Consider the following 115,343-nt stretch of genomic DNA (forward strand, 5'->3'; position numbering starts at 1 on the left):
GTCGCGCCCAGTTGGCGTTTCGATATGGCGATAGAAGAGGATCTGGTAGAAGAAGTAGCCAGAGTCTACGGCTATAATAATATCCCCGACGTGGCGGTAAAGGCCAATCTGGAGATGACCCGCCATCAAGAGTCGGCTTTGCCGCTACAGCGGGTTAAAACCCTGTTGGTTGACCGCGGTTTCCAAGAGGCAATTACCTATAGCTTTGTTGATCCGCGTCTTCAGGCGCTGTTGCATCCTGGTCAGGAGGCCCTGGTGCTGCCAAGCCCGATATCGGCTGATATGTCGGTGATGCGGTTGTCATTACTGACCGGCTTACTGGCGGCGGTAGTCTATAATCAGAATCGTCAGCAAAGCCGGATCCGCCTGTTTGAAAGCGGCCTGCGCTTTGTGCCTGATAATAATGCCCCACTGGGTATCCGTCAGGATCTTATGCTGGCCGGCGCCATTGTCGGCAGCCGTTTTGACGAGCATTGGGACCTGGCCCGCCAGGCGGTCGACTTCTTTGATTTGAAAGGCGATCTGGAAGCATTACTTGAACTCACCGGCAAGCTCACAGATATAGAATTCCGTTCCAGTGATAATCCTGCTTTGCATCCCGGCCAGAATGCCGCTATCTATCTGTCTGGGGAACATATTGGATTTATTGGCGTTATCCACCCCGAGTTAGAACGTAAGCTTGATTTAAATGGCCGAACCGTGGTGTTTGAACTACTCTGGGATAAGGTAGCAAACCGCAAAGTGCCTGATGCCAGTGACATTTCACGTTATCCTTCCAATCGTCGCGACATCGCTGTGGTAGTGGCTGAAGATGTACCTTCAGCAGATATTATTGCGGAGTGCATGAAAGTTGGCGTAAATCAGGTAGTTGGCGTAAACTTATTTGACGTGTACCAGGGCAAGGGCGTAGCGGAAGGTTTCAAAAGCCTGGCTATCAGCCTGATTCTTCAGGATACCGCCCGTACACTGGAAGAAGAGGAGATTGCCGCCACCGTTGCAAAGTGCGTGGCGGCTCTAAAACAGCGATTCCAAGCATCCTTGAGGGATTGAACCTATGGCGCTTACTAAAGCTGAAATGTCAGAATACCTGTTTGAAAAACTCGGGTTGAGCAAACGGGATGCCAAAGAAATTGTGGAACTGTTTTTTGAGGAAGTCCGCCGGGCGCTGGAAAATGGCGAGCAGGTGAAATTATCCGGATTCGGTAATTTTGATTTGCGAGACAAAAATCAACGTCCCGGACGCAACCCGAAGACCGGCGAGGATATTCCGATTACCGCTCGCCGGGTAGTGACGTTCCGTCCAGGTCAGAAACTGAAAAGTCGTGTAGAGAATGCCTCACCTAAAGAGTGACGCATGATTCAATGAAGGCCGCGTTAAGCGGCCTTTTTTTTATCTGAGCTGTGCTGAGACCGCAAACCCCGCTGTTTATCCTGTCTGGCGCAACCGGGTAGCATTAGGATAGTCTGAGGGCTTAATGACCGTTGCCCGCTATGAATCGGATGCTGTTAACATGAGCGCACCACACCCTGCAAACTATCGCCTGCTTATCGAACGACAGGCTCGCCAGGACTTTCGCCGGCTGGGCTATCTGATGGCGCTGGCGCTCGGCGCTTTGTTGTTGAGTTTGTGCGCCGGCGAGCGTTGGATTTGGCCTTCAGCCTGGTTTGGCCAGAGCCTGGAGCAGGTTTTTGTCTGGCAACTGCGTTTACCGCGTGCGCTGGCGGTGATGACGGTAGGGGCCAGTCTGGCGATGGCCGGGGCGGTTATGCAGACGATTTTTGCCAATCCGCTGGCTGAACCCGGGCTGCTGGGGGTGTCCAGCGGCGCGGGGGTAGCGGTCACGCTGGCGGTGCTGGCAAGCCATGGCGTAATGCCATCCTGGGGACTGGGATTATGCGCGGTAGCGGGTTCAATGGCGATTACCGCGCTGCTGCTGGCCCTTAACCGCCGTCGTGCTTCCAATGCACGTCTGCTGCTGACCGGGGTCGCCTTGGGGATAGCCTGCAGCGCGGTCATGACTTGGGCTATCTATTACAGTTCCAGCCTGGATTTACGCCAGCTGATGTACTGGATGATGGGCGGATTCGGCGGTGTGGACTGGCGAGCCAAATGGCTGCTGCTGTCGCTGCTGCCGTTTATCCTCTGGCTGTGTTTGCAGGGGCGAGTGCTTAATTTACTGATCCTGGGTGAACTGCAGGCCAGACAACTGGGGTTATCGGTGCATATGTGGCGTAATCTGTTTGTGGTGGCGTTCGGCTGGATGGTCGGCATCAGCGTTGCGCTGGCCGGCGTGGTCAGCTTTATCGGACTGGTGGTGCCCCATTTGCTTAGTCTGTGGGGGCTGACCGATAAGCGGCGTTTATTGCCCGGCTGCGCCCTGGCCGGCGCCAGTCTGCTGCTGCTGGCCGATATACTGGCCAGAACAGCCCTGGATGCCGCCGAGTTGCCGGTCGGGGTGGTAACCGCCACCCTGGGATCCCCGGTTTTTATCTGGCTGCTGACCAAGGCGAAGGGCTATTCCTGAATGTGAAGGTCTTATGCCTCTGTCGCCGTCGACTGAAGGAGTTGAATGATGAGTGCAGAAATATTTACTCTGGCCCTGAGGACCATTACCGGTGAGACTCAAACGCTGGAGCACTATCGGGGGTCGGTGATGCTGGTGGTGAATGTGGCGTCCAACTGCGGCCTGACCGATCAATATGAAGCCCTGGAAAGCCTGTATAAAGCCTGGCATTCTCGCGGCTTTGAAGTGCTGGGTTTCCCGTCGAATGAGTTCGCCGGCCAGGAGCCCGGCGGGAATGACGACATCCTGGCGTTTTGCCAAGGTACCTTTGGCGTAGATTTTCCAATGTTCAGTAAAATCGAGGTTAACGGTCCTGGCCGCCATCCGCTGTACCGTCATCTGATTGCGGCATGCCCTCACGCGGTCAATCCGCAGCAGAGCGGGTTCAGGCAACTACTGGAAAGCAAGGGACTGGCCACCGGACAACCCGGGGACATTCTGTGGAACTTCGAAAAATTTCTCATTGGCCGCGATGGGGAAGTCGTGCAGCGTTTCTCACCTGATATGAAGCCACAGGATCCGCTCATTCTTGAAGCCATTAAACTGGCGTTGGAAAAATAGTGCCCATGGAGCCTGCGGACAGCAGCAACGCATGCTTCCCATTGCCAGCCGAGGGCCAGGCATGGCGGCTGGTGCTGTTCAAAGTGAATATTAGCCATCGCCTAAGCAATGTGACGCTGTCACACGAAGCTGGCGGCCTTATTCATCTGGTCGGCCCAAACGGCGCCGGTAAAAGCAGCCTGCTGGCCTGCATTGCCGGTCTGCTGCCCGCCCAGGGAAAACTGATCCTTTCAGGTAAGCCTATTCATCACTGGCACCCCAGGGCGTTGGGGGTCTATCGTGGCTACCTGGGCCAGCAGGCTTATCCGGGCGGTAATCTGGCGGTGTTTCAGTATCTGATGCTGCACCAGCCAGACCCAGCGGATAATAGCCAGGCCCTGGCGCAGACGGTAGCCTATCTTGCCCAGGCGCTGGCCCTGGATGATAAACTGCACAGAAGATTAGCTTCGCTGTCAGGCGGTGAATGGCAGCGGGTGAGACTGGCGGCAGTCATGCTGCAGGTCTGGCCGACGATCAATGGGCAGGCAGGCATGCTGCTGCTGGATGAGCCTGCCGCCAGTCTGGATATCGCTCAGCGGGTCGCCCTGGACAGACTGCTGGCCGAACTGACGGCGGCCGGGATGGCGGTATTGGTCAGTTCACACGACCTGAACCACAGCCTGCGCCATGCTGACACGGTCTGGCTGATGGACAGCGGTCAACTGGTCTGCGCCGGACCGGCGGCAGAGGTCATGACGCCAGAGCGGCTGGGGCCGGTATTCAAGGTCGCTTTCGAGCGATTGACCGCTGGCGAGCACAGTTGGCTGCACGCTTGCAGCCAAAATTTACCCATAATGACAGAGTGATGCTTGCCGTCAGGACGCCCTTGAGGCTAAATGACAGTCTCCAAAGGGTGGTAGTGGAACAGTGCGGCATGATCATGGTCTGCGGCAGCGTATTGATTTAAATAGTGAATAGAATATGAAACGGATATCAACAATGATACTGGCGCTGGCTGCGCTGTTGCTGACGGCATGCAGTCACCATGCGCCGCCGCAGGATCCCCGGCTGGGAGACTCCATCGTGGTGGTTGCCACGCTCAATGAACAATTACGTCAGTGGTCAGGCACCCCCTATCGTAACGGCGGCATGGATCGCCGGGGCATGGACTGCTCGGGATTTGTGAAGAGAACCTTCCAGGACCGGTTCAGTATCCGACTGCCGCGAACCACCAAGGCGCAAACGTCGGTCGGTACCCGGATCGACAGGGATGATCTGTTGCCCGGTGACCTGGTGTTCTTCAAAACCGGCAGCGGCCAGAATGGTCTGCATGTCGGCATCTATGACAAAAACGATATGTTTATCCACGCCTCTACCAGTCGCGGTGTGACGAGATCGTCACTGGATAATGTCTATTGGCGCAAAGCCTGGTGGCAGGCGCGTCGTATTTAGTCGGTCACTCGCCGCCGCCGGTAAGGCGGTTGATGCTCAGGAATATTCATGTCTTCATTACGTTTGCTGCTGTCCGACTCCCATGATCCCTGGTTCAACCTGGCGGTGGAAGAGTGCATATTTCGCCAGATGCCCACCACTCAGCGGGTGCTGTTTCTCTGGCGCAATGCCGAAACCGTGGTGATTGGCCGGGCGCAAAACCCCTGGAAAGAGTGCAATACCCGGCGCATGGCGCAGGATAATATCAAACTGGCGCGGCGGAGCAGCGGCGGCGGCGCGGTATTTCACGATTTGGGCAACAGCTGCTTTACTTTTATGGCCGGCAAGCCGGAATATGACAAAACCCTGTCGACCGCCATCATTGTCAGTGGGCTGAAGAGCATGGGGGTTGACGCCCGGGTTTCTGGCCGGAACGACTTGGTGATGACCACCGCCGACGGTGAGCGCAAAATTTCCGGCTCCGCCTATCGCGAAACCGCCGACCGGGGCTTTCATCACGGTACGGTGCTGCTTAATGCCGATCTCAGTCGCCTGGCGTTCTACCTGAATCCAGACCCGAAAAAACTGCAGGCCAAAGGGATCACCTCGGTCAGATCGCGAGTGGCTAATCTGCAGGAAGTCATGCCGGCGGTCAGTCACGACCTGCTGTGCCAGCATATCCGCCAGGCATTTTGCCAGGCCTATGGCGAGTCGGTGGAGCCAGAAATTATTTCACCTGAAAAAACGCCCGACTTGCCGGGCTTTGCCGAGCAGTTCGCGAGGCAAAGCAGCTGGGACTGGAATTTCGGCCGGGCGCCGGCCTTTAGCCACGTGCTGGACACGCGTTTTCTGTGGGGGGGCGTTGAGCTGCACTTTGACGTGGAACACGGCCGTATCAGCCGCAGCAGGATCTTTACCGACAGTCTTAATCCGACCCCGCTTGAGGCGCTGGCCGACAAGCTGCAGGGCACGTCATACCGCGCCGACGCCGTGGCTGCGGTATGTGCCGCATTGATCCGCGCTTACCCTGATGAAGCTGCCGGGCTTGATGAGCTGGCCCGCTGGCTGACGGACAGTCTGCGATAACGTGCCCTGATGTCCTACACTGTGTTTAAGGAGGGCCTTACCGATGGCACCTGAACCCCTATTTGACAACACCTGGTTTAACCAACTGGCCGGATTTTACACGCCACTGCAGCCGACGCCGCTGCACCAAGCCCGCCTGTTGTACCATAACCGGCCCCTGGCTGATGAATATCAGCTTGAAGACATTCTTTTCCAGGGCGATAACGCAGCCATCTGGGGTGGTGAACGCCTGCTGCCCGGTATGCAGCCGCTGGCGCAGGTATACAGCGGCCATCAGTTCGGCGTCTGGGCGGGTCAACTGGGGGATGGTCGCGGTTTGCTGATGGGCGAACAGCGGCTGGCTGATGGCCGGCTTATCGATTGGCACCTTAAGGGTGCCGGACTGACGCCCTATTCGCGTATGGGCGATGGCCGGGCAGTGCTGCGTTCAGTGGTGCGTGAGTTTCTGGCATCGGAGGCGATGCATCATCTTGGGATCCCTACCACCCGGGCGCTGACTATCGTTACCAGCAGTCATCCGGTGCGCCGGGAAGAGGCCGAACCCGGCGCCATGCTGATGCGAACCGCGGAAAGCCATGTGCGCTTCGGTCATTTTGAGCATTTTTATTATCGGCGCCAGCCCGAGAGGGTACGCCAACTGGCCGATTATGTTATTGCTCGCCATTGGCCTGAGCTGGTGGGTGCAGATGGCCGCTACCGCCTCTGGCTGACCGACGTGGTCAAGCGCACTGCTGGTATGATTGCCCACTGGCAGGCGGTCGGCTTTGCTCACGGCGTGATGAATACTGACAATATGTCGATTCTTGGCCTGACGATGGATTATGGCCCATTTGGCTTTCTCGATGCCTACCAACCGGGCTTTATCTGTAACCATACAGATCATCAGGGACGCTATGCCTTCGACAATCAGCCTGCGGTCGGGCTGTGGAACCTGCATCGGCTGGCCCAGTCGCTTTCAGGGCTGATGCCGGTAGCGGATCTGGAACTGGCATTGGGTCACTATGAGCCGGCGCTGATGGCGGCTTATGGCGAACTGATGCGGCGTAAGCTGGGATTTTATCAAACAGATCCGCGGGACAATGACCTGCTTACCGGTCTGCTGGCGCTGATGGCCCGCGAAGGCAGCGATTATACCCGGGTATTCCGTATGCTTTGCGACACAGATAACAGCGACAGCCGATCTCCGTTACGGGATGATTTCATCGATTTACCGGCATTTGACCGTTGGTTTGCCGCTTATCGGCAACGGCGGCAGGACGAAGGCGGGGACGAAGCGATACGCCGTCAGCAGATGAAAGCCAGCAACCCGCGGATCATTCTGCGTAACTACCTGGCCCAGCAGGCGATTGAAGGGGCGGAGCAGGATGACACCAGCTTGCTGGCGCGATTGCATCAGGCACTGCAAACCCCCTACAGCGATGCTGCCGAATGGCAGGATTTGGCTGCGATGCCGCCCGAGTGGGGCCGGCACCTGGACATTTCCTGCTCAAGCTGACCGGTCGCCGGTGGCCGCCGCATGGAGCTGCTGGGTTGCGGCGACCACCAGAGCGATCTTTGGCTCAGATGGCTGCCTGAGCGGCTGCGCCTCTTTCACTGGCCTCGGCGAGTCGGGACAGTACGGTAATGCTGTCGGCCATGCCCAGGCAGCCATCGGTTATCGACTGACCATAGGTAAGATCTTTACCGTGCAGCAGCGGCTGGCTGCCTTCTTGAAGGTTACTCTCAATCATCACCCCGGCCACGTGACGCGATCCGCCGGCCAACTGCTGGCAAACTGAATCGGCCACCGTCAGCTGGCGCTTGAACTGTTTCTGGCTGTTGCCATGGCTGAAATCGATAATCAGGCGTGCGGTCAGCCCTGACTGATGCAAATGTTCACAGGCGCGAGCCACATCCTCGGCATGATAGTTAGGCACTTTGCCGCCGCGCATGATGATATGGCCATAAGGATTGCCGCTGGTTTGATAAATGGTCATCTGCCCTTGTTTGTCAGGTGATAAAAACAGATGGCTTGCCCTGGCGGCCCGAATGGCATCTATGGCGATTTGGGTATTGCCGTCGGTGCCGTTCTTGAAACCGACCGGACAGGATAGCGCCGAGGCCATTTCACGGTGGATCTGGCTTTCAGTGGTACGGGCACCAATGGCCCCCCAACTGATCAAATCAGCAATATACTGACCGGTCACCATATCCAGGAACTCAGTGGCGGCCGGTAGGCCCAGCTCATTGACCGACAATAACAGCCGTCTGGCCTGCTCAAGACCTTCATTGACCCTAAAACTGCCGTCCAGGCCCGGATCGGCGATCAGTCCTTTCCAGCCCACCACGGTGCGCGGTTTTTCGAAATAGGTGCGCATTACGATTTCCAGACGGTCCTGGTAAGTAATCCGCAGCGCATTCAGGCGTCTGGCATAATCAATAGCCGAATCCACATCGTGAATGGAGCAGGGGCCGATAATCACCAGCAGGCGCTGATCCTGGCCAGACAAAATGTTCTCTATACGCCGACGGGCATGGAGGACATGCTCGGCGATCGATTCACTTATGGGTAATTTACCGGCAAGAACCGCCGGCTCGATAAGGCGATCAATGCGCTGGGTGCGCAATTCATCCGTTTTTGACATGGGAAATCTCTAAGCTTGGAAAAGGTGCTTCCCTATGGCGTGCATAGCGGGAAGTAATGGCTGTCACAATAAACCAAACTCAGATGATTTCAACCCTCAGATTTTGCCGGTGATTAATACATGCGCCGGCTCACCCCCAGGACATCCATTATTTTGGCGGCAATTTCCTCGACAGAATGATTGGTGGAGTTCAAAAAATTGATTTTATTTTTCCGAAACAAAGTTTCAACTTCATTAATTTCCAGACGACACTGTCTCAATGATGCATAGCGGCTGTCGTTTAATCTTTCATCACGGATCGCTGCCAGGCGCTCAGGGGAAATAGTCAGGCCGAACAATTTATCATGATAGGGTTTCAGCGCGGCAGGTAATCTCAAATCATCCATATCGTCGGCAATAAACGGGTAATTGGCCGCACGGATACCATATTGCATCGCCAGGTAAAGGCTGGTGGGGGTTTTACCGCAGCGTGACACGCCCAGAAGAATAATTTGGGCCTGATCCAGGTTACGCAATGATATACCATCGTCATGGGCCAGGGTGTAATCGATCGCCGCAATGCGCGCATCATAGCGATTGAGGTTGGTGGCCGTCAGGCCATGAGTGCGATGGGCCACCGGGTCCGGCGCCATGCCCAGTTCCTGTTCAAGCGGGGCGACCAGCGCCTGCACCACGTCCTGGCAGAAGCCTTCACTCTGCTCGATGATCTGCCGTACCGCCGGCGACACGATAGAATAAAATACCACCGGGCGAACGCCTGTCTGCTTAGCCAGCGCATTGATTTGTTCCCTCACTGCCCGGGCGCGAGCTTCGCTTTCGACAAATGGCAAGGTATGGGTTACGGTCGCCACCGGAAATTGCGACATTACCGAATGACCCACAACTTCTGCCGTAATAGCGGTGCCATCGGAAATAAAAAACACGCTTCTTTCCATTAGAACTTCCTCTGCTCATTAAGGGTTAATCTTATTTTGCTGGCTGGCTCGATTCATTCGGGACCGGAATGAAATGGTTATGTTAGGCTCATACCGTAAACAGTGCTCTGTTTAACCTACAGTATATTTACCAATGCCAATATTAGAAAGGATGACTCAAATGTCTCATAATGACAGTGATTCTGATAACGTGCTGTGGTACAACCAGTTGGGGATGAATGACGTAGATCGCGTCGGCGGTAAAAATGCCTCGCTGGGTGAAATGATTACCCATCTCTCATCGGTCGGTGTCAGCGTGCCGAATGGCTTTGCCACCACGGCCAGCGCCTTCAACAATTTCCTCAACCAGAGCGGTATTAACCAGCGCATTTACCAATTACTGGATAAAACCGATATTGATGATGTCAGCCAACTGGCCAAAGCCGGGAAACAAATCCGCCAGTGGATTATCGACACCCCATTTCAGCCTGGTCTCGAAGAGGCTATCAATGACGCTTATCAGCAATTGTCGGCCGATGATGCCCAGGCTTCTTTTGCCGTGCGTTCATCGGCTACCGCTGAAGATATGCCCGATGCCTCCTTTGCCGGCCAGCAGGAAACCTTTCTGAATGTGCAGGGCATTGATGCGGTCATGATTGCCATCAAGCACGTCTATGCATCGCTGTTTAACGATCGGGCGATTTCCTACCGCGTCCATCAGGGCTACGACCATCGCGGCGTCGCATTATCCGCTGGCGTACAGCGTATGGTCCGCTCCGATGAAGCCGCGTCGGGCGTCATGTTTTCCATTGATACCGAGTCCGGTTTTGATCAAGTGGTATTCATTACTGCCGCCTACGGGCTGGGCGAAATGGTGGTGCAGGGCGCGGTCAACCCTGACGAATTCTATGTTCACAAACCGACCCTGGCCGCCGGGCGTCCATCGATAGTACGCCGCAATATCGGTTCCAAGAAAATCCGCATGGTGTATGCCGGCAGCCAGGAGCACGGCAAGCAGGTGCGTATCGAAGACGTGCCGGAAGACTTACGTCAACGCTTCTCGCTGACCGACCAGGAAGTGCAGGATCTGGCGCGTCAGGCGGTGCTTATTGAGCAGCATTATCAGCGGCCGATGGACATCGAATGGGCCAAGGACGGTCATACCGGCAAACTGTTTATTGTCCAGGCTCGGCCGGAAACGGTACGCTCTCGCGGCCAGGTCATGGAGCGTTACCAACTGACTGCCAGGGGTGACGTGATCATTGAAGGTCGCGCCATTGGCCATCGCATTGGCGCCGGTCCGGTCAAGGTCATTCAGGACATCAGCGAAATGCACCGGGTAATGGCCGGCGATGTGCTGGTGACCGACATGACCGACCCTGACTGGGAACCGATCATGAAAAAAGCCTCGGCGATTGTCACCAATCGCGGCGGCCGGACCTGTCATGCGGCAATCATCGCCCGCGAGTTGGGTATCCCGGCGGTGGTCGGCTGCGGCGACGCCACTGAGCGCCTGAGCGAGGGACAGAACGTCACCGTCTCCTGTGCTGAAGGCGATACCGGTTACGTCTATCTGGATGTGCTCGATTTCAACATCGATAGCGCTGAGATCGCCACCATGCCGGATTTGCCGCTGAAAATCATGATGAACGTCGGCAATCCGGACCGGGCGTTCGATTTTGCCTGCCTGCCTAACGACGGGGTCGGCCTGGCCCGGCTTGAATTTATCATCAATCGCATGATTGGCGTCCATCCCCGGGCGCTGTTGGAGTTCGACGACCAGCCGGAAGCAGTACGGCAAGAAATCACCAGCCTTATCCAGGGTTATGACAGCCCGGTCGAATACTATATCGCCAGACTGACCGAAGGCATCTCCACCCTGGCGGCCGCATTCTGGCCGAAGCGGGTCATCGTGCGGCTCTCGGATTTCAAGTCGAATGAATATGCCAACCTGGTCGGCGGTGAACGCTATGAACCGGATGAGGAAAACCCGATGCTGGGGTTCCGTGGTGCCGGTCGCTATGTGTCCGACAGCTTCCGAGAGTGCTTTGCCCTTGAATGCGCTGCCGTCAAGCGGGTGCGCAACGATATGGGACTGAAGAATGTCGAAATCATGATCCCGTTTGTCCGCACCGTGACGCAGGCCAAGGCGGTGATTGACGAGCTTGCCCGTCAGGGGCTTAAGCGCGGTGAGGATGGGCTTAAGGTGATTATGATGTGCGAGATCCCGTCAAATGCGCTGCTGGCTGACCAGTTCCTGGAACACTTTGATGGCTTTTCGATCGGCTCCAACGATATGACTCAACTGGCGCTGGGACTGGATCGGGATTCCGGGCTGGTATCGGCACTGTTCGACGAACGGGATGAATCGGTGAAAGCGCTGCTGTCGATGGCCATCAAAGCCGCCAAGGCGCAGGGCAAATACGTCGGTATCTGCGGTCAGGGACCCTCGGATCACGAGGATTTTGCCGCATGGCTGATGGATCAGGGTATTGACAGCCTGTCGCTTAATCCGGATACGGTGGTCAAAACCTGGTTGAACCTGTCGGAGTTGGTAGAGAAATAATAATCACTCATTAATTATTCTGTTATTTAAAGCGTCGGCGTTATCGTTCGGCGCTTTTTTTTGAGTAAAAAAAACAAAAAAAAGCCCATCCAATAAGGTGGGCAAAGACTACACACAGCAATTTGAGAAATTCGGAGAAACCTTGATTGAAAATCAATACCTTGTTAAAACCGATATGTTCATACTATGAATTCATGCACACAGAGTCATTAAGAATCATCCTAATGAGCCGTTATATTGCAGTTGAGTTATCAGCGGCAGGAATATTATTTTTTTATTATTGAGCGTTATAAATTTGGGCTGAAAAGGGCGATGTAATTAATGAAAAGGGTGACGGAATAACCATTGGCGGCACAACAATTAATAGTGCTAGCCCCGGACGATGCCGGGGCAATTGGTGCACCATTACTCGCCCAGGTGTTTTTCCGGGTCGTGCATTTTACCGGGCGATGGGGCTTCATTAACCCAGGCCCATACCAGCCGAAACGATACCGCCAGCACCACCGGCCCGATAAACAGGCCAATCATGCCGAAGGCCAGTAACCCGCCGATAACGCCGCAGAGGATAAGCAATACCGGCAAGTCAGCGCCCATATGGATGAAAATAGGGCGTAAAACGTTATCAATGGTACCGACCACGCAGCTCCAGACCAGCAGAATGGTGCCCCAGGTCGTATCGCCGCTCCAATAAAGCCAGATCATCGCCGGTATCAGTACCGGCAATGGACCCAGTTGGGCAATGCACATGACGAACATCAGCACCGTCAGTACGATGGCCACCGGTATGCCCGCCACCGCCAGGCCAATGCCGCCTAGCACTGATTGAACGATCGCAGTCAGCACCACGCCCAGCGCCACCGCGCGAATAGCCTGAGCGGCCAGCAGCACCGAGGCGTCACCCCGTTCCGCTCCCAGTCGTATGGCGAAATGACGGATAGCCAGCGCCACCCGCTCGCCGCGGATATACAGCAGTACGCTGAACAGGATCATCAGGGCGCAATGAAACAGAAAACTGCCCAGGCTGAAAGCCTGGGATAGCAGCCAGGTGACCGAGCGACCTATATAGGGCTGTACTTTGGTCATCAGCGGCGCGCCGCCACCGGCAATCAGCGTCTGCCAGCCAGTGTAAAGCTTGTTGCCGACCATCGGCACATCCTGCAGCCAGAGCATGGTAGGCAAGGAGATGCGGTTGGGGTCGCGTGCCCAGTCCAGGAGCGGTGTACTGTTCTCGACAATGCTGCTGACCAGGATTGACACCGGCAGAACAAACAGCAGCAGCAGCAGCAACGTCATGACCAACACGGCCAGCGAGCGTCTGCCCCACAGTATGGCCTGTATTTTTATCAATAAAGGCCAGGTGGCGATAACCACCATGCTCGCCCAGGCGAAACCGAGAATAAAGGGCTGTACCACCCAGAAACAGGCGATCGCCATCAGGGCAATAAAAGTGACGCTGAACAGCATGCGGGGCAGGTCAAGCAACTGACGCGGGTAATCCATGAAAACGTGTACTCCTCAAAAAACAGATTGCTTAGCGCAGTATGACGCAGAGCCATTGTGTAATCTGTTCGCCAATGGCTAATGATGGGGTATTTCACGCTGTTTTGAAAGCAAGCAGGAAAACTTTAATCTGCCTTTGCGCCAGGCTGTGTCTTCTTCGTGGGTTTATCGGTGTTTTTTATTTGCCTTAAGGACAGGGCGGCCGGAAATATGTTAAAACAACCCAAAATAACCTGATATTGCTCATACTTGAAAAGTAGGCTCATCGTTAATGATCCCATTGATCTCGCAACCACCGGGACTCACTCAACCGGTCATCGATTTTCTTCATGCGCTCAAGCGTGACGGCTTTACCGGCGACGCTACCGCATCCTATGCCGACCGCCTGACGATGGCCACCGATAACAGCATTTATCAGCTGATGCCCGATGCGGTGGTGTTTCCCCGCTCGACCGCAGATGTGGTGCTGATTGGCCGCCTGGCCGACCAGCCGGGTTTTAAAACGCTGACATTTACCCCGCGCGGCGGAGGCACCGGCACCAATGGACAGGCTCTGAACCGCGGGATTGTGGTGGATATGTCGCGATATATGAACCGGATTCTGGAGGTCAATCCGCAGCAGGGCTGGGTCAGGGTTGAAGCCGGTGTGATTAAAGACCAGCTTAACCAGTTTCTCAAACCGCTGGGCTATTTCTTTGCCCCTGAGCTGTCCACCAGTAACCGCGCCACGCTTGGCGGAATGATCAATACCGATGCTTCGGGCCAGGGATCGCTGGTATATGGCAAAACCTCTGATCACGTGCTCGGTCTGCGCGCAGTGCTATTGGGGGGCGAAATTCTCGATACCCGCGCTTTGCCGGTTGCCGAAGCTGAACGTCTGGCCGCCGAAGAAGGTCGAATCGCGGCAATCTATCGCCAGGTGCTCGAGCGATGCCGCCGGCAGCGCCGGTTGATCTTGGAGAAATTCCCCCCGCTGAACCGTTTTCTTACCGGCTATGATTTACGCCATGTGTTCAGCGATGATCTCGAGACCTTTGACCTGACGCGTATTCTGACCGGCTCAGAAGGCACGCTGGCCTTTATTACCGAAGCCAGGCTGGATATTACCCCGCTGCCTAAAGTCCGGCGGCTGGTCAACGTCAAGTACGACTCTTTCAACTCGGCATTACGCAATGCGCCTTTTATGCTCAAAGCGCATGCACTGTCTGTCGAGACCGTTGACTCCACGGTGCTCAATCTCGCTCGCGAGGATATTGTCTGGCATTCCGTGCGTGAACTGATTGAGGACGTACCGGATCGCGACATGCTGGGGCTGAATATTGTCGAGTTCGCCGGCGATGACCAGGCACTGATACAGCATCAACTCGACGACCTGTGCCAGGGCCTAGACTCGCTGATATCCATGGGGCAGGACGGGGTGATTGGCTATCAGTTATGTGACAGTCTGGCCGGTATCGAACGAATCTATGCCATGCGCAAGAAAGCCGTTGGCCTGCTGGGCAACGCCAAAGGCCCGGCCAAGCCGCTGCCGTTTGCCGAGGACACTTGCGTGCCGCCGGAACATCTGGCTGACTATATTGCTGAATTTCGTCAACTGTTGGACAGCCACAGGCTGAATTACGGCATGTTTGGCCATGTGGATGCCGGAGTGTTGCACGTCCGTCCGGCGCTGGACATGTGTTCCCCGGAACAAGAAGCGCTGCTGCACCAAATTTCGGATCAAATTGTCGCATTGACCGCCCGTTATGGCGGCCTGTTGTGGGGAGAGCACGGTAAGGGGTTTCGCGCCGAGTACAGTCCGGCATTTTTTGGCGAACGGCTATTCAATGAATTGCGCCTGATTAAACGGGCTTTCGACCCCGAGAATCGACTCAACCCGGGCAAAATTTGTACCCCGGCGGACAGCGACGCGCCAATGATGTCGATCAAGGCGGCCAAGCGCGGTACCTATGATCGGCAGATTCCAGTCCATATCCGCACTGAGTTTCGCGGGGCCATGGAATGCAATGGCAATGGGCTGTGCTTTAACTTCGATGCCAAGAGCCCGATGTGTCCTTCAATGAAAATCACCGGCAATCGCATCCATTCGCCCAAAGGCCGGGCGGCGCTGGTGCGGGAATGGCTGCGGCTGCTGGCGGAGCAGGGAGTGGACCCGGTCGCGCTTGAGCGCCAGTTGCCGACCGGTATGGCCTCGCTGCGCGACCTGGCCGGCAAAGTGCGCAACAGCTGGCGCGCCAGGCAGGGCGAGTATGACTTTTCTCATGAAGTCAAACTCGCCATGTCCGGTTGCCTGGCCTGCAAGGCGTGCTCGACCCAGTGTCCGATAAAAATAGATGTGCCCGGCTTTCGCGCGCGTTTCCTTACGCTTTACCACAGCCGTTATCTACGTCCCGTGCGTGATCATCTGGTGGCGAGTGTTGAAGCCTATGCTCCGTTAATGGCCCGCGCTCCGGCAACGTTTAATTTTTTGCTTAAACAACCGCTGCTGCAACACTTCAGCCGGCGGCACATTGGCATGGTTGATCTGCCGCTGCTGTCAGCGCCTTCTCTAACGCGTCGGTTAGCGGGACACCGCGCGCTGGGCACCACGCTCGAACAGCTGGAGCTGATGAGCGCCGACCAGCGTCAGGACTATGTGCTCATCGTACAGGATCCGTTCACCAGTTATTACGATGCTTCCGTGGTGAGTGATTTTGTCTTGCTGGTCGAAAAACTCAATTACAAGCCGGTGCTGCTGCCGTTCAGGCCCAACGGCAAGCCCCAGCATATCAAGGGCTTTATGCAGCGCTTTGCCGCCACTGCCGGCAAGACCGCTGAATTTCTTAATCGCACAGCCCGCCTCGGGCTGCCGATGGTGGGGGTGGATCCGGCGCTGGTGCTGTGCTATCGGGATGAATATCGTGAGGTGCTGGGCGATTCCCGTGGGGCTTTTCGCGTGATGCTGGTGCATGAATGGCTGGCCGGCTTGCCGACGATGCCTGGTCAGGCGCCGACGGCAGAGAACACATTACAACCGGCTGTTGCCGAGGCTGAAGTGGCACAGCGGGCCAGGCAAGTGGATCCCAGAGAAGAACAGCCGGTATGGTATCTGTTTGGACATTGTACCGAGGCCACCGAACTGCCCGCCAGCGGCCAGCAGTGGTCGGCAGTCTTCGCCCGCTTCGGCGCCAAGCTTGAAAGCGTCGGCGTCGGCTGCTGTGGCATGGCCGGCACCTATGGCCACGAAACAGCCCATCTGGATAACTCGCTGGGCATTTATGGCTTATCATGGCGTCAGGCACTGGACCGGCTGCCCCATGATCGCTGCCTTACCACCGGCTATTCATGCCGCAGTCAGGTTAAACGCATCGAAGGCGAAAAAATTCGTCATCCTCTACAGGCTTTACTGGAGATTATCTGATGTTATGGAAACGCACCACCACCCTGGAGGAATTGAATCAGAAAGGGCAGGGTTGCATGATAGAACATCTGGCTATCCGCTTTACCCGGCTGGGCGAAGATGAAATCGAAGCCACCATGCCGGTGGACCAGCGCACCCGGCAGCCGTTCGGCCTACTGCATGGCGGCGCTTCCGTGGTGCTGGCGGAGACACTCGGCTCAGCGGCGGGTTATCTTTGTACCGAGGGCGACGTCAGGGTCGTCGGGCTGGACATCAATGCCAACCATACCCGGGCCGTGTTGACGGGTGAGGTACGCGGCATCTGCCGGTCGCTGCATTGCGGACGTACTCATCAGGTCTGGGATATCCGCATCTATGATGACAAGCAACGCCTGAGCTGTATCTCCCGACTCACCACCGCCATCCTCGTCAACCTGCCTGATTAAGCCCGCTGCGCTGCCCGGCAAACGCTGCGGGCTTGCCGGAATCGGACTTCCCGGCGTACATCGCGCCTGATGGGCTGCTAAAGCCTGAAATCCGCTGACAATGCGGCTCCCTGCTTGAAGGACACAATTTGACCCTGCAGGGGCCATCAAATTTGTGATATAATTGTTATCAAAGTAGACTTTTGGCCTTAGAGATAATCATGGGTCTATCAGTTCAACATTTAAAAGAATAATCCTGTTATAAAAGAATGTTTAGCCGCCAATAGGTAAATGATAACCATTATCATATTTATTTCGCGACTACGGCCGAAGGGAGATATTGATAGCGCTGCATAATTGTTTTGTCCATCGCATTGGGCAAACCGGCGCATTAATTTTGCCTGTTATAAAAATAGTTTTTTTCGATGATTATTTTCTTTAGTCAGAGGCCGGAAAGTTTTAGTATTTAGCTATGCGGGAAATTTTATTCTTAACGACGAAAAATCAGAGGATTAGCAATGTAGTAAACCCCATAAATTGTAAGGGAACGGATATTAAGCGGGCGTTTTAAAACAGGTGTGTTCCGGCTGAGGTTTATTCCCATGCAAAGTTTAGGGTTGATGTGTTAATTCATATCATTACCCTGACAGGGTTGTTTGTTAATCACCTGACCACATCGAGAGGTTTGCTTTATGCAATTGGATAATGTTGAAAGTTTTTCCCTCGAGGAAAATAGCTGGCAGGGTCTGAGGCTCAGCGAAAACGCGGCCAAACAAATCCGCCATCTGACGGAACAGAACAACGCCATGAAAGGACTGCGCCTTGGTGTTAAGCCATCAGGCTGCGCCGGTTTTGGCTATGTAATGAACATGGTGACTGAGCTGGATCCTGCCGACCTGGTCTATGAACGCGATGGCGCCCGGCTTTACGTGCCGCTAACCGCGATGCCTTTTATCGACGGCACTGAACTGGACTATGTTCAGGAAGGCCTGAATCATATTTTCAAATTTAACAATCCCAAAGCACAGCACGCCTGCGGGTGTGGTGAAAGTTTTGGCCTTTGAGCGATGAAACATTATGGCACGTAGCAATACAGAAACTCCTGAGGCGATCAACGCCGCACAACCTTGGGAAAAGAGCCAACGTTATAAAGAAGGCTTTTTCACCCAGTTGATGACTGATGAGCTGGCTCATGGCATCAGTGAGGATGTAGTGCGCGCCATTTCGGCCAAGCGCAACGAACCGGAGTGGATGCTGGAGTTTCGTCTTAATGCCTACCGCGCCTGGCTGGAGATGGAAGAACCCCACTGGCTGAAAGCGAACTACAAGCCCCTTGATTACAATGACTACAGCTATTATTCAGCGCCCTCTTGCGGAAGCTGTGATGATAGCTGCGGTTCACAACCCGGCGCGTTACAGCAATCAGGTGAGGAGGGAGCTAAGAACTACCTGACCGATGAGGTGGAACTGGCGTTCAATCAGCTTGGTGTCCCGGTGCGCGAAGGCAGTGAAGTGGCGGTCGATGCTATTTTCGACTCCGTGTCGGTATCGACCACCTATCGCGACAAGCTGGCTAAAGACGGCATCATCTTCTGCTCGTTTGGTGAAGCTATCCATGAGCATCCCGATCTGGTGCGCCAGTATATGGGCACTGTGGTGCCCTCCAACGACAACTTTTTTGCCGCCCTCAACTCCGCGGTCGCCTCGGACGGCACCTTCGTCTATATTCCGAAAGGGGTGCGCTGTCCGATGGAGCTGTCGACCTATTTCAGGATCAATGCCGCCAAGACGGGTCAGTTCGAGCGGACAATTCTGATTGCTGATGAAGGCAGTTACGTAAGTTATATCGAAGGGTGCTCGGCGCCGGTTCGCGATAGTTACCAGCTGCATGCGGCGGTGGTTGAAGTGATTATCCATCGGGATGCGGAAGTGAAGTATTCCACGGTACAGAACTGGTTTGCCGGCAGCGAAGCTGAAGGCGGCATTCTTAACTTCGTCACCAAGCGCGCGCTGTGCGAAGGCGAAAATTCCAAAATGTCCTGGACCCAGTCTGAAACGGGTTCCGCCATCACCTGGAAGTACCCGAGCGTTATCCTGCGTGGCGATAATTCGGTCGGTGAATTCTTCTCGGTCGCCCTGACCAACGGGCGCCAGCAGGCGGATACCGGTACCAAGATGATCCATATTGGTAAAAACACCCGTTCGACGATCATCTCGAAGGGTATTTCTGCCGGTACCAGCGAAAATACCTACCGCGGGCTGGTAAAAATCATGCCAACCGCCACCAATGCGCGTAATTTCACCCAGTGCGATTCGATGTTGATAGGCAGCGAATGCGGTGCCCATACCTTCCCGTATGTGGAAGTGCGCAACAACACCGCCCAGCTAGAGCATGAAGCCACCACCTCGCGTATCGGCGAAGATCAGCTGTTCTATTGCCGCCAGCGCGGTATCAGCGAAGACGATGCCATTTCGATGATTGTCAATGGCTTCTGTAAAGATGTTTTCTCAGAGCTGCCGCTGGAGTTTGCCGTAGAAGCTCAAAAATTATTGGCGATAAGCCTTGAACACAGCGTGGGCTAATGAAGCCCCACAGGCAACCAGCTTGCTGCCCGCCCTGCGAAGAGATGTTGGGTAAAGGAAAAATAATGTTAAGTATAAGTAACTTGAATGTCAGCGTGGAAGACAAAGCCATTCTCAAAGGCTTGAATCTGGAAATCAAACCTGGCGAAGTCCATGCCATTATGGGGCCTAATGGGTCGGGCAAAAGCACCCTGTCGGCCACCCTGGCCGGCCGGGAAGATTATGAAGTCACCGAAGGCAGCGTGCTGTTTAAAGGCCGCGATCTGCTGAGTCTGGATCCGGAAGAACGCGCCGGCGAAGGGGTGTTCATGGCTTTCCAGTATCCCGTGGAAATCCCTGGCGTCAGCAATCAGTTCTTCCTGCAGACTGCGGTAAATGCCGTACGCAAGTATCGCAATCAGGGACCGCTGGATCGCTTTGATTTTGCCGACTTTATCGAAGAAAAAATTGAACTGCTGAAGATGCCTGCCGATTTGCTGACCCGTTCAGTCAACGTCGGCTTTTCCGGCGGTGAAAAAAAACGTAATGATATTCTGCAGATGGCGGCGCTGGAGCCGGAACTCTGTATTCTTGACGAAACCGACTCCGGTCTGGATATCGATGCCCTTAAAATTGTCGCCAATGGAGTCAATACGCTGCGTAACGATAAGCGTTCTTTTATCATCGTTACTCATTACCAGCGCATCCTGGATTACATCAAACCAGACCATGTTCATGTACTTTACCAGGGCCGTATCGTCAAATCCGGTGATTTCAGCCTGGTGAAACAGCTTGAGGAGCAAGGCTATGGCTGGCTTACCGAACAACAATAATGCCCGAGCGCTGCATCAGTGGCACAGTCTGTTCGAGAGTCAGCGCGTCTCGCGTTCAGCTCAGGCCTACCAGCATTGGCAGAGTGTAGAGCAATTGGGCCTGCCTACCCGCAAGCATGAGCACTGGAAATATACCCCGCTGGACAGCCTGGTGGCTCATCGCTTCAGCTTTGACGCAGCCAAAACTGTATCGGCTGTCGATCGCGATCGCCTGAGCCTGGAGCTTGACGCCGTTCGCCTGGTTTTCGTCGACGGACGCCTGATACCTTCGCTAAGCGATGCAGATACCGGCAACTGGCAGGTCGTCGTTGAAGACGGCGCGAATCGCACCCCGCTGCCTGAACCTATTCAGGGCGAAATTTTCCTGCACCTGACTGAAAGCCTGAGCCTCGAAACGGTAGTCATTGAACTGGCCGCCGGCAAAACCGCCGATCGGCCGCTTTACCTGCTGCATCTGTCCAGCGGCAGCCATGATAAACAACAACTCAATACGCTGCATTACCGTCATCATGTGAAACTGGCCAGCGGCGCATCAGGTCAGGTGATTGAGCATTATGCCAGTCTCAGTGAAGACGCGCATTTTACCGGAGCCCGTACCACCATCGCCGTTGGCGATAATGCCCGACTCAATCACATCAAGCTGTCGTTTGAAAACCGCAACAGCTATCACTTTGCTCATAATGACCTCATTATCGCGCGGGACGCGCTCGTTCGCAGCGGAACTTTTCTGCTGGGACCGGGCCTGTCGCGCCACCAGACCAGCGCCAGACTTGACGGCGAAGGTTCAGATCTGTCAATCAATAGCCTGCTGCTGCCTGCAGGACAGGACATTACTGATACCCGGACTTATCTGGAGCACAATAAAGGCCATTGCCTCAGCCGCCAGCTGCATAAGGTCATTGCCCGTGAAAAAGGCAAGGGCGTGTTCAATGGGCTTATCAAAGTCGCCAAGCATGCGCTCAAGACCGATGGCCAGATGACCAATAACAATCTGTTGATGGACCGGTTGTCGGAAGTCGATACCAAACCCCAGCTTGAAATTTATGCAGATGACGTCAAGTGCAGCCACGGTGCTACCGTCGGCCGTATCGATGATGAACAGATGTTCTACCTGCGTTCGCGCGGCATCCGCCGTGAAGACGCGCAGAAGATGATCATCTTCGCCTTCGCTGCCGAAGTCACTGAAGCTATCGGCAACGATCTGGTTCGTGATGTGGTACTTGAACGTATCACCGGCGCCTTGAAGGGGGTAGGTGAATGAGTTATCCCATAGAGCGGATTCGCGCTGATTTCCCGATACTTGCCAGGGAAGTCAACGGCCAGCCGCTGGTTTATCTGGACAGCGCCGCCAGTGCGCAGAAACCTGATTGCGTGATTGACAGCGAGAGCGATTTTTATCGCCATGGCTATGCGGCAGTACATCGCGGCATTCATACCCTGAGCGCCGAAGCGACCAGCCGGATGGAAAACATCCGCGCCCAGGCAGGGCGCTTCATCAATGCGGCTTCTGCCGAGGAGATCATTTTCGTCAAGGGCAGTACCGAGGGTATTAACCTGGTCGCCGCCAGCTATGGTCGCCATTTTTTCTCCGCTGGCGATAATCTCATCATTACCGAGATGGAGCACCATGCCAATATCGTTCCCTGGCAGATGCTGGCTGAAGAAAAGCAGCTGCAGCTGCGAGTGATTCCGCTGCTGGCCGACGGTACGCTGGATTTGGCGCGCCTGCCGGCGCTGATTGACTCCCGGACCCGGTTGCTGGCCATCACAGAAGTGTCCAATGTGCTGGGCACCGTGAATCCGGTCCGGGAGATTATTGCTCAGGCGCGAGCTGCCGCCGGCGAGCAGTTCGTCGTGCTGGTCGACGGCGCTCAGGCTGTAATGCATCACCGGGTAGATGTTCAGGCGCTGGACTGCGATTTTTACGTTTTTTCCGGTCACAAGATTTATGGCCCATCAGGTATCGGTATTCTTTACGGCAAAAAAGCCCTGCTGGATGCTATGCCTCCCTGGGAAGGCGGCGGTTCGATGATTCGCACCGTCAGCCTGACCGAAGGCACTACTTTTACCGATGCGCCGTGGCGTTTCGAAGCCGGTTCGCCAAACACCGCCGGAATGATGGGGCTGGGCGCCGCCATGGATTATCTGGACAAGCTAGGCCTTGATGCCATCCAGGCTTATGAAAGTCAGCTGATGGTCTATGCACTGGACGCCCTTGCCAAGGTGCCGGATATCATCCTCTACGGGCCGGACCACCGCGCCGGGGTAATTGCCTTCAACCTTGGCAAGCATCACGCTTTTGATGTTGGCAGTTTCCTGGACCAGTACGGTATTGCTATTCGTACCGGCCATCATTGCGCTATGCCGCTGATGGCCTTTTATGGCGTACCCAGCATGTGTCGCGCTGCGCTGGCGCTTTACACCACCCACGAAGATATTGACCGCCTGGTATCCGGCCTGACGCGCGTACAGCGTTTACTGGGCTGATGACGACAAGCCGGGAGGAGAGTGCAGATGGCACATTTGCCGGATAAAGCTAAATTATTGAAAAATTTTTCCCGCTGCGGCAATTGGGAAGAGAGATATCTGTATGTTATTGAACTCGGTGCTTTGCTTGATCCGCTGGCACCGGAGCAGCGCAGCGCGGACAATTTGATTGCCGGCTGCCAGAGCCAGGTCTGGATCGCTCTGGACAGCGTTAACAGCGGCCAGGTTAGATTCTCAGGTGACAGTGATGCCACGATCGTCAAGGGATTGATTGCCATCGTTTTTATCCTGTACCAGGGGATGACGCCGCAGGATATCGTTAACCTTGATGTCCGGCCTTATTTCACTGAATTGGCCTTAACCCAGCATCTCACCCCCTCCCGATCTCAGGGCCTGGAAGCGATGGTCAGGGCTATCCGTATCAAAGCCGCTGCTTTGCAGTGAACATTGTCCGCCTCCCCAGAGGCGGATGATTCCGGATTTTCTCTCTCCTCTGCCGTTTCCCTTTCAGCTTTATATTCCCTGATATATCTTTGCTTAACAAACTTGTAACGGACTGCCACTCTCTTTAGGAAACCGCTATGAAACGTGCATATTCTCTGCCCGCCCTGATCTTTGCCTTCAGCTTTAGCGCCATTGCAGCTGGGGCGAGCGCCGCGACCTACCCCTTGCCGCCGCCCGACAGCCGTCTTATCGGTGAGAACGTCACCTACACCGTGCCCGCTGACAACCGCTCCCTGGAGAAGATTGCCGCTGAATACCAGATAGGCCTGCTGGGTATGCTCGAAGCCAATCCTGGCACAGATCCCTATTTGCCCAAAAGCGGTTCAACCTTGACCATCCCCAGCCAGATGCTGCTGCCGGATGCTCCCAGAAAGGGGATCGTGGTCAATCTGGCTGAACTGCGCCTTTACTACTATCCCGCAGGGGAAAACCGGGTCATTGTGTATCCCATCGGCATTGGTCAACTGGGCAGAAACACGCCGGTGATGACCACCGCCATCAGCCAGAAGATCCCCAATCCGACCTGGACTCCAACCGCCAATATCCGCAAACGCTACCTGGAAGAAGAGGGCATTACGCTACCTGGGACGGTCCCGGCCGGTCCGGAAAATCCTATGGGGCTGTTTGCCCTGCGACTGTCGGCCGGCAAAGGGACTTACCTTATCCATGGCACCAATGCTGATTTCGGCATCGGCATGCGGGTGAGTTCAGGCTGCATCAGACTGCGACCCACCGATATCGAAGATTTGTTCAATCGGGTACCCAAAGGTACTCGGGTGCAAATCATGAATGATCCGGTGAAGACCTCGGTGGAACCGGACGGTAAGCGTTATATCGAAGTGCATCAGCCGCTGTCGCGCAATGACCAGGATGACCCGCAAACGATGGCGCTGCAGATGAGTGCCAAGGTGAAAAAGGTGCTGTCACAGACCACCACCGATAAGCAAATTGCCAAGCAAGCGATGGCCCGCCGTTCTGGTATGCCGGTATTGATTTCCGCCGGCATCGAGCCTGACAAGATCCCTGCCGTAAAGCAGTCGCTTAGCCTGCAGAATGCCGAAGGTAACAGCGCAGCCAGCGCGCCGGTTAACGCCGTAACTGCGCAGCAGTAGAGTGGAATGTACCTCACAGCGCCCTGGTGCTACTTCCTGCCGTTAAGGCCGCAGGAAAGGGCTCAGGGCATTTTTTTTAGCTGTTGCTGGCTAGGATGGACGTTTTTGATGTGACGGTTGTGAGCGGCGCTGGAGCAAGAGAAACAACATGACGGATAAGCCTCTGGCTGTGGGATGGTAGGGTGAGGCGTGGAGTATGAGGTGTGGAGTATGAGGTGTGGAGTATGAGGCGTGGAGTATGAGGCGTGGAGTATGAGGTGTGGAGTATAAGGTGTGGAGTGTAAGGTGTGGAGTGTAAGGGGGGAGGTATTTCATGGCGCAATGGTCGATGGACCGGTCAGAAAATGCGGCAAAAAAAATGGCGCACGAGGCGCCATTTTTCAAACCACAGTCACGCTCTTATTTTCTGTAAGAGGTAGCTTGGTTGTCCAGACGTTGGTTAGCACGGGCAGCGTCATCTTTAGCAGCCTGTACGTCAGAACGGATGGCAGTTACGTCGTTGCTCAGCTGATCAACTTTAGCGTTCAGAGTCTGAACGTCAGAAGACAGTTGGTCAATTTTAGCGTTGCTTGAACAACCAGCAAGCAGAGTAGAACCCAGGATTACCGCGCCCAGTACCAGTTTAGTACGATTCATTATTAATACCCTCTAGATTGAGTTAATCTCCATGTAGCATTATAAGTATTACACAAACTATTTTCGAATGAGAATAAAATTTACCGTTAAAGGCATTAAATTCGATCGAATGCTCAAAGAAACATCTTATTTTACATAGCGGTTAAAAAAATGCACCGCTTCGGCTGCCTTCCATAAGATTTCTCCGATAAAACACTGAGCTATTTGTGCTGTCTGAATTTGATTAATACGACATTTTTAATAATAACCTGTTGCGCCGCGTCAACAAAAGCGCTTTATCTTTTCAGAAATAGATTATTTCCTTCGGCATAAAAAAAACGCCCCGCAGCAGATATCTGCCTGCAAAGGCGTTTTAAGGAGACCAGGACGCGGGGTGTTTATCCCTTCATATTATCAGAGCAGGTGCACGGACGCAGTATTGGTGGTACCGCTCGGTACCAGTGCGCCGGAAACCATAACAATGATTTCGCCTTTTGACGCCAGACCGCACTCCAGCGCCATCTCTTTACCGATGCGATAGAAGTCGTCGGTAGAGGCGATCTCTTCTACCAGCTGGCAACTGACGCCTTTGGTCAGCAACAGCTGGCGAGCTGTCAGCGGATTGGTGGTCAGTGCCAGGATTTCCGCTTTGGGGAAGTACTTGCGTACTGCCTTGGCTGATTTGCCGCCTTCGGTGGCAACCACAATCAGCGGTGCTTCCAGTTTTTCAGCAGTTTCAACCGCACCGCGGCAGACAGCTTCAGTGATGCGCAATTTACGGCTATCGTTAACGCCGTCAATGCGGCTGGGCATAACCCGATCGGTGCGCTCGCAAATGGTCGCCATGATGGTGACGGCTTCCAGCGGGTATTTACCCTTGGCGCTTTCACCGGACAGCATGACGGCATCGGTACCGTCAATGATGGCGTTGGCCACATCGCCGGCTTCAGCACGGGTAGGACGCGGGTTTTTGATCATCGAGTCCAGCATCTGGGTAGCGGTAATGACCACTTTGCGTGCGCGATTACATTTTTCGATCATCATTTTCTGGGCAAAAATAACTTCTTCTACCGGTATTTCCACACCCAGGTCACCACGGGCAACCATGATGCCGTCTGAGGCTTCGAGAATTTCATCGAAGTTATTCAGACCTTCCTGATTTTCGATTTTCGAAATGATCTGAATATGTTCGCCACCATGCTGCTTTAAGTGTTCACGAATTTCCAGCACATCTGAACGTTTACGAATAAACGAGGCGGCAATGAAATCCACGCCTTGTTCACAGCCGAAGATCAGGTCGTGTTTGTCTTTTTCAGCGAGGGCAGGCAGGGCGATAGAGACACCCGGCAGGTTTACGCCTTTATTTTCGCCCAGGTCACCATTATTCAGTACTTTACAGACAACGGTCTGGTCAGTGACTGAAATAACTTCCATACCCAGCAGACCATCATCGACCAATACGGTATTGCCGACGGAAAGATCTTTGGCAAAACCTTCATAAGTGACGGCAACACGTTCGTTATTGCCGACCACGGATTTATCAGTGGTAAACGTAAATGTTTGGCCAGCGGTCAACGATACATCGCTACCGTTTTCCAATTTCATGGTGCGGATTTCAGGACCTTTGGTGTCCAGCAGGATGGCGGCTTTCTTACCGGTGTTTTTTAGGACCGCACGAAGGTTTTTGATGCGCTGGCCGTGTTCTTCATAATCGCCGTGGGAAAAATTGAGGCGCATCACATTCATGCCCGCATTCAGCAGGCTGGTGAGCACGGCTTCGGATTCTGTTTTAGGACCGATAGTACAAACAATTTTAGTCTTTTTCATAACAATGGTTTCTACAAGTTGTGATGGATGATAAATCCTGGTGCATCGCCAAGGCGTTCGACGATGGAAAATGCTGTTGCTCTGCGCGTCTGTATCCCAGATACAAGGATAGGCGACAAATTTGAGAAAGTGATGAAAAAAATAGTGCACGTCCGGCAGGACAACACCGGAGGTGTAGCGGAGATAAAGCTTTTTTTATAGGTTTTCGGCAAATCAATTGGCAACGACCATACAATTGAAATAACGTTTCGTATTATAGTTATTAAGCTGGCGGAAACAAGTTTAATCAGCAGAAATAATGCGTTAGGGGCGGAATAGAAGAGATATGTAGACTTTTGGACAAATTTTGGCGGTATGTGTTGCGCAATTGCACCACATACATATCAATTTTTTTAAAGGTATTGACGAAATCAACGATGCCGATATCAGCCGATAGAAAAAACCGGTATCAGCAGTGCTACACACAGCGCATGAACAAGATAAGGGAACGGAGCGATTCGTTACACCAGGAAGGATTGTCGGGCTGGATACTGCGAAGTGGTGCGTCCGAATGGACTCGAACCATCGACCCCCACCATGTCAAGGTGGTGCTCTAACCAACTGAGCTACGGACGCACGTATAATGGTGCGTTCTAATGGACTCGAACCATCGACCCCCACCATGTCAAGGTGGTGCTCTAACCAACTGAGCTAAGAACGCATACTGCTTGCTGTCGCCTGACAGCGGGACGAATATTAACGGGCTACATCACTGCATGCAAGGGGAAAAAGTGTTTTTTCATGCATTTGGCGTCCAATTGCCGAGGGATTGTGCAGCGTGTCGTTTTTTTGGCCGACACGCTGCTGATATAACGGGTGTAGGACGTGTTCAGCGGGCCGATCGCGCCAGCGTCACGCTGGCGGGCTGGCGCTGCAGCCAGATGATGCGCAGGGTCATCATGACCGCGGAGGACGTCAGGCCGAGGATAAAGCCAATCCAGAAGCCGCTGGGGCCCATTGCCGCTACCGCCCAATCGGTCAATCCGAGTATATAGCCTATCGGCAGACCAACCAGCCAATAAGAGAAAAGCGTAATAAAGAAAATTGAACGGGTATCTTTATATCCCCTGAGTACGCCATTGCCAATCACCTGAATCGAGTCTGATATCTGGTAGACTGCCGCCAGCAGCATCAGTTGAGAAGCCAGGGCTACCACTGCAGGCGTATCATTGTACAGCAGGGCAATCTGCTCGCGGTAAATGACCATCATGACCGCACTGATGAAGGCCAGTATCACGCCCGCCGCCAGGCTGGTCCAGGCTGAAATCCGTGCGTCATCAACCCGGCCCTCACCCAGGCGAAAGCCGACCCGGATGGTGGCGGCAACGCCTATCGACAGCGGCAGCACAAACATCAATGCACTGAAATTAAGCGCAATCTGATGGCTGGCGACCGACACGATGCCCAGCGGCGCGACCAGCAGCGCCACTACCGCGAACAGGGTGACTTCAAAAAACAGCGCCGATGCAATAGGCAGGCCCATACCTGCCAGGCGTTTTAATGCCCGCCAATCCGGCGGACCGATTTTTGCCTTCAGGCGGATATCGCTCAGACTGCCGCTTTTACGCACATACTGCCGCATCAGGAAATACATCAGCCAGTATACCGAGGCGGTGGCGACGCCGCAGCCTACACCCCCCATGGCCGGCATGCCGAATTTGCCATAAATGAAGATATAATTGATGGGGATATTCACCATCAGACCGAGAAAGGCGATCACCATGCCGGGTTTGGTTTTGGACAATCCCTCGCACTGGCAGCGCAGTACCTGAAAGAACAGGTAACCCGGCGCCCCCCATAGCAAATAATGGAGATAGGCAATGGCTTTGCCAGACAGCTCGGCATCCACATGGGGCATATTAGCCAGCACCAGCTGACAGTTATAAAGTACTCCCATCACCAGCAACGAAATAGCCAGTGCCAGCCAATAGGCCTGACGTACCTGATGGGGAATTTTATCCCGGCGCCCGGAGCCGTTAAGGTGAGCAATGGTCGGCGTCAGGGCCAGTAACAGGCCATGACCAAACAGAATCGCCGGCAGCCAGATTGAGGTACCGACGGCGACGGCCGCCATATCGGTGGCGCTTACCGAACCGGACATGACCGTATCGACTACCCCCATGGCGGTTTGTGAAACCTGGGCGAAGATAACCGGTATCGCCAAAGCTAATAATGTACGCGCTTCCAGTAAATATTTCTGCACGCAGGCACCTGTCTTATTTATTTGAAATATTGAAGTTGCTTATAAAAAAGCGAAAACAATGATTTAGCGGGTTAATATATACCTCAGTGTAAACTATTTACCCACGCCGGGTATACCGAAGATAAACTCAAGGTGGCTTAATGCCGCATTTGGTTTTCGGGCAAAGATGGGGCAAACTAACTGGTATCATAACAGCCGGCAAAAAATGTAACCGACGTGGCTGTTTCCTTTATGTAGAAAAAAATGATAGGTGATACCGATATGTTTACCGGCATAGTGCGAGGCATCGCGACAGTAGTGGCAGTCGAAGATAAAAACCAGTTCAGGGTTCATACGATCAACATGCCCGATGGCATGACTGAGGGCCTGGAACTCGGTGCCTCGGTTGCCCATGACGGCTGCTGTCTTTCGGTGACCGCCATCAACGGCGATTTAGTCAGCTTTGATTTAATGAAGGAGACCTTGCGTATTACTACGCTGGGTGATGTGAAAGTCGGCGATGCCATCAATGTAGAAAGGGCGGCAACATTCAATGCTGAAATAGGTGGTCATGTCATGTCCGGGCATATTATGTGCACGGCTGAAATTGTCAAAGTCGTTGCTACTGAATTGAATCGGCAAATCTGGTTCCGCCTATCCAATAAAGACTTTATGAAATATGTGCTTTATAAAGGATACATTGGCGTTGACGGCATAAGCCTGACCATCGGCGAGGTGTCACAGGATAAATTTTGCGTGCACCTGATCCCAGAAACCCTGACCCGCACTACGCTTGGAAATAAAAGACTGGCGGACCGGGTTAATATTGAAATCGACCCCCAGACCCAGGCGGTGGTTGATACCGTTGAGCGTGTGCTGGCACAGCGCCAGGCGGCAGCGGATGACGCGAACGGCATCATGCATGTGTTCTAATAAAACAGCCTGAGGCGCTCGCCTCAGGCTGTTTTTCAGCGCGGAACGCGTATCCCGCCGTCGACGCCTTGCGGACTGAACAGCACCTGCCACAACTGGATGTTCCTGGCGCGAAAAGCGCCGGCGCAAGCGTTCAGATAATAGCTGAACATGCGCTGGAATCTGTCAGAGTAATTATCGGCTAGCGCTGGCCAGCCTGACATGAAACGATCATGCCAGGCCATCAGCGTATGGTCGTAATCGCTGCCGAAGTTATGCCAATCTTCCATCACGAAATGAGATTCACTGGCCTGGGCGATGTGCTGTACCGAGGGCAGGCAGCCGTTGGGGAAAATATATTTGTCTATCCAGGGATCGACGTTCATGTTAGTTACATTAGCGCCAATGGTGTGCAGCAGGAACAGGCCGTCCGGTTTCAGGTTACGATCGATGACGTTAAAGTAGGTGCTGTAGTTTTTAGGCCCGACATGCTCGAACATGCCTACCGACACAATGCGGTCGAACTGCATGTCCAAATCACGGTAATCCTGCAGTAGGATATGCACATCCAGACCTTCGCAACGCTGCTGTGCCAGCGCCTGTTGCTGGGCGGAAATCGTAACCCCGTGAACGGACACGCCGTAATGCCTGGCGGCAAAAGCGGCCAGCCCTCCCCAGCCGCATCCCACGTCAAGCAGCGTCATGCCGGGCTTAAGCTGCAGTTTTTCGCAGATCATGGTTAATTTATCATGCTGGGCCTGCTCTAACGTCTGTGCTTTCGACCAATAGCCGCAGGAATATTGCATATAGGGGTCCAGCATCAAACTGAACAGGTCATTTCCCAAGTCATAATGCTCCTTTCCAACAATCCAGGCGCGTTTTTTTGACTGCAGGTTAGTCAGGCGAGCGGCGGCAACGCGCAATGTGTCTTTGAGATGATGGGGGAGTTTATGATCCAATCCTGCGCGCAGCACCCGCTGGAAAAACATATCCAGGCGTTCACACTCCCACCAGCCGTCCATATAGCTTTCCCCTAATCCCAGGGAGCCATGCTGAAGAACACGTTTAAAAAATTCAGGATTATTGACTTGTATATCATATGGCCGGCTGCCATTGATTTCGACATCGGCTTCTGTGAGCAGTTCATGCACGATTCGATACCATGCATTATCTTGAAAGCTCAGGTCTTCAACACACGAGGAACTCATAGCTTCTCCATCACCTTTTTTCTGTAATGGCGCTGCATCCGGCGCAGACGCACCTTACGAAGGCCTTTATAAGAATCCACAGCCCACAGGCCGCGGTGTCTGATGTACAGCCGCAGCTGTCCAACAAAAAGCAGAGGAATAGAAAATTAAGTGTGGCGTTAAACCAGGCGCTTGTTTAAATAAGCTGAACTGGCCACTCGATGAGGCCAGCATGCTTTAGTAATAATATTAGACAACTTGTTATAATTGTTAGCGTTAGTGAGTATAGGCCGGAGAATCTGTTTTCACAATAGGCTGGTAGATGATCGCACGTATGGTTAACCAGCTGATAACTTAAGGAAATAATAACTTAGCGGAGATAATAATTTGCCGCTAAAGGGCATAACAGCGGTGTTGAACCACCCCCATGGTAGCGCCATGAGCTGCTGAAACGCACTTTTCACGCTTTAAAAGGACCTTGTGCTACTGAACGGCGCTCGATCAAGCTTGGGGTAACTTCTATAGTCTGGGCATTTTCTCGTTTTGTCAGGATCCGGTCAAGCAGCATGGCGATAGCGGACTCCCCCAGCACTTCCTTGGGTTGATCAACGGTGGTCAGCGCCGGGCTGAAAAAACGGGAGTGGCGCAGATTGTCATAACCGATGACCGAAATATCCTCCGGTACCCGCAAGCCCTGTTCATCGATAGCACAAAGCGCGCCCATGGCCATTTCATCGCCGCCGCAGAACACTGCCGTCGGTCGTTGCGGATAAGCAAGGATCTGTTTCATCGCCTGATAGCCTGACTCAGGTTCGAAATCTCCTTGGACTATCCAGTCATTATTAACCGGGATGCCGGCTTCAGCCAGTGCCTGGAGGTAGCCGCGATGGCGACCGCCGCCGGTATTACGCGCCAATTGTCCAGGGATGGTGGCGATATCCCGATGGCCACGCTCAATAAGATAGCGGGTCGCCATTAGTCCGCCTAACACGGCATTATCAATGATTCGGTCGGTAGAGGTATCCTGATCTTCAGTCCAGTCCATGACAACCATCGGAATCTGGCGATAATCATTCAGTATGTCCAGCAGGGGAGCTGGGTATTCAGCACACATGATAAGCAGCCCATCAACCCTTTTTTGCGCCAACATCGCCAGATAAGCTCGCTGTTTATCAAAGTCATTATGCGAATTACACAATATCAGCGTATAGCCGCGCGCGTAGCAGTGATGTTCGATGGACTCAATGATTTCAGCAAAGTAGGGCGCTTCGCTGGTGCTGGCCAGCAGTCCGATGGATTTGGTGCGATTGACTTTCAGGCTGCGTGCAACCGCGCTGGGAGAATAGTTTAATTCACGTATGGCTTCCCCAACGGCAAGCTGGGTGTCCTTGGCGACAAAGCGGGTTTTATTAATGACGTGGGAAACGGTTGTTGTCGAGACGCCGGCAAGCTTAGCCACATCTTTGATGGTTGCCATGACGAAAATACTCCTTCTTGCCCCTTAAGCAGGGAAAAATACTGCAGTTAAACGATTGCCCGTCAAAATGATATTGCTAGCGTAAAAAGGGCCAACCATCAATTTTCCTTGATCTGACACCAAAGTGAAAGCTTTAATTGTGTTTAACCCTGCGCTGGGACAAGCAATTCATCACATAGTGTGGCAGTATTACATTAAAAGATAATCACGGGGCCCAAAGGGTCATTAAGGATATGCTATGAATGCTGATTTGAAATGGTCGTTGCTGACCACGGTTTTTTCTCTTGCGGTTGTCATTGTGTTCAGTTTTACCGCAGTATTAAATTGACGACCAGTGTAGACATAAACAAGGGACCCTGAGGGTCCCTTGTTTATGTCTGACGTCAAATCATCGCCTGGCGGTCAGCGAATATTTTTTGGTGTCATCACCCGTCGCGCGCCCACGTAATGATCCTGCCAGTAATCTTCACTCAGGTAACTGATGCGAATATCGCGGCCGGTGCGGGGGGACTGAATGAAGCGGCCATTGCCAAGATAAACCCCGACATGGTCAGCAGCGCCGCGATTGGCGATGCGAAAGAACACCAAATCACCGCTCTCCAGTTCACCTTTCTTGACCGGAGCGGCCTCCCTGAAATGGTACATTTCATTGGCAGTCCGCGGCATAGGAATACGCATCACATCCTTATAGGCATAATAAATCAGACCGCTGCAATCAAAACCGGTGGTGGGCGACATACCGCCCCAGCGATAGGGTTTACCCATCTGCGACATCAGTTTGTTCATGGCGGTCAATTTGGCATGCTGGTAGCGTTTTTTATGGCTGGCGCTCATTTTCATCGGTGCATCACTGCTTAACCGTTCCGGCAACGCCAGCGGTTTGATTCTCTGGCGACCATAACCTTTTTTGTAACCTTTGCGAGGGGGAGTAATGCGAGCAATCCGGCTGCTTTTGCTGGGCCTGATTTTTTTAATGGCGACAGCCGCCACCGGAGTAGCTGATTTATGGCCTCGTGCGCCGATGTTGTCGGCGACGGAATGCACTTTGCTTTTCTTGACCAGTTTCACCTGCTTACGCTTACGACGATCGTCGATCCTGGCGGCATTTGCCAGCGATTTCCGCTGCTCGGCGTTGACGCCGGCACTGGGTGCCGCATGGGCAAGGTTAAAAAACAACTGGGTAAAAAGCAGCACAAAAAGCGTGAAGCACAACCGCATGATCAACGCTGTCCTCGGTGGCTCGTCAAAAGGGAAATAACACTACCTGCTGAATTTAAGCTATTTAACCGCTCAATGCATCATGATTTTAATCCATAGTGTGAATAAACGTGACCAGACCGATGAACGGTGCAGAAGTCAGCGATAATCGTATCCAAAAACAACAGATTGCGAGCTCCGCTAGCCTATGTGCAGCGCTTTTTTTGCCTGGCGGGGCAGGAAAAAAAAATGGACTGGTGATATGATTGGATAACCTGACGCGGATGATTACCTGTACCAGGGCCGGAGTGGCACAAATAAGCATTTATTTGTGATGCCAGGCCGTTAGTATAGCGAAACTGGTTTACCCGTCCGCCTAGATAAAGATAAAGCCAGCCACTGGCCTGAGGAAGCAAGACAATGACAACGACTGCAAAAATTCAGCAGCAGATAGCTGAGAACCCGATTCTGCTTTATATGAAAGGCTCACCCAAACTCCCCGGCTGCGGTTTTTCCGCCCAGGCGGTGCAGGCGCTTTCAGCCTGTGGCGAGCGTTTTGCCTATGTAGACGTGCTGCAGAATCCGGATATTCGCGCCGAATTGCCTAAATATGCCAACTGGCCCACCTTCCCGCAGTTGTGGGTGGATGGCGAATTGGTCGGCGGCTGCGATATCATTATCGAAATGTATCAGCGTGGCGAGCTGCAGCCACTTATCAAGGAAACTGCGGTAAAATATAACACCCAGGAAGACAAGCCTCAGTCTTGATCGACCGGTTTGACGAGGAACATGATGCTGGTCATTACCGGTTGCCTATAAAAGCCGGGCCGATCCTGCGATCGGCCCGGCTTTTAACTGATTGAATATGCTTTATACCGATAAACTACGCTTTAAACCGATAGACTAGGCTTTAAACCGATATACTACGCTTTGTACCGATAGACTAGGCTACAGTTCAGAGCCGATTTCTTGCTGCGCCTCTGGCAGCGCCAACGGCCAGCCGCCCAGGCGTTTCCAGCGATTAACCAATTCACAAAACAGGTCAGTAGTGCGTTCGGTATCATACAGCGCGGAATGCGCCTGGCTGCCATCAAACGCGATACCGGCGGCAACGCAGGCCTTAGCCAATACTGTCTGGCCTAATACCAAGCCACTTAGCGCGGCGGTATCGAAAGTGGCAAAAGGATGAAATGGATTACGTTTCAGCCCACCTCGGTTGGCGGCTGCCATCAGGAAACCGTGATCAAATCCGGCGTTGTGTGCCACGATGATGGCACGATTGCAGCCGCTGTCTTTAATGCCTTTACGAACCATTTTAAAGATGTCATGCAGGGCATGATATTCATCCACCGCACCACGCAGTGGATTGGATGGATCAATGCCATTGAAAGCCAGTGCTTCGGGATTCAGCAGCGAGCCGGCAAAAGGTTCTACGTGGAAGTGCAAACGATCCGCGGGCATCAGCCAGCCGCCGTCATCCATCTGTAATGTGATAGCCGCTATCTCAAGCAGGGCGTCCGTCTGGGCGTTGAAGCCGGCAGTTTCTACATCGATAACCACGGGGAAGAAGCCGCGAAAACGGCTGCGGAGTGTATTTACTTCATCTATTTCAGCCATGCTCAATCTTATTTTCCGGCGAATACAGCGCGCATTATGGCAAATTTCATCTCAGGATGCATTGTCATTCCAACGGTGGGCGGCAGCGGGGAAGTCCGGGAGCTAGCGGCCCCCGGATGGATATCAGTGTCCCAGGCCAGTACCGGCCTGTTCTTTCTCAATCAATTCGATTTTATAGCCATCGGGATCTTCAATGAACGCGATGATAGTGGTTCCGCCTTTGACCGGACCCGCTTCGCGTGATACCACGCCACCCGCGGTACGAATGCGTTCACAGGTCGCGGCCACATCATCGACCCCAAGGGCGATATGACCAAAAGCCGTACCCAGATCATAGTTTTCCTGGCCCCAGTTGTAGGTCAGTTCAATCACAGCGCCTTCGCTCTCTTCGGTATAACCAACAAATGCCAAAGTATATTTATATTCGGTATTTTCGCTGGTGCGCAGCAGACGCATGCCCAGGGTCTGAGTATAAAAATCAATCGAGCGCTGCAAATCGCCCACCCGAAGCATGGTATGAAGTAATCGCATATTATCCTCTTACGGACCGGCAACTGCCTGGAACCGATAATCTATGAACAAACGTTATCCGACAATAATGTGGCAGCTACAAAGTGCTAACCGTCAGGCCAGTATAGCGTCTCATTATTCCCTCCTTCAAGAAAGTGGGCAAAAAACACCCCTGCAGCCCGCGGCTGTTCGGTGCGGTGGGTATCAGCGATAGGGTTTGAGTTAATGGAGTTAAAGGTTTTCTTGCCAACAGGGTGTTTTGCGTCTTCAATCAGCTAGAAGAGGAGAATTTGCATGCCTGAGCAACTTGAGTTTTTTGCCATCCCCAGCCCTTGCCGGGGTATCTGTCAATCAGATGCCAGGGGATATTGCATCGGTTGCCTGCGCAGTCGTGAAGAGCGTTTTAACTGGATGAAATTCAGTGATGCTCAAAAGCGTGATGTCATCAGACTTTGCCGCCAGCGCGCCCTTCGTCAGACCAGAAACCAGGAATCGAGGCAGGATCCGTTGCAAGCTGGCGATCAGCCAGGGCTGTTTTGAGACGACGAGAACTGATCGAGGGCGTAATGCAGGCATTTCCATCATCATCTTCTATGCTTAGAGAACCACGATAGAATGGGAGATATCATGAAACGTACCCTTTTACCTCTGCTGGTACTGCTGGCTTCGGCCGGTGTCCAGGCCGCCGATATCGACGTGCCGTTGAATATCGCCACGCCTGAGGGCAAAGGCTTGGCCGTGGGCAGCGTTCGTATTACCGAAACAGCCTATGGCGTGCTATTTACCCCGAAATTGACCTCATTATCACCTGGCATACATGGCTTCCATGTTCATCAGAATGCCAGTTGTGAACCTGGCGTGAAAGACAATAAGAAAGTGGCAGCCTTAGGGGCAGGTGATCATTGGGATCCTGACGCGAGTGGTAAACACCTGGGGCCTTACGCTGAAGGTCACCGTGGCGATCTGCCGGCTTTGTATGTCAATGCCGATGGCAAGGCTGATTACCCGGTACTGGCGCCGCGGATTAAAACGTTGTCTGAACTGAGCGGGCACAGCCTGATGGTGCATGTCGGGGGTGACAATCATTCCGACCAACCGGCAAATGGCGGTGGAGGCGATCGCTTTGCTTGCGGGGTAATATCTGGCTGAATATCACAGATGGGTCGTTATCAGGTGTTGCGGACAGTGGCCGGAGATGCAACCGGCCAATGAAAAAACATGACAATAGTTTATGAACGATTCAATTGTTATTTATTAGTTTGAGCTACAATATGCCACAGAATACATGGCATATTGATATTTGTTATGTCTTCATTTAACTTAAATTAACAATAAACTACGTATGTGACAATAATAGTGATAAAGTTATGAATAATCTTTCTGGGTCAGTGGCATTTATCCGGAATCTTTTATCTGATTATCTGGGTTATATGACAATTTCGTTACATGCCCTATACTCATCGGTACCCATTCGGGAACGAAAGGCCGACAGCCTGCGCAGACGGGGGGTCGGTTACATGACATTGATCTTGTGTTGCCTTCAATATATATAAGGAATAACATGCGTACATCATCGTTCTCAACTTAACCTTTACAATGTTCATTTATATATTGATATTTTGCCCCTTCAACCTTTAGGATGTAGGGGATCCAGGGAGCAAGCTTAATCAGCTTAATTATAAGGAGAGACAATTGGAATCGCCATTAGGATCGGATTTGGCGCGTCTCGTTCGAGTTTGGCGCGCATTGATTGACCTTCGTTTAAAGCCTTTAGAACTCACACAGACGCATTGGATTACGTTGCATAACATATGTAAATTGCCGCCAGAGCAATCGCAGATACAGCTGGCCAAGGCAATCGGCATCGAGCAGCCGTCGTTGGTGCGTACCCTCGATCAGCTTGAAGAGAAAGGGCTTATTACCCGGCATACCTGCGCCAACGATCGTCGAGCGAAGCGTATCAAACTGACTGAGGCCGCTGAACCTATCATTAAAGAAGTGAACAACGTTATCAACAGCACCCGGGACGAAATTCTTGCAGGAATATCCGAACAGGAAATTGAACTGCTGAGCGCGATGATTTCAAGGCTGGAGAAGAATATTCTGGAACTCTATAATAAGTCTTGAACTTTAGCTGACACAGGGTTGTGATATAATTTGAAAACCGGCCAAGGCCGGTTTTTTATGCATTGATCATTGCCGGAAATAATAAAAGCCACCCCAGGGTGGCTGGTGTAGATAAATACTCGCGGCAATTAGCGTGGTGAAACGGTGATGGTCCGTCCATTGCTGGCCATGGCGACGCGCTGCCCTACGCTGAAACGAGTATTGCCCTGTTTTTGCACTACAACAATCGTGTTGCCATCATCTTTACGGATTTCGAGCTCAATACCCTGCGTGCGGTTGACCGCCCCTTCGATGCCGGACCCAGCCGCTCCGCCAGCGATAGCGCCGGCTGCAGTCGCAAGGCTGCGGCCGCTGCCGCCGCCGACGGTATTACCCAGGAATCCTCCTAATACCGCGCCGCCCAGCGTGCCTATGATATTCGAATTTTCGCCGCCCTGAATCTGCACCGGGCGGGTACTGACAATGGTGCCATAGTTGACGGTTTGAACCTGTTTGGCTTCAGAGGCTGAATATACGTCACCAGAAAGATCGCTATTGCTGGCGCATCCCGCTAATGTAAGCCCAGCCAGAGAGACAATAAGTAGTTTTTTAATCATTTCCAACTCCTGTTATAGCGTCGTTCTGTAGGGTCATCCCCGAAGAAACGAGTGCAGAATACGGTTATGAAGCCAAATACTGATAAGGCTGTTAATCAATATTGATCTTAATTATATATAAATAAATATAAACTGCGAATCAACAATGGCTCTTTTTCGCAGCAGACAGACACGTTCGGTAAAGTATGTACCTATTTGTAATGACTTTGCATTAAATTACAAAAAAAGGCTTTTTTTCATGGCCTCAGGTCAAAAACCTGTTTACCTTAGTACACTAATTCCGCCACAGATCAAAAAAAAGGTAACGGTATGAAAACCGGACGTTATATTGGGGTTATGTCTGGTACCAGCCTGGACGGTATCGATGTGGTGCTGGTTGCGATTGATGAGCACACTGTTGCGCAGCAATGCAGTTACTGTCATCCCATTCCCGCCGATGCCAAGCAGCAGATTTTAGCCATCTGCCAGGGGCAGCCTACCACGCTTTCGACGTTAGGCCAGTTGGACACCCGACTGGGCAGACTGCTGGGTGAAGCCGTGCTGGCACTGATGGCACAGGCGGGTGTACAGCCGAGGGATATTACGGCGATTGGCTGTCATGGGCAAACCGTTTGGCATGAACCTGAAGCCGGCTATCCCTGCACCATGCAAATAGGAGATAACAATCAGGTTGCAGCGCTGACCGGCATCACAACGGTCGGTGATTTTCGCCGGCGCGATATGGCGTTGGGCGGGCAGGGGGCGCCACTGGTGCCGGGGTTTCACCATGCGCTGCTGTCTCATCCTGACGAACGGCGCATGGTGCTTAATATTGGCGGTATCGCCAATCTCTCGCTGCTGCTGCCCGGGTTACCGATTCGCGGCTATGACACCGGTCCGGGCAATATGCTGATGGACGCCTGGATCTGGCGCAATAAAGGTAAGCCTTATGATAAAGATGCCGCCTGGGGGCTCAGCGGGCGCCTGCATCAGGGATTGCTTTCCGCCATGTTGTCCGACGGCTATTTTGCACTGCCGGCGCCTAAAAGCACCGGACGGGAGCATTTCAATCTTAGTTGGCTCAATCACCTGTTGACGCGTTACCCCTCGACTGCGCCGGAAGACGTGCAGGCGACCCTGGGCGAACTGACCGCTATGACCGTTGCCGACCAGGTCTTGCTGGCTGGCGGTTGTGAGCATCTGCTGGTCTGCGGCGGAGGAGCACGCAACCCCCTGGTTATGGCGCGACTTTCTGCTTTGCTGCCCGGTATTGAGGTGAGTCCTACAGACAAATTCGGCGTCAGCGGCGATGATATGGAAGCAATGGCTTTTGCCTGGCTGGCGTTCCGGACTTTATCCGGCCTGCCGGGGAATCTTCCCTCGGTGACCGGAGCGAGGGCTGAGACCGTGCTGGGCGCCATTTATCCTGTATAAACCGGCGGAGGCCTCTGTATATGAAAAAAATATCTATAGCTTGCCTGATGCTGGTGTGCGGCGGCTGTTCTTTTAAGTCGCCACCGCCACCGGCCCAGACGGTGCACTACCAATGTGGCACCACCCCGTTAACGGTAACGGTGCTCACCGATCCCCAGCAGGCGAAGCTGATTCTGGATGGGCGTCAGCTCAGTTTGCCCCAGGTAGCGTCGACATCAGGCAAGCAATACAGCGATGGTCAATATGTCTTATTGACCCAGGGAGACCGGGCTTTCGTGCAACGGGGCGAAAAAATTGTTATTGATGACTGCGTGACCGCAGACCGGAGCGGTAAATGATTGAGATTTTTGACGACGCGGCGCACAATAACGCTACGCTTTACCGTATACGAATCAACCCTGTTTATGACTGAACAACACTTCGATCTGGCGGCTCTTCGTCGTGAATATCTCCGCGGCGGGCTTCGCCGTGCTGATCTCACCGCCGATCCGCTGGACTTGTTTACGCGTTGGTTTACCCAGGCCTGTGATGCCCGCCTGGCCGATCCGAACGCCATGTGCGTAGCCACGGTTGATGCCCAGGGCCAGCCCTGGCAGCGTATCGTGCTGTTAAAACAAGTCGACAGTCGTGGTATGGTATTTTTCACCAACCTTGGCAGCCGGAAGGCGACGCATTTGGCGCTGAATTCCCGCGTAAGCCTGCATTTTCCCTGGCATATGCTGGAGCGGCAGGTCATGGTGCTGGGGCGCGCCGAGCGTTTATCGGTTGCTGAGGTCATGACCTATTTCCATACCCGTCCGCGGGACAGCCAAATCGGGGCCTGGGTGTCCCGTCAGTCGAGTCGCATCTCTGCTCGCGGGGTACTGGAGGGCAAATTTATCGAGATGAAACAGAAATTCCTCAACGGTGACGTGCCATTGCCCAGTTTTTGGGGAGGATATCGAGTCAAAATCGATACCATCGAATTCTGGCAAGGGGGAGAGCATCGGCTCCATGACCGTTTTAGTTATCAGCGCACCGAAGCGGGATGGGATATTGATCGTTTAGCACCCTGAGGTAAATTTCGGGGCGAGAGGCGGTGCAGTTTGTCGGCTTTTGGCCGTGTCAGGGCGGCAACCTCCCCAGCAGGCATGACCAGACGATGCCAGTGACCGGCACCGCAGCATTTTTTACGGCGCAAGGCAGGATATTTATGACCTACCGGCATCTCGGTCCGGCGTAAATGCCATACCGCGCCCTTTTTATCTGTCTATATAACGGAGTTTTTGATGGCCAGCAGTAACCTCATACAACAATTGCAAGAGCGGGGCCTGGTGGCCCAGGTAACGGATGAGTCCGCACTCGTTGAACGGCTGGCTCAAGGGCCGCTGTCATTGTATTGCGGATTTGATCCCACCGCCGACAGCTTGCATTTGGGGCATCTGGTGCCGTTACTGTGCCTTAAACGTTTCCAGCTTGCAGGACATCGTCCGGTTGCCTTGGTCGGCGGAGCGACCGGTCTTATTGGCGATCCGAGTTTCAAAGCGACCGAGCGTAAGCTCAATACGGCTGATACCGTGCAGGAGTGGGTGGATAAAATTCGTCGGCAGGTATCGCCGTTCCTGGATTTTGATTGTGGTGACAACCGTGCCGTGGCAGCGAATAACTATGACTGGTTCGGCAATATGAATGTGCTGACTTTTCTGCGAGATATCGGCAAGCACTTCTCCGTAAACCAGATGATCAACAAAGAAGCGGTTAAGCAGCGGTTGAACCGTGACGATAGCGGCATCTCTTTCACCGAATTTTCGTATAACCTGCTGCAGGGCTATGATTTCACGTCGCTGAACAGTCAGTATGGCGTTGAATTGCAGATTGGCGGTTCGGATCAGTGGGGTAACATCACCTCAGGCATTGATCTGACGCGTCGGATGAACCAGAAAACCGTATTTGGCCTGACGGTACCACTTATCACCAAGTCAGACGGCACCAAGTTCGGTAAAACTGAGGGCGGCGCCATCTGGCTGGACCCGGCTAAAACCAGCCCCTATAAATTTTATCAGTTCTGGATAAACACGGCCGATGCAGACGTATACCGCTTCCTGAAATTCTTTACTTTCATGTCACTTGAAGAAATAAATGCCCTGGAGCAGCAAGACCGTGAAAGCGGCAAAGCCCCGCGCGCCCAATATGTACTGGCTGAGCAGGTGACCGGTATGGTCCACGGCGACAGTGGGTTGGCTGCCGCACAGCGCATTACCGCCAGCCTTTTTTCCGGCAGCCTGCAGGACATGACGGAAAATGATTTTGCCCAGTTGGCTCAGGATGGCATGCCATCCATTTCACTCAGCCCTGGGGCTGACCTGCAGCAGGCGCTGGTCGATGCCGGTCTGGTACCTTCCCGTGGGCAGGCAAGGACCATGATAAGCTCCAATGCGGTACAGGTGAATGGCGAAAAGCAGTCGAATTCCGAGCATCTTCTCAGTGATGCCGATCGGTTGTTCGGCCGCTACACGCTGTTGCGTCGTGGCAAGAAAAATTACTGCCTGATAAGCTGGCAGCAATAGCAATGTTGCGGGGGCGAATCCCCCGCTGTATAGGCTTAACGGGCCAGCTGGCCGAGGGCGTCAAGGCAATTCTGATGAAAAATATTTTGTCGATCCAATCCCATGTGGTGTTCGGGCATGCGGGCAACAGCGTATCGGTATTTCCGATGCGCCGAATGGGCGTTAACGTCTGGCCGCTGAACACCGTGCAGTTCTCCAACCATACCCAGTATGGTCACTGGACCGGTTGCGTGATGCCGGCGAATCATCTGACTGAAATCGTCAGAGGCATTGCTGAAATAGACAAGCTTAAGACTTGCGATGCGATACTGAGTGGCTATATTGGCTCGGCAGAGCAGGGCGAGCATATCCTGGACATCGTACGACAGGTAAAAGAAGCCAATCCCGATGCCTGGTATCTTTGCGATCCGGTGATGGGGCATCCTGAAAAAGGCTGTATCGTGGCGCCTGGGGTAGCCGAGTTTCACTGTAAACGTGGCTTGCCCAGCGCTGATATCATTTCGCCCAACCTGCTGGAACTCGAACAGCTGAGTGGCAAAACAGTAAACTCAGTCGATGAGGCGGTGGCCATTGCCCGTGAACTTTGCGAGCGGGGTCCGCGAATGGTGCTGATTAAACATTTGAGTTACGCCGGCTATGACCGCAACAGTTTCGAGATGCTGCTGGTGACGCCGGATGAAGCCTGGCACACCTCGCGTCCGCTGGTGGATTTTGGCACGCGCCAGCCGGTTGGGGTGGGTGACCTGACCAGTGGGCTGCTGCTGGTTGATCTCCTCAAGGGCTTAAGCCCGGTAAAAGCACTGGAGCATGTTACTGCGGCAGTTTACGAAGTGATGAAGTTAACCAGAGAAATGGACGAATATGAACTGCAGGTGGTCGCCGCCCAGGATCAGATAGCGCTACCCCAGCATCATTTCCCCGCCAGGCCGGTGAAATAATTCAGCTTAATAAAAAAGCCCGCGGTCGATACCGCGGGCTTTTTTTTATGCGTGACAGTCAATTTCAGCGGGTGGTAGCCAACTTGTTCAGCGTCGGCGCGAATACCAGCATCAAAGCAGCGATAATGCCGGTGATGATACCAATCTGCAGGAATACATGGCTGTATACCGCCAGGGACACATTGGCATCGGTAACGTCGGCCGGCACCGCCATCAGATTGGCTACATGGCCTGAGATAAGCGCCGCCGCAGCAGTGGTCAGGAACCAGGCACCCATGATGAAGCCCATCAGACGCTGAGGCACCAACTGCGCGACCATCGCCAGGCCGAGGCCGGAAATCATCAGTTCACCAATGCTTTGCAGACCGTAGCTGAACACCAGCCAGTGCATCGAAACAATCCCCGCCTCATTGGCGTAGCTTGCGCCCAGCGGCAGCACTAAAAAGGCCAGGGAACAGAGCACCATGCCCAGCGCGAATTTAAACGGCATCGGCAGATGATCGCCTACTTTGTTGTACAGCGCCGCCAGTAAAGGGCTTGCCAGCATTATCCAGAACGGGTTGAGCGCCTGGAACTGCTCAGGCTCAAACGTCAGACCGAACGCGGTATGCTCCACATTATGGATAGCAAAGAAGTTAAGTGAGGTCGGCATCTGGCTGTACAGCACAAAGAACACGATGGCTTCAATCATCATCAGGAAAGCGACGATCATTTTGCGGCGGGCAGCTCCTTTCAGAGCAAAGGTTTCCTTCGCAAAGATAACAATGATCCCGGCTGAAATGACACCCAGCACCAGCCTGGCGATAAACTGGTTATGCAAAAGCCAGGTTGAAACCACGATAAGCACCACTACACCCACCAGAACCATCGCCAGACGGCCCCATTGCAGCGGCAGAAAATCGGGTTTAGAGCCCTTATCCGCTACCCAGCGACGACAGGCAAAGAAATTCACCAGCGTTATCAGCATGCCCACGACGCTTAAAGAGAAAGCGACGCTCCAACCAAATCGGGCAGCCAGCAGCGGTGTTGCCAGCATCGAAATAAACGAACCGATATTGACCGACATGTAGTACATGGTGAAAGCACCATCAAGCCGCGGATCGTTCTTGGAATAGCAGGTTGACAGCAGCGAGGACGGGTTGGCTTTAAACAGGCCGCTGCCGACCGCGATGGTCGCCATGCCCATATAGACCCATTGCACATCATGGCCAGAGTAGGCCACCATTGCATAGCCCAGCGCCAACACCATCGCGCCCAATACGATGACGCGTTTGCTGCCCAGTATTTTATCACCCAGCCAACCGCCGATAGCGACAAAGCCATAGACCAGCGCGGTAAATGACGAAAACAGGGTAATGGCTTCGCCCTCGCTCATGCCCAGCATGCGCACCAGGTAAACCGCCATGATGCCCTGCAGGCCGTAGTAGCCGAAACGCTCCCAGAGTTCGATTGAGAATATCAGATAAAATGCTTTGGGCTGCCTGAAGGCATTCAGGCTGGCATGTTCAGGTGCGGGTGGCGCATTGGTTATATCTGTTTCTGGAGTTGGTTTGTTGCTTGGTGTAGACACGAAGACCTCTTATTACGCCTGTTCAGCACAGGAAAAACAACGGTGATATCGGCACTGATATCCCGCCGCGTCGTTATGATAATGGACAGCGGCCGCACATCCTGATCCAGCCGCAGTAGGCAGTGTTTATTACATATATCGTTACACATATCAATGTAAGAATAAATGATTGGTTTATCGTTTACCTGTCAGTGATTAATATCGTCAATGATCAAAGGGTCAAATTTCTTGCTTGGCCTGGTATTCGCACAGGTCTTCAATCAGGCAGGATCCACAGCGGGGCTTACGGGCGATGCAGGTGTAGCGGCCATGCAGAATCAGCCAGTGATGGCAATCGACTTTGAACTCTGTCGGCACCACCCTGAGCAATTTGTTTTCAACCGCGTCGACGTCTTTGCCCGGGGCAAAACCGGTGCGATTGGCGACCCGGAAAATATGGGTATCCACTGCAATGGTCGGCCAGCCAAACGCGGTATTAAGCACGACGTTGGCGGTTTTACGCCCTACGCCCGGCAGGGCGACCAGCGCTAGGGGATCTTCAGGAACCTGGCCCTGGTGCTTATCGATAAGTATCCGGCAGGTTTTGATGATATTTTCCGCCTTGGTGTTATAAAGGCCGATGGTCCTGATGTAGTGTTTTATCCCCTCGACACCCAGGCTGAGCAGCCCTTCGGGGGTGTTGGCTACCGGGTAGAGCAGCGCGGTGGCTTTATTGACGCTGACATCCGTCGCCTGCGCCGACAGCAGCACGGATATCAACAGTTCAAATGGCGTGTCGTACTTGAGTTCAGTTTTGGGATGAGGGTTGTTATTCCTGAAGCGGCCGAGGATCTCCCGGCGCTTGATATTATTCATGTTGAGCAACATCCTTGGTCATCGGCAGGGGCGGTGTAGTTGACTGGAGCGACGCGCGGCTGCGCATCTGTTTATCAATCAGGTATTTTGCCGCCAGCATAAAGCCCAGGCCGATGAAGGCCCCTGGCGGCAGCATCGCCAGCAGAAAAGGAGTATCTATCTGATAAACCTGAATACGCAGCGCCTGTGCCCATGGCCCAAGCAATTGATCAGCCCCGTCGAACAATGTGCCGTTGCCGAGCACTTCCCGCAGTCCTCCCAACACCACCAACGCGGCCGTTGCGCCAAGGCCGGTGGTCAGTCCATCCAGCGCTGAGTACCCGGCCGGGTTTTTCGACGCATAGGCTTCGGCGCGGCCAATAACGATGCAGTTGGTGACAATCAGCGGAATAAAAATACCCAGTGACTGGTAAAGGCCATAGGCATAGGCGTTAATGAGCATCTGCACCGCCGACACGACAGAGGCGATAATCATTACGTAAATCGGTATCCGTACTTCAGCCGGCGTCCAGCGCCGGGCAAAGGAAACCGCATAATTGGTACAGGTCAGTACCAGCGTGGTTGCTAGCCCCAGGCCCAAGGCGTTGGTCACGGTATTGGATACCGCCAGCAACGGGCAGAGGCCGAGCAATTGCACCAGGGCAGAATTATTACGCCACAGTCCCTGGATGAACAGATTTTTGGCTTCATTCATTGGGAACTTCTCCACAAGCCGGCAGATTTTCAATACCGGTTAAATTGCGCTTCAGGTAGCCAGCCGTACGTTTAACCGCGTTGACCACCGCCCTGGGGGTGATGGTGGCACCGGTGAACTGATCAAACTGACCACCGTCTTTCTTTACCGCCCATTTGCGATCCTGTTCGGATTCGACGGTTTTGCCGCTGAAATGGGTTATCCAATCGGAGATCCGCAGTTCGATTTTATCGCCTAGACCCGGGGTTTCATGATGAGAGGTGACTCGGGTCCCGAGGACATTGCCGTTGAAATCGGCACCTATCAGCAGCTGTATTGAGCCTGAGTAGCCGTCTGGCGCCGTGGACTCTATGGCTGCCGCCACCGGTTCGCCGTGTTTACGGGCCAGATAAAGCCGATGGGGATGGGTGTTACCCAGCGCACTATCTGTGACAATGTAACATTCCCCCAGCAGGTTATTATCGTAAATGCTCGGGGGAAGCACTTGATCCAGCAGCAGCTTTTGCTGTTGCGCTGCCTGATGATGAATGGTGGGCTCGGTCAGTATATTGACCAGCGCTGTCAGACCGGTGGTCAGCGCAGCGAAGGCAGCGAGAGTCACGCCATGTTTACGTATGGTGCTGAGCATCGTCATTTTGCGCTCCTTAACGGTGACCGTAAGCGCGAGGTTGCGTGTAGTAATCTATCAGAGGCACGCAAATATTCGCTAACAATACGGCAAAGGCCACTCCATCGGGATAGCCGCCGTAAGTGCGGATCAACCAGACCAGCAAGCCGGTCATGGCGCCAAATATCAACCGACCGTTATCGGTGGTCGAGGCCGTTACCGGGTCAGTGGCGATAAAAAAGGCTCCGAGCATGGTGGCGCCTGAAAATAGATGAACCAGCGTCGGCGCACCTACCGTCGGCGACAGCCATTCTCCCAATCCGGCACACAGTGCCAGCACCGCCAGAAAGGACGCCGGGATCTGCCAACTGATGATTCGGCGCCACAGCAGATAGAGTCCGCCCAGCAAAAAACCGGCATTGACCCAGGCCCAGGATATGCCGCTGCGTACCCCAAAATACAGAGACTCCACTATTACGCCGGCCTCTTTGCCGCTGCGCATACCGGTTTTCAATGCATCCAGAGGGGTCGCCTGAGTCATGCCGTCATATCCTGCGCGCAGTTGCTGCAGCTCAAGACCCTCGGCAGTTCGGCCGGCAAAAATCATGGCCAAGGTATCATTCAGCCCGGCGGGATACATCTCTGTGCCTGCACTGGGCAGCCAACTGGTCATTTGTATCGGAAAAGAAATCAGCAGCACCACATAGCCTACCATTGCCGGGTTAAACGGGTTATGTCCCAAACCGCCATAAAGTTGCTTGGCGATGATGATGGCAAAACTGGTTGCCAGTACGATCATCCACCAGGGCGTTGCCGGGGGCAGGCTTAGCGCCAACAGAACGGCAGTAAGCAAAGCTGAATAATCCATCAGCCGAGGGAGAGCAGGCTTCTTTCGCAGCTTCATGACAAGCCCTTCGGCCAGCAGCGCGGTGGTCGATGCCAGCAGCAACTGCACCAGCGTGCCGTAACCGAAAAACCAGACCAGCGCCAGCAGACCCGGCAGACAAGCCAGGATCACGTGGGACATGATATGGCCGGTGCTTTGCCGGTTATGGGTAAAAGGCGAACTCGCTATTCTGAAAGTCATTTATTCCTCTTGTGACAATGTTGACGCCTCGGCCGCCTTACGCGCTTTCACTCGGGCTAGGGCAGCGGCCACCGCGGCTTTACGCGGATCCATGGCAGTGACGGAGTCCGCAGTAGCTGCCGACGCCGTCTTGGGGGATTCAGAATGGGTTTCAGCCGCCATCTTGCGAGCTTTGACGCGGGCGATGGCGGCAGCGACGGCAGCCTGGCGAGGATCGATCTCCTCGGCCGGGGGAGAGACGGTCGTCTGTGAAGCCGTGGCTGGCTTGGCAATGGCCGCTTTATGTCCGTTATCCTGCGTGGCAGCCTTCGCTGGGGAGTCGTGGCGGCTGGCGGAAACCGCGGCAGGAGGCGGGGCGGTTTCTGTGACGCCGTCACTAATATAGGCAACTGTCGATAACGCCACCGCACCCGGTTCTGTTTCACCCTGAGCGCATTGCAGCGCTTCGGCGGCCTTTTTGGCTTTGATACGCGCTATGGCATCAGCAACCGCAGCTTTAGGTGCCGCACTGGTCGGATCGTCAGGCGAGGAAGATGCTGATGGGTTGAGCTTGACCGCCGCCTGCAGATGGCGCGCTTCCCGGGCCAGTTTTTCCCGCTCGCGACGGGCCATTTTAGCCTCGTAGCGGGTTTTAGCCATTGCTGCCCGTTCAGTTTCACGATCCAGGCTGCGTATTTCTGCTTTCTGCTGGCGGTAGTATTTTACCAGCGGTATATTGCTTGGGCATACGTAGGCGCAGGCGCCGCATTCAATGCAATCAAACAAATGATGCTGGCGGGCTTTGTCATGCTCCTGCCCCTGGCTGAACCAATAGAGCTGCTGCGGTAACAATCCGGCCGGACAGGCATCGGCACAACGGCTGCAGCGGATACAGGCTTGCTCCGGCTCGGCCGGCGACAGTTCTTCCGCCGACGGCGCCATGATGCAGTTGCTTATCTTGACGATCGGCACATCCAGGGTCGGCAGGGTGAAACCCATTAGCGGCCCACCCATGATAACCGCCTGCTCATCACCGGGCGTAAAGCCTGCGCTTTGCAGCAGATGGCTTACCGGTGTTCCCAGCCTTGCCCACACATTGCCCGGTTTAGCCAGGGCATTGCCGGTCAGGGTCACCACCCGCTCGGTCAGCGCTTCGCCATCAATCACCGCGCGCTTGATGGCGAATACCGTTCCGATATTGAACATCAATACGCCTATAGCGCCTGAGTGAAGGCCATAAGGCACCTCCTGCCCGGTCAATATCCGGGTCAGCTGCTTAGCGCCGCCGGAGGGATATTTAGTCGGAATGACCCGTAAATGATAATTTGATCGCGCGCGCAGGGCGCTCTGCAGTGCGGTAATCGCCTCAGGTTTATTATCCTCAATCCCGATAAGCACTGATTCAGGGCTAAGCATATGGCTCAAGATATCCATGCCGTGGACAATCTCATCGGCGTTTTCCTGCATCAACCTGTCATCGGCGGTGATATAAGGCTCACACTCGGCAGCGTTGATTATCAGGTTTTTCACCCCTCGCAGACCGGCATGCATTTTGGCGGCGGTAGGAAAGCCCGCCCCCCCGAGACCGGCGATACCTGACTGGTGGATGCGTTCGAGCAGATCTGCCGGTTGGCAGGCGCGAAAATCCTCCATGGGGTCCTGGCGGAGCCAGCGGTCCTCGCCGTCAGGCAGCAGGATGACGCTTAGCTCCGTCAGGCCCGAAGGGTGGGCTGTGGTATGCGGGATAATCGCGCTGATGCGGCCTGACGTTGGGGCGTGCACCGGCAGAGTACGGCCTCTGCCCTCGGTGAGCGGCTGTCCGCGCAGCACCTGCATATTTTCAGTGACGCATAGCTCACCTTCCGGACCCAGATGTTGTTTGAGCGGAATAATGAATTTACCCGGCAGGCTGGTCTGCCGCAGGGGGATGGTGCTCGACTGCAGTTTCATTTCTGGCGGATGAATGCCGCCGGCGAAATCCCAGATGCGGGACTGCCTGAAAAGGGAAAAAAGATTAAACATGCTGCTCCACCTGAATGACCTTGACCGGAATGGCCTCCAGATTCCATTTCCAGTTGTCAGTTCGTACCGCGACCGGCCGCATTTCAATACAATCGGTCGGGCAGGGAGCGACGCACAAATCACAACCGGTGCATAAATCGCTTACTACCGTATGCACGGCACGCGTGGTGCCGACAATGGCATCCACCGGACAGGCCTGGATGCATTTGGTACAGCCGATGCAGTTGGCTTCATCAATCCAGGCCACGGTAGGAACCGGCTGCGCCTGGGCGGCATCGCCATCAATCGGCTGGGGATCGACATTCAGCAGCGCGGCAATCTTCAGCATCACCTGCTCGCCGCCGGGAGCGCATTTATTGATTTTTTCACCGCTGAGCGCCACGGCTTCGGCGTAGGGACGGCATCCGGGATAACCGCATTGGGCGCATTGGCTCTGGGGCAGCAGGGCGTCTACCTGACCTGCGACCGCATCTTCTTTTACCTCGAAACGGCGGGCGGCGTAGCCGAGGAGACCGCCGCAAACCAGGCCCAGGGCGCCCAGAGCCAGAATGGCTGACCATAATGTAAACATTAGAATTTCACCAACCCGGTAAAGCCCATAAAAGCCAGGGACATCAGGCCGGCGGTAACCAGGGCAATGGCCGATCCCTTGAAGGGGGCCGGCACATCGGCGACCGCCAGGCGTTCCCGTATCGCGGCAAACAGCACCATGACCAGCGTAAAGCCAATCGATGCGCTGAAGCCATACAGCGTGGACTGCAGGAAATTATGCCCCAGATTGACATTCAGCAGCGCCACGCCCAGCACCGCGCAGTTGGTCGTGATGAGCGGCAAGAATATGCCCAGCAGCCGATACAGCGACGGACTGGTTTTTCGCACTACCAGTTCAGTGAACTGCACCACCACGGCGATGATAAATATGAACGACAGCGTACGCAGATAAAGGATATCCAGCGGCTCAAGAATGAACGATTCTATTATCCACGAGCAGACCGACGCCAGAGTGATGACGAAGGTGGTCGCCATGCCCATTCCGATAGCGGTTTCCAGTTTTTTGGAAACCCCCATGAAGGGGCACAGTCCGAGAAATTTGACCAGAACGAAATTATTTACCAGCACAGTGCTGATAAAAAGTAACAGGTAACCATTCATTGACGTACCTAATAGAGACTAGCCCGACATTATCCGGTATTGAGCACCATTCGGCAACATGGCATCTGTCGGCCAGCGCCGAACAGATAGCATGCACCCCTGCTGCGCATCAACGAATAAAAGTCTGTTTAACCCGCATTGAACGTTTGATGAAAGGAACCAGCACCGCAGCAGCAAGCATTGGCCATAACAAAACTTTCAGTGCCAATTCATCGCTGACCGGTGAAAAGGCGAAAGTTTTTATCGCCAGCAGTACACTCGCCAGCAGCCATAGGATGAATATTTTGGGGAAACGGGATGAACGGGTCAACAGCAGGCGCAGTGTCCAGCCGGTAAACAGCCACATGCCAAGGGTGGTGACCAAAGAAAGATACCATTGCGGACTGTATAAAGCGCTGTCCGCAGCCCCCGGTTGCGCATGACTGAACAGAGCGATGAAATAAAGAACTACCATCACACTGGCGCTCAGTAGGCTGACGCCTAGCCAGGCAACCGGCACCCACAACAGACCGGCTATGCGTGGCGCTGCCTGGGGAGCGTTTATTTTATCATCCATCAGACCACATACCGCCAAACAGACTTGGGCACCTGGCCCAGATCGAACAGCCTGCCACCAGAGGCCAATTCAGCCCGGCGATGATCCGCTGCTCGATACATATTGATAATTTCAGTATTGTCAGTTAAAGAATAATTGAGATGATCAAAGAGTTTTTCCAGACTTTCGGAGGTGTTCACCTTGCGAAACTTCAATAAATAGTCTTGGACGGTCATGTTTTTCTTACTGGGAAGGAAATATAAGCAAAGTAGTATATTCAGTGTTGCTTGGCTGTCTAGATATTCCTTGATAAAAGCCCGGAAAAATTCAGGGCACCAGGTGCCCTGAAAGGAACAGACTATGAATGCTATAGGCAGTATCTATTGATGTTATTTTGCACACAATTTGTAATAAAGTTCATTCCAGCATAGGGCCTGTTTAACATCGGCAATACGGGTGTCATTATCAATGACCAGTAATTCAATATTATGCATTTCAGCGTAAAGACGCAGATGGTCAAGGGTCAAAGCCTGGCTGAATACCGTATGGTGCGCACCGCCGGCCAGGATCCAGGCTTCCGCCGCGACTTCAAGTGAGGGCTGGGCTTTCCATATGGCGCGAGCGACCGGCAGCTTAGGCAGTTCCCGAGGCTGTTCAATGGTGTCGACGCAATTGACCAGCATGCGGAAACGGCCGCCGATATCGATGACCGATGCCACTATGGCAGGCCCGGCTGGCGTAGAGAACAACAATCTTGCCGGGTCGGCTTTACCGCCAATGCCAAGGAACTGGACATCAACCGTTGGTTTTTCTTCTTTGGCAATTGAGGGGCATACTTCCAGCATATGGGATCCGATCACCAGATTATTGCCAGGCTGGAAGTTATAAGTGTAATCCTCCATAAAGGAGGTTCCACCGGGTAATCCATGCGCCATGACTTTAAGGATCCGCAGTAGGGCAGCGGTTTTCCAGTCACCTTCGCCGCCGAAGCCGTACCCTTGTTGCATCAGGCGCTGTACTGCCAGGCCGGGCAACTGCTTCAGGCCATAGAGGTTCTCAAAATTGGTGGTAAAGGCTTTGCAGCCGGCCTGTTCAAGAAAACGTTTCATACCCAGCTCGATACGTGCCGCATCCAGCAGATTGGCGCGTTTTTCACCATTGGCTTTGATAGTATCGGTCAGGATATAGCTGGCCTCGTATTCTTCAACCAACTGATCAATATCCGCCTGGGAAACCTCATTGACGACGCTGACCAGATCGCCCAGACCGTAAGCGGTGACAGAATAGCCGAACTGAATCTGAGCACTGACTTTGTTGCCCTCAGTCACCGCAACTTCACGCATATTGTCGCCGAAACGCGCCACTATCAACTGCTGGCTCTCCTGTTTGGCAGCGGCTGCGCGCATCCATGAGGCAATTTTACGGTGGACCGCGCCGTCTTGCCAATGACCCACCACCACCTGGTGATTCTGGTGCAGGCGAGCGCCGATAAAACCGAATTCCCGTCCGCCATGGGCGGTCTGGTTCAGATTCATAAAGTCCATATCCATGGTGTCCCAAGGCACCTGGTCGTTGAACTGGGTATGGAACTGCAGCAGCGGTTTATTCAGAATGCTCAGGCCACCGATCCACATTTTGGCCGGAGAGAAGGTGTGCAGCCAGGTCAGCAGACCGATACAGTTGCTATCGTAATTGGCTTCGCGGCACAGCCCGAGAATTTCGTCAGGGGATTTGACCAGTGGCTTAAGTATCAGCTTTACCGGCAGGCCGGCTTCATCGTTCAACCCTTTTACCACGGTTTCGGCATGCTCTTTTACCTGACGCAGAGTTTCCTCGCCGTAAAGATGCTGACTGCCAATAACGAACCACACTTCGTGTTGCGCAAAAAGTTGCATGAATGACTCCTGTGCGTCGGGATATAAAACAAGGCCGGGCCGGTATGCCATGACACCGATCCGGAACAGAGCAGGTCAGGCTTTAGCGTCTGCCGCATAGGCCGGTTCAGCCAGCCGGGCCCATTGCAGATAGCGCTGGTAGAGTCGCTGGTAGTGCTGAGCCGCTTGCGGGTCGGGCTGCAGGGTCCGCTCCAGCGGGCTGGCCATATGCGCTTGGGCGCTGGCGATATCCAGATGAATACCCGCCGCCACGGCACCGAAAATGGCTGCGCCAAGGGCGCAGCATTGATCGGATGCCACCAACTGCAGCGGCCGGTTCATCACGTCGGCGCAAACCTGCATAATTACCGGGGATTTACGGGCGATACCGCCCATCACCAGCAGGTTCTCCACCGGAATGCCCTGTTCTTCGAAGCATTCCATAATGGCGCGGGCGCCAAAGGCGGTAGCCGCTATCAGAGCACCAAACAGCGCGGGGGCATCAGTACCCAGGTTCAAGCCGCTAATGACGCCTTTCAGCCGCTGATTGGCATAAGGTGTGCGGCGTCCGTTAAACCAGTCCAACACCACCGGCAAATGATCCAGTGAAGGATGTGCGGCCCAGGCGGTGGCCAGAGTAGACAGCAGACTTTCTTGTATCGCCGTCAGTGCCGGTTCAAGTGTCGGGTCTTGACGGGCGGCCTGGGCCAACGGCCAACTGAGCAGGCGACCGAACCAGGCATAGATATCGCCAAACGCCGATTGTCCGGCCTCTAAACCGATGTAACCCGGCACCACGCTGCCGTCCACCTGGCCGCAAATTCCGGCGATAGTGTTGTCGCCGACCTGTTTCTCCTCTGCTATCAGAATATCGCAGGTCGAGGTGCCAATAACCTTGACCAGGGTATAGGGCGTAGCCCCTGCGCCTACAGCCCCGACGTGGCAGTCAAACGCGCCGCCGGCAAGGGTGACATCTGCCGGCAGGCCCAATTTATCAGCCCAATGCCGGCTTATTTTTCCGACCGGGATATCGGCAGTCCAGGTGTCGGTAAACAGCGGATATTGCAACGACTCCGTCAGCAGCGGATCAAGGGCATGTAAAAATGCTTTAGGCGGTACGCCGCCCCACGACGGATGCCAGAGGGATTTATGGCCGGCGGCGCAGCGCCCGCGCCTGATATCTCCCAGGGCGGTGGTGCCTGACAGCACTGCCGGGATCCAGTCGCACAACTCTATCCATGAGCGGGCCTGTTGACGAACGGCGGCATCCTGACGGCTGATATGAAGGATTTTGGCCCAAAACCATTCGGATGAATAAATACCGCCTATATAGCGGGTGTAATCAGGAAACTCGCCGCTGTGGCAGAGTCGGTTGATGGCCTCAGCTTCTTCGATGGCGGTATGGTCTTTCCACAGAATGAACATGGCATTGGGGTTGTCGGCAAATTCCGGGCGCAGCGCCAGCACCCGGCCTTCTGCATCTATCGGCGCCGGCGTTGACCCGGTAGTATCTACGCCTATGCCGACTACGGCCTGTCGCTGGGCGGGGGTAAGGCGCGCGACGACTGACTTTATCGCCTGTTCCATGGACTCGAGGTAATCCAGCGGGTGGTGGCGGAATTGATTCTGTGCCGCATCGCAGAACTGTTCCTGTCGCCAACGCGGATACCAGACCACTTCGGTCGCCAGTTCTTCGCCTTGCCAGCAGGCTACTGCCAGTGCCCGCACCGAGTCGCTGCCGAAATCAAGCCCGATGCTTATCGCCTCTTGAGTCATGCTGTCCTCTCTCTTGCGCGTCCAATTATTATTGCAGCTACCTTAATCAGGAAGGCGTGGCGAGGTGAGGAGGGGATAGCTGGAAGTATGCACATTTCTGTCGCTGACAGCATTTTTGTGATAACGGTCAAAAGTTATCAGAGGGTTAAATTTGCTAGATATATGCACAATCCTGCTGTTGTTGAGAACTGTGATAACGCTCTACATTTTAGTAACACATTCAGGCTAAAACTACCTCCGACTTGATTGCCCGGCATGATGAATGGCGGAAAATCCGCTGCTTAGCCTCATCATTCGGCCTCTAATAATTATCTGATAACGTTTACACGCTGAAGTTATAGAGTGCTCGGCGCATAAAAAACCGGAGAGTAGCATGCATAAATTCACTAAGGCGCTTGCCGCCATCGGACTGGCTGCGGTTATGTCTCAATCGGCTATGGCGGAAAACCTCAAGCTGGGTTTTCTGGTCAAGCAGCCGGAAGAGCCCTGGTTCCAGACAGAATGGCGTTTTGCGGACAAGGCCGGCAAGGATTTAGGCTTTGACGTAATCAAGATTGCGGTGCCGGACGGCGAAAAAACGCTCAATGCCATTGATAGTCTGGCAGCCAGCGGCGCTAAAGGTTTCGTTATCTGCACACCGGATCCGAAACTGGGGTCTGCCATCATGGCTAAAGCCCGCAGCTATGATCTGAAAGTCATTGCGGTTGACGATCAGTTTGTTACTGCCAAAGGTCAGCCGATGGACACGGTGCCGCTGGTCATGATGGCCGCCACTAAAATTGGCGAACGTCAGGGCCAGGAACTGTGGAAAGAAATGAACAAGCGTGGCTGGAAAGTGGAAGAAACCGGCGTAATGGCTATTACCTCCAACGAGCTGGATACTGCACGCCGCCGGACCTCCGGCTCCATGGATGCGCTTAAGGCCGCCGGTTTCCCGGAAAAGCAAATCTACCAAGTTCCGACCAAATCAAATGATATCCCTGGCGCTTTCGATGCCGCCAACTCGATGCTGGTACAGCATTCAGGCGTCAAAAACTGGCTGATTATCGGCATGAATGACAACACCGTGCTTGGTGGCGTCCGGGCCAGCGAAGGACAGGGATTCAAAGCGCCTAACGTGATAGGCATCGGTATCAACGGTGTCGATGCGGTCAGTGAACTGTCCAAGTCCAGCGCTACCGGGTTCTATGGTTCACTCTTGCCTAGCCCGGATGTACATGGCTACAAGAGCATCCAGATGCTCAATGAATGGGTGACCAAAGGTGTTGAACCACCGAAATTCACCGAAGTCACTGACGTAGTGCTTATTACCCGGGACAATTTTAAAGACGAGCTGAATAAAAAAGGCCTGTAATGCGTTTATTAACTCTCCGTCGCACAGCTACAGCCTGACGGATTTCTTCCGGGGCGGCACAGAGCTGCCCCGGTCCATGACGCTGTCATTAGTCAAGTGCCCCGGCAACCGGGGGCCGCGTGAGGATGTGTTCATGTCAGTTAAAACGCCTTATCTGTCGTTTCGAGGTATCAGCAAGACTTTTCCCGGTGTAAAAGCGCTGGACGACATCAGTTTTGATTGTTACCAAGGGCAAATACACGCCCTGATGGGTGAAAACGGTGCCGGGAAGTCAACATTATTAAAAATACTGAGCGGTAATTATTCACCGACCCAGGGAGAAATAAGCATCAAAGGGCAGCCCGTCAGTTTTGCCACCACCACCGATGCCCTGGATGCTGGTGTGGCTATCATTTACCAGGAGCTGCACCTGGTGCCGGAAATGACGGTGGCCGAAAATATCTATCTCGGTCAGCTGCCGCACAAGGGCGGCCTGGTCAGAAATTCGATCCTCAATTATGAAACCACACTGCAGCTTGAACATCTGGGACTGGATATAGCGCCGGACACCCCGCTGAAATACCTGTCAATTGGCCAATGGCAAATGGTCGAAATAGCCAAGGCGCTGGCACGGAATGCCAAGGTTATTGCCTTTGATGAGCCAACCAGCTCACTGTCGGCCAGAGAAATCGAACAATTGTTCCGGGTCATCCGTGAATTACGCGCCGAGGGTCGGGTCATTCTCTACGTGTCCCACCGCATGGAAGAAATCTTTGCTCTCAGTGATGCCATTACGGTATTCAAAGACGGAAAATATGTGCGCACGTTTACCGATATGTGTGAAGTGGACCATGACCGCCTGGTGCAGGCGATGGTGGGCCGTAATCTAGGGGATATCTATGGCTATGCCCCCCGGCCCCATGGCGACATCCGGCTGCGGCTTGACCAGGTCAAGGCACCGGGAGTGAAGGAACCGATAAGCCTTGAGGTTCGGGCGGGTGAAATCGTCGGACTGTTCGGGCTGGTGGGAGCCGGTCGCAGTGAGCTGATGAAAGGGTTATTCGGCGGCACCCGGCTGACTGGCGGCGAACTGCGCCTTGATGGTCAACCGATAACTATCAGCTCGCCGATTGACGCCATCCGCGCCGGGCTGATGCTTTGCCCGGAAGATCGCAAGGCTGACGGCATCATCCCGGTGCATTCAGTCCAGGAGAACATCAATATCAGCGCCCGGCGTAAGACCATTAAAGCCGGTTTTCTTATCAATGAAGGCTGGGAACAGCAGAATGCCCAGCATCATATCGCGGCGCTGAATATCAAAACCCCCAGTGCCCATCAGCTCATTATGAATTTGTCCGGCGGCAACCAGCAGAAAGCGATACTGGGGCGCTGGCTTTCTGAAGACATGAAAGTCGTTATGCTGGACGAACCGACACGCGGAATCGATGTCGGCGCCAAGCATGAAATCTATCATGTGATTTATGCGCTGGCCAAACGGGGCATTGCCGTATTGTTTGCCTCCAGCGATCTGCCGGAAGTCCTGGGACTGGCTGATCGCATTGTCGTGATGCGCGAAGGCGCCATCTCCGGTGAACTCAGTCATGATGACGCCACTGAGCAAAAAGCGCTGAGCCTGGCGATGTTACATACACCCAATACCAGCCCCGCGCATGCGGTTGCCTGAATGTGAAGGAGTCAACGATGTCAACGGTTAGTTCAGCGTCGCCCAAACGCCGTAAATCGCAGGGTATCTCCCGTATCTGGGACAATTACGGCATGCTGGTGGTGTTCGCCGTGCTGTTTATCGCCTGTGCCATTTTCGTACCCAACTTCTCCAGCTTCATCAATATGAAAGGTCTCGGGCTTGCCATCTCAATGTCGGGGATTGTTGCCTGCGGCATGCTGTTTTGTCTGGCCTCCGGTGATTTTGACTTGTCGGTCGCGTCGGTTATCGCTTGCGCCGGCGTGACCACCGCCGTGGCTATCAATCTGACGGAAAGCCTGTGGCTCGGCGTGCTGGCCGGGCTGTTGATTGGGGTCGCTTCCGGCCTGGTCAATGGCTTTGTCATTGCACGGCTGAAAATCAACGCGCTTATCACCACACTGGCGACCATGCAGATCGTCCGAGGCCTGGCTTATATTATTTCCGATGGTAAAGCGGTCGGAATCGAAGACGAACGCTTCTTTGTGCTGGGCTATGCCAATTGGCTTGGCCTGCCGGCGCCAATCTGGATCACCATCGCCTGCATGGCAATCTTTGGTTTTCTGCTGAATAAAACCACCTTCGGTCGCAATACTCTGGCTATCGGCGGCAACGAAGAAGCGGCCCGTCTGGCCGGCGTGCCGGTGGTGCGTACCAAAATCATCATATTTGTGCTGTCCGGTCTGGTCTCGGCGGTTGCCGGTATCATTCTGGCATCTCGTATGACCAGCGGCCAGCCGATGACCTCACTGGGCTATGAGTTGATTGTGATTTCGGCCTGCGTATTGGGTGGCGTTTCGCTTAAGGGCGGCATTGGCAAGATCTCCTACGTGATTGCCGGGGTGCTTATTTTGGGTACGGTGGAAAACGCCATGAACTTGCTGAATATATCCCCTTTTTCCCAGTATGTGGTGCGCGGTGTGATCCTGCTGGCGGCGGTTATTTTTGACCGCTACAAACAAAAAGCCAAGCGTACCGTTTAAGGGATATCAGGCATAACCTCTAAGGCAAGGGGTTGTCAGGCCACAAGTCAACGGCGCCACCCGGGCGCCGCTTGGCTTTTGCCATCAGCGAATAAAGAGAGGTGATATGTACCATCGCTTAAGTCATGAGACGCAGTCTAACCCGCTGTTGCCGGGTTATATGTTTAATGCTTATCTGGTTGCCGGCCTTACGCCGATTATCGCCGACGGCCCGCTGGATTTCTTTATCGACAGGCCGGACGGTATGAAAGGGTATATCCTCAACCTGACGGTGAAAGGTCAGGGCAAAATATTCGAGGGTGACCGTTCATTTGTCTCCAATCCAGGCGATTTACTGCTGTTTCCCCCTAAATCCGCCCACTATTACGGCCGTTCGCCGGACAGTGATTGCTGGTATCACCGCTGGGTGTATTTCCGGCCGAGAGCCTATTGGACCGACTGGTTGGAATGGCATAGCAAAATCCATGACGTAGGGCGACTGTCGCTGGGCAGTGAGGCGCTGGTCAAAGAGTTCGACCGACTGCTGGCCACTATCGAGCAGACCCAGCGCTCTGGCCGACGTTTCAGTGAGGAACTGGGCATGAATCTGCTGGAGCGGCTTATCCTGCGTGCTATGGAGGAAGATCCGCGCAGTCCGGATAAAATCATGGATCCGCGTATTATTGAAGCCTGCCAGTTCATTACCGGTAATCTTTCCGGGGAACTGCGTATTGATGAAGTGGCCCGACATGTCTGCCTGTCCCCGTCAAGGATGGCGCATCTGTTCCGCGAGCAGGTCGGTATCAATATTCTGCGCTGGCGTGAAGACCAGCGCGTCATCAGAGCCAAGCTGTTGCTCCAGACCACTCAGGAATCGATTGCCAATATCGGACGGGTGGTCGGTTATGATGATCAACTGTATTTCTCACGGGTATTCCGCAAGCGGGTCGGTGTTAGCCCCAGCGATTTTCGCCGGCGCAGCAGTGAGATAAATTACCCTGGTCGGGCACCGCTTTCGACGGCCAATTGGTCCGGACCCAACGAAAAGGCTATCGGCGGCGGATAAATTATTGCTATGGTTTACGGGTAAAACAGCACCCGTCCCTCCGCCGGTCAGGTGGAGGGCTCTATCCGTGCGGCCCAAAGTCGCCGAGCACGAGGAACCCAGATGGCTGAACAACTTCGGATTGGTCTCATAGGCTATGGTTTTGCCAGTAAAACCTTTCATGCGCCCTTGATTAACGGGACGCCGGGCATGAGCCTGGATGTCATATCGTCACGCGATGCCGCTAAGGTCAGGGCAGACTGGCCGTCTGTGCAGGTCGTCGATAACCCGCAGGCGTTGATTAATCATCCCGATATCGACTTGATTGTCATCCCAACGCCAAACGATACCCATTTCCCCCTCGCCAAGCAGGCGCTGCTGGCCGGCAAGCATGTTGTTATCGACAAACCTTTCACCGTAACACTGTCCCAGGCCCATGAACTCAAACAGTTGGCCGAAAGCGCCGGGCGTCTACTGTCGGTGTTTCACAACCGCCGCTGGGACAGTGATTTCCTCACCCTGAAGGGCCTTATGGAAGATGGCAACCTGGGCGATATCAGCTATTTTGAATCCCACTTCGACCGGTTTCGTCCCGAAGTCCAGCAACGGTGGCGCGAGCAGGCGGGGGCAGGGAGCGGCATCTGGTATGATCTTGGTCCGCATCTTATCGACCAGGCCATCACGCTTTTTGGTATGCCGGTTGCCATCAATGCCGATCTGGCGCAACTGCGCCCAGGCGGTCAGACCACCGATTATTTCCACGCTACGCTGACCTATCCCAATAAACGCGTTGCCCTGCATGGCACCTTGCTGGCTGCGGCTGAATCGCCGCGCTATATTGTGCACGGCGGCAAGGGGAGCTATGTCAAATGGGGGCTCGATCCACAAGAGGATCGGCTTAAAAGCGGATTGCGTCCGCCCGCGGCTGACTGGGGGCAGGATGACCGCCATGGTGTGCTGACCCACCTCAGCGAAGGTACCCTGATCGCGTCATCGGTGCCAACGCTTCCGGGCAACTATCCGGCTTATTATGCTGCGATAACCCAGGCCGTTCAGCTAGGCAGCCAGAATCCGGTCACGGCTGAACAGGCCATCAAAGTGATGGAATTGATCGAGCTGGGCATTGCTTCTTCGGAACAAAAAAAGACCCTGGCAGTGAAAAACGGCTAGCAAGTAAGGACGTTGGCATTATTATCGAAAGCTTTGGTCGGTAACTCTGCTGATTGCCGAAGCGCACAGTCGGTAACTTTGCTGATTACCGAAGCGCACAGTCGCTAACCCTCCTGGCCGGCGGCGGTCAGGAGGGCAAGGGAGTGATGTTATTAAATGATGTTTTGCAGTATTGGGACGATCGATGAATCGTAAATTGGGCTTCTAGGTTAAGGTCTTTGACATGTCTTGGTTTCAGCGTCTGCGTATTGATAAATTTCTGTTGGTTCTGGTTGTGGTAGTGATCGTAGCGTCATTTTTTCCCTGCCGGGGAATTGTCAAAGTGTTCTTCGAATATCTGACCACCGCCGCCATAGCGCTGCTGTTTTTTATGCATGGCGCCAAGCTTTCCCGAGAAGCCATTATCGGCGGCATGGGGCACTGGCGGCTACATCTGGTGGTCTTTCTCAGTACTTTTGCGCTGTTCCCTTTACTGGGCATTGCCATGAAAGTGTTTGTGCCTGCTCTGCTCGAGACGCCGGTCTATCTTGGCTTTCTGTATCTTTGCGCGTTACCTGCAACCGTGCAGTCCGCTATTGCCTTTACCTCAGTGGCTGGCGGCAACGTAGCGGCAGCCATTTGTAGCGCATCGGCGTCCAGTATCCTGGGGGTATTCCTTTCGCCAGTGCTGGTTGGCTTGCTGATGCATACCCAGGATGGGGCATCTTCCAACACCCTTCACGCTATCGGTGCGATTATTCTACAGCTGATGGTGCCGTTTGTTATCGGACACCTGTCCCGACCGCTGATTGGCGCCTGGGTGGCTCGGCATAAAAAACTGATTAATATCACCGATCGATCATCGATATTGCTGGTGGTCTATACCGCCTTCAGTGCGGCAGTGGTCGAGGGCATTTGGCACCAGATTACCGGTTGGTCGCTGGTCGCTATCCTGGCGTTCTCGCTGGTACTGCTGGCGATTGTGCTGGTGGTCAATACCTGGACGGCGCGGCTGATGGGCTTCAATACCGCGGACGAAATCACCATTGTTTTCTGCGGGTCCAAAAAGAGCCTGGCCAATGGTATCCCAATGGCCAACGTACTGTTTCCCTCGGCCGCAGTCGGCGCGATTGTCCTGCCGCTGATGATTTTCCATCAGGTGCAGTTAATGGTCTGTGCGGTCCTGGCTCAACGTTATGCCCGGCGCATCGCTGCAGAACAAAACGGCAGCAAGGGTAACGACGCAGCATCGCGTCCTTCTGTCTGACACCTCTCGATAACACGGTACAGGCCTTACCGTGTTATCTACTGTATTTTTGGCTCGTCAACTCACCTTTGTTCGCGTATTTTTGACCCATTTTCGTGAAAAATATCTGATCAAATAGGTGACCAACTTGGACACGTTAATTTCAGCTAATACAACCAGGCCGTCGCCATGGGTATATCCTGCGTTTTTCTGTAAAAAAAATGCTGTATCTGAATCCTCTATCAAATCTATCTCTTCTACCACTGCGCCATCGTTGCTCTCATGAACAAACACGCCGTTGACCTCCACTACCGAACGGTCTATTTCGGTTATGATTTGTCGATATTTCTCAATATGCGTTGTACTCCCACCGTGTTGATATCCTGGCCAGGCACCATTCTGCAAAAATTTCATGACCAGAGCGTAAGATAAGGGGTTTATCATATAATATAATAAATAGCATTTTTTCAAATAAACACGCCAGTCGCTAAATAAATAGACTAATATATGACCTTTTATCGCGACTTTCCCTCTGATTTTATTCAATAAAGCAACTTGATTTCGGAAAATGGCAATATCCAGTTTCTGTATTTTATATGTCTGAAGACATAAGTATCCCGATGGTGTTTTGGTCTCATCAAAGAAAATGATACATCTCCTGTTATAAGCACCAACAGGAAAAAACTTACTGACAATCTCTTCAGCGGCCAAATTTCTGCTAAACAGCGTCTTTCTGACAAGTTGTATTTGAGATACCAGTTCAGACGAAGGGGGAGTATTATTCGGGATATTGGTAATGATATAGGTCACTTTTTTTTTACGCACGGGGATAACCCACAGTAAGGCTGAGCGATAATTAGCATTTAATTAAATAAAAGATTATTGATTATGAATAGTCTTAACAAGAGTGAATGTGTTCAGTAAGTTATGTCGGCCGCGGATGATGGGGTAAGATGAAAGCGGAAAACTGGGGTAAATGGAAAATAATCTGCCGGAAGAGCGTCAGACACGTTTTACCCGAAATTTACAAAAAAAAGGCTGAACAGCGGATATATCCAGCCTTTGCGGCACGCCCCGCAGAGAGTCATTAAATGCGTGATTGCGCAATAAGCTGTTGTTTTTCAGTCTCGCTTAAAAAGGCAATGGCCAGCGCGTTGTGCTGCGCGGTAAGGATATCTTGTCGAGACAGGCCGGCGGCAGGTGCGGCAATGCTAAATTCATAATCCAGATCAACCCCCTGAACCGCAGGATCATCGGAATTGATGGTCGCCAGTATACCGTGGTCGAGAAAACGCTTTAGCGGGTGGTGGGCCAGGGCAGAGACGGTACTGGTCTGGATGTTCGAGGTCAGGCAGCTTTCGATGCCGATATGATGGTCACGCAGAAAATCCATCAGCGCCGGATCTTCAATCGCATTGACACCGTGGCCGATACGTCTGGCGCCCAGCTCGTTAATCGCCTGCCAGATACTCGCCGCACCTGCCGCTTCACCGGCATGGACGGTAATCTGCAGACCGGCATCGCGGGCCCGGCTGAAATGGGGCAGGAACAGACTGCCGGGGAATCCAAGCTCATCTCCCGCCAGATCCAGGGCGGTAATGCCATCCCGGCAAGCGAGGAGCGCATCCAATTCCTGCTCGCAGGCCTCTTCCCCGAAGGTACGGCTCATGATACCGATAAGACGGATATCGACCGGGAAATCTTTACAGCCTGCTTTGACACCTTCTATCACGGCCTCGACCACCGCCTGTGGATGCAACTGATGATTCATCGCCATATAACCGGGTGAAAACCGTAGTTCGGCATAATCAATGCCGATAGCTGCGGCATCGGCCACATTTTCATAGGCTACCCGGCGACAGGCATCGGCAGACCCCAACACGGCCACCCCCCAATCAAGTTTCTGCAGAAAGCTGACCAGATCGGGCTGTGACTCAGTCACCTGCACATGGGGAAGTAAAGTCTCAATAGAGTCAGCTGGCAAAGTAAGGTTAAACTCTCTCCCCAAATCCAGAATGGTTTGAGCACGGATATTACCATCCAGGTGGCGGTGAAGATCGATAAACGGCAGGTGATGGCGGTAAGCAGTATTCATCAGGAAAGTCTATGTCGCGGAATTTGTCTTTATTATAACCTGCCAGCGGCAAAGGGTAAAAACGGTCAGCCAGACGGGCGTTTCATCCTGGTGCGGCAAAAAAATCCCCGCCATGGCGACGGGGACAGTCAGGTGGGCCGGGTAACAATCAATCCAACCTCTGGCAGTAGCTGGCTTGGCCTGAACACACCCTGGCCACCGATTACTCTGCCGGCAGGGCAACACCGGGTTGCGCCGGCTGGCCCAAACCAAACATACCGAACATGCCAAGGAAATCCTGCAACGACATTTTCTGGCCATTCAGGTTAATCTGGCCGTCAGCAAAATAAAAACTGCTGGTCAGCACATCATCTTTAACCGTGGTCAATTTAAACATCTGCCCCATGGCAGCCAGTCCCTGCACTTGCTGCTTAGCCAGTTTATCGGCATCTTCAGCGCTGTAGCCCTGCAGTTTGCCGACCTGGGCGGTGGTGTAGGTCGCCATATCAAGCGGTACCGTTAACTTGGCTTCGATTTTGTTGATATAGCGAGAAAACGCCTGCTCCGGGGTTTGCGGCTGCTCGGTTGACTGAGCGGGATCATTCATATTCAGTGTCAGGTTGAAGGCGCTCTCGCCTTTGCTGTTCTTCCAGCTTAGTGGTGCAATGCTCAGGTAAGGGCTGCCCTTCAACGCCGTAGGCAGATTTTGCAGAAATGCCTGCGTAATCTGGGATTGTAACGCAGCAGGTTCAATATCACCGGTATGCTGCATAATCTGCTCCACCTGGTCGTGATAGTGGGTACTGAACTGTTCCAGAGCTTTAGGATCCAGGTTAGACAGATTTACCACAGCTTTACCGGAGCCGAAATCTTCCCCCTGCACGCTCAGTTTGTCCAGCGAGTAGACAATGTTTACTCCCATTTTCCCATCGGTTTCATCTGCTTTAGTGACCTGCGAGGGGTTATCGATAACCAAGATATCTTTGCCGTCCAGGTTATAGGCGAGTGATTTAGCCTTCAGGGTATTGTTGCCGATGCTATAGCCTTGGGGGCTGGCTTTAGTGTCGTTTTCCAGCTTGAATTCCTGCAGCGTCAGCTGTTCATGGTTCTGGCCGGGTTTCTGGTAGCCGATAAGCAGGCTGCTGATGCCACCGTCGATTTTAACCGTTTTACCATCACGGCTGACATCGGTATCGAAACTGCCGCCGCTGGAGCGGACCCGTGTTTCCGCTCCTTTGTAATCCAGCTCGGCAAGATCAATCGCAGATGCGGTATCGCCGTTGTAGCTGACCCGCGTTTCCGCCGTCAGCGGAGATTGGCCTTTAGCGGCATCAAATGCTGCTTTGCTGGCGGGGGTATTTACCAGTTCACTGTGAACTGACGCCATACTCGGGATCAGTACGCCGCGCTTCAACTGTGCAAACGGCAAGGGGCCGTGAGAAACCGCTTCACGAAGAACAATTTCTTCGCCGGGCTTGAGGGGTTTGTTTTCGCCGGTACTGCCGTCTGATTGTAACACCAGGTTAAGGTGGCTATTGAACAGGCCGCGCTGGTAATCCTGATAGGCAAGCTTAACACCGGCTTCAGGGAATGCGGTGTTCAGGCGATCATTGGCGCTAGCGACCAGACCCGGTAAACGTTGTTCAAATTGCTTGCCGGTGTACCATGCGGCTCCGGTCCACGCTGCGCCTAATATCACGATCACACTGACCGCTACAAGTGTCTTTTTCATTATCTGTGCATCCTTTATGGTATTCCTTATGCCCCATTGCCAGTGGCGACGGCAAAACCAGAGCGTAAACGGGGCTTATCTATCCCCGCCTGTGCTAATAGTAGCAAGAGATGGCTCAACCTGACTAAAGTTCGTTATAAACCCGTGCCAGACGACCGGTACCGCTGACCTCCACCGGAGACTCTCCGGCCGAGATAAAGGCGGACTCACCCGGCTTAAGCGCCAGTTGTTCTCCTTCGGCTGTGATGACTGCCTGGCCTTCGACGCAGAACAGGATAGCAGCGCTTTGCTGCGCCAGCCGCTGTGAAACCGTTGACAGCGAATGGATAGAGAAGGCGAAATCTTCAACCGGGATAGGGAAGGTCAGGGTGCCTTCATGTTTAATGGGGCGTGTAAGCAGCTGATTTTCCGGTTTGGCGACGAATTTCACGTTAGCCAGCAATTCAGGCACATCGATATATTTAGGTGTCAGACCTGCGCGCAAAACATTGTCTGAGTTAGCCATCACTTCCAGGGCCACCCCTTTCAGGTAGGCATGCGGCGTTTCGGCAAATAAAAACATCGCCTCACCGGGCTGCAGGGTAATCACATTGAGCAGCAAAGGAGAGAACAGGCCACTGTCGTCGGGATAGCTGCCGGCAATCATCCTGATGGTATCCCAAGGCTCGCCATGCTGATGCTCCAGCGCCTTCTTGAGAATATCCAGCGCCAGTGATTTCTCTTCGCCGGCCATATTGAGCAAATCACCAAACAGGGTGGCGAGATGCGGCTGGTCGGGATGCTGTAAAAAAGCGGCAATGCTGGGATGAGCGCCGGCAATTGGCTGCAGCAGTGAAACGATGGCGGACGTTTCGCGAAAACCGTTGATAGCCTGGAACGGCGTCAGGGCAAACACCAGTTCAGGCTTATGATTGGCATCTTTGTAATTACGATGAGCGGCATCAAGCGGAACGCTGGCCTGGTTCTCTTTGGCATAGCCACGTTCTGCGGCCGCTTTACTCGGGTGGACCTGAATTGACAGCGGTTCATTGGCGCACAACACTTTGAACAGAAAAGGCAGCTCGCCGAATCGGCGGCTAACCGGCTCACCGAGCATGTTCTCCGGATGAGCGGTAATCACCTCGCGCAGGGAAATCTCCTGGCCGCTGTCGTCCTGGATGCGGGAACTGCTTTTGGGATGTGCGCCCATCCATAGCTCAGCCATTGGCTTGGCGGAAGGGTTGGCGATACCGTACAGGCGGGTCAGCGCATCACGGCTACCCCAGGCGTAATTCTGGACGGTATTTATCAATTTTTTCATGGCTTTTCCCGATAAAAATTCACATTTAAATGGAATAACGCGAGCGGGTCGCATAATGGTAAGCTTTTCTATGCGACCATAGTAGCAATGCCCGGAGTGTGTTTGGAATCACATCCGGGCAGGATCTTGATCTTTAGGAAGAATACCAGGAGGCAGTGAATGTCCGTAACACGCGTTGAAAAAGACTCAATGGGCCCTATCGATGTGCCGGCAGAGCACCTTTGGGGAGCTCAGACCCAGCGTTCCCTTGAGCACTTCCGCATTTCCATTGAAAAAATGCCGCCGGCATTGATCAATGCTCTGGCTCAGACCAAGCGCGCTGCGGCTGCAGTCAATCAGGATCTCGGCCTGTTGCCCGCCGATCGGGCTGGCGCCATTATCAAGGCGGCAGATGAAGTGCTGGCCGGCCAGCATCCTGATGAGTTTCCCCTGGCAATCTGGCAAACGGGCTCTGGTACCCAGAGCAATATGAATATGAACGAAGTCCTGGCAAACCGCGCCAGTGAAATCCTGGGTGGCGAACGCGGTGAAACGCGCCTGGTTCATCCCAATGATGATGTGAACAAGAGCCAGAGTTCCAATGACGTTTTTCCCACCGCAATGCATGTGGCGGCGGTTATCGCCCTGCATGAGCATCTGGTGCCGCAAATCAAGGTATTAAGAACTACGCTGGCGGAAAAATCAGCCGCCTTTCGCGATATCGTTAAAATTGGCCGCACTCATCTGCAGGATGCGACGCCATTGACGCTCGGCCAGGCCATTTCCGGATGGGTAGCGATGCTTGATAACAGCCTCAAACATATCGAAGACAGCGTGCCTCATTTGAGTGAGCTTGCGTTGGGCGGCACTGCCGTTGGCACCGGCCTTAACACCCATCCCGAGTATGCCGTCCGTGTTGCCAAAGCGCTGGCAGAGCTGACTGGCCAGCCTTTTGTGACCGCACCCAATAAATTTGAAGCTCTCGGCACCTGCGACGCGCTGGTTCATGCCCATGGCGCGCTTAAAGGCCTGGCGGCTTCAATGATGAAAATTGCCAATGATGTGCGCTGGCTGTCTTCTGGTCCTCGTTGCGGTATCGGCGAAATCAGCATACCTGAAAATGAACCGGGTAGCTCGATCATGCCGGGTAAGGTCAATCCGACCCAGTGTGAGGCCGTTACCATGCTGTGTTGTCAGGTGATGGGGAATGATGCCGCACTGAATATCGGCGGCGCGTCAGGTAACTTCGAGCTGAATGTCTATCGTCCGATGGTTATCCATAATTTCCTGCAGTCGGTCCGACTGCTGGCTGATGGCATCGACAGTTTTAATCATCACTGCGCGGTGGGCATTGAACCTAACCGCGATCGCATCGAGCAGTTGCTGAATGAATCATTAATGCTGGTAACGGCGCTTAATACCCATATCGGTTACGACAAAGCGGCTGAAATTGCCAAGCAGGCGCATAAAGAGGGGCTGACCCTGAAGGCGTCCGCGCTTAAACTGGGCTACCTCACCGAAGCGGAATTCGATCAGTGGGTGCGGCCGGAAGATATGGTCGGCAGTATGAAGGGGTAACGCCTTTACTGCTCTTGGATTGATGCCGCTTTGTCTGGCGGCATCAGTCGCACAATATCAAAGGCCCATTTTCCTCATCTCTCATTCGGCTTATCCAGCTATTAAATCAGAAAAATACGCTCTATACTCGGATATGACTACCATCTCAACGGCCAGGTCCAGGCGAGGGACAAACCGATGTAATTGATACCACAAGGAGAGGAAATCAATTTACAACATCGTTAATTGGCCTTGAGGTGTCTATGCTTCAGATATTGCTTCGCTCAATGCGCAAGTATCCTTGGTTAAGGATGCTGATTTTAGCGTTGATTTGCAGTTCCGTAGGCTCGGGATTGACGTTCATCATGGTGTTCGGTGAACTGGCAAGATTGGCTGCGGCCCCGTCTTCCTTTGCTCTGGCGTTTATGCTGTCAACGTCGCCAGGATTTCTAGGCAGTATCGCCGGAAAGTATCTGCTTAAACGCATTGAGGCAAAATATTGCTTCATCATTGCGGAATGCCTTGGCGCATTGGGACTGATGATCCCCTGGTACGGGTTAGCGCATGATTCTGTGGCTATTCTGCAGCTTGCCGGGATTGCTTCATCATTGGCCGCCGGGATAACCATTCCAGCCATCAATCATTTTACCAAACATAAACTTGATCCAGCAGATATCGGGACCGGTGCGGTAATTGACACGCTGGTGTTCGCTTGCCAGGTTTTATTCGGTATTGGTATTGGCGTATTCCTCTATGGTGTCATTCACAGTCACACCTATCTGCTGGTCAATCTGGTCAGCTATATCATTGCTGTCCTCTTCATCTTGGTGTTACCAAAGCTTTCTGGCAAACACCATCAGCAGGTCTACGCGCAGGACTTACCTGACAGACTGTCATCTGAACAGCGTGCAAGTCTTTATGTCTTGCCAGCACTGTCCACCTGCGGCGCTCCGGCGATGTCGTTGCTGCCTACGCTGGTGCACAGTCATCATGATCAACAGGAAACTATGCTGTTTCTATTGTTCTCACGCAGCCTAGGACAATTACTGGGGCCATTTTTAGTGAAGGAAGAGCGTTATAAGCATCAGTCCTCTCGGTTTATCATCGCCTGCCTGGCGGCATTTATTTCATGCTATCTGTTGGTTCCGCTAACGCCATTTTTGTTTGTTTCCGTACTGTTGGTTTTCTCCGCCCATCTGTTTTCCAACATTGTTTACAGCCTAGGCTGGTATAGCCTGCTGACAAATTTTGACAAACATCAGGTGGCGGCCGCTTCAGCTAGCAGTTACCGGAGACAAATTGTCATTGGCGCAGTGATGAGTATATTGGCTGGCTTGCTGGCTGACAGATTAGGCAGCCCGGCGGCTCTGGTTATTTGTTCGATTTTTGGATTATTTTTATCTTCGCTATTGATTTTATATGTGCGGAAGAGGGTTTAGTCAGATTTGATTTCATTGAAGCGGCCGACCGCTTACAGGCCGGCCGCATTTTCAGTTTATATGGAAGAAACCGGCAATTGAACAGCGTGGATTATCGCCGGCGCTGACGTCAACTTTCTTGATACAGTGAGAATATTCGGGTTTGACAATCACCAGCCGATTGGGCTTGGGGGAAATAAAAGTACCGATCCCGTCATCAAAAATATTGCGCTCACGCAGAGTCCAGCCAAACTCTGGCCCGACGGCTCCGCCAGTGATTCCCGACATCCGCAGGACTTCCTCAGAAGCCTGATAGATCTGTTCAGGCAGTCCGGCGCTGGGGTTTACCGACTGATGGGTGATAAACAGCTCTCCACCCCAGTCTGGTTTCCATTGCGGATGGGCATAAAAGATATACGCCCCTTTATATTGCCCGTCATCTTCATGCCAACCCAGTCCGCTGCCCGCTGGATAGAGAAATGTCGTCAGTGAAAAGGCATTCCAATCTGCACCAAGAAAATCGCGCAGTCTTGCGGAAATAGTGCTTATTTTGACACTCAGAATATGAATACCTTGCAGGATAACATTGTCATTTAACGTCGTTTTTTCTGTCAGTAATGAATACATATAGCTCATACTGGCTAACGGCTCACCGTCGTTCATACGCCATGATTTAGACCAGCCTTGAGAATGAACCAGAAAGTAATTTTCAAATTGCAGGTATAATTGAATGGCTAACAGCTCATCCTGATGCAGGAAATCATCGAACATCAGATAGCCCTCTCCCTTGACAACTTTATTCATCACAGTTTCCCTTAGTGAGATCGACGACCGGTTTGTTTTCGAACTTCCATGCCTCGATAAGCAATTTCCATGGCGGTAAAAACGCCTCCTTGATGCAATACAGGCGCTCAATGAGATTGGAGTGCATCATGATTGCTGAACTCAACGCCTCCGTTATCCAGGCAGAATCAACTGGGCGATAGCCCTCTTTAAGGGCGTTGGCGACCTTCTGTCGATATTTGACTATTTCCCCATACACATAGCAGGCGTTGAACGCCTGGCTATAACTGAAGGTCCGGTCTTGGCGTTGGGGAAATTGCATCAGCGACTCTGCAAGATTGCCGTAGCAGTATTTCTGGCCATGAAAGGCGAGGAAGGTATGAATCTGATGATGGAGCGCTTCATGATAAAGATTTTCAACAAAGCCCAGGAAACCGAATTGTCTTGGAATCTGATGGAACGGAGGAATAAAAAACAGGGTAGCGTCAGAAATAAACGTAACATGTGGGATCTGGTAAAAAGAGGCATTACCATTATTGGCAAATCCGTTTTTCGGGGTGAGCCATACCCAGGTGGAGATAAAATCAGTAATGAATTCCATTTCACGCTCACACAACAAAGAGAATTGTTTCTGACCCTGCTTAAGAAATGCTAATCGGTTGTCGCATGCCGGAATGCAATCGACATCAGAAATCCTCATCAGTAATGCCATGGCCTCGCCTGCTTCGGCGTTAGCCCAGTTAAATACGCTGTTCGCTATGCGAATTCTTGTGACCTGCTGGCGGGTCAGAGTGAACCGAAAATGGTTATGAGTAGCTCGATCGCGCACTTTTGCGCAGATAGGCGGCCACTGTTCAAGCAGATCTTGATAATGGGCTGATTGCCTACAGCACGAGGTGTAATCCTTCAGCATTTCCTTTCTGCCATACGGAAGTAACGACACGGGGATCTCCTGCTAAACAAGGTGAATTTCCTGTAAAAAGTTGTGGTTGACCTGAGATTTGCTGGGCAAACTGCATGGGATATACAGGGTATGTCGATAGGTCACCTGTGAAAGCAGTGCTTCAAGGTTTGCTAGTTGACCTGGTAACTTTTCCGCGAATTCCCCTTTAATCGTTGATGAGCTCAGCAAAAACAGGTGAGTATGGGCTGGGTAATGTTTCAATAGCTTGGATTTCAAGTAAGGTATTTTGTTTGATATCTGCGGCGTTGAATAATCAGTATTAGCATTACCGATGGAGCTAGCATGATAAATAAAATAATTGAGACAGGGATCCATCATGTAGTCATAGAGAATTAACCGGTTCACATCAACAATACTCACTCCTTCTTCTAAGGGGTCTATGCCGATATCGTTGATCATAGCGGCGAAACTGGAAATTCCCGGATAACAATGAAATTCGAAATCCCCTGATTTATTTTGCTGCTGCAGTAACTGAACAATCGTTACTCCCAACCTGGGATGGCCAGGAACCACCAGGCCTATATGGTCGCATTCGGTGAGTGCTAACATGACGTGCTGAATTATCCGGCGGTAATTATCAGTATCAATGGCGCCATGTTCATATAAATACGATAAGTCTTGATAAGATATTGTCCGATGCGCACAATATTCCTTCAAACCCGCTATATCACCGATCCAGTACACCCGATCAGCGCGATGAATAACGGAAAATCCCTCGGTCGTGATCTGTTCAACACCCAGCATGCCACTACCGATGACTGAGATAATGCCCATAAAAATCCTTTTCTTGAAAAGCCTCAACCTGGGTTGAGGCTTAGAAGCATTACTTAGAAATCACCAATCACCTTGGCCAGATTCATTGGCGCGACCGCTTGCAGGCGTGGATGGGATGCTTTGGCGGAATCCGCACCACCGATCAATTGCTGCTGATTGAGTGGTATTGGCGCCGGCCCGCTCGGCGGCGATAAACGAATGGAATCAAATCCGCCAATTACCCTGGCCAGGTTCAATGGGGCAACTGCCTGTAACCGCGGGTGCATCTTGCTGTCATCGGTTTCCATAGCTATATCCTTATATCTTGATGAGTTAATAAGGCGGTGAGTCTGCAGCGAGCTTTTCATTGGTTGCTCGAGGGCATCCGATGAGTTTAAATCTCAGCTGCAGCCGCCCGTATTCGTCTATACGCCGCTAAATCGGCAATAGACAACTCATATTTATAGTGTCAATTGGACTCGTGACAACAACATTACATCAACGAACTTAATATGTTGGATGGCCTAGTTCGACATGACTATGAGCAGGATTGAACAAATTTTTAATATTTATCAATTCGATAGTTTCATCGATCACAGGAAAATATGAGGTGATATTAACAGCGCCAAAAAGTTATAAATAAAATGATCTGTTTACGCTATTATAATGACCCGTTTTCGTTGTGTACTTTATTCGTCGGCAACATACAGGTGCAGTCTGGGAAGCAGTAATCGCGTAGGCTGGGACTTTGGTTTATGACGATGCGCTATATTATCGCTGTCGTAATTCAACAGCTCCCCGACAATCGGCACTGCGGTGGTGGCATTTCCGCGACAGAGAACAAGCAAAGGTGAAGGGCAGGCATACTGAATCTGCTTTTGCTGCTGCTGGTACCACACCCGAGCGATAGGTTGAACTTTTACCGGGCGTCTGATTTTCAACTTGATATCAGGAGGCAATTTACTGACTGCATTAATTTCTTCCCTGAGTTTCTCATTCCACTGTGCGCGACTATAGGGGGGAACAGTGCGCTTGGCCTCCAGGCTCTTTCCCAGCATGGCCAGCACTTCCTGACGGGTGAGGTTCTTGATGATCTGCTTATTCGCCCAGCCGAATCGCACCGTATCGGGATCGGTAATGACCTGCAGCGAACGATAGGCGCTTAAGGTTTTCAAGCCGCGCAAGTGCTGGTGGACAAAATCAAAGCGCTGTTCAGGGGGCAGGGCGGATTCAACGGTAATCAATTTCATCAATTCAGTCTTGAGGCAATTAATCCGGGTAATAATTTCCAGCGCCGCCTGATACTGGGCATTATCGACAGTCCAGCACAGCGCACCCGGCAGCCGAATCGCGCTTTTGCTGCTGGTATTCTGCTTCTGGTCATAAATAAACATCCGCTTATAGTGGGCTAAACCTGTTACTCGGGCCTTTTGACCGACCAACTGAGTAACTTCTATCTTAGAAATGTGCTGATGTTCTTCACCTTTATCGACTTCAGGTAATACAAATACTCTGGCCACCGTGGGCTTAAGCGACAGCATCAGATCATTCATCTCGTTTAATCCACACTGTAGTTGATCAAAGCAATTATTTAAGCGGTCTATCAAGTCAATAGGTTGCATAGGCGGAGCGCTCTTTTGATTCTGCCGTTAAGGGGATATGCGGCGTATGTATTCTGAGCCACATCAAATAGCATAGCGGAGGACATCAGGGGTTAAGCTTAATGCCATTAGTTACAACATACATTATACTGTAATCCAACTCAATACCATGAGACAACAAAGATGGCATCAACCATACCCTATATATAGCGTCTGCAACCTATTCATCCAGCAAAAAATACGCCTGAGCGGCAGTGGAGGATTAAACCAGAGGACATAGGGTGTTGCAATCCGACTGCCTTATTATCGCTCTCTTGTACTGTTTAACATCCAGACCTAATCCGCTAACCAGACAACCCGATAAATTTCAGGACGAATCAGCAATGATCAGCAGTGAATATGATTCATTGACTCAGGTTGCACACCAGCCGCTCAGCATGAATTCAACCACCGCGGCGGAGGGTGAAAACCCGGAACAGCTTAGCTGGTACCTAACCGCGGCGCCGGGTTCGTCGGAATTGCGCGATCTTGCCGCCCAACGTGTACAGGACTGTATGCGGCGAAATTCATCAGAACTTGACCTGTCAAATCTGGGTTTGAGAAGCTTACCAGAAGCATTGCCGGCAAATATTGTTACGCTGAATATCCAGGATAATCAGCTAAGTTCGATACCAGCCATTTTCTACCAAAAAACCGGTATCAGAGACGTCTATCTGGCCGGTAACATATTGTCGCCAGAGTGGATTGAACGCTTTAAGCACGCTGATTACCTGGCCGCTATAAAACCTAAGCTACATTTTAAACGGTATGAACCTGGCACTGAGCAGCAAGATGTCCGCCAAGGGTTATGCTGCGTGCCATCCACATGGAACCGAGTCCGGCGTCTTGCAGTTGGAAATGAAATAATTCATCAGTTGGAGATCGCGGCAGCGCAGTTAAGGGATTTTTTAGCCAATACCGGCGAAGCTGGCGCCGGACGCCGATGGGCCGGTAATCTGGCGGCCGCCGGACTGAGAACCGGCGCTATCGTTACGGTCACCACGGTATTGCGCCAGGTCACCGGTTTCGCCCTTGAAAAAATGCTGCAACTCAGTCTGTGTTCCTCGCCTGTGCGCCACCTACTCGCCGTGATAGCCCTAATGGTCGGTCCGGCGCTCAATATTGCCGGTCTTATCAACGATGAACATCATCAGGTTGCTACCGGTATGACGCGCGTTGCCCGCTCGGTGATGTTGGCCCTGTCCTTAGGCACGCTGGCTACGCTGGTTATTGCAACTTCTCCAGAACCCTTGTCTAGAATGGCGTCTTTAGCCCCTCAGATGTTGATTTATACCCTGAGCAGAGATTTAGCGCAGCTGTTCTTTCCCATCCAGGATAATAATACTGGGCAGAATATCAAAGGGACGATGGTTTCGGCTGTTGGTTTTGCCTCAGCCCAGGTCGCGCTGGGAGAATTGATCACCCTGCTGGCACCTCATTCAGGCGCATCATATGTGATGCGTGTCGGCCGTTCTGCTACCGAGGGAGGGCAGGATACCCTTAACCGAGCGGCTTTACGGTCTTTGCTGCCACATTGGCAGCATGATGTGCTGACAGGGATGATGAATGCGGTGGTGGAAGTCTATGATGACCTATTTGGCGGGTTGGCCAGATTTGTCTATAGCCGACGGAGTGCTGTTCTGGCGATGTATAAAAACGGCGATGACGCTGTTCTATCCCTGCGGAGTATTCCAGGTTTCCGCTATGGGTTAGACCGACCAAGACTTGGCAACGGGCACTGGCCAAGTGCCGCTGAATGTCGATTTCAATTTCTTAATGTTAATGCGGCCAGAACCTCTCTGCTCCATTCCGTTGTCGTTAGCGCTGTGCTGCTTTCATTTGCCTTGCAGAAGGCCGATTTCACCCCGTTATCAGGCAATCTGCTTAACCACTGCCTGTGTTCTGCGGTTATTATTGTGGGCTATATCGCATTTATTTACAGTCTGGCACAGCGCCGTGCTCCGCAGGTTGACGGTCCCGGCTTTATGCCAGCCTGATGTGGGCTATTGAGGTGTCAACCCAGTCACCACGGTCAGTTTTTGTAACCGCCACGCAACGCCAACCGCCGCAATCAGCAACGTGGCAATAAAAGCCACCACCCCGGGCCAGGCAAAACTGTGCCAGAAAATCCCCCCCAACGTTCCGGCGGTACTGGATCCCAGATAATAGCAGAACAGATAAAGTGATGAGGCCTGGCCACGGGCGCGCCTTGCTCTCAGCCCGATCCAGCCGCTGGCCACCGCGTGGGCGGCGAAAAATCCGCCCGAAAACAGCATCATGCCAACAAAAATAAACGGTAGCAGGTTTAACAGCGTCAGCAGCAGGCCGCTAAGCATCAGCAGCAGCGAAAACAGCATCACTTTGCCGCGACCATAGATGGCGGTCAAGGCGCCGGCTTTCGGCGAACTGTAAGATCCCGTCAGATATACGACCGACAGCAGCCCGACCGTCGCCTGGCTTAATGACCAAGGTGCCGCCAACAGCCGATAGCCAATATAGTTAAACAGTGTGACAAATGCCCCCATCAGCAGGAAGCCAATGACAAATAACAGCGGCAGACCCGCATCCCTGAAATGCAGCCGTATATTGATAGCCAGCACATGGGGACGTAGGGAGGTGGCACGGAAATGCTTAGATGCCGGCAGGATACGCCAGAACATTATGGCGGCACTGAGTGCCACCAAACCGATCGCGCCCACTGCGACCCGCCAGGAAAAGAAATCGGTCATCACACCGCTGAGCAGCCGTCCGCTCATGCCACCGATAGAGTTACCCGAAATATATAATCCCATCGAAAAGGCGACCACGCTTGGGTGTATCTCTTCACTGAGATAGGTCATTGCCACAGCAGCGACGCCACTGAGGGACAGTCCGATTAACGCTCTGGCAATCAAAATGCTTTCCCACGTGCTGGCGAATGCGCTGAACAAGGTAAAGGCTGAGGCCAACAATAACGAGACCACCATGACCGATTTGCGGCCGACTGCATCTGAAAGCGGGCCGGTCGCCAGCAGGCCGAGCGCCATCATGCCGGTCGCTACCGACAGAGAAAGACTGCTGGTCGCCGGCGAAATGCCAAAATCGTCGGACAGCACCGGCAGGATAGGTTGAACGCAGTAGAGCAGGGCGAATGTCGCCAGTCCAGCAGAAAAAAGTGCCAGGGTGACCTGAATAAATCGCGGGGTGCCCCGTTTTATATAGGGTTGTTTAGCGGTGGTTGTTTTGGCATATGGCACTTTGTCAGCCGGGTGATTTTTATCAGCTGAAGCGCTTGGAAGGGTGTCCACAATGATTCCTTATTACTGAAAACCGGGGTGCTGTAGCGAGTAAAGTCAAGAAAGCATAGGGTTATGTAATTTTATTGTCTATGAGAAAATTGATTTAGGCCGCTGAACATCAAATGTCAGAGGTTGACTGCCTTGCTGCCTTGCTGCCTGGATGTGGGGATTGAAGCCAAAGTCGACAGGGTTCTTGAATAGCCTCAGTCATCAGCCTTACCCATACGGGCCGCGCTTAATTGCTCTGACGTTGCTTCATTAAACTATTAATCAACAAGCTAAACGCAACTGCCAGCCCTAAAAGCTAAATGTGAAATACCCGTGTGATACAAGCATGGGATGATACCGCCGTAAATAATAAATAGATGATAGCGGCTAAAATCTGCTGATAAGTAAAGCCGAACCTATGATTTTAAAAAATAATATCAAAAGGGAATGATGTAACATGGATGTAGCTATAAATTATCAATTGACTAATTGCCAATTCAGCAGTTTATTTACCGACACACTAGAAGAGCGAACACTCGAGGATTTAACTCAATCCGCTTCCAATGGCAATTTGAAAAGCATTGATCTTCTGCTTAATCTGGCGCTACGCCAGGACCCGATTGGAGCCCAGGCCGAGGGAATTCTCTTTGACTTATTCGCAGGCAAACGTGCCAGTTACTTAGGGGGTGATTCGGATATTCAGAAGGCGAGTCTGGTGCTTTATAACTTGGCTTGCGCCGATAAAGCCAGCAATAACGTTGATATGCACAAGTTGCATTCCCGGTCCAAACTGCTTTATTTGGCAGGGTCAGCCATGAGCGATGTTACTAAAAAAAGAGAGCTTACCCAGGTGCTGTTGGGTGAAAATATTGCGCAATCTCAAAATGAACAAATTGCCGAGCATGATTTATGGGGCAGCAACAGAATGCTTACGACAGATGATATCAACGCAGCGATGAAAAATATAGCCCAGCGCGGCGACCACTTATCGTTAAATTACCCTATAGGACTTACCTGCGCGCAGACTTCTGAAAATCTGCTGTCCACGCAAATTGCGGACAAAATAACTAATATGGATTTTCTAGAAAAGCCTGAATATTTCCCGCTGAATACCGGCGGGCATTGGATATTGTTTGGCCTACATAAGGATGAATCAAGTGGCAGTATTAAGACTGTAGTATTTAATTCTTCCGGAGAATTGGATTCAACAACAAAAGCCAAACTGATTGATGCGGCAAAAATGGCTGGAGTCACAGATGAAATTGATTTTACTTTCATTGAAAAAAATATCCAGGACCTGGTTCCCAACGGCTGTGGCCTATTCGTTACCAAGGCGCTGGACTTGATCGCTGATGCTCAAGGCATCGATCCAGTACTTATCCTGGAACGCTTCGCTGAAAAATTCGTTAATCGACCTGCCGAAGAGCAGTCAATATTTAATATCGAGTATCGACGCCAGCTATTTGAGCACCATTTGGCGCAGAGCATTATTGCCTGACCGGCATTCTGATAGTTTGGTGTTACCGGAAGTTTTCATTTAGAGTCTTAAAGTGTTAGCCGTCGAGCTAGCGAACTGATACACGATACAAATCAACCCTCAGACCATGCCAGGCTGCCCTTTCATACTTAAATGGGTAGTCAGGCTTAACCCTGCTTCAATTCAAACTGCTCAAAAATTAGCGCTAAACCCTGACGCAAACTGGCAGCCAGCGCGGCAGAGATTGTCACATTTAACCTGGGCTGGGTCTGCTGGCCAACATTGTGCCACCACATTTATGTTAAATTTTGATTGAAGAAAGCATAGATATGTCGGTAAATTAGACGAATCCTGTGATAATTATGTGCGACAAATCACAAAACTAATCAAATAGTTGACGTTAAAAAATAAAAGTTTCACCATACCTCATCAATTTATTTCATAGCGCGAAAATAACAGGAGCAGTCTGAGTGATTGGCATTGGTCAACCGGGTCATATTGATCAGATCAGACAGGCAAATATCGGTTCAGTTTACCGGCTTATTGATTCCTATGGCCCCATTTCACGGATTGCTTTATCTAAAGAGGCTCGCCTGGCTCCCGCCAGTATTACCAAAATAGCCCGTGAGTTGCTCGATGCCCATCTGGTCATGGAAACCGAATACCAGGAAAACGGCTTGCGTGGCAGGCCGGCGATAGGGCTGATTACCGATACGCGCGCCTGGCATTTTCTCGCAGTGCGCATCAGTCACGGTACCCTGACCCTGGCCTTGCGCGATCTCAGCAGCGCCTTGGTGGTAGAAGAAACCCTGACCTTGCCGGTACTGGCAGCAGAGTCGCTGATGGAACGACTGATCGCCCATATCGATCAGTTCTTCATCCGTCACCAGCAGCAACTCGAAAGGCTGACCTCGGTAGCGGTAACGCTGCCTGGCATCATAGATGCTGGGGCCGGCATAGTTCACCGTATGCCATGGTATGATGTTCATGACCTGATGCTCGCCGAGCATCTCGGCAATCACATCGGCGTACCGGTCTACGTGCAGCACGATATTTGCGCCTGGACAATGGCCGAAGCGTTGAGTGGCGCGGCTCGAGGCTGCAGTGATGTCATCCAGATAGTGATTGATCATAATGTCGGTGCAGGCGTCATTACCGGTGGACGGTTGCTGCATGGCGCCAGTAGAAGCCTGGTCGAAATAGGGCATACCCAGATCGACCCCGGCGGCAAGCTTTGCTACTGCGGCAACCGTGGTTGCCTGGAAACGGTAGCCAGTATTGAAAGCATCTTCGAACAGGTTCGCGATAAACGTCTGCTGAATGATGACTCTTCACTGAACCGGGTTGAGCTTGATACTGATACCCTTTGCGCCGCTGCCATGACCGGTGACGCACTGGCTCAGTCAGTTATCGAAGATGTGGGTAACAGTATTGGTCGAGTACTGGCAGTAATGGTCAACCTTTTCAATCCGAAAAAAATCCTGGTCGGCTCGCCGCTGAATCAAGCGTCAGACATTCTTTTCCCCATTATTACCGCCAGCATCAGACGGCAATCCTTGCCTGACTATAGTAAAAACATCATGGTTGAGTCCACTTTTTTTCAAAATCACGGCACCATGCCTGCCGCCGCCCTGGTAAAAAATGCGCTCTATGACGGGTCTTTGTTGTTAAAGCTGCTACAGGGATAACGGCGTAACAGCCACCGTTGCTTTAACACGATTAAAATAAATTTGAAGAAAACCTTCTAATTTTTGTAGAAATTAGCCAGAGCGATAAAATATTGCGCTAACGCAAGCCGGTCAGACAGCGGATAGTTTACATTTCAACTTACACGTTCACCTATTTACTTGATGTCGAATGGACGCGACGGGAGTTGTCATGTTGAAATATTTATTTGTAACAGGTACGGATACCGCCGTCGGCAAAACCGTGGTAAGCCAGGCACTGTTACAGCATCTGGCCGCGCTGAATCATTCGGCTGTAGGGTATAAACCGGTTGCGACTGGCGATAAACTCACCGCAGATGGCTGGCGTAATCAGGATGCCCTGCTGCTGCAATCCTTATCGGATCCGATCCGGCCCTATCGTGAAATCAGTCCCGTTACCTTACCTGGCGACATGCGAGGCATCTATAATGGTGAACCAATGGATTTCGCATTGATGAGTAACGGGCTGCATCAATTATCCCGCCAGGCCCAGACGGTAATCATCGATGGTCATGGCGGCTGGCAATCAATTTTACCGGATTACCGATCTTATTCAGAGTGGGTAGTCCATGAAAAATTACCGGTCGTGATGGTGATAGGTATACAGACCGGCTGTATCAACCATGCTATTTTGACTGCCCAGGCGATCGCAACTGATGGCTTGAGGCTGGTTGGCTGGGTAGCAAATCGTATCAATCCCGGGCTGGCGCATTATGCCGAAGTGCTGGAGGTTTTGAGGAAGAAAATTCCTGCCCCGCAAATAGGGGAATTACCTTATCTGCCGCGAGCTCAGCAACGAAACCTGGCAGGCTATGTTGACCTTAGCGCGGTCATGGCGCTTAAAGCCCGGCTCACTGCCTGAACCATAACGTCCTTACGGCGTCGGGGCACTTTCCTTGTAAAGGAAAACCCGGGTCATGGCCGTTATTTGCCGTGCTGTTATAATTACTATCACTTATAGCACGGCAGTCAGGGAAATATGATTAACACCACGCCTAAGTGCCTGAAAAAGGCCAATAAAAAATGGATTTTGCTCGCCTGCATGCTGGCCATGTTCATGGCCGCAATCGAAGTCACCATTGTCGCTACCGCCATGCCGACCATCATTGCCGAACTTGGCGGATTTGATTATCTGGCATGGGTATTTGCCATTTATCTGGTGGTTCAGGCGATTACCGTTCCCATCTACGGTAGGCTGGCAGATCTTTACGGCCGCAAGCCGGTATTTTATGCCGGCGCCATGTTGTTTCTGGCCGGGTCAGTGATGTGTGGCTTTTCCGCCAGCATGCTTTGGCTCATCGTTTTCAGGGCGCTGCAGGGTATCGGTGCCGGCGCTATTACGCCGCTGGCCACAACCATCGTCGCCGATGTTTATAATCCTGAGGAAAGAGCCAAAACCCAGGGCTATCTTTCCAGTGTGTGGGCCATCTCTGCCATCATCGGCCCGCTGATGGGGGCATTTATCGTTGAGCATTATCATTGGTCCGGGGTTTTCTGGGTCAATGTTCCCCTGGGAGTCATGTCACTGCTACTGATTTTTGTTTTCCTGCCATCGATGGAAAAAAGCGTCAAAGCGCCTTCACTGGATACTACCGGCATTGTTTACCTGACGCTGGCGATCAGTAGTCTGCTGGTCGCCTTGCTACAGTCGTCGCTGTTGGGATTATGGCTCGTTCCTCTGGTGCTGTTTTCACTGCTTAACGGCTGGCTGTTGGTGCGCCAGGAAAAAAGAGTCGCGTCTCCTTTGTTTCCGCTGGCACTTTGGCGCAGCAAGATTATCGTGGCCGGCAATGTCGGCGGTCTGATTATCGGTGCCGCCATGATGGGTATTGCCGCCTTTTTGCCTACCTATCTGCAGGCAGTAATGGGGGCCAGTACGCTGGATGCCGGTTGGACGCTGGCGGTGATGTCATTGGGATGGCCGCTGGCCAGCACGCTAAGCGGCCGGATCATGCTCCGGACATCATATCGTTTTACCGCCTTCACCGGCGCGTTACTGCTGATTGCCGGATGTGGCATGCTGCTGTTACTCACACCGGAAACCAGCATAGGCTATGCCCGGTTAGCCGCATTTATCATTGGCACCGGCATGGGGATGAGTAATACGACCTTTCTGGTTTCAGTGCAAAATGAAGCTGAGTTCCGACATCGGGGCATCGCCACTGCCTCAACGATGTTTACCCGCATGCTAGGTCAGGCGCTCGGAACTGCCGTGCTGGGCGCGACCCTGAATTTGAATCTGCATCAACGACTGCCAACTGTAGCTGATCCGATACAGCGCTTGATTGATCGGGCTTCCGGCCAGGGTGACGCCGGCACGACTGCTGCCGATATGATGGGTCAGGTAGCTGAGTCGCTGCAATGGGTCTTCGGCGTAGCGCTGCTGATATCCATCTTTGCCTTATATTCCGCAAACCTGATACCACGCCATACATTCCCGCAATCGGGCAGCATAAGCAAAACTTTGGATAAAAGGGGGCAGTGACGTCGCCCCCAGCAGGCGTGAAATTCAGGGGGCAGGGGCGTCGTCGGTTGCCGACGCGCTTTCCGCGCTGCGGGTATAGACAATTTTCTGCGAGTCATTCTCACAGTGTCCAACCACTTGCCCCCCAGTAGACGATGCCTGATCGTTAGGCAGTATATCCAGCGAAAAATCGGATTCAGCAACGCCATTGGCAATAATCTTATGGCTGATATCGGTTTTAACACTTTCGCACGATGCCTGGGCCAGCAAAGGGAATAAACCAGCTATCGCTGCGCAGGCCATCAGTAATTTCTTCATCTTTATATCCTTTTCAGAGAATGAAGTGCCGCATAACAAGGATAGCAGCGTTACTTGAATCCGTAACCAGAAAATCAGGGTGCCATCAGGCTGCGGCCGGTGCGTCGGTCGAGGCAGCGTCCGCTGTTGCTTTCCCAATAAGCATTAAGATTGTCGCTGTTGGTACATTTCTGTTGCAAATCAACCGAACGATCGTATTGATCAAAATCTTTCTCAACCCGCTGGTTCACTTTGCTGCGCAGCGATTGCGTCGCATTCCATTGTTCTTTATTCTGGCGCGAGGATTCAATAGAAGTTCCTGAATCAATGATGATATGCTGATTGGAATTGGTAGTAGCAGCCAGGCTGCTGGCTGAGATACTGCATAGCGCTGCTGCCAGCACTGAATAAAGCAGGCCTGGGAAAGGTAATATTTTCATAATGAAGTCCTTAAAGATCTTATCATTGATAGGTAACAGCCGCTGATTGCGCAGCAGTATTTCCTGATCATAGCATTGCCGGGTGGGAGAAAACCACGCCAATCATTTCAGCAGATTTCAGAGAACTGACCTGCATGTTTCAAACATTGATGTTATTTTTCGCCACCGCCCTGGCTGAGATTATAGGCTGCTACCTTCCCTGGCTATGGCTCAAGAAAGGGGCAAGTGTGGTTTTACTGATACCTGCCGGTATAAGCCTGGTCACCTTTGTCAGCTTGCTGATGCTGCACCCGGCAGCCAGCGGACGGGTTTATGCCGCTTACGGTGGGGTCTATATATTGACAGCTCTGCTATGGCTTAGGTTCATCGATGGAGTGAAATTATCTGGTCAGGACTGGTTTGGCGGCGGGGTTGCATTTGCCGGGGTCATCATCATTATATCAGGTTGGTCGAAACAGGCCGGCTGAAGCCTGCGGCCTCAACCGGCAAGCGTCACTGTATCAGCTGTCGCGATGCACGCTCAGACCGGCAAACGATTGATTTACCGGCATCATTTCCAATACGTTGATATTCACATGCGCCGGCAGGGTGGTCACCCAGAAAATCGCCTCAGCGATGTCATCTGGCATCAGGGGATCGGCATTTTTATAGGTGTTCTCTACTTGCTGTCCGTCACCTTTAAAACGCACCGCAGAGAATTCAGTCCCGCCGACCAGCCCCGGCTCAATATCGGTGACCCGGACCTTGGTACCCACCAGATCGGTGCGCAAATTCAGGCTAAACTGGCGGGTGAAGGCTTTAGTCGCCCCATAAACATTACCTCCCGCATAAGGCCAGCGTCCGGCGGTTGACCCCAGATTGACAACGTGGCCACGTCGACGCTCGACCATCCCCGGCAACAAGGCGCGGGTCATATATACCAGCCCTTTATTATTGGTGTCGATCATTTTTTCCCAGTCATCAAGATCAGCACTCTGGGCCGGCCCCATGCCCAAAGCCAGGCCGGCATTGTTCACCAGCACATCCACTGCCTGCCATTCCTGGGGCAAACTGTCTACCGCGTTGATGATGCCCTGACGATCGCGCACGTCAAGTTTGAGCGGGAAAAGGGCATCGCCCAACTCCGCTTTCAACGCGTCAAGACGCTCCTGGCGGCGTCCTGTGGCGATGACTTTATGGCCAGTAGCGACAAATTTCCGGGTGATGGCTTCGCCAAAACCTGCGGTTGCGCCAGTTACAAATATAATCATCGAATATTCCTTATCAGTAGTTACAAACCAGGCCGGTCTGTCGCCAGCCTGTTACAGCCAGATTTACGCATTGCGCAGGTAGGGCGCGATAAGAGCCAGATCGGCTGGCGACAACCGATCTGGCGCAGTCTGGGCCTGGTGCCAGTAAGGGTAGACCAGCGGCGGACGACTGACTGCCGACAGCCTTTCGATTTCCTGATTGTTCAGCACCAGATTGGCGGCCTGGAGATTGTCTTTCAACTGGATATCTGTGCGCGCACCGATAATCACCGAGCTAACGACCGGCTGATTCAAGAGCCATGCCAGGGCCACCTGAGCAGCGGAGACTTGGCGTTCCTCCGCGATACTCACCAACACGTCAACGATATCATAGAGTGCATCCTGGTTATAAATCGGTGGCTCGTTCCATTCTTCAAGATGCCGGGTATTACCTTCGGGGGTTTGATTACGCCGGTATTTTCCCGACAGCAGTCCACCTGCCAGCGGGCTCCATACCATTACCCCCAGTCCCTGGTCGCGGCTGACCGGTAATAGTTCATATTCAGCTTCCCGCGCCTGCAAAGAATAATGGATCTGCTGACTCACCGGACGAATCAGATTCAGGCGCTCTGAAACACCCAGGGTTTTCATGATATGCCAGCCAGAGAAGTTGGACACGCCGATATAGCGCACTTTACCGCTGCTTACCAGATGATCAAGAGCAGACAAGGTTTCTTCCAACGGTGTCAGTCCATCCCATTCATGCAGTTGGTATAGATCAATATGGTCGGTCTGCAAGCGCTTAAGGCTGGCCTCGCAGGCGCGAATCAAATGGTGCCGGGAAGATCCCCGCTCATTGGGGCCATCGCCCATAGGAAAACGCGCTTTGGAAGCAATCAACACATTGTTACGTTTGGCTTTGAGCACTTCACCGATAATTTCTTCTGACGCGCCCTGGGAGTAGACGTCGGCGGTATCAATCAAATTGACGCCAGCCTCCAGGCAGATATCGATCTGACGCCGGGCTTCAGCTACGCCAGTGTCGCCAACTTTGGCAAATTTTCCTTTGCCGCCGAAGGTCATGGTCCCCAGGCTTAGAACAGACACTTTCAAACCTGAACGACCCAATTGACGGTATTCCATAGAATGAGTCCTCTCTTTATAGGTATAGGTGAGTAAAGGTATTCGTCGGATCTACATTACTGAGCATACAGTAACCGTGGGTAAAATGCCCAAGCCCCTAGCGCCAGCGCGGTAGACGATTCGGCAATCCTGTTGGACGCATGTCATAATCTGGCGCACTAATAGTGTAATTTTGCAGATTATCTGCACTAATTAAAGGCCGTATTGCATAGGACTTAAACGCGTTTCGCGATTATCATAGCATTGCTATGTTACTTGGTGCTTGGTGTACCCAGGCGATGAATTAATTACAACACATTACGCTAATTTTGATGGAGTAGTCCGCCGTTGAAAGTGACAGCGTCACAATAATTGCCCTGTATAATGCACTAGGAGCAAAACATGGCACCACATATACCGCTCTTTGATAATCCCTTCTCTCAGGCAAGCGATTTGCCCTATCAGGCCCCGCCATTCGATCTGATAAAAGAGCATCATTATGGTCCAGCAATTGAAGAAGGCATCAAGCGCTATTTGGCCGAGGTCGAGCAGATTTCACAATCCACCGCCGAGCCGGATTTTGAAAATACGTTTCTGGCAATGGAACAATCCGGCGATATGCTCAAGCGAGTACTCAGCGCCTTTTATGCGATGACATCGGCCAATACCAGCGATGGATTACAGGCAATCGAGGCGGTATATTCTGCAAAGCTGGCCGAGATGCAAGATGCTATTCGCTTGAATCCCATATTGTTTTCGCGTTTGGAAAAGGTTTATTCTCAGCGTGACAGCCTGGTTCTCAGCGCTGAATCCCACCGCTTGATTGAAGTCACGTTCCAGCAATATGAACTTGCCGGAGCCCGATTGTCCCAGGCCGTCAGGCAACAGCTTCAGGCGCTTAATCAGGAAGCCGCGACCCTCAGCACGCGTTTTCAGCAGCATTTGCTGACCGCCACGCGCGACGGGGCACTGGCCGTCAGTCGCCAACAGGATCTGGCGGGATTGAATAAGGCTGAACTGGCGGCGGCGGCCCAGGCGGCGGCTGATAGAGGACTTGAACATCAATGGATGCTGGTACTGCAGAATACCACCCAGCAGCCACTGCAGGCCAGCCTGTCTGATGCCGTTACTCGACAGGCGCTGTTTGATGCCTCGGTTAAGCGGGCAGAAAAAGGCGATGAAAATGATACGCGACCACTGATAGCCCGTTTGGCACAGATTCGTGCTCAGCAGGCTAAATTGCTGGGGTTTAAAAATTACGCCCAGTGGAAACTGGCCGACCAGATGGCGAAAACCCCTGAAGCGGCAATGGACTTTATGCGGCGTATTGTGCCGGCGGCAACAGCCCGGGCAATCGGCGAAGCCAAGGACATCGCCGACGTTGGTCAGCGAGAAAATCCGCACTACCACATTTCCGCCTGTGACTGGTCTTATTATGCTGAACAGGTGCGGAAAGAAAAATTCAATCTTACCGATGCCCAGCTTAAGCCCTGGTTTGAGCTTAACCGGGTGCTGGAAGAGGGGGTATTTTATGCCGCGCAGCGGCTGTATGGCTTACGGTTTACCGCGCGAGACGATATTCCGGTTTACCATCCGGATGTGCACGTCTACGAAGTTTTTGATGCCGATGGCACCGCCATTGCCCTGTTTTATGCCGATCTGTTTGCCCGGTCCAATAAAAGCGGTGGGGCATGGATGGGTAATTTCGTTGATCAATCGTCACTGCTTGGCACCCGCCCGGTCATTTACAATGTCGCCAATTTTCCCCGGCCGGCAGCCGGGCTGCCGGCATTACTCAGCTTTGATGATGTCATAACCCTATTCCATGAATTTGGCCATGCCTTGCACGGTATTTTTGCCAGCCAGCGCTATCCCAGCCTGTCAGGCACCGCCACCCCGCGGGACTTTGTTGAATTCCCCTCCCAGTTCAATGAACACTGGGCTGAAGAACCCACGGTTTTTTCCCATTATGCCCGCCACTATCAGACCAACGAACCGATGCCGGCAGCGTTGATTGAAAAAATCAGGCAATCATCAACCTTTAACAAGGGCTATGAAATGACAGAATTGCTGTCAGCCGCGTTACTGGATATGCACTGGCACCATATCGATGCCGCTGAGCCGCTCCAGGATATCAATCAATTTGAAGCCGCCGCGCTGTCCCAGGAAATAATTGATTTACCTTTTTTACCGCCCCGTTACCGTACAAGCTATTTCCAGCATATTTGGGGAGGAGGCTACGGTGCGGGATATTATGCTTATCTGTGGACTCAAATGCTGGCAGATGATGCTTATCAGGCGATACAGCAGCAGGGCGGATTAACACCTGAGAATGGACAGCGTTTCCGACAAATGATTTTGTCTAGAGGTAACAGTGAAGATTTAGCCAGGCTTTATCTGAATTGGCGCGGGCAGGAAGCAACTATTGAACCGATGCTTAAACATCGGGGCTTGAATATAGCGTAATCGCAGGCAAAAGGAAGGGCGAACGGGGAGCCTCTCCCCGCTTGCATCCGGGGGTTAGCGGCGGCCGCGCGAGTGCATATTGGCCGACCATTCATAGGTGGAGGATATATCCGGCTTGAGTTTCTTTTTCTTCTGCTCAGCCCTGGTTTTTTTGGCAATCACTTCCCGCTCGGCAGTCAGCTTGGCGATGTAATCATCTTTGATACGGTTGTTCTCACTGTTGGTCAATGGCCGACCGTGAGATTTTCTCGCCTGATCGAGCAATGTCTTGAGCTGGCGTTGCTCGCTTTCCGTCATATCTTTCTGCGTCAGCTTGGTAGTGGGCATGAGTTCGACCTTATTATGGAAAGGACTTCTATTGTAATGGAAAATCAACACTGACTCAGCAAAAAAACACCTGTCTTGTATCCTCATTCCTACAGTAACATTGCCCGTCATAAACGCCAAAGCAGCCACACAGCACATTCATTGTGACTCCATACCTTAGAAGTCTGGAGTCACAAACCCTTTGAACCTTAAGACCGCAGCTGGTAGGGTAGCGGCAGAAAAATCAGGACAAGGAATGGGTGAGCATGCCGCCAATACAAGGACTCGATAACGCCTCGGACAATGTAGGCCGTCATGTGATCAATTACCTGGATTCCATCAGGCAGGCCAAACTGCATGAGATGGATAACTTTGGTGATGACGGTACCGTGAGCCAGGTTATCAAATTGTGGATCAAGCTTTCATTGTTACTGACTCGCCGCCGGCCAGAGATTGCCGTTGCCTCGGTGGTCAATCATATCCTGCCCTATATTGGTAATGATCGGCTGGATGGTCTTAATCGGTTAACGCTAAACCGCATGTTTAACGCCTTACTGGCTGAAGGCAAAATTTCAGCAGCCAAGCGCACCTTCGCCTTGTCGAAACAATTTCTTAGCTGGGCGGAAAACCAAGGATATATGGCCAGCTCGCCTTTGTCGTCGATGAAACGCCGGGATGTAGGCGGCAATAATAAACCGCCACGGCAGCGGGTGCTTTCCGATGCTGAAATCTGGGTTTTCTGGCATGGGCTGGATCAATGGGCGCTTTCTGAACAATGTCGCTGGACGCTGCGACTTTGTTTAGTCAGCGCCCGCCGGCCTGATGAAGTGCTTAAGGCCAAGCGTGAAGAATTTATGCTGGAGCAGGGCATTTGGCACCAGGGTACGCGTAATAAATCCCAGCGCGATCATACATTGCCGATAAGCCCGTTAATGGCGCTGTGTATTCAACGACTGGATGCCGCCAATCACTGGGACAGCCCCTGGCTAGCCCCGTCACCAAAAGATCCTTCATCGCCATTGTCCAGAGGCGCCATTACCCAGGCGCTGAGAAGAATGATCCGTGATAAAAGCCAGTTTTCATTGCCGGCATTTACTCCGAGGGACCTGCGCCGTACCGCGCGAACCCGTTTGGCTGCGCTGGGCATCAGTAATGATGTAGCCCGTAAAATAATGAACCATGCCTTGGAGGGAATTGATCGTATCTATGATCGGCATGATTACCTGCCCCAGATGATGCAGGCGCTGACGGCACTGTCAGAGGAAATTTCCCGTATCATCCATCATGATAGCTACAGAGAAGTTAAACATCATTATGACGGGGTACCGCTCAGCATGCCGACAACGTCATTGTTACATACGATAGTTTAGTGAAACCGCAGCCGCGCGGTGAAAGCCGAAAAGGCGTCTCGCGCCTTTTTAAGGTTACCACGATGTAAAGTCAGCTTGTGCAAATAACAGCTTTAGCGTGGGATATGTCCAGAATGATAAGCGCCACCCTTCAAGCAGAGTGAGGCGTCTTGCGCGTGTACGCTTGATTTATTCAGGCGTACACACGCTGATACTCAGTAAAACAATTGAAGAATATAGTCGAGTATCAAAGAGGGCAGGGTAAAGTCGGGGTCAGCAAAGGTCACGCCATGCGCGCCCAATTGGGAGAAGATAGGCAAGGTCAACGCAGGCAACACGCAAAGAAGCAAGCCATTGATGCCGCTAGCGATCACCGCTCCACGGAAACCACCAGTAGCATTACCAAATATGGCAGCGGCCCCACCGGTAATAAAGCTTGCCATGATGCCCGGTACGATAATCGGTAATCCGATAAACGGGAATATAAATATACAGATAAGCTCAACAGCAAAGCTGATGAGAAACCCTATTAACGTAGCATTGGGAGCCTTGGTAAACAGCACCATAACGTCGACAGCAGGTACCGCGCCGGGGGCAAACACGCGGGCAAACCCTTTAAATGCCGGGACTATTTCAGCGGTAAACAAATTCACCCCAGCTTTGGCCAAATAAAGGCCACAAGCAAAGATAGCTGACTGCTCCAATATAAATATCACCACATTTTTATCAGCCGCGCCGGCACCATACACCAAGGTCATGGCATCTTTGATTTGCGGCTGGCTCGCGAAAATGCAGGAGATCAGTAGCAGTATCAGCATAGTCAATAAGGTTGCTATATTAGGCTCGCGAATGAAATCAAATTGACTACTGATACGAAGATGTTCCGTATCGGTTTTTTTGTTGCCGAACCATTTACCCATATAAGAGCCAATAACATACGAAGTAATGGCGGCATGGGAGATGGCGTATTCATTAGAACCAATAATTTCACGACTGAATCTGCTGAGAATATAAGGGGATACTGCCATGTAACAGCCGATCAGTATCGATGCAATAATTATCATCTGGTAGTTACTGAAACCAAACTGCATCAATACAGCGGTAAGCGCAAATGCCATGAATAAAACCAGATGCAGTGACAGGTAGATATACTTAAATCGGGTAAAACGCGCCAGTAAAATATTTAATATCATCGCAAACAACAGGATAAGTGCTGCAGTAGCACCAAGCTTGTCGATGGTTGCCGCCATAATAGCTTCATTGCTTGGGACTACCCCAATGATGTTAAATGCGTTGGAAAAGAGAGAGCTAAAGGCAGTAAGTACCTTCATTAAAATGCTGCCGCCGACTTTTATCATAGTAAAGCCAATGAACGACAAAAATGTGCCAGTAATGAGTCTTGAAACTGAGGCTTTTTGGAATAACAGACCCAAAAAAGCAACGATCGCAATGATTACAGCGGGTGTTTTTACTAACCCTAAAAGTATATCCATTCTGATGATCCTATGAAGTACTACTGTTCGATGCCAATTGATAGGCGTGTCATAAATTCAGTTTTACCCAAAATAGGGAAAGGATATTATCACTGCCCATCGAAAAGCAACTGATAAGCTCATCACAAAAGGAATAATGTTTTAATCTTTATAAAACAACGTTTCGTTTGAAATGTTTAAAAACAGTAATAAAAAATGGCCTCAGCTGTTAAACTGTTGTGAAGTTATTATTATAGTAGAGTGTCATTGATTTTTTTCTTTGCTATATCTTTTATGATTAAACCAAACTCATACAATGATTAATTTATCTCCATTTTTAATTAAAATAGTAATAACTTGGATGCAGTATTATCAGACCAATAAAATCTTATATAATGGAGTTCCTTTTCAAATGGCAAGCAACCATGTCTATCCAAACGTGGAACCAAATGAAAATTATATTCCTGCTTTTAGAAAAACAACACTTGAGCACAACAGTCAGTAAATCAAAAAATTGATTGGAGCTAATACGCAATGATTCCATCCATCCCAACATTAAAAAACTTCTTAACACCTTTTTTTCGTGGAGACGACCAAACGGCCACATTAACGATTGACCGAATAACAAATGAAACAGTTCCTGTTTACGATAATCAATGCATTTATCGTTATTTAGGTCACCTGTCATGGGTGGAGAATGACGCTTTTGCCTCACTGAATGCCAAGGTAGACTTTATAAATAAAACAGTGGCTGTAATCATGGAAAAGATTCCTTGGCGAGATATGCGTATTACTTTTATATCTTTAGGCTCGGCAGGATTATTAACCGAATTTTACATACATGATCAACTTAGAAAGTTTGGTTATAATAATTTGCATTGGAGAGCAATAGATATAGACTATCAAAACAACACATTTGATAACTGCCGCAAAGAATTTAGTCATAAAGTCAATGAGCAGTTTAGGGCATTTACCACCGAACAAACCTATCTCAAAAAATCAATGGGAGGCTATTTTCTTGCTCAAAATGATAGAGATCTCGGGGCCACAATCGTCTTATCCATTATTCCACCAACAGCATTGCCGAAAACTGCCAGTAAAGCAGATGATGTTTCTGGCTGTATGTTTATTAGAGGAAGACCGGTTAAGGACCCGATAAAAGCCAATGGGATTTATCTGCTGGTTACCAGCAACAAGTTCGCATCTTTACCCCATCAAGTATTAAAGGCGCTGGAATCAGGCGAGCAACTCGTGGCTATTGATTTTATGATGAAAGTTTCCCTAAACAGGGGAGGTTATACTGTGACTTTAAGCCCATCTGAGATGGGTGAAATTATAAAAAGAGATACAAAACCCTATCTGGACTTTCTTAACAGAACTTCTGCAGCGACTCAGCAAAAAATTACTCTGCTTAACATTGACAAAGCTCTAGATGTTTATCTTCAACATCTCCCAGGCAGTAATAAATGTGGTGAAAAATTTTTTGTTTCCGATTATGATGTAAGTGTTGACAATCTGCGTGACTATTTTAGTAATGGCGCTAACATTTCACTTTTTGCCTCGTTTGATAAAAATGAGCATTTATTCAGTAATCTTTGAAAATCGCGTTTCCCCGATGCCCAGGTTTATACCTCTGGGCGTTTATAGACTTTGACTGTTTGAATTGCTCCTATGCAGATCAGCATCAGTTGTGTTGAGCGGATAGGGGCTATTCATTGACAAAGGAAATATGGAAACCAATTGGTTTTTAAATGACGCTATTAACGTTAAAATCCAACTTTCACTCGAAGCGCGAGGGGTTGCTCTTGCGAATAACAGGACGGCTATGATGCCTCACACATCGAATGACCCGTTACATGGCATCACACTTGAGGCTATGGTAAATACGCTTGTCGGCCATTTTGGCTGGGACGAACTGGGCAAGCGTATCAACATCAATTGTTTTAACAGTGACCCCAGTGTCAAATCCAGTCTGAAATTTCTCCGTCGCACTCCTTGGGCAAGAAAAGAAGTGGAGACACTTTATTTATCCGTTATTAGCGTTAACAGCCCATGGGGCAAGCTGGGTGCTGGAGCCCAGCATAAGTAGCCTGCTTCTATTGATCCGCTAATCATTAATCTGGTCGCGCTGAACACTTTACGGCAACCGATGCTTGGTTTGCCGCCAGGTCAGACAGATACAATGCATGCGGCACAACTTTGCGGTGCCGCCAGCGCAGCATGCAGTGAGGTTAGTGTCTTCGCATTCAATGGAAATTGCGAACGCTGATAGTATGGTATTAAGCCTGTATAATCTAAGTGCGCATAATGTATATTATGTTAAATAAGATAAAGGACTGCGCACCAGACCTTTATTCTTCCTGTATCACGCCTCACCCGCCTCTTTGTCTCTGTCTTCGTCATAATGAATGGCCAGCCATATGGTGGTTTCATCAGGGTCTGTCCATTCGACACGGTGTCTGCATAACGACGGGATATTCACGAAGTCACCAGATTTCATGATCCGCACTTCTGTTTCACTTTCGATTTGCAAACCTGCCGAACCTTGCAGAACCAGCACCCACTCATTTTGCGGCTGACAATTCACGTAGCGCATCCATTTTTAACACGCTTAAAGGTTATAAACCGGCGTACGCCTTCTCGACTTTCGCCATGTATCTGGGTGCCTGCGCCGCAGGATGATACTGACGCACATGCCAGTTAAAGGCTTCCGGCGTCAGCTGGTTGATCATCTGAATGGCCGTTTGCCGGTTACTGGAAAAAGTTCGCAGTAACGCACCGGCGCCATTGGCATATGCGACTTCGGTGGCGTAACGCCGTGTCAGCGGATCATTGATCCAGTTTAGCTGCTGCCGTTGCAATGCGCTGATATAGGCGGTGCCCAAATCAATGTTGGTTTCCGGATCCAGTAAATCGTCATCATCAGGACAACCCCGTTTGCCTTTATAACGGTATGCGTCACAACCACTGGTCGAGGCTTTCAGTTGCATCAGGCCGATGGCATTTGAAGGACTGACGGCTTCCGGATTGAAACCGGATTCGACCTGAATAATCGCTTTAACAAGTTTACGATCGACTTTGTATTCATCAGCGGCATCCTCGATTTCATCATCAAAGGCATGCGTATCGTATTTTTTATAATGAGGTTTGCTGGAACAGCCAGCCAGAATCATCAGCATGATCAACATGCTGAATTGTAATGGTTTTTTGAATGTTAAAATCATGATCTTCCAAGGGTGATATGAGTAATTCTCCGCGTTGATAAGATACCGTTATCGTCGCTTCCGGTCATGCAGTAACGCGTATTTTTTGGCACTCGGCCTGTGCCAAAAATGCGGAATCCTGTCCAGGCGCCCTGCTCTTATGTCCATCCGCTGGCTGACGATGCTGATAAAAGCATCCAGCGGTTTGACTTATTTAATACAGAATGTATTTTTAATGCCATGAACACATTTCTGATTATCGTCCCCGACGGGGGCATGTTATTCGAAGCGGCAGGCATTGCCGATATTCTCATGCAGGCCAACCGTCTGTTGCCACCCGATGCGTCCAGTTCGCCGTATCAGGTCACGGTCGCGACGACGCAACCGCACCGCGTGGTACACGGCGTTTCCGGCCTGAATCTGCTGGCCGACCACCGGCTTTGTGACCTTGACCCGACGCTGCCCCGTGACACTATTATGATCACCGGCAAGGGTCTGACGGATGAAGAAGGCTCCGGCGTGGTTGACTGGCTGAAACAGGCAGCACCTTATGCCCGCCGCGTGGTGTCTGTTTGTGGCGGTGCCGTATTGCTGGCGAAAACGGGATTGCTGAACGGTCGCCATGCCACCACACACTGGCGATTGCTGGACGCGTTGCAGGCTAAATATCCGCAGATCGTGGTCGAACGCGGGCCGTTATATGTTCAGGACGGACCGGTCTGGACGTCCGGCGGCGTCAGTTCGGGGTTTGACCTCACCCTGGCTCTGGTTGAAGATGACCACGGTTTCAGCCTGGCCAGAGATGTCGCACAGGATCTGGTGATGTTTCTGCGGCGGCCGGGTGGACAGTCGCAATTCAGCCGCTATCTTTTAAATCAGGCCAGTGACGGCCCCATCCGCGAACTTCAGACATGGCTCATGCAGAATCTGACCGGTGACTTATCGGTCGAAAGCCTGGCAGAACGCGTGGCGATGAGTCCGCGAAACTTCACGCGGGTCTTCACCCGTGAAACCGGCATCACTCCCGCCAAATACGTGGAAGAAGCGCGACTGAGCGCCGCAAGACAACTTCTGGAACAGACGACGCAAAGCATCGGGCGGATCGCCCTTTCCACCGGCTTTGGTGGCGGTCTGAATTTGCGCCGTGTGTTTGAAAGAAATTTACAACTGACACCCAAAGAATACAGAGAACGCTTTTGTTCACGCATGTTGGCGTAAATTGATCTTTTATTGTCATTTACGCCATATCTCCTTCGGACTAAATTAATCGTAAGTAAGATAACCAAGGAGTTCATCATGGTCAAAGTAGGTATCAATGGTTTCGGCAGGATTGGGCGGAATGTGTTGCGCGCGGCACTGGGGCGTGATGACTTTCAGGTGGTGGCAATTAACGATCTTACCGACAGTAAGACCCTCGCGCATCTTCTGAAATATGATTCCCTGTCCGGCACCTTAAAGGCAGATGTTGAAGCGGGCGAAGGCCAGCTGCTGGTCGATGGCAAGGCGGTGCATGTCTTTTCAGAAAGAGATCCGGCGGCTATTCCGTGGAGCAGTGTCGGCGTGGATATTGTCATTGAAGCGACCGGCTTCTTTACTGAAAAAGCCAAAGCTGAAGTGCATATCACCAAAGGCGGAGCCAAACGCGTGATCATTTCCGCACCGGCCAAAAATGACGATATTACCATCGTGATGGGCGTTAATGACGGCGAGTACGACCCGGCAAAACACAAAGTGGTCAGCAACGGCAGTTGTACCACCAATGGCCTTGCCCCTGCCGCGCAGGTTCTGCATCAGACCTTCGGCATCGAGCACGGTCTGATGAACACCACACACGCTTACACCAACAGTCAGGCGTTACACGATCAGCCTGAAAAGGATTTGCGCGGTGCGCGTGCTGCGGCTGTTTCTATCGTGCCTTATTCCAGCGGAGCAGCTAAAGCCATCGGGAAAGTCATCCCCGAACTTGACGGACGGATGACCGGTTATTCCCTGCGTGTACCGGTTCCTGTCGTATCAATCGTCGATTTAACCGTGAACCTGAAACGTGAAGCGACGGTGGAAGAAATCAATGCCGCGTTCCATAAAGCTGCTGAATCCGGTCCGCTTAAAGGCATTCTGGGCTACAGCGAAGAGCCGTTGGTCTCGAGTGATTACCGTGGCGACCCGCGCTCTTCTATCATCGACGGGCTGTCTACGCTGGCGATCGGCGGCAAACTGGTTAAGATTTTAGCCTGGTATGACAATGAATGGGGCTTCTCAAACCGTCTGGTGGATCTTGCCCTGTTAATGGAAAAACGCGGTTTATAAGATCCTCTTTTCCTGCCAGAATAATGACAGACACCGCCGTATGGCGGTGTTTTTTTATGAATAGAGTTTGCCGGACCGGATATTGACTGCTTCAATCACATGAAGGATGACTTTTTTGCTTCAGTCAAAATAAGACAGAATTACCTCTGGAAATGTTGAACGCTGCTCTTACAAGCAGGACTATCCCCCCTGCTATAAGCAATGGAAATATCGACCGGTAAAGTAATGGCGTAATTTCCGTTTTGAGTATTACAGATAGAATCGTGCATAGAGATGCCACAGATATTGTAGAAAGATACTTTCGCTCACTGAGGTCTACCATACCGATCATTACTGCAAGGATATCAATCATTATGTTAAATAAGGCAGGCCGGATAGCTCCATCCAGCACCCATCCATGTTCAGCACTCTATCTCGCCGCTCTGTAATGCATTTCCCTTAGGCCTTCTCACGCTGTCAACGCGATTATCACTGCACGTCAGAGCGTAATTTATAACGGGTGCTTCTGCCACCCTCTCCACTTACGTTAAGCAACCCAAGTTCAACCATTTGACTGAGATGCCGCGTCGCCGTCGCTCGGCTGACTTTGGCCACTGCAGTGCCTTGGCTGTTATTAATACCCTCACCAAAATCACCATTCAGCCTGTGATTAACGACTTTTACTGTTCAGCATTGAGCGCCACTTGGACAAACTTATTCCAGTACTTCATAAGGATGAGTCCTTTTTTCAGCTACACACTGAAAGTCGACTGGTCGCTTAAGATTGAATAAAAAAAACTATTGCTGGGATTAAGATAGAGATAATTAATGCCCCCAGAATACTGAAGGTGAAACTCCCCAGCGACTCAAGGTTTTCGTCCGTTAAGGCATTTAGCTTCGCTATTGCCTCCTCTTGGTTGCCAGCTTTAATTTCCAGGGGATATTTTTCGAAACCTTCATTCCGTAGCCGCCGCATATCCGCTTGCGAAAGCGTGGTTTTACCGACCACTTTGGTGGTTGTTCCCTGGGTATAAAATACAAAAGTGTCCATTATCTGCTCTCCTCAGGAATCATCAATTCAGCATCAAAGCAAGAATGCTCCGAGTTAAGGCTGATGTACGTCAATACAATGGCATAATCCGCTATAGTGTGAAGTCGGATCACCAAACGCACAGAAGGAAGATACATTTTATGGTTATACGTTACTCCCTTGCCGCGATGACCACGGTAGTGGCTCTGACCGGCTGCGTGAAACAGCCAACAGCTGAAAACCCCACACCCGATTTTACAACCGGCTCGACACTGGTCACTGTGACGCATGTCCCAGCCCGCACCGCCGACGGTGCAACGGTATTCGTTACCGTTGATGGTGATGACGCGGGTGCACTGCCGATCGGCGAAAGCATGAATCTTCATGTTCCGGCGGGAAGCCATCAGGTTGGCGGCTACGCACGCTCTTTTATTGGTCGCGTTACTATCCCTTCCGTCGAAGTCACCACGACCCCAGCAGCCCCCAAACATATCGCTTACTCGGTTAACAAAAGCAAGCCGACATTCCTGGAAACACCCCAGGCGGCGCAACCTGAATCCCGCACTGCTGAGGCACCTCAAGGTTAAGTTGATCAAAGCCGCCCCCCTACATATATAGTGACAACGTCACATTTTGGAGGCATTATAGCACGGCAGTTTTACCGTTGGCCGTTAGCCATCATCTTCGTCAGACAGACCATACCTTGCGCTGATCCGGATGAGCAGGTAAAACCGCCTCCAGCAATTGCCGGGTATAGCGATGACCAGGCTGATGAAACAGCTGCTCCGTGGGCGCATTTTCGACAATTTTACCTTGATACATCACCCCCACCCGGTCAGCAATCTGATGAACAACACCCAAGTCATGGGAAATAAACAAATACGAGATGTTATCGGTGCGCTGCAAATCCATCAGCAGGTTGAGGATTTGCGACTGGACTGACACATCCAGCGCTGATACCGGTTCATCGCAAATCAACAGCTGGGGGTTAACGATAAGCGCTCTGGCGATGCCAATCCGCTGACGCTGTCCTCCCGAAAATTCATAAGGATAACGACCGGCATCGGCGGCTTTCAAGCCCACCCGCGTTAAGATATCGGCCACCCGATGCTGTCGGGCCCTGCGATCCAGGCGGCCCTGAATAATGAGGGGTTCCTCGACACTGTAGCCAATGCTGTGCTTGGGATCGAGCGTAGAAAGCGGGTCCTGGAATACCATTTGAATCTGCTGGCGTAACGGTTTCCACTGTCCTGCGCTGCGGTTGAGCAGCGATTGCCCGCAAAACAGGACTGCTCCTGAGGTCGGCGCAGTCAAACCGACCAGACAGCGGCCAGTAGTGCTCTTGCCGCTGCCGGACTCGCCAACCAGCGCGAAGGTTTCCCCCGGCATGATATCGAAGCTGACATCGCTGACAGCATGGCAAGACGATGCCTGCCAGCCGCGTCCGGCAAACACTTTGGTCAGATGCCGTACGCTCAATAACGGCTCAGTCATGGGGTTTCTCCCACTTGTTCAGCAAACCAACACCGGACTCGATGGCCAGGTTCATTAATGTCACGCAAGGAGGGATTGTGCCGCTGACAACGCGCCTGGACATAAGGACAGCGGTCGGCGAAACTGCAGCCGGAAAAGGGAGTGGACAGAGACGGTACCGAACCGGCAATTTCGGTGAGCCGTGATTTTCGCGCGTGGCTGAATGAGGGTCTGGACGCGAGCAGCGCCTGGGTATAGGGATGTCGTGGCTTATTAAACAGGGTGATGATATCCGCCTCTTCGACCACCTGGCCAAGATACATTACCAGTACTCGCTGACACATCTGGGCGATAACGGTCAGATCATGGGTGATAATGACGATGCCCATGCCGGTACGGGCCTTGACGCTGTCAAGCAATGCCAGGATCTGCGTTTGTATGGTCACATCAAGCGCGGTGGTCGGTTCATCCGCAATCAGCAGCGCCGGCTCACAGGCCATTGCCATGGCGATCATCACCCGTTGACGCATTCCGCCGGATATCTCATGAGGATACATACGGGCAGTGCGGACCGGGTCATAAATACCCACTTCCTCAAGCAGTGTCACCACGCGCTGACGACGTAATGCACCGCTCAATGGGGTATGTAGCCGCAGGCTTTCAGCTATCTGCTGGCCAAGAGTAAACACCGGATTGAGGCTGGAGAGCGGATCCTGAAAAATCATCGCCATATCGCGGCCGCAATACTGGCGCAGTTGGCGGGGATTCAGGGTGTGCAATGCCCTTCCCTTCAACGCGATATCACCCTCCACCCGGGTAATGCGCGGCGACAGCAACCCCATGATCGCCTGGACGGTGACGCTCTTGCCGCAGCCCGACTCACCGATAATGCCCAGAGTTTCATGGGCATTGATGCTAAAGGACACGTCACGCACCGGACTGATGATACCTTGCTGGGTCGCCATACTGACCCGCAGGTTATCGACCTGCAGTAGCGGTTCAGTTTGGGATTCATTCATTGGCTTGCGGCTCCTTTTTTAACCGGCGCAGCAGTCTGGCCGGCAGCGGCTGCAGGGCGGGTTCAATATGGTCGCGCAGGGTATCGCCGATCACGTTCAGCGACAGGATCAGCAGCACGATGGCTCCGCCGGGGAAAAATGTCATCCACCAGGCGGTAAATATCACCGCCTTGCCTTCCAACAGCAGATTACCCAGGCTCGGCGCCGGTGCCGGAACACCTGATCCCAGGAAGCTCAATGCAGCCTCAGTCAGGATAGCCATCGAAAACACCCAGCTCACCTGCACGATAAACGGCGAAATGACATTAGGCAGTAAATGCAGCCAGATGATGCGCTGCGCCCCTGCGCCCTGTACCCGCAATGCATCGATAAACGGTTTTTCTTTTACGACCATCGCGGCGGCCCTGATAACCCGGGCTATTGATGGCACGTAAACCAAAGACAAGGCCAACACCACATTGCCGGCATTGGGACCCAGTATGCCTACGATAGCAATCGCCAGCAGTAGCGATGGAAAAGCAAACAGCCCATCACAGACACGCATCAGTATCTGATCCAGTCCGCGATACCAGGCACACAGCAGACCGATGGCCAGTCCGATAAGACCGGCTATCAGGGTGACCGATCCACCGATTCCCAAGGAAATACGCACCGCCAGCGCCATGCGGACAAACAGATCGCGGCCAAAATTATCGGTACCGAACAGGTGTTCGAAACTGGGTGGCTTCAGGCGAGTGAGCGGCGAAATGGCATAAGGATCGTAAGGGCTCAGCCAGGACCCCAGCAGGGAAAAAACAATCACCGCCAACACCATCCCGATCCACACCATCAGCTTTCGTTGGCTAAACAAATGCCTCATGGTCGCTCCATCGAGGTCGATAACCGCGGGTCAAACCGAAAACTCAGCACATCGACCGCCAGATTAATTAATACGTAACTTATTGTTATCAGCAATACTGAACCCTGGATTACCGTGAAGTCGCGCCGTTCAATCGAGTCGACTATCAACGACCCCACGCCGGGGATACCGAATACGCTTTCGATAACAATGGTGCCGGTGACTAACGAGCCAAAGGATTCGCCGCAGATGGTGATGATGGGAATCAGCGCATTCTTCAAGCTATGGCGCAGCAGCACCTGGCTCTCCGGCACCCCTTTGGCGCGGGCAGTTTTGATAAAACCTTCCTGCAGCACGTCCAGCATCACCGCCCGGGTCATCCGGGTAATCAGCGCGGCGATACGCACGCCCAGCGCCAGCGCAGGCAAGGTCAGATACCACAGATTAAGCCACAGGCTGCCGCTGCCTGAGCGATAGCCCACTACCGGAAACCAGCGCAGATGCACGGCAAAAAAGAAAATCAGCATCAGGCCCAGTAAAAAACCGGGGACTGACATGCAGAACGTCGCCGCCGCCCGGATTATCCGGTCGGCCAGCCTGTCATGTTGCCAGGCACTGATCATGCCGGCAGCCAGCCCCAGCACGATGGCCAGCAGTTGCGCGTACACCGCCAGGGCCAGGGTAGGCTGAAGATGCTGGAAAAACAGCGAGCCTACGGTCGCATTCATCATCAGCGAACTGCCCAGATCACCCTGGATAACACGGGCAAACCAGTGAACGAACTGCGTCATCAGCGGCTGATCCAGCCCCATCTGCTGGCGCAACGAGGCGATATCCTCCGGACTGGCATCATTGCCAAGGATCACCAGCGCCGGATCGCCCGGGGCCAGATGCACCAGGCAGAACACCATGACCGACACCACCAGCAGCACCGGAATCAGCGCCGCCAGACGTTTGAGTATATATCGAAGCATATCAGGGCTTCGTCACGCTGACGGTCCACAGTACCGGACCGATGAGATCCTGGTAGCCCTCTATATGAGTTTTCAATGCAATAGGCTCAGGTGTGGTGTGACCCAGCACGATAACCGGCAGATAAGTCCAGAGCAGCACGTGCAACTGGTCCACTAGCCCTCTGGCTGCTTTAAGCGAAGGAGCCGCCTTGATGCCATCCAGGGCCGCGTCTATCTCGGGACTGTTGCTCAAGCCAGGGAAACGGGCGCGCGAATCAAGGAAAGGATACTGGTGCAGCACCTGCCGCATAGAGAACTCGAGCGCGCAAAGATCGAAATTCTTGGGATCCTGGCGACGCTGCAGTACCGTAGGCCAGTCGTAAACATCCAGCCGCGATTTTACGCCGATTTGCTTAAGTACCTGCTGCGCCACAATAGCCAGGTTATAGAGTTCGGCGTATTCCTTCGTGGCGATGATGACTACCTCTTCTCCTTGGTAACCGGATTCCTTGACCAACTGACGGGCTTTATCAAGATTATGCTGGTTCCAGTAAGGCTTACCGGCCTCGCTATACCAGTCTACTTGCTGAGGAAATCCCAGTGATGAGTCCTCGGTAAAGAATCGAGGATCGCTATAACCGGCCAACAGGGCCTGAGGAACATTCAGCGCCAGGTTGAATGCTTCGCGCAATTTCACATTGGTGAAGGGGCCGTGGTTTTTGTTAAACAGGTAAGTGATAAGCGCCCCGCCGCTTTGCGGCTGGTAAAGATGCAGATCCGGCGCATTATCCAGCGTGGCGATATTGTCCTTGGGCAGGTTGTAAGTAATGTCATATTCGCCGGTCATCGCCCCGGCCAGTCGCGTTGATTCATCAGTGATATAGCGAAAATAGATATCCTTGACATCGGCTTTCTTTTGACCGGACAAGCCGTCGGACGGTTCGCTGCGCGAGGTATACTGTTCATTGCGGGTCAGATGCAGGAATTCCCCCTGCTTGAATTCAGCCAATTTGTACGGTCCGGTACCCATCAGTTCCGTTACCGGCTTTTTACTGCTATTGGCTTTATCTATGATGCTCTTGGGCATGATCGCCGCGATGTTTTTGACATCGGCCAGGATATTCAATGTGATAAGCGACGGGGTTTTCAGGGTTAACGTCACCGTTTTATCATCAACTTTGGCAAATGTCGCGCCGGGCAGGTTAGCCTTGCCCTGGGTCGATACTGCCAGCCAACGGTTCATGGAGGCGACGACATCATCAGCCAGCAACGGCTGGCCATTCTGAAAATGCACGCCCTGGCGCAAGCTAAAGCGGTAGGTCAGGCGATCATCACTGAGGGAAAAGGTATCGACCAAATCGGGTACCGGCTCGAATTTGGCATTGATGGTGAATAATGTCTCGAAAATATGGCGATCGACATCCGAGGTGGCATTATTGGTCGTAAGGTATGGATCCAGCGTGCCCGGCCGATTGCCATAGGCAATATTCAGCGTCGCATTACGATCGACAGTCGCAGCATGGGTTGTACCCCAAGGTAGTGCAGCTGCCAGCGTCAAAACGGCGGCAGAAAAAGAAAACCCTTTCATGGTTATTATTCTCTCGTTATGTGCAATGCCGGCATCAGGCCTCGACGGCGACCGGGTGATGATGATGAAATTCTTCTTTCGCCTGCTTCAGCAGTGCCGGTTGGGTGATCAAGCGCAGTCCAGCCCTGGCAAGCACTTGGGCGCCAAGAATCAGTGCCTTATAACCCTGATCCGAATTGGCCGCTTCCCTGAACGGGACGGTATGGCCGATAAGGTCGTCAGGCCCGATTTTGATATAAGGATGAGCGGTCGGCACGGCATGGCTGATATCCCCGGCATCGGTTGAGCCTTTGCCTTCTTTTTCCTCCAGGTCGACGATTTCTCCTACCGCGGTGAATTCCTGCAAAAACAGCTTATTCAGCGTATCGTTTATCAGAAAATCACGCGGCCCGACCTGATGTTCAATATTCACCGTTGCGCCGGTTGCCAGCGCGGCGCCTTCGGCTATGGCGCGCAGTCGCGGCTCAAGCTCAAGCACTTGCTGGCGGGTTTCGGCGCGAATGTAATAGTGCGCCGATGCATAGGCAGGAATGACATTGGGCGCCTGTCCGCCATCGGTGATAATCCCGTGCACCCTTACCCCGTCCGGTAACTGCTGACGCAGCACGCTGATGCCGTTATAGAGCAAAACCAGCGCGTCCAATGCGTTGATGCCTTTATGGGGCGAACTGCCGGCATGGGAGGGTTTGCCGTGGAAATGGAAAAACAAATGATTATTGGCCAGGAATGGGCCGGTCAGACGGGTTTTGCCGGCGGGATGAATCATCAGTGCGGCATCCACATCGTTGAGAAAACCGTGTTTTACAAAGCGGGCCTTAACGTTGCCTCTTGGACCGCCCTTGCCCCCTAGCCCACCTTCCTCAGCCGGCGTGCCGAGCACCACGATGCGCCCACCGGTCTGGTCTAATACCTGGCTCAGCGCAATCGCCGCTGCGACGCTGGTGACGCCAATGATATTGTGGCCGCAGGCATGACCTATGTCGATCAATGCATCATATTCTGCCAGAAAGGCAATGGTCGGGCCCGGTTTGTGACTTTCTTTAAGCGCATAAAAAGCCGTTTCATGGCCGGCGACACCGGTCTTTACCTGAAACCCATTTTGCTTCAGTAATCCGGTCAGCAAAGCGCTGGCATGATATTCATTATTGCCGGTTTCAGGATGGGCATGGATATCCCTGGATATAGCGACATATGCTTCACGATGCTGTTTGATATTGGCATCAATAGTGGAAATGAATGCATCGATACTCATCTTTTCACCTCGTCATGGTAACAGTGAACCAGTAAGCAGCAGCGCCAACTGATTGATGGCGGGACGTTTTAGCAGTGACGGTTACTATACCGTTGGCAAAAGCGGTAACGAATGAAGTTATTTGTCTTAATAAAATCGGAATTCAGCAATAGACCGCGTTGCGGCCACACCGGATGGAGGCATCGAATGATCAGGGGGATGGGAGTATCCTAAGGTGCAACTGCCGCCCAACAGGCGGCCTAAGAGGCTATCGTCACTAGCATGCAGTCATGCAGTCATGCAGTCACGCAGTCACGCAGTCACGCAGTCATGCAGTCATGCAGTCATGCAGTCATGCAGTCATCGGGGTTTATGTTACCTGAAAATGCCACTCAAAAAGACAATCGCAGCGCCAGCGCCGCCAGCGTGACCATTAGCACCGGCAGCGTCATCACCAGGCCTACCCGGAAGTAATAGCCCCAGCTAATGCGGATATCTTTCTTGGCCAGCACATGCAGCCAGAGCAGCGTCGCCAGACTACCGATAGGGGTAATTTTCGGTCCCAGATCGCTGCCGATGACATTGGCAAAGATCATGGCCTGTTTTATCACCCCGGCCGCGGTGCTGGCCTCAATCGACAAGGCGCCAATCAACACCGTGGGCAGATTGTTCATCACCGATGACAGCACGGCGGTCAGCAAACCGGTCCCCAGCGTCGCTGCCCACAGACCATGGCGGGCAGCTTCATTCAGCATCGACGACAGATAATCAGTCAGTCCGGCATTGCGCAGCCCATAGACCACCAGATACATACCCAGCGAGAAAATTACGATGTGCCACGGGGCGTGCCGCAGTATTTTACGGGTGCTGATAGCATGACCTTTTCGGGCGACCAGCAGTAATATCAGCGCCCCAACGCCGGCGACTACGCTTACCGGTACGCCAAGCGGTTCCAGGCCAAAAAAGCCGATCAGCAGCAGTGCCAGTACTGCCCAGCCCGCGTTGAAGGTGCGGGGGTCACGGATAGCATCGCGCGGCGATTTTAGCCTGGAGAGCTGATAGTCGGCAGGAATATCCTGGCGAAAAAACAGCTGAAGCATCACCAGAGACGCGATGATGGCGGCTATATCGACCGGCACCATTACCGAGGCATAATGGTTGAAGCTTAGCGAAAAGAAATCCGTTGAAACGATATTCACCAGATTGGAAACGACCAGCGGTAGGCTGGCGGAGTCGGCGATAAAACCCGCCGCCATGACATAAGCCAGCGTCGTGCCTTGATTGAAACCGAGCGCCAACATCATGGCGATGACTATCGGGGTAAGGATCAGCGCCGCCCCGTCATTGGCAAATAGCGCCGACACCGCAGCGCCCAGCAGGATGATATAGCTGAATAGCCAGCGGCCCCGCCCTTGGCCCCAGCGGGCCACATGCAGCGCTGCCCATTCAAAGAAACCCGACTCATCCAGTAACAGGCTGATGATGATAATGGCGATGAAGGCCGCGGTGGCATTCCAGACTATGTGCCATACTGTGACAACGTCACTTAAATGCACCACGCCGGACAACAATGCAGCTGTCGCGCCTATGACCGCACTCCAGCCAATGCCCAGTCCCCGGGGTTGCCATATCACTAGTACCATCGTTAAAACAAAAATCGCTGCCGCCAACCCCATATCGTCTTCCCATGACACGGCCTAAGCCTGATTTCAAATGCCCGCAGGCGTCAGTTTGCCTGCCGGCGGTAGCTATTCTTCAGGCCGGTATCACCTCAACCAGACAACTCATCGCATTGGGTCCCTGCGTCAATGAGGAGGTGCCGATATCCAGCGTCAGCACATTGGCATTGCCTGATTGCTCGATCTCATGCCACGCCTGGCGCTGCCAGCCCGGGTTGAACCAAGCGCCGGTAGACATGACAACCACGCCTTGGGTCAGTCCGTCGCTAAGGCTGACGCCGGCATAGATCCGGCCCCGTTCATTACGCACTTCCACCTGCTGGCCGTCGGATATCTGGCGCTTTTGCGCATCTAGCGGGTGCATATACAGCGTCTCGCGGCCGGCGGTTTTATTGGCTTCCACCTGGGGGGTGGTCGCCAGTTGGCTGTGCAGGCGGTCCGAGGGCTGGATGGAAATAAAGTGCAGCGGCCAGTCGCGGGTTTTCTCTGAACCGAGCCACTCAACCGGCGGTTGCCAGGCCGGGTGCGGAGCAAAGTCCGGGTATTGATAGCCAGCGATAGTTTCGCTGTAAAGCTCGATTTTACCGCTTGGGGTGTGCAGCGGATGCTGTTCCGGTGACGCGCGGAACTCCTCGAAAAATACAAATGGTTGTTCATCCATCGGCACCTCGACCCGCCCTTGCCGCCAAAAGGCGTCAAAATCCGGCCAGTGACCGCCGTGATTGCCTTGCTGCTGGCGCCCCTGGTTATACAGCGACTCAAGCCAGGCCATTTCTCCACGCTGCTGGGTAAAGTCGGCCCCATAACCCAGACGCTCAGCCAGTTCGCTAAAAATATCAAAATCATTGCGCGCCTGATGCCGGGGAGCAATCGCCTGATGCATGGCGAACACAAACCTGTCGCGTGAAGAACCGCCGATATCATTGCGCTCAAGGGTAGTGGTTGCCGGCAGCACGATATCCGCCATCTGGGCCGCCGCCGTCCAGACAATGTCCTGCACAATCACCGTAGCCGGCCTGCGCCAGCCTTCCACCAGGCGGTTCAACTGCTGATGGTGATGGAAAGGATTACCCCCGGCCCAGTGAATCAAATGGATATCCGGATAGGTCTGGGTGGTGCCCTGGAAGGAATAATGTCCTCCGGGATTAAGCAGCATATCGGCAATACGGGCCACCGGGATAACCGTACCTGGATTACGTACCGAAGGTGAGGCTGGCGCAGGGGTCGATACCCGTTCATTACCCACGCTGTTCATCGAGCCATGACCGAAGGAAAAACCGCCGCCGGGTAATCCCACCTGGCCAAGCAGGCATGAAAGCGCAATCATCATCCAATAGGGCTGCTCACCGCGATGGGCTCTTTGAATCGAGTAGGCACAGGTGATAAAACTGCGTACGCCGATCAACTGACGTGCCAGCAGGCGAATGCGCTTAGCGGGTATACCGGTAATATCCTGGGCCCACTCTGCCGTTTTGGCCGTACCGTCGGTTGTCCCCAACAGATAATCCCGCAGCGGTTGGTCGCCGACGCAATAGCGTTCCAGAAACGCCCGGTCTTCGGCCCCCTGGCTGATAATTTCATGGCCCAGTGCCAGCATCAGCGCCACATCGGTATTTGGCCGAATGGGGATCCACTCGGCATTGACAAATTCAGGACAGTCGTCGCGCATCGGGCTGATATTGATGACGGGTATGCCCTTGGCGGCCAGCTGTTCGAGCGCCGGTTTTAGCGTGTGATGCCCGGCGCCGCCGGATGCCACCTGAGCATTTTTCAACGCCAGTCCGCCAAAGGCGACGAATATCTGGCAATGCTCGGCCACGCTACGCCATTCAGTCACCTTACCGGTCAGTGGATGGAAAGTGCCGATGACATAGGGCAGGAAAAATTGTGCCGCTCCCCAGCTGTAGTTGCCTACCTGATCTACTGCGCCGCCGCCGCTGAAATAAAAGCGCCTGACCTGGGAGCGGGCATGATGAAAACGACCGGCCGACGACCAGCCGTAAGAACCGGCAAAAATACCGTCGGCGCCATGCTGGTCCCTGACCCGTTGGTTTTCATGGGCCACCAGATCGAGCGCCACATCCCAGTCGACCTCGACGAATGGCTCTTTCCCCCGCAGCGAGCGGTCGCTGTTTTCGCGTTTTTCCAGCCAGGAGCGGCGTATGGCCGGCTTGCGAATGCGATCAGCCGAATAGACCAGAGGAACAATGGAGTCCAGCATCGGCGAGGGATCCTGATCGCCGGCGAAGGGTTCGCAGCCAATCAGTTTTCCATCTTCGACTACCGCAGTGAATGCACCCCAGTGCGACAGGTGCGGGTATCGCATAATTGTCATGGCGACCTCAAAACATATCTCTGTCGGGATATGTTTTTCTAAAAAAATAAAGGGTAATAAATAAAGAGTAATGCGCGATTAAACAAGCATAAATTCATTCTTTTTGTTTATAGATAATTCTAAATGAAACGGGGGGTTAGCGGTTTATAGACAAAGGACCCGACTCGGCCCTTTGTTGCCAGCGGTTGATGAAATCAAGCCATTAGCGTGGAATGATATTCTCGGCTTTCAGTTTGTCAAACAGCTCGGTAAACGCATCAAGGGTTGACTGATAGCCGGTAAAACCCGCTTTGCGGCTTTTACTCATATCCGTAAACACTTCCATTGGGCGGCCGAGGTCGGCATCGGTATGCCACCACGAGGCCAACTTGGTGATATCCGCTTCTTTCAGATTGTAATGCTCGGCCAGCTTGCGCCACTGCTGAGCTGCATCATCCATCCGCTGCTCCAGCGGACTTATCTCATCAGGCAGCGCGGCGGCAGTAAGGTCGAAATATTCCGCAATCCGCTCCCACATCCATTGCCAGCGAAACACATCGCCATTGACGGTATTGAAATCCTGATTGCGCGCATTTTCGCTGGTAGAGGCCCATTCCAGTTGGCTTGCCAGCAGACGGGCATCGGTCATATCGGAAATGCCCTGCCACTGCGCCTTCGATCCCGGGAAGACAAAGGGCTGGCCGGTGTATTTACACAAGGTGGCGTATACCGCCAGTGTCTGGCCCATATTCATCGCATTGCCCAGGGCAAAACCGATGATGGTATGCGGCCGGTGGACACTCCAGGTGAAATGAAATTTCTTCGCTGCGGCAAACACTTCATCTTCCTGGGCATAATAAAAATTATCCACCGGTTGGCGCCCCTGTTCTTCACGAAACGGGGTCGTCGGCGCGCCGCTTTTACCGTAATGCTCAAACGGACCGAGGTAGTGCTTCAAACCGGTAACCAGCGCCACATGTCCGCCCTCAAGCTTGCTGCCAAGCGCCTCCAGCACATGCCGGATCATCGCACCATTGACGCGGATATTTTCTTTTTCATTTTCCTGGCGCGCCCAGACACTGAAAAAGACCCGATCAACGTCAATGCCCTCCAGGGCGCTGGCGACTGACTCGGCCGATGTCAAATCGGCCGTCAGGGAATGGCACCCTTCCGGCACCGGCGTGCGCCCGCGTGAAAGTCCCCATACCTGCCAGCCATCCGCTAAGAGGGTCTTTGCCAGGGCGCTGCCTACGATACCGCTTACTCCAACTATCAATGCACGATGTGCCATGTGGTTTTCTCCTCTTGAAGCCAAGCCAGAAGCTTAATAGAAAATCGGCGTTTTGCATGACCTGAGATGCGAAAACATCACGTGGTTGCCATATCGATGTCATGTTGCGGTTCTAGTGTCGGCTAAAACCACCAGGAGAGAATGCCATGTTCAGCATGGAAAACCTGCTAAAAGAGTTTTATCCTCAGCGCAAAACCCCCCGCTGGCAATTATCTCTGCTGCGCACGCTATTTCGGGAAAACGAATTCCAGCGGCTTGCCAAGTTGCACCATCATCTGAAGGGTATGGATATGGTGGAACAGATCCTGGATGAATTCAGTCTCGATGGTGAACTGACCGAGCGTTGCCTGGAGCAAATCCCCAGTGACGGACCGGTGGTGATTGTCGCCAACCACCCGATCGGCACCCTGGATGGACTGGCGCTGCTCAGAGCCGTCGCCTCAGTCCGCCAGGATGTCAAAGTGGTGGCCAACCGGCTGCTTTCTTCCGTCAGCGCCCTGAGCAGCCTGATTATCCCGATAGACAACATGGGGAGTAAAGCCTCACGCAGTCAGATTGCGCTCATGCAGGAACAGCTGTCGCGCCAGGGGGTGCTGATCCTGTTTCCTGCCGGTGAAGTGTCACGGCTGAGTATTAAAGGCGTGCGCGACGGGCACTGGCATACCGGCTTTGTGCGGCTGGCAGCCAAAGCACGGGCACCGATAGTGCCGGTGCATATCAGCGGCAGCAACAGCGCCCTGTTTTACCTGACTTCCATGATTTATCGGCCTTTGTCTACCCTGCTGCTGATACGTGAAATGTTCGGACATCGGGGAAATCGCATTACGCTGAAAATAGGCGCCCGCATCCCTTATGCCAGTTGGCACGATGGACACAGCCAGGCCAGAGAGCTGGCCGGCCGTTTTCGCCGTCATATCTATCGGCTGGGGCAAGGAAAACCGGGTCTGTTCAGATCGGAATCCGCCATAGCCCGTGCGGAAGATCGGGCGGTACTGAAAAAAGCGCTTTCAGTCTGCGAAGTGCTGGGCAACCTGCCCGATGGGAAAATGATTTATCTTTATCGGCGCAATGGCGAACATCACAGCCCGATTTTGCGGGAATTGGGCCGACTTAGGGAAATTGCCTTTCGTGCCGTTGGCGAAGGCAGTGGCCGCCGGCGCGATCTGGACGGCTTTGATGACGAGTATTACCACCTTATCCTGTGGGATGCCGATGATTTGGAAATTGCCGGTGCTTACCGTTTTATCCCCACCGCCGGGCCGTTGCAGCATCAAGGGGTGAACAGCCTGTACAGCCATAGCCTGTTCAACTATGACCATCAGATGTCAGCAGTGCTGGAACAGGGCATTGAACTTGGCAGGAGTTTTATCCAGCCGGCCTATTGGGGCAAACGCGGCCTGGATTATCTGTGGCTGGGGATCGGGGCTTATCTTGCGCGCTATCCGGGCTGCCGCTATCTGTTCGGGCCAGTATCAATATCTGGCAGCATGCCGCCTGCCGCCCGCGATCTGCTGGTGGCGTTTTATCGGCTGCATTTTGCACCGCCCTTCCCGCTGGCCTCCTCCCGGCGCCCTTATCCCGCCACCCTGCCGGCGGTGCTTGAGCAATTCTCCGGCGATAACTATCAACAGGATCTCAATCGTCTGAAACGCCTATTAGCCAATATCGGCTGCAGTATACCGCCGCTGTATAAGCAGTATTCGGAGCTTTGCGAACCGGGTGGCGTACAGTTTATTGACTTTGGTTCCGACCCGGCATTCAATCACTGCATTGACGGCCTGGTGCTGGTGGACTTGAGCCAGTTGAAGGCCGCGCGTTATCAGCGCTATATCCAGGTCCATCTGAATAATCCACACGGTTAACATAAGTCGCCTGCATCTGACCCTGTGCCGCTGTCACCCGTCGCGCGCCAGGGCTTATGGTACTATTCTTGCCTTGGGTTAAACGACAAATTTCATTTTCTCTCCGTGCGTGAGCACGGTAACCAGTTCCGAGAGACGGTCAAATCTCATTTCACAGATGTTCTTCCAATGGATATTGTGGCTCGCCAGATAAAATTTATTATCAACGAATTCTATAGGTGCCTTCATCAAATCTCGATTTATGTTTTTATAAAAAAGATAATTCTTGCCTCTAAATTCTCTGATGGTGAATTTTTTTCGCGTATTCAACATGGCGTTCAAATCTGAAAAGCGTGATAACATTTCTTGTTCTTGCGTTCCAATGCTTATCAATAAATCCCCTTGCAAAATGACACCTTTACTGGTGTTTCCTGAATAGGTCGCCGTGCCATAATCTTTTTGTATATTGTCCGGCTTACCGATACCAACATCTTCAAAACGTATTCCAATGGCTCGGTTGAGCTCTGCCACGCCAGGAATAGCATAAGCCATATTCATATGTGAACTGCCAACCAGTGAAATCCATTTTTTAGGGTTTTTTATTTGGTTTTCACTTATTACCAGATGGGCGTAATAATTCATTACCCTAATGCGATTATATACCATTCTCATGGCTGGATCATAATAGCTAATGAATGAATCAATAGCCACCGGGCGGATTTTTTCTTTCTGTGCGGCTTTCAGAGTTTCCAGGAAATTATATTTTTTAAGCGGATCAGTGTATTGTTCTCTATCAAGTTTAATAACAAAGTTCCTAAGCTTTTTCGGCATACATCCTGTTTCAAAGTAACTGTCCAAATCAGCCTGGTGCATGTCAGACTGGAAGTGCTCCAAGTAGAGTGTTCTCACCCCTTGATCATAAAAAGTTGCCATATTTTCTATTAGGAATTTTTTACTGGCTACCGATGAATGATATTCCCCAATAACGATGCCGTCCGTTTTTGAGTATAGCTCTTCAATAATTTTGTTTGAAGCCGTTGATGGCGCGAATGATGGAATATCAGGTCTGTCAGAGTAAGCCGGATTTCCTATATAGTTGTTTTCAAAAAAAATATCGGTGTCTGCCCGCAGCTTTTTTGCGATGCGTCTATAATGATCAACCACCGGACCCAACCTTGTTTCACTATGAGTTAATTCATGATTATCTTTTAACATTGTACGGGGAATTGCTTTTATCGTTTCGCGCAACTTAGCTGGAATTTCATAAGCATGATAACCACGCACTGGCATGTTGACTATGGCTGAATGTAGCGCGGCTGCCTCTCTGGACGTCCCTGCACTTTCCATCATATTTTCGATAGATGTATTAAGGTAATATCTGCCTTTCTCGCGGCTGACGCATAGCTCCGCTACTTTTCTGCGTTTGACTATCCTGAGTATGCTTCCTGATTTTTTGGCCATAATTGAAAAGATCTCATCAGGTTTCCTCCTATTTTCAGGATTCA

General features: G+C 52.5%; 104 protein-coding genes and 2 tRNA genes (2 of these 106 cut by a window edge). 51 read left to right on the forward strand and 55 right to left on the reverse strand.

Features of this window, described 5'->3' with window-relative positions:
• The 8 genes from pheT to EDC52_RS00300 form a co-directional block, all read left to right on the forward strand.
• A protein-coding gene (pheT, locus tag EDC52_RS00265) for a phenylalanine--tRNA ligase subunit beta (RefSeq protein WP_131863270.1) crosses the window boundary here: on the forward strand, nucleotides 1-1,050 show its 3' end. 1,338 nt of this gene lie to the left of the window's left edge; the window shows 1,050 of its 2,388 coding nt (coding positions 1,339-2,388); its start codon lies off the left edge, out of view; it ends in the stop codon at nucleotides 1,048-1,050.
• Nucleotides 1,051-1,054: 4 nt separating this feature from the next.
• A complete protein-coding gene (gene ihfA / locus EDC52_RS00270) occupies nucleotides 1,055-1,351 on the forward strand; it encodes an integration host factor subunit alpha (protein ID WP_011411244.1) in 297 nt (98 codons plus the stop codon).
• A 160-nt stretch (nucleotides 1,352-1,511) separates the two neighbouring features.
• Nucleotides 1,512-2,525, forward strand: a complete 1,014-nt coding sequence (gene btuC, locus EDC52_RS00275) for a vitamin B12 ABC transporter permease BtuC (RefSeq protein ID WP_131863271.1) — start codon at nucleotides 1,512-1,514, stop codon at nucleotides 2,523-2,525.
• Between the two features lie 48 nt (nucleotides 2,526-2,573).
• The gene (locus EDC52_RS00280; RefSeq protein ID WP_131864055.1) at nucleotides 2,574-3,125 is read left to right on the forward strand and encodes a glutathione peroxidase; all 552 of its coding nucleotides are present in this window, start codon (nucleotides 2,574-2,576) and stop codon (nucleotides 3,123-3,125) included.
• Nucleotides 3,125-3,970 (forward strand): vitamin B12 ABC transporter ATP-binding protein BtuD, encoded by an 846-nt coding sequence (btuD, locus tag EDC52_RS00285; protein ID WP_230467920.1) that lies wholly within the window; start codon nucleotides 3,125-3,127, stop codon nucleotides 3,968-3,970. Before EDC52_RS00280 ends, btuD begins: the two co-directional genes overlap by 1 nt.
• A 115-nt stretch (nucleotides 3,971-4,085) precedes the next feature.
• Nucleotides 4,086-4,556: a C40 family peptidase gene (locus EDC52_RS00290; RefSeq protein WP_131863272.1), complete on the forward strand. Its 471-nt coding sequence runs from the start codon at nucleotides 4,086-4,088 to the stop codon at nucleotides 4,554-4,556.
• A gap of 48 nt (nucleotides 4,557-4,604) precedes the next feature.
• A complete protein-coding gene (locus tag EDC52_RS00295) occupies nucleotides 4,605-5,621 on the forward strand; it encodes a lipoate--protein ligase (protein ID WP_131863273.1) in 1,017 nt (338 codons plus the stop codon).
• A 43-nt stretch (nucleotides 5,622-5,664) separates the two neighbouring features.
• Complete coding sequence (locus EDC52_RS00300; protein ID WP_131863274.1) at nucleotides 5,665-7,116, forward strand: protein adenylyltransferase SelO; 1,452 nt, start codon at nucleotides 5,665-5,667, stop codon at nucleotides 7,114-7,116.
• A 64-nt stretch (nucleotides 7,117-7,180) separates the two neighbouring features.
• Here EDC52_RS00300 and EDC52_RS00305 read toward each other — a convergent pair whose 3' ends face one another.
• Nucleotides 7,181-8,245, reverse strand: a complete 1,065-nt coding sequence (locus EDC52_RS00305) for a 3-deoxy-7-phosphoheptulonate synthase (RefSeq protein ID WP_131863275.1) — start codon at nucleotides 8,243-8,245, stop codon at nucleotides 7,181-7,183.
• A gap of 113 nt (nucleotides 8,246-8,358) precedes the next feature.
• On the reverse strand, nucleotides 8,359-9,180 hold the full coding sequence (ppsR, locus tag EDC52_RS00310) for a posphoenolpyruvate synthetase regulatory kinase/phosphorylase PpsR (protein ID WP_131863276.1): 822 nt from the start codon (nucleotides 9,178-9,180) through the stop codon (nucleotides 8,359-8,361).
• Between the two features lie 160 nt (nucleotides 9,181-9,340).
• Here ppsR and ppsA point away from each other — a divergent pair, with 160 nt between their 5' ends.
• Entirely contained in the window at nucleotides 9,341-11,725 is a 2,385-nt protein-coding gene (ppsA, locus tag EDC52_RS00315; RefSeq protein WP_131863277.1) for a phosphoenolpyruvate synthase, read from the forward strand.
• A gap of 405 nt (nucleotides 11,726-12,130) precedes the next feature.
• Here ppsA and ydiK read toward each other — a convergent pair whose 3' ends face one another.
• The gene (gene ydiK, locus EDC52_RS00320) at nucleotides 12,131-13,225 is read right to left on the reverse strand and encodes an AI-2E family transporter YdiK (protein WP_131863278.1); all 1,095 of its coding nucleotides are present in this window, start codon (nucleotides 13,223-13,225) and stop codon (nucleotides 12,131-12,133) included.
• Between the two features lie 271 nt (nucleotides 13,226-13,496).
• On the opposite strand from ydiK, the gene ydiJ reads away from it, so the two are divergent.
• The 9 genes from ydiJ (at nucleotide 13,497) to EDC52_RS00365 (ending at nucleotide 24,527) form a co-directional block, all read left to right on the forward strand.
• Complete coding sequence (gene ydiJ, locus EDC52_RS00325) at nucleotides 13,497-16,625, forward strand: D-2-hydroxyglutarate dehydrogenase YdiJ (protein WP_131863279.1); 3,129 nt, start codon at nucleotides 13,497-13,499, stop codon at nucleotides 16,623-16,625.
• Nucleotides 16,625-17,050, forward strand: a complete 426-nt coding sequence (locus tag EDC52_RS00330; RefSeq protein ID WP_131863280.1) for a hotdog fold thioesterase — start codon at nucleotides 16,625-16,627, stop codon at nucleotides 17,048-17,050. The genes ydiJ and EDC52_RS00330 overlap by 1 nt, the downstream gene beginning before the upstream one ends.
• A 671-nt stretch (nucleotides 17,051-17,721) precedes the next feature.
• A complete protein-coding gene (gene sufA, locus EDC52_RS00335) occupies nucleotides 17,722-18,093 on the forward strand; it encodes a Fe-S cluster assembly scaffold SufA (RefSeq protein ID WP_131863281.1) in 372 nt (123 codons plus the stop codon).
• Nucleotides 18,094-18,106: 13 nt separating this feature from the next.
• Entirely contained in the window at nucleotides 18,107-19,612 is a 1,506-nt protein-coding gene (sufB, locus tag EDC52_RS00340) for a Fe-S cluster assembly protein SufB (RefSeq protein WP_131863282.1), read from the forward strand.
• A 65-nt stretch (nucleotides 19,613-19,677) separates the two neighbouring features.
• A complete protein-coding gene (gene sufC / locus EDC52_RS00345) occupies nucleotides 19,678-20,424 on the forward strand; it encodes a Fe-S cluster assembly ATPase SufC (RefSeq protein ID WP_131863283.1) in 747 nt (248 codons plus the stop codon).
• On the forward strand, nucleotides 20,399-21,685 hold the full coding sequence (gene sufD, locus EDC52_RS00350; protein WP_131863284.1) for a Fe-S cluster assembly protein SufD: 1,287 nt from the start codon (nucleotides 20,399-20,401) through the stop codon (nucleotides 21,683-21,685). The genes sufC and sufD overlap by 26 nt, the downstream gene beginning before the upstream one ends.
• Nucleotides 21,682-22,911 carry a cysteine desulfurase SufS gene (gene sufS, locus EDC52_RS00355; protein ID WP_131863285.1) on the forward strand — a complete coding sequence of 410 codons (1,230 nt, stop codon included), beginning with the start codon at nucleotides 21,682-21,684 and terminating at the stop codon, nucleotides 22,909-22,911. The genes sufD and sufS overlap by 4 nt, the downstream gene beginning before the upstream one ends.
• A gap of 27 nt (nucleotides 22,912-22,938) precedes the next feature.
• Nucleotides 22,939-23,355, forward strand: coding sequence for a cysteine desulfuration protein SufE (sufE, locus tag EDC52_RS00360; protein WP_131863286.1), 417 nt, complete (start codon nucleotides 22,939-22,941; stop codon nucleotides 23,353-23,355).
• A gap of 137 nt (nucleotides 23,356-23,492) precedes the next feature.
• Nucleotides 23,493-24,527, forward strand: a complete 1,035-nt coding sequence (locus EDC52_RS00365) for a L,D-transpeptidase family protein (RefSeq protein WP_131863287.1) — start codon at nucleotides 23,493-23,495, stop codon at nucleotides 24,525-24,527.
• A 399-nt stretch (nucleotides 24,528-24,926) separates the two neighbouring features.
• On the opposite strand, the gene EDC52_RS00370 is transcribed toward EDC52_RS00365, so the two are convergent.
• From EDC52_RS00370 to EDC52_RS00390, 5 genes are all read right to left on the reverse strand, one after another.
• Nucleotides 24,927-25,163, reverse strand: a complete 237-nt coding sequence (locus EDC52_RS00370; RefSeq protein ID WP_131863288.1) for a major outer membrane lipoprotein — start codon at nucleotides 25,161-25,163, stop codon at nucleotides 24,927-24,929.
• A gap of 393 nt (nucleotides 25,164-25,556) precedes the next feature.
• Complete coding sequence (gene pykF, locus EDC52_RS00375) at nucleotides 25,557-26,969, reverse strand: pyruvate kinase PykF (protein WP_131863289.1); 1,413 nt, start codon at nucleotides 26,967-26,969, stop codon at nucleotides 25,557-25,559.
• Between the two features lie 538 nt (nucleotides 26,970-27,507).
• A tRNA-Val gene (locus tag EDC52_RS00380) sits at nucleotides 27,508-27,584 on the reverse strand.
• An 8-nt stretch (nucleotides 27,585-27,592) separates the two neighbouring features.
• Nucleotides 27,593-27,669, reverse strand: a tRNA-Val gene (locus EDC52_RS00385).
• A gap of 168 nt (nucleotides 27,670-27,837) precedes the next feature.
• Nucleotides 27,838-29,211, reverse strand: a complete 1,374-nt coding sequence (locus EDC52_RS00390; protein WP_131863290.1) for an MATE family efflux transporter — start codon at nucleotides 29,209-29,211, stop codon at nucleotides 27,838-27,840.
• A gap of 261 nt (nucleotides 29,212-29,472) precedes the next feature.
• Here EDC52_RS00390 and EDC52_RS00395 point away from each other — a divergent pair, with 261 nt between their 5' ends.
• The gene (locus EDC52_RS00395; protein ID WP_131864057.1) at nucleotides 29,473-30,123 is read left to right on the forward strand and encodes a riboflavin synthase subunit alpha; all 651 of its coding nucleotides are present in this window, start codon (nucleotides 29,473-29,475) and stop codon (nucleotides 30,121-30,123) included.
• A gap of 35 nt (nucleotides 30,124-30,158) precedes the next feature.
• On the opposite strand, the gene cfa is transcribed toward EDC52_RS00395, so the two are convergent.
• Together cfa and purR are read right to left on the reverse strand one after the other, a co-directional pair.
• Nucleotides 30,159-31,310: a cyclopropane fatty acyl phospholipid synthase gene (cfa, locus tag EDC52_RS00400; protein ID WP_131863291.1), complete on the reverse strand. Its 1,152-nt coding sequence runs from the start codon at nucleotides 31,308-31,310 to the stop codon at nucleotides 30,159-30,161.
• Nucleotides 31,311-31,749: 439 nt separating this feature from the next.
• On the reverse strand, nucleotides 31,750-32,766 hold the full coding sequence (gene purR, locus EDC52_RS00405; protein ID WP_131863292.1) for an HTH-type transcriptional repressor PurR: 1,017 nt from the start codon (nucleotides 32,764-32,766) through the stop codon (nucleotides 31,750-31,752).
• Between the two features lie 238 nt (nucleotides 32,767-33,004).
• On the opposite strand from purR, the gene cydH reads away from it, so the two are divergent.
• Nucleotides 33,005-33,094 (forward strand): cytochrome bd-I oxidase subunit CydH, encoded by a 90-nt coding sequence (gene cydH, locus EDC52_RS20380; protein ID WP_131863293.1) that lies wholly within the window; start codon nucleotides 33,005-33,007, stop codon nucleotides 33,092-33,094.
• 74 nt (nucleotides 33,095-33,168) lie between these two features.
• Here the strand turns inward: cydH and EDC52_RS00415 are convergent, their stop codons facing one another.
• Entirely contained in the window at nucleotides 33,169-33,984 is an 816-nt protein-coding gene (locus tag EDC52_RS00415; RefSeq protein ID WP_131863294.1) for a C40 family peptidase, read from the reverse strand.
• Between the two features lie 399 nt (nucleotides 33,985-34,383).
• On the opposite strand from EDC52_RS00415, the gene EDC52_RS00420 reads away from it, so the two are divergent.
• Nucleotides 34,384-34,731 (forward strand): Grx4 family monothiol glutaredoxin, encoded by a 348-nt coding sequence (locus tag EDC52_RS00420; protein ID WP_131863295.1) that lies wholly within the window; start codon nucleotides 34,384-34,386, stop codon nucleotides 34,729-34,731.
• Nucleotides 34,732-34,911: 180 nt separating this feature from the next.
• Here the strand turns inward: EDC52_RS00420 and rnt are convergent, their stop codons facing one another.
• Nucleotides 34,912-35,580 (reverse strand): ribonuclease T, encoded by a 669-nt coding sequence (gene rnt / locus EDC52_RS00425; protein ID WP_131863296.1) that lies wholly within the window; start codon nucleotides 35,578-35,580, stop codon nucleotides 34,912-34,914.
• A gap of 123 nt (nucleotides 35,581-35,703) precedes the next feature.
• Nucleotides 35,704-36,111, reverse strand: coding sequence for a lactoylglutathione lyase (gene gloA, locus EDC52_RS00430; protein WP_131863297.1), 408 nt, complete (start codon nucleotides 36,109-36,111; stop codon nucleotides 35,704-35,706).
• A gap of 273 nt (nucleotides 36,112-36,384) precedes the next feature.
• Here gloA and EDC52_RS00435 point away from each other — a divergent pair, with 273 nt between their 5' ends.
• The 3 genes from EDC52_RS00435 to slyA all read left to right on the forward strand — a co-directional run bounded on the left by EDC52_RS00435 (nucleotide 36,385) and on the right by slyA (nucleotide 38,217).
• A complete protein-coding gene (locus EDC52_RS00435; RefSeq protein WP_131863298.1) occupies nucleotides 36,385-36,630 on the forward strand; it encodes a DUF1289 domain-containing protein in 246 nt (81 codons plus the stop codon).
• 87 nt (nucleotides 36,631-36,717) lie between these two features.
• Complete coding sequence (sodC, locus tag EDC52_RS00440) at nucleotides 36,718-37,239, forward strand: superoxide dismutase family protein (protein WP_131863299.1); 522 nt, start codon at nucleotides 36,718-36,720, stop codon at nucleotides 37,237-37,239.
• Between the two features lie 543 nt (nucleotides 37,240-37,782).
• Nucleotides 37,783-38,217, forward strand: coding sequence for a transcriptional regulator SlyA (gene slyA / locus EDC52_RS00445; RefSeq protein WP_131863300.1), 435 nt, complete (start codon nucleotides 37,783-37,785; stop codon nucleotides 38,215-38,217).
• A gap of 128 nt (nucleotides 38,218-38,345) precedes the next feature.
• Here slyA and EDC52_RS00450 read toward each other — a convergent pair whose 3' ends face one another.
• Nucleotides 38,346-38,813 (reverse strand): outer membrane lipoprotein, encoded by a 468-nt coding sequence (locus EDC52_RS00450; protein ID WP_131863301.1) that lies wholly within the window; start codon nucleotides 38,811-38,813, stop codon nucleotides 38,346-38,348.
• A 309-nt stretch (nucleotides 38,814-39,122) separates the two neighbouring features.
• Here EDC52_RS00450 and anmK point away from each other — a divergent pair, with 309 nt between their 5' ends.
• From anmK to pdxY, 5 genes are all read left to right on the forward strand, one after another.
• Nucleotides 39,123-40,226 carry an anhydro-N-acetylmuramic acid kinase gene (gene anmK / locus EDC52_RS00455; protein WP_131863302.1) on the forward strand — a complete coding sequence of 368 codons (1,104 nt, stop codon included), beginning with the start codon at nucleotides 39,123-39,125 and terminating at the stop codon, nucleotides 40,224-40,226.
• 20 nt (nucleotides 40,227-40,246) lie between these two features.
• Entirely contained in the window at nucleotides 40,247-40,564 is a 318-nt protein-coding gene (locus EDC52_RS00460) for an MliC family protein (protein WP_131863303.1), read from the forward strand.
• A gap of 66 nt (nucleotides 40,565-40,630) precedes the next feature.
• Complete coding sequence (gene pdxH, locus EDC52_RS00465) at nucleotides 40,631-41,281, forward strand: pyridoxamine 5'-phosphate oxidase (protein WP_131863304.1); 651 nt, start codon at nucleotides 40,631-40,633, stop codon at nucleotides 41,279-41,281.
• A 213-nt stretch (nucleotides 41,282-41,494) separates the two neighbouring features.
• Nucleotides 41,495-42,772 carry a tyrosine--tRNA ligase gene (tyrS, locus tag EDC52_RS00470; protein WP_131863305.1) on the forward strand — a complete coding sequence of 426 codons (1,278 nt, stop codon included), beginning with the start codon at nucleotides 41,495-41,497 and terminating at the stop codon, nucleotides 42,770-42,772.
• 74 nt (nucleotides 42,773-42,846) lie between these two features.
• Nucleotides 42,847-43,710 carry a pyridoxal kinase PdxY gene (pdxY, locus tag EDC52_RS00475; RefSeq protein WP_131863306.1) on the forward strand — a complete coding sequence of 288 codons (864 nt, stop codon included), beginning with the start codon at nucleotides 42,847-42,849 and terminating at the stop codon, nucleotides 43,708-43,710.
• Between the two features lie 64 nt (nucleotides 43,711-43,774).
• Here the strand turns inward: pdxY and dtpA are convergent, their stop codons facing one another.
• From dtpA to EDC52_RS00535, 12 genes are all read right to left on the reverse strand, one after another.
• The gene (gene dtpA, locus EDC52_RS00480) at nucleotides 43,775-45,280 is read right to left on the reverse strand and encodes a dipeptide/tripeptide permease DtpA (protein ID WP_407924187.1); all 1,506 of its coding nucleotides are present in this window, start codon (nucleotides 45,278-45,280) and stop codon (nucleotides 43,775-43,777) included.
• A 219-nt stretch (nucleotides 45,281-45,499) separates the two neighbouring features.
• Complete coding sequence (nth, locus tag EDC52_RS00485; RefSeq protein ID WP_131863307.1) at nucleotides 45,500-46,135, reverse strand: endonuclease III; 636 nt, start codon at nucleotides 46,133-46,135, stop codon at nucleotides 45,500-45,502.
• Nucleotides 46,128-46,829: an electron transport complex subunit E gene (locus tag EDC52_RS00490; protein WP_131863308.1), complete on the reverse strand. Its 702-nt coding sequence runs from the start codon at nucleotides 46,827-46,829 to the stop codon at nucleotides 46,128-46,130. The genes nth and EDC52_RS00490 overlap by 8 nt, the downstream gene beginning before the upstream one ends.
• Nucleotides 46,822-47,457 (reverse strand): electron transport complex subunit RsxG, encoded by a 636-nt coding sequence (gene rsxG / locus EDC52_RS00495; RefSeq protein WP_131864059.1) that lies wholly within the window; start codon nucleotides 47,455-47,457, stop codon nucleotides 46,822-46,824. The genes EDC52_RS00490 and rsxG overlap by 8 nt, the downstream gene beginning before the upstream one ends.
• Nucleotides 47,458-47,473: 16 nt before the next feature.
• Entirely contained in the window at nucleotides 47,474-48,523 is a 1,050-nt protein-coding gene (rsxD, locus tag EDC52_RS00500; protein ID WP_131863309.1) for an electron transport complex subunit RsxD, read from the reverse strand.
• Nucleotides 48,524-50,524, reverse strand: a complete 2,001-nt coding sequence (gene rsxC / locus EDC52_RS00505; protein WP_131863310.1) for an electron transport complex subunit RsxC — start codon at nucleotides 50,522-50,524, stop codon at nucleotides 48,524-48,526. It lies immediately after the preceding gene.
• Nucleotides 50,517-51,095: an electron transport complex subunit RsxB gene (rsxB, locus tag EDC52_RS00510; protein ID WP_131863311.1), complete on the reverse strand. Its 579-nt coding sequence runs from the start codon at nucleotides 51,093-51,095 to the stop codon at nucleotides 50,517-50,519. The genes rsxC and rsxB overlap by 8 nt, the downstream gene beginning before the upstream one ends.
• Nucleotides 51,095-51,676, reverse strand: a complete 582-nt coding sequence (gene rsxA, locus EDC52_RS00515) for an electron transport complex subunit RsxA (protein WP_131863312.1) — start codon at nucleotides 51,674-51,676, stop codon at nucleotides 51,095-51,097. The genes rsxB and rsxA overlap by 1 nt, the downstream gene beginning before the upstream one ends.
• A 109-nt stretch (nucleotides 51,677-51,785) precedes the next feature.
• Nucleotides 51,786-52,220, reverse strand: coding sequence for a DUF2569 domain-containing protein (locus EDC52_RS00520; RefSeq protein WP_196237739.1), 435 nt, complete (start codon nucleotides 52,218-52,220; stop codon nucleotides 51,786-51,788).
• Between the two features lie 11 nt (nucleotides 52,221-52,231).
• Nucleotides 52,232-52,447: a transcription modulator YdgT gene (gene ydgT / locus EDC52_RS00525; protein ID WP_131863314.1), complete on the reverse strand. Its 216-nt coding sequence runs from the start codon at nucleotides 52,445-52,447 to the stop codon at nucleotides 52,232-52,234.
• Nucleotides 52,448-52,600: 153 nt separating this feature from the next.
• On the reverse strand, nucleotides 52,601-54,106 hold the full coding sequence (gene araA, locus EDC52_RS00530; protein WP_131863315.1) for an L-arabinose isomerase: 1,506 nt from the start codon (nucleotides 54,104-54,106) through the stop codon (nucleotides 52,601-52,603).
• 75 nt (nucleotides 54,107-54,181) lie between these two features.
• Entirely contained in the window at nucleotides 54,182-55,861 is a 1,680-nt protein-coding gene (locus EDC52_RS00535) for a ribulokinase (protein ID WP_131863316.1), read from the reverse strand.
• A gap of 373 nt (nucleotides 55,862-56,234) precedes the next feature.
• Between EDC52_RS00535 and EDC52_RS00540 the strand changes: the two genes are divergently transcribed.
• From EDC52_RS00540 to EDC52_RS00565, 6 genes are all read left to right on the forward strand, one after another.
• Nucleotides 56,235-57,215, forward strand: a complete 981-nt coding sequence (locus tag EDC52_RS00540) for an arabinose ABC transporter substrate-binding protein (protein ID WP_131863317.1) — start codon at nucleotides 56,235-56,237, stop codon at nucleotides 57,213-57,215.
• A gap of 133 nt (nucleotides 57,216-57,348) precedes the next feature.
• Nucleotides 57,349-58,878, forward strand: a complete 1,530-nt coding sequence (gene araG, locus EDC52_RS00545) for an L-arabinose ABC transporter ATP-binding protein AraG (protein ID WP_131863318.1) — start codon at nucleotides 57,349-57,351, stop codon at nucleotides 58,876-58,878.
• Between the two features lie 17 nt (nucleotides 58,879-58,895).
• Nucleotides 58,896-59,879, forward strand: a complete 984-nt coding sequence (araH, locus tag EDC52_RS00550) for an L-arabinose ABC transporter permease AraH (RefSeq protein ID WP_131863319.1) — start codon at nucleotides 58,896-58,898, stop codon at nucleotides 59,877-59,879.
• 106 nt (nucleotides 59,880-59,985) lie between these two features.
• Nucleotides 59,986-60,924 carry an arabinose operon transcriptional regulator AraC gene (gene araC / locus EDC52_RS00555; RefSeq protein ID WP_131863320.1) on the forward strand — a complete coding sequence of 313 codons (939 nt, stop codon included), beginning with the start codon at nucleotides 59,986-59,988 and terminating at the stop codon, nucleotides 60,922-60,924.
• 102 nt (nucleotides 60,925-61,026) lie between these two features.
• Nucleotides 61,027-62,073 carry an oxidoreductase gene (locus EDC52_RS00560; protein ID WP_131863321.1) on the forward strand — a complete coding sequence of 349 codons (1,047 nt, stop codon included), beginning with the start codon at nucleotides 61,027-61,029 and terminating at the stop codon, nucleotides 62,071-62,073.
• 223 nt (nucleotides 62,074-62,296) lie between these two features.
• A complete protein-coding gene (locus tag EDC52_RS00565; protein WP_131863322.1) occupies nucleotides 62,297-63,319 on the forward strand; it encodes a bile acid:sodium symporter family protein in 1,023 nt (340 codons plus the stop codon).
• A 57-nt stretch (nucleotides 63,320-63,376) separates the two neighbouring features.
• Here the strand turns inward: EDC52_RS00565 and EDC52_RS00570 are convergent, their stop codons facing one another.
• The 4 genes from EDC52_RS00570 to manA form a co-directional block, all read right to left on the reverse strand.
• Nucleotides 63,377-64,123 (reverse strand): hypothetical protein, encoded by a 747-nt coding sequence (locus EDC52_RS00570; protein ID WP_131863323.1) that lies wholly within the window; start codon nucleotides 64,121-64,123, stop codon nucleotides 63,377-63,379.
• A 262-nt stretch (nucleotides 64,124-64,385) separates the two neighbouring features.
• Nucleotides 64,386-65,393, reverse strand: coding sequence for an adenosine deaminase (add, locus tag EDC52_RS00575; protein ID WP_131863324.1), 1,008 nt, complete (start codon nucleotides 65,391-65,393; stop codon nucleotides 64,386-64,388).
• Nucleotides 65,394-65,595: 202 nt separating this feature from the next.
• On the reverse strand, nucleotides 65,596-67,104 hold the full coding sequence (locus EDC52_RS00580; protein ID WP_131863325.1) for a YdgA family protein: 1,509 nt from the start codon (nucleotides 67,102-67,104) through the stop codon (nucleotides 65,596-65,598).
• A gap of 124 nt (nucleotides 67,105-67,228) precedes the next feature.
• The gene (gene manA, locus EDC52_RS00585; RefSeq protein ID WP_131863326.1) at nucleotides 67,229-68,404 is read right to left on the reverse strand and encodes a mannose-6-phosphate isomerase; all 1,176 of its coding nucleotides are present in this window, start codon (nucleotides 68,402-68,404) and stop codon (nucleotides 67,229-67,231) included.
• Between the two features lie 159 nt (nucleotides 68,405-68,563).
• Here manA and fumC point away from each other — a divergent pair, with 159 nt between their 5' ends.
• Both fumC and EDC52_RS00595 read left to right on the forward strand, forming a co-directional pair.
• Complete coding sequence (gene fumC / locus EDC52_RS00590; RefSeq protein ID WP_131863327.1) at nucleotides 68,564-69,961, forward strand: class II fumarate hydratase; 1,398 nt, start codon at nucleotides 68,564-68,566, stop codon at nucleotides 69,959-69,961.
• 344 nt (nucleotides 69,962-70,305) lie between these two features.
• On the forward strand, nucleotides 70,306-71,379 hold the full coding sequence (locus tag EDC52_RS00595) for an MFS transporter (protein ID WP_230467939.1): 1,074 nt from the start codon (nucleotides 70,306-70,308) through the stop codon (nucleotides 71,377-71,379).
• 51 nt (nucleotides 71,380-71,430) lie between these two features.
• Here EDC52_RS00595 and EDC52_RS00600 read toward each other — a convergent pair whose 3' ends face one another.
• From EDC52_RS00600 to tus, 5 genes are all read right to left on the reverse strand, one after another.
• Nucleotides 71,431-72,162: a 2OG-Fe(II) oxygenase gene (locus EDC52_RS00600; RefSeq protein WP_131863329.1), complete on the reverse strand. Its 732-nt coding sequence runs from the start codon at nucleotides 72,160-72,162 to the stop codon at nucleotides 71,431-71,433.
• Nucleotides 72,155-73,084, reverse strand: coding sequence for a hypothetical protein (locus EDC52_RS00605; protein ID WP_131863330.1), 930 nt, complete (start codon nucleotides 73,082-73,084; stop codon nucleotides 72,155-72,157). Before EDC52_RS00605 ends, EDC52_RS00600 begins: the two co-directional genes overlap by 8 nt.
• Nucleotides 73,085-73,096: 12 nt before the next feature.
• Nucleotides 73,097-73,879, reverse strand: coding sequence for an SAM-dependent methyltransferase (locus EDC52_RS00610; protein WP_131863331.1), 783 nt, complete (start codon nucleotides 73,877-73,879; stop codon nucleotides 73,097-73,099).
• Between the two features lie 53 nt (nucleotides 73,880-73,932).
• Nucleotides 73,933-74,166 (reverse strand): hypothetical protein, encoded by a 234-nt coding sequence (locus EDC52_RS00615; RefSeq protein WP_131863332.1) that lies wholly within the window; start codon nucleotides 74,164-74,166, stop codon nucleotides 73,933-73,935.
• Between the two features lie 381 nt (nucleotides 74,167-74,547).
• The gene (gene tus / locus EDC52_RS00620) at nucleotides 74,548-75,480 is read right to left on the reverse strand and encodes a DNA replication terminus site-binding protein (RefSeq protein ID WP_131863333.1); all 933 of its coding nucleotides are present in this window, start codon (nucleotides 75,478-75,480) and stop codon (nucleotides 74,548-74,550) included.
• A 362-nt stretch (nucleotides 75,481-75,842) separates the two neighbouring features.
• Here tus and EDC52_RS00625 point away from each other — a divergent pair, with 362 nt between their 5' ends.
• Nucleotides 75,843-77,495 (forward strand): hypothetical protein, encoded by a 1,653-nt coding sequence (locus EDC52_RS00625; protein WP_131863334.1) that lies wholly within the window; start codon nucleotides 75,843-75,845, stop codon nucleotides 77,493-77,495.
• A gap of 6 nt (nucleotides 77,496-77,501) precedes the next feature.
• Here the strand turns inward: EDC52_RS00625 and EDC52_RS00630 are convergent, their stop codons facing one another.
• Nucleotides 77,502-78,734: an MFS transporter gene (locus tag EDC52_RS00630; RefSeq protein ID WP_230467940.1), complete on the reverse strand. Its 1,233-nt coding sequence runs from the start codon at nucleotides 78,732-78,734 to the stop codon at nucleotides 77,502-77,504.
• 487 nt (nucleotides 78,735-79,221) lie between these two features.
• Here EDC52_RS00630 and EDC52_RS00635 point away from each other — a divergent pair, with 487 nt between their 5' ends.
• The 4 genes from EDC52_RS00635 (at nucleotide 79,222) to EDC52_RS00650 (ending at nucleotide 84,432) form a co-directional block, all read left to right on the forward strand.
• The gene (locus EDC52_RS00635) at nucleotides 79,222-80,262 is read left to right on the forward strand and encodes an ElaD/SseL family deubiquitinase (protein ID WP_131863336.1); all 1,041 of its coding nucleotides are present in this window, start codon (nucleotides 79,222-79,224) and stop codon (nucleotides 80,260-80,262) included.
• Between the two features lie 449 nt (nucleotides 80,263-80,711).
• Nucleotides 80,712-81,929: a sugar metabolism global transcriptional regulator Mlc gene (gene mlc / locus EDC52_RS00640; protein WP_131863337.1), complete on the forward strand. Its 1,218-nt coding sequence runs from the start codon at nucleotides 80,712-80,714 to the stop codon at nucleotides 81,927-81,929.
• Nucleotides 81,930-82,119: 190 nt separating this feature from the next.
• Nucleotides 82,120-82,809 carry a dethiobiotin synthase gene (bioD, locus tag EDC52_RS00645; protein WP_131863338.1) on the forward strand — a complete coding sequence of 230 codons (690 nt, stop codon included), beginning with the start codon at nucleotides 82,120-82,122 and terminating at the stop codon, nucleotides 82,807-82,809.
• 117 nt (nucleotides 82,810-82,926) lie between these two features.
• Nucleotides 82,927-84,432 (forward strand): MDR family MFS transporter, encoded by a 1,506-nt coding sequence (locus EDC52_RS00650; protein WP_131863339.1) that lies wholly within the window; start codon nucleotides 82,927-82,929, stop codon nucleotides 84,430-84,432.
• Nucleotides 84,433-84,456: 24 nt separating this feature from the next.
• Here EDC52_RS00650 and EDC52_RS00655 read toward each other — a convergent pair whose 3' ends face one another.
• Together EDC52_RS00655 and EDC52_RS00660 are read right to left on the reverse strand one after the other, a co-directional pair.
• Nucleotides 84,457-84,729 carry a DUF1161 domain-containing protein gene (locus EDC52_RS00655; RefSeq protein WP_131863340.1) on the reverse strand — a complete coding sequence of 91 codons (273 nt, stop codon included), beginning with the start codon at nucleotides 84,727-84,729 and terminating at the stop codon, nucleotides 84,457-84,459.
• A 74-nt stretch (nucleotides 84,730-84,803) separates the two neighbouring features.
• Entirely contained in the window at nucleotides 84,804-85,148 is a 345-nt protein-coding gene (locus tag EDC52_RS00660) for a DUF1283 domain-containing protein (protein WP_131863341.1), read from the reverse strand.
• Nucleotides 85,149-85,282: 134 nt separating this feature from the next.
• Between EDC52_RS00660 and EDC52_RS00665 the strand changes: the two genes are divergently transcribed.
• Nucleotides 85,283-85,615, forward strand: coding sequence for a YnfA family protein (locus EDC52_RS00665; RefSeq protein WP_131863342.1), 333 nt, complete (start codon nucleotides 85,283-85,285; stop codon nucleotides 85,613-85,615).
• A 33-nt stretch (nucleotides 85,616-85,648) separates the two neighbouring features.
• Here EDC52_RS00665 and ydfG read toward each other — a convergent pair whose 3' ends face one another.
• Both ydfG and EDC52_RS00675 read right to left on the reverse strand, forming a co-directional pair.
• The gene (gene ydfG / locus EDC52_RS00670; RefSeq protein ID WP_131863343.1) at nucleotides 85,649-86,398 is read right to left on the reverse strand and encodes a bifunctional NADP-dependent 3-hydroxy acid dehydrogenase/3-hydroxypropionate dehydrogenase YdfG; all 750 of its coding nucleotides are present in this window, start codon (nucleotides 86,396-86,398) and stop codon (nucleotides 85,649-85,651) included.
• Nucleotides 86,399-86,461: 63 nt separating this feature from the next.
• Nucleotides 86,462-87,520 (reverse strand): aldo/keto reductase, encoded by a 1,059-nt coding sequence (locus EDC52_RS00675; RefSeq protein WP_131863344.1) that lies wholly within the window; start codon nucleotides 87,518-87,520, stop codon nucleotides 86,462-86,464.
• 381 nt (nucleotides 87,521-87,901) lie between these two features.
• Between EDC52_RS00675 and dcp the strand changes: the two genes are divergently transcribed.
• A complete protein-coding gene (gene dcp, locus EDC52_RS00680) occupies nucleotides 87,902-89,965 on the forward strand; it encodes a peptidyl-dipeptidase Dcp (protein WP_131863345.1) in 2,064 nt (687 codons plus the stop codon).
• 54 nt (nucleotides 89,966-90,019) lie between these two features.
• Here dcp and EDC52_RS00685 read toward each other — a convergent pair whose 3' ends face one another.
• Entirely contained in the window at nucleotides 90,020-90,292 is a 273-nt protein-coding gene (locus EDC52_RS00685) for a DUF3811 domain-containing protein (RefSeq protein ID WP_131863346.1), read from the reverse strand.
• Between the two features lie 245 nt (nucleotides 90,293-90,537).
• Here EDC52_RS00685 and EDC52_RS00690 point away from each other — a divergent pair, with 245 nt between their 5' ends.
• Entirely contained in the window at nucleotides 90,538-91,641 is a 1,104-nt protein-coding gene (locus EDC52_RS00690; protein ID WP_131863347.1) for a tyrosine-type recombinase/integrase, read from the forward strand.
• 194 nt (nucleotides 91,642-91,835) lie between these two features.
• On the opposite strand, the gene EDC52_RS00695 is transcribed toward EDC52_RS00690, so the two are convergent.
• Nucleotides 91,836-93,113 carry a PTS ascorbate transporter subunit IIC gene (locus EDC52_RS00695; RefSeq protein WP_131863348.1) on the reverse strand — a complete coding sequence of 426 codons (1,278 nt, stop codon included), beginning with the start codon at nucleotides 93,111-93,113 and terminating at the stop codon, nucleotides 91,836-91,838.
• A gap of 513 nt (nucleotides 93,114-93,626) precedes the next feature.
• Here EDC52_RS00695 and EDC52_RS00700 point away from each other — a divergent pair.
• The gene (locus EDC52_RS00700; RefSeq protein ID WP_131863349.1) at nucleotides 93,627-94,691 is read left to right on the forward strand and encodes a hypothetical protein; all 1,065 of its coding nucleotides are present in this window, start codon (nucleotides 93,627-93,629) and stop codon (nucleotides 94,689-94,691) included.
• 226 nt (nucleotides 94,692-94,917) lie between these two features.
• Nucleotides 94,918-95,181, forward strand: coding sequence for a VF530 family protein (locus EDC52_RS00705; protein ID WP_131864060.1), 264 nt, complete (start codon nucleotides 94,918-94,920; stop codon nucleotides 95,179-95,181).
• Nucleotides 95,182-95,457: 276 nt separating this feature from the next.
• On the opposite strand, the gene EDC52_RS00710 is transcribed toward EDC52_RS00705, so the two are convergent.
• Together EDC52_RS00710 and EDC52_RS00715 are read right to left on the reverse strand one after the other, a co-directional pair.
• Nucleotides 95,458-95,679 (reverse strand): cupin domain-containing protein, encoded by a 222-nt coding sequence (locus tag EDC52_RS00710; RefSeq protein WP_230467921.1) that lies wholly within the window; start codon nucleotides 95,677-95,679, stop codon nucleotides 95,458-95,460.
• A 31-nt stretch (nucleotides 95,680-95,710) separates the two neighbouring features.
• On the reverse strand, nucleotides 95,711-96,316 hold the full coding sequence (locus EDC52_RS00715; RefSeq protein ID WP_131863351.1) for a transglycosylase SLT domain-containing protein: 606 nt from the start codon (nucleotides 96,314-96,316) through the stop codon (nucleotides 95,711-95,713).
• Nucleotides 96,317-96,535: 219 nt separating this feature from the next.
• Between EDC52_RS00715 and EDC52_RS00720 the strand changes: the two genes are divergently transcribed.
• Nucleotides 96,536-97,513: a GlxA family transcriptional regulator gene (locus EDC52_RS00720; RefSeq protein ID WP_131863352.1), complete on the forward strand. Its 978-nt coding sequence runs from the start codon at nucleotides 96,536-96,538 to the stop codon at nucleotides 97,511-97,513.
• A gap of 78 nt (nucleotides 97,514-97,591) precedes the next feature.
• Nucleotides 97,592-98,602 carry a type I glyceraldehyde-3-phosphate dehydrogenase gene (gap, locus tag EDC52_RS00725; RefSeq protein WP_131864061.1) on the forward strand — a complete coding sequence of 337 codons (1,011 nt, stop codon included), beginning with the start codon at nucleotides 97,592-97,594 and terminating at the stop codon, nucleotides 98,600-98,602.
• Between the two features lie 757 nt (nucleotides 98,603-99,359).
• Here gap and EDC52_RS00730 read toward each other — a convergent pair.
• On the reverse strand, nucleotides 99,360-99,632 hold the full coding sequence (locus EDC52_RS00730) for a hypothetical protein (protein WP_131863353.1): 273 nt from the start codon (nucleotides 99,630-99,632) through the stop codon (nucleotides 99,360-99,362).
• Between the two features lie 140 nt (nucleotides 99,633-99,772).
• On the opposite strand from EDC52_RS00730, the gene EDC52_RS00735 reads away from it, so the two are divergent.
• Nucleotides 99,773-100,198 (forward strand): hypothetical protein, encoded by a 426-nt coding sequence (locus EDC52_RS00735; protein ID WP_131863354.1) that lies wholly within the window; start codon nucleotides 99,773-99,775, stop codon nucleotides 100,196-100,198.
• Nucleotides 100,199-100,298: 100 nt separating this feature from the next.
• On the opposite strand, the gene EDC52_RS00740 is transcribed toward EDC52_RS00735, so the two are convergent.
• From EDC52_RS00740 to EDC52_RS00780, 9 genes are all read right to left on the reverse strand, one after another.
• Nucleotides 100,299-101,105, reverse strand: coding sequence for an ATP-binding cassette domain-containing protein (locus EDC52_RS00740; RefSeq protein WP_131863355.1), 807 nt, complete (start codon nucleotides 101,103-101,105; stop codon nucleotides 100,299-100,301).
• Nucleotides 101,102-102,103 (reverse strand): ABC transporter ATP-binding protein, encoded by a 1,002-nt coding sequence (locus tag EDC52_RS00745; RefSeq protein WP_131863356.1) that lies wholly within the window; start codon nucleotides 102,101-102,103, stop codon nucleotides 101,102-101,104. Before EDC52_RS00745 ends, EDC52_RS00740 begins: the two co-directional genes overlap by 4 nt.
• The gene (locus EDC52_RS00750; RefSeq protein WP_131863357.1) at nucleotides 102,096-102,962 is read right to left on the reverse strand and encodes an ABC transporter permease; all 867 of its coding nucleotides are present in this window, start codon (nucleotides 102,960-102,962) and stop codon (nucleotides 102,096-102,098) included. Before EDC52_RS00750 ends, EDC52_RS00745 begins: the two co-directional genes overlap by 8 nt.
• Nucleotides 102,959-103,915 carry an ABC transporter permease gene (locus EDC52_RS00755; protein ID WP_131863358.1) on the reverse strand — a complete coding sequence of 319 codons (957 nt, stop codon included), beginning with the start codon at nucleotides 103,913-103,915 and terminating at the stop codon, nucleotides 102,959-102,961. The genes EDC52_RS00750 and EDC52_RS00755 overlap by 4 nt, the downstream gene beginning before the upstream one ends.
• 1 nt (nucleotide 103,916) lies before the next feature.
• A complete protein-coding gene (locus tag EDC52_RS00760) occupies nucleotides 103,917-105,482 on the reverse strand; it encodes an ABC transporter substrate-binding protein (RefSeq protein WP_131863359.1) in 1,566 nt (521 codons plus the stop codon).
• 34 nt (nucleotides 105,483-105,516) lie between these two features.
• Entirely contained in the window at nucleotides 105,517-106,734 is a 1,218-nt protein-coding gene (locus tag EDC52_RS00765; RefSeq protein ID WP_131863360.1) for a M20 family metallopeptidase, read from the reverse strand.
• 371 nt (nucleotides 106,735-107,105) lie between these two features.
• A complete protein-coding gene (locus EDC52_RS00770) occupies nucleotides 107,106-108,389 on the reverse strand; it encodes an arsenic transporter (protein ID WP_131864062.1) in 1,284 nt (427 codons plus the stop codon).
• 79 nt (nucleotides 108,390-108,468) lie between these two features.
• A complete protein-coding gene (locus EDC52_RS00775) occupies nucleotides 108,469-110,727 on the reverse strand; it encodes a molybdopterin-dependent oxidoreductase (protein ID WP_131863361.1) in 2,259 nt (752 codons plus the stop codon).
• Nucleotides 110,728-110,929: 202 nt separating this feature from the next.
• Nucleotides 110,930-111,997: an SDR family oxidoreductase gene (locus tag EDC52_RS00780; protein ID WP_131863362.1), complete on the reverse strand. Its 1,068-nt coding sequence runs from the start codon at nucleotides 111,995-111,997 to the stop codon at nucleotides 110,930-110,932.
• 146 nt (nucleotides 111,998-112,143) lie between these two features.
• Here EDC52_RS00780 and EDC52_RS00785 point away from each other — a divergent pair, with 146 nt between their 5' ends.
• On the forward strand, nucleotides 112,144-113,859 hold the full coding sequence (locus EDC52_RS00785; RefSeq protein ID WP_131863363.1) for a lysophospholipid acyltransferase family protein: 1,716 nt from the start codon (nucleotides 112,144-112,146) through the stop codon (nucleotides 113,857-113,859).
• Between the two features lie 78 nt (nucleotides 113,860-113,937).
• On the opposite strand, the gene EDC52_RS00790 is transcribed toward EDC52_RS00785, so the two are convergent.
• Nucleotides 113,938-115,343, reverse strand: the 3' end of a protein-coding gene (locus EDC52_RS00790) for a membrane-targeted effector domain-containing toxin (RefSeq protein ID WP_131863364.1). The gene runs 1,840 nt beyond the window's last position; 1,406 of the gene's 3,246 nt are visible here — the last part of the coding sequence; the start codon falls outside the window, past its right edge; the stop codon is at nucleotides 113,938-113,940.

Source organism: Biostraticola tofi, from assembly GCF_004343195.1.
Taxonomy (GTDB): domain Bacteria; phylum Pseudomonadota; class Gammaproteobacteria; order Enterobacterales; family Enterobacteriaceae; genus Biostraticola; species Biostraticola tofi.

Bases quoted from the DNA above. Each gene is read 5' to 3' on its own strand.
- sufA (WP_131863281.1), top strand. From the start codon at position 17,722: ATGCAATTGGATAATGTTGAAAGTTTTTCCCTCGAGGAAAATAGCTGG.
- ppsR (WP_131863276.1), bottom strand. From the start codon at position 9,180: ATGGAAAGAAGCGTGTTTTTTATTTCCGATGGCACCGCTATTACGGCA.
- rsxB (WP_131863311.1), bottom strand. From the start codon at position 51,095: ATGTTTACATTATGGTCAGCCATTCTGGCTCTGGGCGCCCTGGGCCTG.
- nth (WP_131863307.1), bottom strand. From the start codon at position 46,135: ATGAATAATATCAAGCGCCGGGAGATCCTCGGCCGCTTCAGGAATAAC.
- ydgT (WP_131863314.1), bottom strand. From the start codon at position 52,447: ATGACCGTCCAAGACTATTTATTGAAGTTTCGCAAGGTGAACACCTCC.
- EDC52_RS00395 (WP_131864057.1), top strand. From the start codon at position 29,473: ATGTTTACCGGCATAGTGCGAGGCATCGCGACAGTAGTGGCAGTCGAA.
- EDC52_RS00295 (WP_131863273.1), top strand. From the start codon at position 4,605: ATGTCTTCATTACGTTTGCTGCTGTCCGACTCCCATGATCCCTGGTTC.
- purR (WP_131863292.1), bottom strand. From the start codon at position 32,766: ATGGCAACCATCAAAGATGTGGCTAAGCTTGCCGGCGTCTCGACAACA.
- pdxH (WP_131863304.1), top strand. From the start codon at position 40,631: ATGACTGAACAACACTTCGATCTGGCGGCTCTTCGTCGTGAATATCTC.
- EDC52_RS00750 (WP_131863357.1), bottom strand. From the start codon at position 102,962: ATGAGGCATTTGTTTAGCCAACGAAAGCTGATGGTGTGGATCGGGATG.
- EDC52_RS00775 (WP_131863361.1), bottom strand. From the start codon at position 110,727: ATGACAATTATGCGATACCCGCACCTGTCGCACTGGGGTGCATTCACT.
- fumC (WP_131863327.1), top strand. From the start codon at position 68,564: ATGTCCGTAACACGCGTTGAAAAAGACTCAATGGGCCCTATCGATGTG.
- EDC52_RS00460 (WP_131863303.1), top strand. From the start codon at position 40,247: ATGAAAAAAATATCTATAGCTTGCCTGATGCTGGTGTGCGGCGGCTGT.
- EDC52_RS00730 (WP_131863353.1), bottom strand. From the start codon at position 99,632: ATGGACACTTTTGTATTTTATACCCAGGGAACAACCACCAAAGTGGTC.
- sufS (WP_131863285.1), top strand. From the start codon at position 21,682: ATGAGTTATCCCATAGAGCGGATTCGCGCTGATTTCCCGATACTTGCC.
- EDC52_RS00665 (WP_131863342.1), top strand. From the start codon at position 85,283: ATGTTTCAAACATTGATGTTATTTTTCGCCACCGCCCTGGCTGAGATT.
- rsxG (WP_131864059.1), bottom strand. From the start codon at position 47,457: ATGCTCAGCACCATACGTAAACATGGCGTGACTCTCGCTGCCTTCGCT.
- EDC52_RS00720 (WP_131863352.1), top strand. From the start codon at position 96,536: ATGAACACATTTCTGATTATCGTCCCCGACGGGGGCATGTTATTCGAA.
- EDC52_RS00765 (WP_131863360.1), bottom strand. From the start codon at position 106,734: ATGAGTATCGATGCATTCATTTCCACTATTGATGCCAATATCAAACAG.
- araH (WP_131863319.1), top strand. From the start codon at position 58,896: ATGTCAACGGTTAGTTCAGCGTCGCCCAAACGCCGTAAATCGCAGGGT.
- sufD (WP_131863284.1), top strand. From the start codon at position 20,399: ATGGCTGGCTTACCGAACAACAATAATGCCCGAGCGCTGCATCAGTGG.
- ihfA (WP_011411244.1), top strand. From the start codon at position 1,055: ATGGCGCTTACTAAAGCTGAAATGTCAGAATACCTGTTTGAAAAACTC.
- add (WP_131863324.1), bottom strand. From the start codon at position 65,393: ATGAATACTGCTTACCGCCATCACCTGCCGTTTATCGATCTTCACCGC.
- EDC52_RS00635 (WP_131863336.1), top strand. From the start codon at position 79,222: ATGGATGTAGCTATAAATTATCAATTGACTAATTGCCAATTCAGCAGT.
- araC (WP_131863320.1), top strand. From the start codon at position 59,986: ATGTACCATCGCTTAAGTCATGAGACGCAGTCTAACCCGCTGTTGCCG.
- gloA (WP_131863297.1), bottom strand. From the start codon at position 36,111: ATGCGATTACTTCATACCATGCTTCGGGTGGGCGATTTGCAGCGCTCG.
- EDC52_RS00780 (WP_131863362.1), bottom strand. From the start codon at position 111,997: ATGGCACATCGTGCATTGATAGTTGGAGTAAGCGGTATCGTAGGCAGC.
- EDC52_RS00770 (WP_131864062.1), bottom strand. From the start codon at position 108,389: ATGGGGTTGGCGGCAGCGATTTTTGTTTTAACGATGGTACTAGTGATA.
- EDC52_RS00695 (WP_131863348.1), bottom strand. From the start codon at position 93,113: ATGGATATACTTTTAGGGTTAGTAAAAACACCCGCTGTAATCATTGCG.
- araG (WP_131863318.1), top strand. From the start codon at position 57,349: ATGTCAGTTAAAACGCCTTATCTGTCGTTTCGAGGTATCAGCAAGACT.
- EDC52_RS00740 (WP_131863355.1), bottom strand. From the start codon at position 101,105: ATGACTGAGCCGTTATTGAGCGTACGGCATCTGACCAAAGTGTTTGCC.
- bioD (WP_131863338.1), top strand. From the start codon at position 82,120: ATGTTGAAATATTTATTTGTAACAGGTACGGATACCGCCGTCGGCAAA.
- rsxA (WP_131863312.1), bottom strand. From the start codon at position 51,676: ATGAATGGTTACCTGTTACTTTTTATCAGCACTGTGCTGGTAAATAAT.
- tus (WP_131863333.1), bottom strand. From the start codon at position 75,480: ATGCAACCTATTGACTTGATAGACCGCTTAAATAATTGCTTTGATCAA.
- EDC52_RS00415 (WP_131863294.1), bottom strand. From the start codon at position 33,984: ATGCGGTTGTGCTTCACGCTTTTTGTGCTGCTTTTTACCCAGTTGTTT.
- sufE (WP_131863286.1), top strand. From the start codon at position 22,939: ATGGCACATTTGCCGGATAAAGCTAAATTATTGAAAAATTTTTCCCGC.
- EDC52_RS00560 (WP_131863321.1), top strand. From the start codon at position 61,027: ATGGCTGAACAACTTCGGATTGGTCTCATAGGCTATGGTTTTGCCAGT.
- EDC52_RS00755 (WP_131863358.1), bottom strand. From the start codon at position 103,915: ATGCTTCGATATATACTCAAACGTCTGGCGGCGCTGATTCCGGTGCTG.
- manA (WP_131863326.1), bottom strand. From the start codon at position 68,404: ATGAAAAAATTGATAAATACCGTCCAGAATTACGCCTGGGGTAGCCGT.
- EDC52_RS00300 (WP_131863274.1), top strand. From the start codon at position 5,665: ATGGCACCTGAACCCCTATTTGACAACACCTGGTTTAACCAACTGGCC.
- pdxY (WP_131863306.1), top strand. From the start codon at position 42,847: ATGAAAAATATTTTGTCGATCCAATCCCATGTGGTGTTCGGGCATGCG.
- EDC52_RS00760 (WP_131863359.1), bottom strand. From the start codon at position 105,482: ATGAAAGGGTTTTCTTTTTCTGCCGCCGTTTTGACGCTGGCAGCTGCA.
- EDC52_RS00785 (WP_131863363.1), top strand. From the start codon at position 112,144: ATGTTCAGCATGGAAAACCTGCTAAAAGAGTTTTATCCTCAGCGCAAA.
- sufB (WP_131863282.1), top strand. From the start codon at position 18,107: ATGGCACGTAGCAATACAGAAACTCCTGAGGCGATCAACGCCGCACAA.
- araA (WP_131863315.1), bottom strand. From the start codon at position 54,106: ATGCAACTTTTTGCGCAACACGAAGTGTGGTTCGTTATTGGCAGTCAG.
- EDC52_RS00290 (WP_131863272.1), top strand. From the start codon at position 4,086: ATGAAACGGATATCAACAATGATACTGGCGCTGGCTGCGCTGTTGCTG.
- EDC52_RS00365 (WP_131863287.1), top strand. From the start codon at position 23,493: ATGAAACGTGCATATTCTCTGCCCGCCCTGATCTTTGCCTTCAGCTTT.
- EDC52_RS00370 (WP_131863288.1), bottom strand. From the start codon at position 25,163: ATGAATCGTACTAAACTGGTACTGGGCGCGGTAATCCTGGGTTCTACT.
- EDC52_RS00650 (WP_131863339.1), top strand. From the start codon at position 82,927: ATGATTAACACCACGCCTAAGTGCCTGAAAAAGGCCAATAAAAAATGG.
- EDC52_RS00625 (WP_131863334.1), top strand. From the start codon at position 75,843: ATGATCAGCAGTGAATATGATTCATTGACTCAGGTTGCACACCAGCCG.
- EDC52_RS00490 (WP_131863308.1), bottom strand. From the start codon at position 46,829: ATGAATGAAGCCAAAAATCTGTTCATCCAGGGACTGTGGCGTAATAAT.
- EDC52_RS00655 (WP_131863340.1), bottom strand. From the start codon at position 84,729: ATGAAGAAATTACTGATGGCCTGCGCAGCGATAGCTGGTTTATTCCCT.
- EDC52_RS00705 (WP_131864060.1), top strand. From the start codon at position 94,918: ATGATGCCTCACACATCGAATGACCCGTTACATGGCATCACACTTGAG.
- EDC52_RS00745 (WP_131863356.1), bottom strand. From the start codon at position 102,103: ATGAATGAATCCCAAACTGAACCGCTACTGCAGGTCGATAACCTGCGG.
- EDC52_RS00280 (WP_131864055.1), top strand. From the start codon at position 2,574: ATGAGTGCAGAAATATTTACTCTGGCCCTGAGGACCATTACCGGTGAG.
- sodC (WP_131863299.1), top strand. From the start codon at position 36,718: ATGAAACGTACCCTTTTACCTCTGCTGGTACTGCTGGCTTCGGCCGGT.
- gap (WP_131864061.1), top strand. From the start codon at position 97,592: ATGGTCAAAGTAGGTATCAATGGTTTCGGCAGGATTGGGCGGAATGTG.
- EDC52_RS00565 (WP_131863322.1), top strand. From the start codon at position 62,297: ATGTCTTGGTTTCAGCGTCTGCGTATTGATAAATTTCTGTTGGTTCTG.
- EDC52_RS00535 (WP_131863316.1), bottom strand. From the start codon at position 55,861: ATGACTCAAGAGGCGATAAGCATCGGGCTTGATTTCGGCAGCGACTCG.
- EDC52_RS00305 (WP_131863275.1), bottom strand. From the start codon at position 8,245: ATGTCAAAAACGGATGAATTGCGCACCCAGCGCATTGATCGCCTTATC.
- EDC52_RS00540 (WP_131863317.1), top strand. From the start codon at position 56,235: ATGCATAAATTCACTAAGGCGCTTGCCGCCATCGGACTGGCTGCGGTT.
- rnt (WP_131863296.1), bottom strand. From the start codon at position 35,580: ATGGCTGAAATAGATGAAGTAAATACACTCCGCAGCCGTTTTCGCGGC.
- EDC52_RS00685 (WP_131863346.1), bottom strand. From the start codon at position 90,292: ATGCCCACTACCAAGCTGACGCAGAAAGATATGACGGAAAGCGAGCAA.
- sufC (WP_131863283.1), top strand. From the start codon at position 19,678: ATGTTAAGTATAAGTAACTTGAATGTCAGCGTGGAAGACAAAGCCATT.
- EDC52_RS00660 (WP_131863341.1), bottom strand. From the start codon at position 85,148: ATGAAAATATTACCTTTCCCAGGCCTGCTTTATTCAGTGCTGGCAGCA.
- EDC52_RS00330 (WP_131863280.1), top strand. From the start codon at position 16,625: ATGTTATGGAAACGCACCACCACCCTGGAGGAATTGAATCAGAAAGGG.
- EDC52_RS00615 (WP_131863332.1), bottom strand. From the start codon at position 74,166: ATGGAAACCGATGACAGCAAGATGCACCCGCGGTTACAGGCAGTTGCC.
- EDC52_RS00610 (WP_131863331.1), bottom strand. From the start codon at position 73,879: ATGGGCATTATCTCAGTCATCGGTAGTGGCATGCTGGGTGTTGAACAG.
- EDC52_RS00595 (WP_230467939.1), top strand. From the start codon at position 70,306: ATGGTGTTCGGTGAACTGGCAAGATTGGCTGCGGCCCCGTCTTCCTTT.
- EDC52_RS00600 (WP_131863329.1), bottom strand. From the start codon at position 72,162: ATGAATAAAGTTGTCAAGGGAGAGGGCTATCTGATGTTCGATGATTTC.
- dcp (WP_131863345.1), top strand. From the start codon at position 87,902: ATGGCACCACATATACCGCTCTTTGATAATCCCTTCTCTCAGGCAAGC.
- EDC52_RS00580 (WP_131863325.1), bottom strand. From the start codon at position 67,104: ATGAAAAAGACACTTGTAGCGGTCAGTGTGATCGTGATATTAGGCGCA.
- EDC52_RS00715 (WP_131863351.1), bottom strand. From the start codon at position 96,316: ATGATTTTAACATTCAAAAAACCATTACAATTCAGCATGTTGATCATG.
- ydfG (WP_131863343.1), bottom strand. From the start codon at position 86,398: ATGATTATATTTGTAACTGGCGCAACCGCAGGTTTTGGCGAAGCCATC.
- anmK (WP_131863302.1), top strand. From the start codon at position 39,123: ATGAAAACCGGACGTTATATTGGGGTTATGTCTGGTACCAGCCTGGAC.
- EDC52_RS00450 (WP_131863301.1), bottom strand. From the start codon at position 38,813: ATGATTAAAAAACTACTTATTGTCTCTCTGGCTGGGCTTACATTAGCG.
- EDC52_RS00420 (WP_131863295.1), top strand. From the start codon at position 34,384: ATGACAACGACTGCAAAAATTCAGCAGCAGATAGCTGAGAACCCGATT.
- cfa (WP_131863291.1), bottom strand. From the start codon at position 31,310: ATGAGTTCCTCGTGTGTTGAAGACCTGAGCTTTCAAGATAATGCATGG.
- EDC52_RS00735 (WP_131863354.1), top strand. From the start codon at position 99,773: ATGGTTATACGTTACTCCCTTGCCGCGATGACCACGGTAGTGGCTCTG.
- EDC52_RS00435 (WP_131863298.1), top strand. From the start codon at position 36,385: ATGCCTGAGCAACTTGAGTTTTTTGCCATCCCCAGCCCTTGCCGGGGT.
- rsxC (WP_131863310.1), bottom strand. From the start codon at position 50,524: ATGTTTAATCTTTTTTCCCTTTTCAGGCAGTCCCGCATCTGGGATTTC.
- rsxD (WP_131863309.1), bottom strand. From the start codon at position 48,523: ATGACTTTCAGAATAGCGAGTTCGCCTTTTACCCATAACCGGCAAAGC.
- ydiJ (WP_131863279.1), top strand. From the start codon at position 13,497: ATGATCCCATTGATCTCGCAACCACCGGGACTCACTCAACCGGTCATC.
- tyrS (WP_131863305.1), top strand. From the start codon at position 41,495: ATGGCCAGCAGTAACCTCATACAACAATTGCAAGAGCGGGGCCTGGTG.
- cydH (WP_131863293.1), top strand. From the start codon at position 33,005: ATGAATGCTGATTTGAAATGGTCGTTGCTGACCACGGTTTTTTCTCTT.
- pykF (WP_131863289.1), bottom strand. From the start codon at position 26,969: ATGAAAAAGACTAAAATTGTTTGTACTATCGGTCCTAAAACAGAATCC.
- EDC52_RS00700 (WP_131863349.1), top strand. From the start codon at position 93,627: ATGATTCCATCCATCCCAACATTAAAAAACTTCTTAACACCTTTTTTT.
- EDC52_RS00690 (WP_131863347.1), top strand. From the start codon at position 90,538: ATGCCGCCAATACAAGGACTCGATAACGCCTCGGACAATGTAGGCCGT.
- btuC (WP_131863271.1), top strand. From the start codon at position 1,512: ATGAGCGCACCACACCCTGCAAACTATCGCCTGCTTATCGAACGACAG.
- ydiK (WP_131863278.1), bottom strand. From the start codon at position 13,225: ATGGATTACCCGCGTCAGTTGCTTGACCTGCCCCGCATGCTGTTCAGC.
- ppsA (WP_131863277.1), top strand. From the start codon at position 9,341: ATGTCTCATAATGACAGTGATTCTGATAACGTGCTGTGGTACAACCAG.
- EDC52_RS00675 (WP_131863344.1), bottom strand. From the start codon at position 87,520: ATGGAATACCGTCAATTGGGTCGTTCAGGTTTGAAAGTGTCTGTTCTA.